At 66.9% G+C, this 113,576-nt stretch carries 93 protein-coding genes and 4 tRNA genes (1 of these 97 running past the window's edge); 61 read left to right on the top strand and 36 right to left on the bottom strand.

Annotated features, from left to right (window positions below; genetic code table 11):
• The 10 genes from xcpT to VQ065_RS21495 all read left to right on the top strand — a co-directional run.
• Positions 1–92: the end of a GspG family T2SS major pseudopilin variant XcpT gene (gene xcpT / locus VQ065_RS21540; protein ID WP_003130409.1), read on the top strand. The gene continues 355 nt to the left of window position 1, outside the view; the window shows 92 of its 447 coding nt (coding positions 356–447); its start codon lies beyond the left edge, outside the window; its stop codon occupies positions 90–92.
• A gap of 6 nt (positions 93–98) precedes the next feature.
• Positions 99–617 (top strand): GspH family T2SS minor pseudopilin variant XcpU, encoded by a 519-nt coding sequence (gene xcpU / locus VQ065_RS21535; protein WP_003091374.1) that lies wholly within the window; start codon positions 99–101, stop codon positions 615–617.
• Positions 614–1,003, top strand: coding sequence for a GspI family T2SS minor pseudopilin variant XcpV (gene xcpV / locus VQ065_RS21530; protein WP_003091373.1), 390 nt, complete (start codon positions 614–616; stop codon positions 1,001–1,003). The genes xcpU and xcpV overlap by 4 nt, the downstream gene beginning before the upstream one ends.
• Complete coding sequence (gene xcpW / locus VQ065_RS21525; protein WP_003091372.1) at positions 1,000–1,704, top strand: GspJ family T2SS minor pseudopilin variant XcpW; 705 nt, start codon at positions 1,000–1,002, stop codon at positions 1,702–1,704. Before xcpV ends, xcpW begins: the two co-directional genes overlap by 4 nt.
• Positions 1,701–2,702: a GspK family T2SS minor pseudopilin variant XcpX gene (gene xcpX, locus VQ065_RS21520; RefSeq protein WP_003091371.1), complete on the top strand. Its 1,002-nt coding sequence runs from the start codon at positions 1,701–1,703 to the stop codon at positions 2,700–2,702. Before xcpW ends, xcpX begins: the two co-directional genes overlap by 4 nt.
• On the top strand, positions 2,699–3,847 hold the full coding sequence (xcpY, locus tag VQ065_RS21515; protein WP_003091370.1) for a GspL family type II secretion system protein XcpY: 1,149 nt from the start codon (positions 2,699–2,701) through the stop codon (positions 3,845–3,847). Before xcpX ends, xcpY begins: the two co-directional genes overlap by 4 nt.
• Position 3,848: 1 nt before the next feature.
• Positions 3,849–4,373 (top strand): GspM family type II secretion system protein XcpZ, encoded by a 525-nt coding sequence (xcpZ, locus tag VQ065_RS21510; RefSeq protein WP_003091369.1) that lies wholly within the window; start codon positions 3,849–3,851, stop codon positions 4,371–4,373.
• A 138-nt stretch (positions 4,374–4,511) separates the two neighbouring features.
• A tRNA-Val gene (locus tag VQ065_RS21505) sits at positions 4,512–4,587 on the top strand.
• A 16-nt stretch (positions 4,588–4,603) separates the two neighbouring features.
• Positions 4,604–4,680: transfer RNA gene (locus VQ065_RS21500), tRNA-Asp, on the top strand.
• Positions 4,681–4,794: 114 nt separating this feature from the next.
• Positions 4,795–4,871: transfer RNA gene (locus tag VQ065_RS21495), tRNA-Asp, on the top strand.
• 287 nt (positions 4,872–5,158) lie between these two features.
• Here the strand turns inward: VQ065_RS21495 and VQ065_RS21490 are convergent.
• Positions 5,159–6,196, bottom strand: a complete 1,038-nt coding sequence (locus tag VQ065_RS21490) for an AraC family transcriptional regulator (protein ID WP_003091367.1) — start codon at positions 6,194–6,196, stop codon at positions 5,159–5,161.
• Positions 6,193–7,311 (bottom strand): carbon-nitrogen hydrolase family protein, encoded by a 1,119-nt coding sequence (locus VQ065_RS21485; protein WP_003091364.1) that lies wholly within the window; start codon positions 7,309–7,311, stop codon positions 6,193–6,195. The genes VQ065_RS21490 and VQ065_RS21485 overlap by 4 nt, the downstream gene beginning before the upstream one ends.
• Positions 7,312–7,525: 214 nt before the next feature.
• Here VQ065_RS21485 and VQ065_RS21480 point away from each other — a divergent pair, with 214 nt between their 5' ends.
• The 3 genes from VQ065_RS21480 (at position 7,526) to VQ065_RS21470 (ending at position 12,278) form a co-directional block, all read left to right on the top strand.
• On the top strand, positions 7,526–9,565 hold the full coding sequence (locus tag VQ065_RS21480; protein WP_003091351.1) for an NADPH-dependent 2,4-dienoyl-CoA reductase: 2,040 nt from the start codon (positions 7,526–7,528) through the stop codon (positions 9,563–9,565).
• 336 nt (positions 9,566–9,901) lie between these two features.
• Positions 9,902–11,341: a hypothetical protein gene (locus tag VQ065_RS21475; RefSeq protein WP_023657158.1), complete on the top strand. Its 1,440-nt coding sequence runs from the start codon at positions 9,902–9,904 to the stop codon at positions 11,339–11,341.
• A 37-nt stretch (positions 11,342–11,378) separates the two neighbouring features.
• A complete protein-coding gene (locus VQ065_RS21470; protein ID WP_003091346.1) occupies positions 11,379–12,278 on the top strand; it encodes a 1-aminocyclopropane-1-carboxylate deaminase/D-cysteine desulfhydrase in 900 nt (299 codons plus the stop codon).
• Here the strand turns inward: VQ065_RS21470 and VQ065_RS21465 are convergent, their stop codons facing one another.
• Positions 12,279–13,244: a DUF1853 family protein gene (locus tag VQ065_RS21465; protein ID WP_003091344.1), complete on the bottom strand. Its 966-nt coding sequence runs from the start codon at positions 13,242–13,244 to the stop codon at positions 12,279–12,281.
• Between the two features lie 124 nt (positions 13,245–13,368).
• On the opposite strand from VQ065_RS21465, the gene VQ065_RS21460 reads away from it, so the two are divergent.
• The 10 genes from VQ065_RS21460 (at position 13,369) to VQ065_RS21415 (ending at position 27,456) form a co-directional block, all read left to right on the top strand.
• Positions 13,369–14,256: an NAD(+) kinase gene (locus VQ065_RS21460; protein ID WP_003091343.1), complete on the top strand. Its 888-nt coding sequence runs from the start codon at positions 13,369–13,371 to the stop codon at positions 14,254–14,256.
• Positions 14,256–15,236, top strand: coding sequence for a metallophosphoesterase (locus VQ065_RS21455; RefSeq protein ID WP_003091336.1), 981 nt, complete (start codon positions 14,256–14,258; stop codon positions 15,234–15,236). The genes VQ065_RS21460 and VQ065_RS21455 overlap by 1 nt, the downstream gene beginning before the upstream one ends.
• Positions 15,233–16,093, top strand: coding sequence for a rhomboid family intramembrane serine protease (locus VQ065_RS21450; RefSeq protein ID WP_003091333.1), 861 nt, complete (start codon positions 15,233–15,235; stop codon positions 16,091–16,093). The genes VQ065_RS21455 and VQ065_RS21450 overlap by 4 nt, the downstream gene beginning before the upstream one ends.
• 83 nt (positions 16,094–16,176) lie before the next feature.
• Complete coding sequence (locus tag VQ065_RS21445) at positions 16,177–16,440, top strand: YeaC family protein (RefSeq protein WP_003091331.1); 264 nt, start codon at positions 16,177–16,179, stop codon at positions 16,438–16,440.
• A complete protein-coding gene (locus tag VQ065_RS21440; RefSeq protein WP_003091329.1) occupies positions 16,440–17,273 on the top strand; it encodes a DUF2797 domain-containing protein in 834 nt (277 codons plus the stop codon). Before VQ065_RS21445 ends, VQ065_RS21440 begins: the two co-directional genes overlap by 1 nt.
• An 18-nt stretch (positions 17,274–17,291) precedes the next feature.
• Positions 17,292–19,949, top strand: a complete 2,658-nt coding sequence (pepN, locus tag VQ065_RS21435) for an aminopeptidase N (RefSeq protein ID WP_003091326.1) — start codon at positions 17,292–17,294, stop codon at positions 19,947–19,949.
• Between the two features lie 446 nt (positions 19,950–20,395).
• Positions 20,396–22,360 carry a DUF1302 domain-containing protein gene (locus tag VQ065_RS21430; RefSeq protein WP_003091322.1) on the top strand — a complete coding sequence of 655 codons (1,965 nt, stop codon included), beginning with the start codon at positions 20,396–20,398 and terminating at the stop codon, positions 22,358–22,360.
• Between the two features lie 58 nt (positions 22,361–22,418).
• The gene (locus VQ065_RS21425; protein ID WP_003091320.1) at positions 22,419–23,786 is read left to right on the top strand and encodes a DUF1329 domain-containing protein; all 1,368 of its coding nucleotides are present in this window, start codon (positions 22,419–22,421) and stop codon (positions 23,784–23,786) included.
• A 179-nt stretch (positions 23,787–23,965) separates the two neighbouring features.
• Positions 23,966–25,063: a WD40/YVTN/BNR-like repeat-containing protein gene (locus VQ065_RS21420; protein ID WP_023095376.1), complete on the top strand. Its 1,098-nt coding sequence runs from the start codon at positions 23,966–23,968 to the stop codon at positions 25,061–25,063.
• An 11-nt stretch (positions 25,064–25,074) separates the two neighbouring features.
• The gene (locus tag VQ065_RS21415) at positions 25,075–27,456 is read left to right on the top strand and encodes an efflux RND transporter permease subunit (RefSeq protein ID WP_003138533.1); all 2,382 of its coding nucleotides are present in this window, start codon (positions 25,075–25,077) and stop codon (positions 27,454–27,456) included.
• Between the two features lie 71 nt (positions 27,457–27,527).
• Here the strand turns inward: VQ065_RS21415 and cprS are convergent, their stop codons facing one another.
• Positions 27,528–28,823 carry a cationic peptide sensor histidine kinase CprS gene (gene cprS / locus VQ065_RS21410; RefSeq protein ID WP_003091313.1) on the bottom strand — a complete coding sequence of 432 codons (1,296 nt, stop codon included), beginning with the start codon at positions 28,821–28,823 and terminating at the stop codon, positions 27,528–27,530.
• Complete coding sequence (gene cprR / locus VQ065_RS21405) at positions 28,820–29,491, bottom strand: cationic peptide response regulator transcription factor CprR (protein ID WP_003091311.1); 672 nt, start codon at positions 29,489–29,491, stop codon at positions 28,820–28,822. The genes cprS and cprR overlap by 4 nt, the downstream gene beginning before the upstream one ends.
• A 377-nt stretch (positions 29,492–29,868) precedes the next feature.
• On the opposite strand from cprR, the gene VQ065_RS21400 reads away from it, so the two are divergent.
• The gene (locus VQ065_RS21400) at positions 29,869–32,739 is read left to right on the top strand and encodes a S8 family serine peptidase (RefSeq protein ID WP_003091308.1); all 2,871 of its coding nucleotides are present in this window, start codon (positions 29,869–29,871) and stop codon (positions 32,737–32,739) included.
• A gap of 6 nt (positions 32,740–32,745) precedes the next feature.
• On the opposite strand, the gene VQ065_RS21395 is transcribed toward VQ065_RS21400, so the two are convergent.
• The 7 genes from VQ065_RS21395 to VQ065_RS21365 are packed head-to-tail and all read right to left on the bottom strand — an operon-like array spanning position 32,746 to position 40,699.
• Positions 32,746–33,825 carry an alpha/beta hydrolase fold domain-containing protein gene (locus tag VQ065_RS21395; protein ID WP_003112115.1) on the bottom strand — a complete coding sequence of 360 codons (1,080 nt, stop codon included), beginning with the start codon at positions 33,823–33,825 and terminating at the stop codon, positions 32,746–32,748.
• 53 nt (positions 33,826–33,878) lie between these two features.
• Positions 33,879–35,510: a BatD family protein gene (locus VQ065_RS21390; protein WP_003091302.1), complete on the bottom strand. Its 1,632-nt coding sequence runs from the start codon at positions 35,508–35,510 to the stop codon at positions 33,879–33,881.
• The gene (locus VQ065_RS21385) at positions 35,507–37,267 is read right to left on the bottom strand and encodes a VWA domain-containing protein (protein WP_003091298.1); all 1,761 of its coding nucleotides are present in this window, start codon (positions 37,265–37,267) and stop codon (positions 35,507–35,509) included. Before VQ065_RS21385 ends, VQ065_RS21390 begins: the two co-directional genes overlap by 4 nt.
• Positions 37,264–38,286 carry a vWA domain-containing protein gene (locus tag VQ065_RS21380; protein ID WP_340080468.1) on the bottom strand — a complete coding sequence of 341 codons (1,023 nt, stop codon included), beginning with the start codon at positions 38,284–38,286 and terminating at the stop codon, positions 37,264–37,266. Before VQ065_RS21380 ends, VQ065_RS21385 begins: the two co-directional genes overlap by 4 nt.
• Entirely contained in the window at positions 38,279–38,773 is a 495-nt protein-coding gene (locus VQ065_RS21375) for a DUF4381 domain-containing protein (RefSeq protein ID WP_003091296.1), read from the bottom strand. Before VQ065_RS21375 ends, VQ065_RS21380 begins: the two co-directional genes overlap by 8 nt.
• Positions 38,770–39,708: a DUF58 domain-containing protein gene (locus VQ065_RS21370; protein ID WP_003091295.1), complete on the bottom strand. Its 939-nt coding sequence runs from the start codon at positions 39,706–39,708 to the stop codon at positions 38,770–38,772. The genes VQ065_RS21375 and VQ065_RS21370 overlap by 4 nt, the downstream gene beginning before the upstream one ends.
• Positions 39,709–39,718: 10 nt before the next feature.
• Positions 39,719–40,699, bottom strand: a complete 981-nt coding sequence (locus VQ065_RS21365; protein ID WP_003091294.1) for an AAA family ATPase — start codon at positions 40,697–40,699, stop codon at positions 39,719–39,721.
• Positions 40,700–41,039: 340 nt separating this feature from the next.
• Between VQ065_RS21365 and VQ065_RS21360 the strand changes: the two genes are divergently transcribed.
• The 9 genes from VQ065_RS21360 (at position 41,040) to pelG (ending at position 59,704) form a co-directional block, all read left to right on the top strand.
• A complete protein-coding gene (locus VQ065_RS21360; protein WP_003091293.1) occupies positions 41,040–41,810 on the top strand; it encodes a hypothetical protein in 771 nt (256 codons plus the stop codon).
• A 273-nt stretch (positions 41,811–42,083) separates the two neighbouring features.
• Positions 42,084–46,946, top strand: coding sequence for an NAD-glutamate dehydrogenase GdhB (gene gdhB, locus VQ065_RS21355; RefSeq protein ID WP_003091291.1), 4,863 nt, complete (start codon positions 42,084–42,086; stop codon positions 46,944–46,946).
• 562 nt (positions 46,947–47,508) lie between these two features.
• Positions 47,509–50,355 (top strand): bifunctional glycoside hydrolase 114/ polysaccharide deacetylase family protein, encoded by a 2,847-nt coding sequence (locus VQ065_RS21350; RefSeq protein ID WP_023098503.1) that lies wholly within the window; start codon positions 47,509–47,511, stop codon positions 50,353–50,355.
• The gene (locus VQ065_RS21345) at positions 50,333–53,914 is read left to right on the top strand and encodes a tetratricopeptide repeat protein (RefSeq protein ID WP_003091289.1); all 3,582 of its coding nucleotides are present in this window, start codon (positions 50,333–50,335) and stop codon (positions 53,912–53,914) included. Before VQ065_RS21350 ends, VQ065_RS21345 begins: the two co-directional genes overlap by 23 nt.
• 39 nt (positions 53,915–53,953) lie before the next feature.
• Positions 53,954–54,472: a pellicle/biofilm biosynthesis outer membrane protein PelC gene (locus tag VQ065_RS21340; RefSeq protein ID WP_003091288.1), complete on the top strand. Its 519-nt coding sequence runs from the start codon at positions 53,954–53,956 to the stop codon at positions 54,470–54,472.
• A gap of 5 nt (positions 54,473–54,477) precedes the next feature.
• On the top strand, positions 54,478–55,845 hold the full coding sequence (locus tag VQ065_RS21335; protein ID WP_003091287.1) for a PelD GGDEF domain-containing protein: 1,368 nt from the start codon (positions 54,478–54,480) through the stop codon (positions 55,843–55,845).
• The gene (locus tag VQ065_RS21330) at positions 55,823–56,812 is read left to right on the top strand and encodes a tetratricopeptide repeat protein (protein WP_003091286.1); all 990 of its coding nucleotides are present in this window, start codon (positions 55,823–55,825) and stop codon (positions 56,810–56,812) included. The genes VQ065_RS21335 and VQ065_RS21330 overlap by 23 nt, the downstream gene beginning before the upstream one ends.
• On the top strand, positions 56,809–58,332 hold the full coding sequence (gene pelF, locus VQ065_RS21325) for a GT4 family glycosyltransferase PelF (protein WP_003091284.1): 1,524 nt from the start codon (positions 56,809–56,811) through the stop codon (positions 58,330–58,332). The genes VQ065_RS21330 and pelF overlap by 4 nt, the downstream gene beginning before the upstream one ends.
• Position 58,333: 1 nt before the next feature.
• Positions 58,334–59,704 (top strand): exopolysaccharide Pel transporter PelG, encoded by a 1,371-nt coding sequence (gene pelG, locus VQ065_RS21320; RefSeq protein ID WP_003091283.1) that lies wholly within the window; start codon positions 58,334–58,336, stop codon positions 59,702–59,704.
• 40 nt (positions 59,705–59,744) lie between these two features.
• Here pelG and VQ065_RS21315 read toward each other — a convergent pair whose 3' ends face one another.
• On the bottom strand, positions 59,745–59,975 hold the full coding sequence (locus VQ065_RS21315; protein WP_003091282.1) for a hypothetical protein: 231 nt from the start codon (positions 59,973–59,975) through the stop codon (positions 59,745–59,747).
• A 125-nt stretch (positions 59,976–60,100) separates the two neighbouring features.
• On the opposite strand from VQ065_RS21315, the gene VQ065_RS21310 reads away from it, so the two are divergent.
• Positions 60,101–60,577, top strand: coding sequence for a helix-turn-helix domain-containing protein (locus VQ065_RS21310; RefSeq protein ID WP_023098504.1), 477 nt, complete (start codon positions 60,101–60,103; stop codon positions 60,575–60,577).
• 37 nt (positions 60,578–60,614) lie between these two features.
• Positions 60,615–61,091: a helix-turn-helix domain-containing protein gene (locus VQ065_RS21305; RefSeq protein WP_003130642.1), complete on the top strand. Its 477-nt coding sequence runs from the start codon at positions 60,615–60,617 to the stop codon at positions 61,089–61,091.
• A 116-nt stretch (positions 61,092–61,207) separates the two neighbouring features.
• Here VQ065_RS21305 and VQ065_RS21300 read toward each other — a convergent pair whose 3' ends face one another.
• The 3 genes from VQ065_RS21300 to VQ065_RS21290 form a co-directional block, all read right to left on the bottom strand.
• Positions 61,208–63,112 carry a M14 family metallopeptidase gene (locus VQ065_RS21300; protein WP_003091279.1) on the bottom strand — a complete coding sequence of 635 codons (1,905 nt, stop codon included), beginning with the start codon at positions 63,110–63,112 and terminating at the stop codon, positions 61,208–61,210.
• Between the two features lie 167 nt (positions 63,113–63,279).
• Positions 63,280–64,281, bottom strand: a complete 1,002-nt coding sequence (locus tag VQ065_RS21295) for an alpha/beta fold hydrolase (RefSeq protein ID WP_003091278.1) — start codon at positions 64,279–64,281, stop codon at positions 63,280–63,282.
• Between the two features lie 71 nt (positions 64,282–64,352).
• A complete protein-coding gene (locus tag VQ065_RS21290) occupies positions 64,353–65,234 on the bottom strand; it encodes a DUF6685 family protein (protein ID WP_003091277.1) in 882 nt (293 codons plus the stop codon).
• Positions 65,235–65,386: 152 nt separating this feature from the next.
• Here VQ065_RS21290 and VQ065_RS21285 point away from each other — a divergent pair, with 152 nt between their 5' ends.
• Complete coding sequence (locus VQ065_RS21285) at positions 65,387–65,608, top strand: DUF2835 domain-containing protein (RefSeq protein ID WP_003103227.1); 222 nt, start codon at positions 65,387–65,389, stop codon at positions 65,606–65,608.
• Positions 65,609–65,664: 56 nt separating this feature from the next.
• Complete coding sequence (locus VQ065_RS21280; protein WP_003091275.1) at positions 65,665–66,693, top strand: quinone-dependent dihydroorotate dehydrogenase; 1,029 nt, start codon at positions 65,665–65,667, stop codon at positions 66,691–66,693.
• Positions 66,694–66,780: 87 nt separating this feature from the next.
• On the opposite strand, the gene rmf is transcribed toward VQ065_RS21280, so the two are convergent.
• On the bottom strand, positions 66,781–66,993 hold the full coding sequence (rmf, locus tag VQ065_RS21275; protein ID WP_003103238.1) for a ribosome modulation factor: 213 nt from the start codon (positions 66,991–66,993) through the stop codon (positions 66,781–66,783).
• Between the two features lie 460 nt (positions 66,994–67,453).
• Between rmf and rlmKL the strand changes: the two genes are divergently transcribed.
• Entirely contained in the window at positions 67,454–69,631 is a 2,178-nt protein-coding gene (gene rlmKL, locus VQ065_RS21270; RefSeq protein ID WP_003091273.1) for a bifunctional 23S rRNA (guanine(2069)-N(7))-methyltransferase RlmK/23S rRNA (guanine(2445)-N(2))-methyltransferase RlmL, read from the top strand.
• Between the two features lie 67 nt (positions 69,632–69,698).
• Here the strand turns inward: rlmKL and dacB are convergent, their stop codons facing one another.
• Positions 69,699–71,129 carry a D-alanyl-D-alanine carboxypeptidase/D-alanyl-D-alanine endopeptidase gene (gene dacB / locus VQ065_RS21265; RefSeq protein ID WP_003091272.1) on the bottom strand — a complete coding sequence of 477 codons (1,431 nt, stop codon included), beginning with the start codon at positions 71,127–71,129 and terminating at the stop codon, positions 69,699–69,701.
• 310 nt (positions 71,130–71,439) lie between these two features.
• On the opposite strand from dacB, the gene VQ065_RS21260 reads away from it, so the two are divergent.
• The 3 genes from VQ065_RS21260 to VQ065_RS21250 all read left to right on the top strand — a co-directional run bounded on the left by VQ065_RS21260 (position 71,440) and on the right by VQ065_RS21250 (position 75,073).
• Positions 71,440–71,784: a YggL 50S ribosome-binding family protein gene (locus tag VQ065_RS21260; RefSeq protein ID WP_003091271.1), complete on the top strand. Its 345-nt coding sequence runs from the start codon at positions 71,440–71,442 to the stop codon at positions 71,782–71,784.
• A 426-nt stretch (positions 71,785–72,210) separates the two neighbouring features.
• Positions 72,211–72,834, top strand: coding sequence for a response regulator transcription factor (locus VQ065_RS21255; RefSeq protein WP_003091268.1), 624 nt, complete (start codon positions 72,211–72,213; stop codon positions 72,832–72,834).
• A 13-nt stretch (positions 72,835–72,847) separates the two neighbouring features.
• Positions 72,848–75,073 carry an ATP-binding protein gene (locus tag VQ065_RS21250; protein WP_003091266.1) on the top strand — a complete coding sequence of 742 codons (2,226 nt, stop codon included), beginning with the start codon at positions 72,848–72,850 and terminating at the stop codon, positions 75,071–75,073.
• A gap of 10 nt (positions 75,074–75,083) precedes the next feature.
• Here VQ065_RS21250 and VQ065_RS21245 read toward each other — a convergent pair whose 3' ends face one another.
• The 4 genes from VQ065_RS21245 to VQ065_RS21230 form a co-directional block, all read right to left on the bottom strand.
• Positions 75,084–76,415 (bottom strand): deoxyguanosinetriphosphate triphosphohydrolase, encoded by a 1,332-nt coding sequence (locus tag VQ065_RS21245; RefSeq protein WP_003091265.1) that lies wholly within the window; start codon positions 76,413–76,415, stop codon positions 75,084–75,086.
• A 117-nt stretch (positions 76,416–76,532) separates the two neighbouring features.
• On the bottom strand, positions 76,533–76,856 hold the full coding sequence (locus tag VQ065_RS21240) for a hypothetical protein (RefSeq protein ID WP_003091264.1): 324 nt from the start codon (positions 76,854–76,856) through the stop codon (positions 76,533–76,535).
• 13 nt (positions 76,857–76,869) lie between these two features.
• A complete protein-coding gene (locus VQ065_RS21235; protein ID WP_003091263.1) occupies positions 76,870–77,250 on the bottom strand; it encodes a phage holin family protein in 381 nt (126 codons plus the stop codon).
• Between the two features lie 3 nt (positions 77,251–77,253).
• Positions 77,254–77,583 (bottom strand): DUF883 family protein, encoded by a 330-nt coding sequence (locus VQ065_RS21230; protein ID WP_003091262.1) that lies wholly within the window; start codon positions 77,581–77,583, stop codon positions 77,254–77,256.
• 470 nt (positions 77,584–78,053) lie between these two features.
• On the opposite strand from VQ065_RS21230, the gene VQ065_RS21225 reads away from it, so the two are divergent.
• A complete protein-coding gene (locus tag VQ065_RS21225; RefSeq protein WP_003091258.1) occupies positions 78,054–79,262 on the top strand; it encodes an ammonium transporter in 1,209 nt (402 codons plus the stop codon).
• Between the two features lie 184 nt (positions 79,263–79,446).
• On the opposite strand, the gene opdQ is transcribed toward VQ065_RS21225, so the two are convergent.
• The 4 genes from opdQ to VQ065_RS21205 all read right to left on the bottom strand — a co-directional run bounded on the left by opdQ (position 79,447) and on the right by VQ065_RS21205 (position 83,292).
• A complete protein-coding gene (gene opdQ, locus VQ065_RS21220; RefSeq protein WP_003091257.1) occupies positions 79,447–80,712 on the bottom strand; it encodes a porin OpdQ in 1,266 nt (421 codons plus the stop codon).
• A 168-nt stretch (positions 80,713–80,880) separates the two neighbouring features.
• Positions 80,881–81,747: an MBL fold metallo-hydrolase gene (locus VQ065_RS21215; RefSeq protein ID WP_003091254.1), complete on the bottom strand. Its 867-nt coding sequence runs from the start codon at positions 81,745–81,747 to the stop codon at positions 80,881–80,883.
• Complete coding sequence (locus VQ065_RS21210) at positions 81,747–82,679, bottom strand: pyridoxamine 5'-phosphate oxidase family protein (RefSeq protein ID WP_003091252.1); 933 nt, start codon at positions 82,677–82,679, stop codon at positions 81,747–81,749. Before VQ065_RS21210 ends, VQ065_RS21215 begins: the two co-directional genes overlap by 1 nt.
• A 16-nt stretch (positions 82,680–82,695) precedes the next feature.
• Positions 82,696–83,292, bottom strand: coding sequence for a glutathione S-transferase family protein (locus tag VQ065_RS21205; protein WP_003091251.1), 597 nt, complete (start codon positions 83,290–83,292; stop codon positions 82,696–82,698).
• 165 nt (positions 83,293–83,457) lie between these two features.
• On the opposite strand from VQ065_RS21205, the gene VQ065_RS21200 reads away from it, so the two are divergent.
• The 3 genes from VQ065_RS21200 (at position 83,458) to VQ065_RS21190 (ending at position 86,070) form a co-directional block, all read left to right on the top strand.
• Entirely contained in the window at positions 83,458–84,015 is a 558-nt protein-coding gene (locus VQ065_RS21200) for a TetR/AcrR family transcriptional regulator (protein ID WP_003091250.1), read from the top strand.
• 45 nt (positions 84,016–84,060) lie between these two features.
• Positions 84,061–84,300: a glutaredoxin family protein gene (locus VQ065_RS21195; RefSeq protein ID WP_003109620.1), complete on the top strand. Its 240-nt coding sequence runs from the start codon at positions 84,061–84,063 to the stop codon at positions 84,298–84,300.
• Positions 84,301–84,666: 366 nt separating this feature from the next.
• Positions 84,667–86,070: a hypothetical protein gene (locus VQ065_RS21190; RefSeq protein ID WP_003091248.1), complete on the top strand. Its 1,404-nt coding sequence runs from the start codon at positions 84,667–84,669 to the stop codon at positions 86,068–86,070.
• Positions 86,071–86,127: 57 nt separating this feature from the next.
• Here the strand turns inward: VQ065_RS21190 and VQ065_RS21185 are convergent.
• The 3 genes from VQ065_RS21185 to mobA form a co-directional block, all read right to left on the bottom strand.
• Positions 86,128–86,204: transfer RNA gene (locus tag VQ065_RS21185), tRNA-Pro, on the bottom strand.
• Between the two features lie 153 nt (positions 86,205–86,357).
• Positions 86,358–86,579, bottom strand: a complete 222-nt coding sequence (locus tag VQ065_RS21180; protein ID WP_003091247.1) for a YgdI/YgdR family lipoprotein — start codon at positions 86,577–86,579, stop codon at positions 86,358–86,360.
• 130 nt (positions 86,580–86,709) lie between these two features.
• The gene (gene mobA / locus VQ065_RS21175) at positions 86,710–87,306 is read right to left on the bottom strand and encodes a molybdenum cofactor guanylyltransferase MobA (protein WP_003109495.1); all 597 of its coding nucleotides are present in this window, start codon (positions 87,304–87,306) and stop codon (positions 86,710–86,712) included.
• A 66-nt stretch (positions 87,307–87,372) separates the two neighbouring features.
• Between mobA and moaB the strand changes: the two genes are divergently transcribed.
• The gene (gene moaB, locus VQ065_RS21170; RefSeq protein WP_003091240.1) at positions 87,373–87,912 is read left to right on the top strand and encodes a molybdenum cofactor biosynthesis protein B; all 540 of its coding nucleotides are present in this window, start codon (positions 87,373–87,375) and stop codon (positions 87,910–87,912) included.
• Complete coding sequence (locus VQ065_RS21165; RefSeq protein ID WP_003091238.1) at positions 87,909–89,126, top strand: molybdopterin molybdotransferase MoeA; 1,218 nt, start codon at positions 87,909–87,911, stop codon at positions 89,124–89,126. The genes moaB and VQ065_RS21165 overlap by 4 nt, the downstream gene beginning before the upstream one ends.
• 28 nt (positions 89,127–89,154) lie before the next feature.
• Here VQ065_RS21165 and gliR read toward each other — a convergent pair whose 3' ends face one another.
• Positions 89,155–90,186: an AraC family transcriptional regulator GliR gene (gene gliR / locus VQ065_RS21160; protein WP_003091237.1), complete on the bottom strand. Its 1,032-nt coding sequence runs from the start codon at positions 90,184–90,186 to the stop codon at positions 89,155–89,157.
• 176 nt (positions 90,187–90,362) lie between these two features.
• Between gliR and VQ065_RS21155 the strand changes: the two genes are divergently transcribed.
• From VQ065_RS21155 to VQ065_RS21135, 5 genes are all read left to right on the top strand, one after another.
• Entirely contained in the window at positions 90,363–91,958 is a 1,596-nt protein-coding gene (locus tag VQ065_RS21155) for an FAD-binding oxidoreductase (protein WP_003091236.1), read from the top strand.
• Between the two features lie 5 nt (positions 91,959–91,963).
• Positions 91,964–93,544 carry a glycerol-3-phosphate dehydrogenase/oxidase gene (locus VQ065_RS21150; RefSeq protein ID WP_003091234.1) on the top strand — a complete coding sequence of 527 codons (1,581 nt, stop codon included), beginning with the start codon at positions 91,964–91,966 and terminating at the stop codon, positions 93,542–93,544.
• Positions 93,545–93,564: 20 nt separating this feature from the next.
• Positions 93,565–95,124 carry an FGGY-family carbohydrate kinase gene (locus VQ065_RS21145; RefSeq protein ID WP_003091233.1) on the top strand — a complete coding sequence of 520 codons (1,560 nt, stop codon included), beginning with the start codon at positions 93,565–93,567 and terminating at the stop codon, positions 95,122–95,124.
• 74 nt (positions 95,125–95,198) lie between these two features.
• Positions 95,199–96,107, top strand: a complete 909-nt coding sequence (gene yegS, locus VQ065_RS21140) for a lipid kinase YegS (RefSeq protein WP_003091230.1) — start codon at positions 95,199–95,201, stop codon at positions 96,105–96,107.
• A 102-nt stretch (positions 96,108–96,209) separates the two neighbouring features.
• Entirely contained in the window at positions 96,210–97,016 is an 807-nt protein-coding gene (locus VQ065_RS21135; protein ID WP_003091227.1) for an MOSC domain-containing protein, read from the top strand.
• Positions 97,017–97,059: 43 nt separating this feature from the next.
• Here VQ065_RS21135 and VQ065_RS21130 read toward each other — a convergent pair whose 3' ends face one another.
• Entirely contained in the window at positions 97,060–97,446 is a 387-nt protein-coding gene (locus VQ065_RS21130; protein ID WP_003091225.1) for a lysozyme inhibitor LprI family protein, read from the bottom strand.
• 56 nt (positions 97,447–97,502) lie between these two features.
• On the bottom strand, positions 97,503–99,431 hold the full coding sequence (gene slt, locus VQ065_RS21125) for a lytic transglycosylase Slt (protein WP_003091222.1): 1,929 nt from the start codon (positions 99,429–99,431) through the stop codon (positions 97,503–97,505).
• A 225-nt stretch (positions 99,432–99,656) separates the two neighbouring features.
• Here slt and VQ065_RS21120 point away from each other — a divergent pair, with 225 nt between their 5' ends.
• Complete coding sequence (locus VQ065_RS21120; protein WP_003091215.1) at positions 99,657–101,579, top strand: ATP-binding cassette domain-containing protein; 1,923 nt, start codon at positions 99,657–99,659, stop codon at positions 101,577–101,579.
• 150 nt (positions 101,580–101,729) lie between these two features.
• Entirely contained in the window at positions 101,730–102,416 is a 687-nt protein-coding gene (locus VQ065_RS21115; RefSeq protein ID WP_003091213.1) for a DUF6901 family protein, read from the top strand.
• Between the two features lie 29 nt (positions 102,417–102,445).
• Here the strand turns inward: VQ065_RS21115 and VQ065_RS21110 are convergent, their stop codons facing one another.
• Complete coding sequence (locus VQ065_RS21110) at positions 102,446–102,883, bottom strand: universal stress protein (protein ID WP_003091210.1); 438 nt, start codon at positions 102,881–102,883, stop codon at positions 102,446–102,448.
• A gap of 207 nt (positions 102,884–103,090) precedes the next feature.
• Here VQ065_RS21110 and VQ065_RS21105 point away from each other — a divergent pair, with 207 nt between their 5' ends.
• Positions 103,091–103,525, top strand: coding sequence for a hypothetical protein (locus VQ065_RS21105; RefSeq protein WP_003091207.1), 435 nt, complete (start codon positions 103,091–103,093; stop codon positions 103,523–103,525).
• 16 nt (positions 103,526–103,541) lie between these two features.
• Here VQ065_RS21105 and VQ065_RS21100 read toward each other — a convergent pair whose 3' ends face one another.
• The gene (locus tag VQ065_RS21100; protein ID WP_031629679.1) at positions 103,542–104,360 is read right to left on the bottom strand and encodes a F0F1-type ATP synthase subunit beta; all 819 of its coding nucleotides are present in this window, start codon (positions 104,358–104,360) and stop codon (positions 103,542–103,544) included.
• A gap of 427 nt (positions 104,361–104,787) precedes the next feature.
• Here VQ065_RS21100 and fadB point away from each other — a divergent pair, with 427 nt between their 5' ends.
• The 6 genes from fadB to VQ065_RS21070 all read left to right on the top strand — a co-directional run bounded on the left by fadB (position 104,788) and on the right by VQ065_RS21070 (position 112,359).
• On the top strand, positions 104,788–106,935 hold the full coding sequence (gene fadB, locus VQ065_RS21095) for a fatty acid oxidation complex subunit alpha FadB (RefSeq protein ID WP_003091204.1): 2,148 nt from the start codon (positions 104,788–104,790) through the stop codon (positions 106,933–106,935).
• Between the two features lie 30 nt (positions 106,936–106,965).
• The gene (gene fadA, locus VQ065_RS21090; RefSeq protein ID WP_003091203.1) at positions 106,966–108,141 is read left to right on the top strand and encodes an acetyl-CoA C-acyltransferase FadA; all 1,176 of its coding nucleotides are present in this window, start codon (positions 106,966–106,968) and stop codon (positions 108,139–108,141) included.
• 193 nt (positions 108,142–108,334) lie between these two features.
• Positions 108,335–108,598 (top strand): DUF1653 domain-containing protein, encoded by a 264-nt coding sequence (locus VQ065_RS21085; RefSeq protein ID WP_003109484.1) that lies wholly within the window; start codon positions 108,335–108,337, stop codon positions 108,596–108,598.
• Positions 108,599–108,688: 90 nt separating this feature from the next.
• The gene (topA, locus tag VQ065_RS21080; protein ID WP_003091201.1) at positions 108,689–111,295 is read left to right on the top strand and encodes a type I DNA topoisomerase; all 2,607 of its coding nucleotides are present in this window, start codon (positions 108,689–108,691) and stop codon (positions 111,293–111,295) included.
• Between the two features lie 106 nt (positions 111,296–111,401).
• Complete coding sequence (locus tag VQ065_RS21075; protein WP_003091199.1) at positions 111,402–111,920, top strand: DUF6586 family protein; 519 nt, start codon at positions 111,402–111,404, stop codon at positions 111,918–111,920.
• A gap of 205 nt (positions 111,921–112,125) precedes the next feature.
• Positions 112,126–112,359: a hypothetical protein gene (locus VQ065_RS21070; RefSeq protein WP_003109483.1), complete on the top strand. Its 234-nt coding sequence runs from the start codon at positions 112,126–112,128 to the stop codon at positions 112,357–112,359.
• A 21-nt stretch (positions 112,360–112,380) separates the two neighbouring features.
• On the opposite strand, the gene sulA is transcribed toward VQ065_RS21070, so the two are convergent.
• On the bottom strand, positions 112,381–112,866 hold the full coding sequence (gene sulA, locus VQ065_RS21065) for an SOS-induced cell division inhibitor SulA (RefSeq protein WP_003091197.1): 486 nt from the start codon (positions 112,864–112,866) through the stop codon (positions 112,381–112,383).
• A gap of 11 nt (positions 112,867–112,877) precedes the next feature.
• Positions 112,878–113,492, bottom strand: coding sequence for a transcriptional repressor LexA (gene lexA / locus VQ065_RS21060; RefSeq protein WP_003091196.1), 615 nt, complete (start codon positions 113,490–113,492; stop codon positions 112,878–112,880).
• Positions 113,493–113,576 lie beyond the last annotated feature (84 nt).

Genomic DNA, 113,576 nt, shown 5'->3' with positions numbered 1-113,576 from the left:
CCAAGGGCCCGTTCGACCTGTATTCGCTGGGCGCCGACGGCAAGGAAGGCGGCAGCGACAACGACGCCGAAATCGGCAACTGGGACAACTGACCGGACATGCAGGCTTCGCGCGGCTTCACCCTCATCGAGCTGATGGTGGTGATGGTCATCATCAGCGTGCTGATCGGCCTGGCGGTGCTCAGCACCGGCTTCGCCAGCACCTCGCGGGAGCTGGACAGCGAGGCCGAGCGGCTCGCCGGGCTGATCGGCGTGCTGACCGACGAGGCCGTGCTGGACAACCGCGAGTACGGCCTGCGCCTGGAGCGCGATGCCTATCAGGTGCTGCGCTACGACGAAGCGAAGGCGCGCTGGTTGCCGGTGGCGCGCGACAGCCACCGCCTGCCGGAGTGGGCGGAGCTGACCTTCGAGCTGGACGGCCAGCCGCTGGTGCTGGCCGGCAGCAAGGGCGAGAAGGAGCAGAAGAAAGGTACCGACCAGCCGCAATTGCTGATCCTTTCCAGTGGCGAACTCAGCCCGTTCCACCTGCGCCTGGCCGAGCGCGGACCCGAGGGGCGGGCGTTGTCGCTGAGCAGCGACGGTTTCCGCCTGCCACGGGTCGAGGTGGCGCGGCGATGAGGCGCGCGCGTGGTTTCACCCTGCTGGAAGTGCTGGTGGCCCTGGCGATCTTCGCCATGGTCGCGGCCAGCGTGCTTAGTGCCAGCGCGCGCAGCCTGCAGAACGCCTCGCGACTGGAAGACAAGACCCTGGCGATGTGGATCGCCGACAACCGTCTCAACGAATTGCAACTGGAACAGACGCCGCCCTCCAGCGGCCGCAACCAGGGCGAGCTGGAGTTCGCCGGGCGCCGCTGGGAGTGGCGCACCCAGGTCGACAGCACCGCCGAGCAGGATATGCGGCGGGTGATCGTCTGGGTCGCGGCGAAGCCCCTTGGCCGCGAGCGTGGCAGCATCGAGGAACGCGCCGCGGCGCGCCTCGTCGGTTTCCTCGGGAGCCAGCCATGAGGCTACAGCGGGGCTTCACCCTGCTCGAGCTGCTGATCGCCATCGCCATCTTCGCCCTGCTGGCCCTGGCCACCTACCGCATGTTCGACAGCGTGATGCAGACCGACCAGGCGACTCGCGTGCAGGAGCAGCGCATGCGCGAGCTGGTGCGGGCGATGGGCGCCCTGGAGCGCGACCTGACCCAGGCGGTCGAACGTCCGGTACGCGACGAACTGGGCGATAACCGTGGCGCCTTCCTCAGCGAGGGCGAGAACGACCAGATCGTCGAATTCACCCGTGGCGGCTGGCGCAACCCGCTCGGCCAGGCGCGCTCGCGCCTGCAGCGGGTGCGCTGGTCGCTGTCCGGGGAGACCCTCGAACGCCGCTACTGGCTGGTTCTGGACCGCGCCCAGGACAGCAAGCCACGGGTGCAGCAGGTGCTGGACGGGGTTACCGCGCTGAGCTGGCGCTTCCTCGACAAGGAGCACAACTGGCAGGGCCACTGGCCGACCGACGAAGGCAGCGAGGAGGAGCGCCTGGAAAGCCTGCCGCTGGCGGTGGAGATGACCCTGGAGCACCGCCACTACGGCAAGCTGGTGCGCGTCTGGCGTCTGCTCGATCCGCCGCTCAAGCAGGACCAGCCGCAGGGCCAGCCGGGCGGCGAGAACGGCGAGGGCGGGGTGCCGCAGCCGCCGGAAGGCATGCCGGGGGCGCCGGAATGAGGCGCGGGCAGAGCGGCGTCGCGCTGATTACCGTGCTGCTGGTGGTGGCGGTGGTGACCATCGTCTGCGCCGGGCTGATCATCCGCCAGCAGTTGGCGATACGTAGCAGCGCCAACCAGTTGCACGTGCGCCAGGCCTGGCACTATGCGCTGGGCGGCGAACGCCTGGCGGAAGCGGTGCTGCGCCGCGACCTGCGCCAGGGCGGCGAGAATACCCGCGAGCCGGTGGACCACCTGGGCGAGGCCTGGGCGCGACCGATGACGCCGTTCAAGCTGGACGACGGCGGCGAGCTGCGGGTGCGGATCGAGGACCCCAGCGGGCGTTTCAACCTCAACGGGCTGGTGCGCAAGCGCAAGGTCAAGCCGGATTCGGTGAAGCAGTTCCGTCGCCTGCTGGCCACCCTGGGGATGAAGGAAGAGATCGTCCAGGGCTTGCCGGACCGGCTGGCCGACTGGCTCGACGCCGACCAGAATCCGCAGGGCGAGCAAGGCGCCGAGGACAACCAGTACCTGCTGGAGGCGCCGGCCTACCGCGCCGCCAACCGCAGTTTCAAGGACGTGTCCGAGCTGCGCCTGCTGAAATTGTCGGAAGCCGACTATCGACGCCTGCTGCCGTTCGTCAGCGCTTTGCCCGAGGATGCGCCGCTGAACGTGAACACCGCCAGCGTGCCGGTGCTGGCCGCCATGTTCGAGATCGATCCGGGACAGGCGGAAAACATCGTGGACGCCCGCGGTCGGGAAGGTTTCCAGAGCAAGGACGATTTCACCAAGCATCTGACCCAGTTGGGTTCGAAGACCGGAAACGTCAGTTATGCCGTCGGCACCCGCTACTTCCAGGTGATCAGCGAGGTCAGCCTGGGCGACCGCCGGCAGGTGCTGGTGAGTACCTTGCAGCGGGGCAAGGACGGCAAGATACGCGTGATGGCCCGCGACATGGGACAGGGCGGCCTGCCCATCCCGTCGACGGGCGGCGACGATTGGAAGAAGGACGAGCGATGAGTGGAGTGAGTGCGCTGTTCCTGCCGCCCGCCAGCACGGCGGGGGCCGATGGGGAACTGGCGGTATGGTGGGTGCAGGATGGCGAGTGCCGGCGCGCGCCGTTCGCCCAGGCGCTGGCGGAAATCCGTGCGCCCTGGCGGCTGTACCTGCCGGTGGAGGCGGTGACCGCCTGCGCGGTGAACCTGCCTACGCAGAAGGCGCGCTGGTTGCGCCAGTCGCTGCCGTTCGCGGTGGAGGAACAACTGGCCGACGATGTCGAGCAGATGCACCTTGCCCTTGGTCCGGCGCTGGCCGACGGCCGCCACCGGGTATTCGCCGTGCAGCGCACCTGGCTTGCCGCCTGGCTGGCGCTGGCCGAGGGCGTGGGCAAGGCGCCGGCTTCGCTGCATGTCGATGCCGATTGCCTGCCGGGCGAGGGCAGCTGCCTGTTCTGGCTGGAAGAGCGCTGGCTGCTCGGCGGCAGCGGTGCCGTACGCCTGGCCTGCGGCAGCGAGGATTGGCCGGTGCTGCGCGACAGTTGCCCGCCGCCGCAGCGGGCCTTCGCCGCGCAGGAGGTGGCGCCCCTGGAGGGGGTGGAAGTCCAGGCCCTGGTGGGCAATCCGCACGTCTGGCTGAGCGAGCAGCCGCTGGGCACCGACCTGGCCCAGGCCGAGTTCGCCGCGCGCCAGCAGAGCAGCCAGTGGCGCCGTTGGCGGCCGCTGCTGGGGCTGGTCGGGCTGTGGCTGGTGTTGCAATGGGGCTTTACCCTGGTCCAGGCCTGGCAGTTGCAGCGCGAAGGCGACCGCTACGCGGCGCAGAGCGCAGAACTCTACCGCCAGCTGTTTCCCGAGGACCGCAAGCTGATCAACCTGCGCGCGCAGTTCGACCAGCACCTGGCCGACAGCGCCAGCAGCGGCGGCGAGGGCCAGTTGCTCGGCCTGCTTGGCCAGGCCGCCACGGTGATCGGCGGCGAGCCAACGGTGAGCGTCGAGCAACTGGACTTCAGCGCCGCTCGCGGTGACGTCGCCCTCCAGGTGCGGGCTCCCGGTTTCGACGTGCTGGAACGGCTGCGTTCGCGTCTCAGCGAGTCCGGGTTGGCGGTGCAGCTGGGTTCGGCCAGCCGCGATGGCTCGACGGTCAGCGCGCGCCTGGTGATAGGAGGTTGAGATGAAGGTGATGACGCAATTCCACGAGCGCCTCAGGGCCCAGGCGGAAACCTCGCAGCTGGCGATCCGCTGGCGCGGGCTGCCGGCGCGGGACCGCCTGGCGCTGCTCTGGCTCGGTGCGTTCCTCCTGCTGGTGGTGCTCTACCTGGCGCTGTGGCGCCCGGCCGAGCGCCATCTGCAGTCGGCGCGGCAGTACTTCACCGAACAGCGCGCGCTGCATGCCTACATCCAGCAGCAGGCGCCCAACGTGCGCCAGGCCGATGCCGCGGCGCCACAGGCGCAGATCGACCCGGCGGCGCTGCAGGGCATGGTCACGGCTTCGGCGGCCCAGGCCGGACTGAGTGTCGAGCGCCTCGACAACGAAGGCGAGGGCGCCGTGCAGGTGGCCCTGCAGCCGGCGCCATTTGCCAAGCTGCTGCCCTGGCTGGAGCAGTTGAACGGGCAGGGCGTGCAGGTGGCGGAGGCCGGCCTGGACCGCCAGGTCGACGGCCGGGTCTCGGCGCGCCTGAGCCTGCGGGTCGAGTGAGCGGCCCGTGGCTGGGGCCGGCATGGGCCCCGGCGCCGACCGCGCCGACAGGCGATCGCTGAAATTTCAAAAAAAATTCAATCAGGGCATTGACTTAGGTTTTTCGGTCGGTAGAATGCGCCCCACTTCGAGAGTGAAGGGTGATTAGCTCAGCTGGGAGAGCATCTGCCTTACAAGCAGAGGGTCGGCGGTTCGATCCCGTCATCACCCACCAATCTCGCAAGTTACGCGCAGCGGTAGTTCAGTCGGTTAGAATACCGGCCTGTCACGCCGGGGGTCGCGGGTTCGAGTCCCGTCCGCTGCGCCATTCACTTCCCCTCCCGAGTTCACCACCCCGAACTCGCCGTCTTCCGCCAGAAGGCGGGCAGCCAGGCTGCAACGAGAGGAAGTCGCTTTACCGGGCATCTTGCCCAGCCGACGCGCAGCGGTAGTTCAGTCGGTTAGAATACCGGCCTGTCACGCCGGGGGTCGCGGGTTCGAGTCCCGTCCGCTGCGCCATACATCTTCACCACGCCGAGGCGGGGTGAGCCACGAAGAAAGCGGCCAATGGCCGCTTTTTTCGTTTCCGTCGTCCCCTGCGTCTTCCGTTTTCTCCTTGTTTGCCGGATTTCCTGCTCCGTCGGTCCGCGCGCGGTAATCCCGCTGTCATCTTCCTCGTCTACAGCTGAAAGACACAGACGAACGAAAGGTGATCCGCGATGGACGACTACCAGGAAGAACTGCTGGAGCAGCATGCCGCCGAATGCGACCTGCCGGAGCCGGCGGACGACGCCACCGAGATGTGATCAGGCGCTCTGTCGCTGGGCGCGGCGGAATTCGCCGGGCGTCTGTCCGCTCCAGCGCTTGAAGGCGCGCTGGAAGGCTTCCGCCGAGGCGAAGCCGAGCAGGTAGGCGATTTCGCCGAAAGCCAGGTCGGTCTCGCGGATGTAGACCATCGCCAGGTCGCGGCGGGTGTCGTTGAGGATGCTGCGGAACTGGGTGCCTTCCTCGGCCAGCTTGCGCCGCAGGGTCCAGGTCGGCAACTTGAGGCGCGCGGCGACTTCCTCGAGGTCCGGCTCGCGGCCATTGAGCATCGGCCCCAACAGGCGGCTGACGCGCTCGCGCCAACTGCGGGTGCGGGTCAACTGCTCCAGCTCGCGGTTGCAGAGTTCCAGCATCTGGCTCCAGGTGCTCGGACAGTGCTCGGCATTCGCCAGGGCCAGGCTGGCCTGGCTCAGGCGCAACTGGTTGGTCGGCGCGCCGAATTCCACCGGGCAGCCGAAGAATGCCTCGTAGCGCTCGGCCCAAGGCGGCGCTGGATATTCGATCTCCACCCGCTCCGCTTTCAACGGCTGCCTTGCCAGAGCGCCGAGATGGCTGATCCAGCCTGCCAGCACCGAATCGACGACGAAGCGGTTGTAGGCGTTGTAAGGGCTGATCGAATAGAAGCGCAGCCAGGCGCCGCCGGCGTCTTCCACCAGGCTCGACTGGCCCCGGTAGTTCTGCGCGTAAAGCGGTTCCAGGTGGATCATTGCCCGCGCGGCGGCGCGCAGGTTGGGCGCCTGGGCGACGCTGACGCCGGCCAGGCCCATCTGTCCGAGACGGCTCAGGCGGCCCATCTGCAGGCCGAGGGCGGGGTCGCCGCTGAGCTGTATGGCGGCATGGCCGAGGCGCATGTAGCGAGGGATCGACAGGCGCGCCCCGGGTTCGGCCAGGCGCCGCTGGTCGAGGCCGTACTGTTCGAGCAGTGGCGCGGGCTCGACGCCGGCGGCGAGCAGGGCGTCGGCCAGCGCCTGGACGAAGCCGACCGAGAGGTCGCCGAGGCGAACCCGGGGCGCGCTCATAGCCAGAGATTGACCAGTTGCGCACCGCCGCCGGGATTGGCCTGGCGCATGCCCTGCGGCGAGCCGAGCAGGCTCTGGCCGTCTTCGGTGACGTTCCACAGGCGGCTATGGGCGAAGGCCACGGCGGCGCCGCGTGCACCGCTGGCCAGCAGGCGCTCGCCGACCGCCAGGCGCTGCCAGGCCTCGGCGTTGCTCAGGCTGTTCGGCGCCAGGCGCACGTCGCCGGGAACCAGCTCGGCATCGAAGCCGGGCCAGGGTTGCTGCCAGCGACCGCTCTGGTTCAGGGCGGCGGGGATCGCCAACAGTTCGACGCGCTGTTCGACCAGGGTGGCGTAGGTGTCCGGGTACCAGCTGTCGGTGCCGATCAGCACGCCCAGGCGTCCTGCAGGCGTATCCAGCACCTGCAGGCGCTCGCCGCGACCATTGTTGAGGTAGCTCAGTTCGTGACGGGTCGGGAACACCTTGCGTTGCGGCTGTCCGAGCGGCCGGCCGTCGGGACCGAAGGTCAGGCTGACGTTGTACAGCTGGCCGGTGCCGGGACGCAGCTCGCCGTCCTCGACCTCGGGGTCGGGCAGGACGATGGAGCCGGCGACCACCGTCACCTTGAAATCATGGGCGAGCCCGCCGAACAGGGTCTGGTAGTCGTGGGCCATGTCCACCGCCTTCATCCGGAACAGGGTGTCGGTGAGACGCTGTTCGCCGCGCGCGGTGATCCAGCCGCGCGCCACCTTCAGCGGGTTGCTCGCGGCCATCCAGTCCATCGCCGTGGGCCAGTCGGCGGCGGCATAGACCTCGGGCTTCTCGCCGCTGGCCACCAGCCAGGTGCCGACATGCTCGGGGAACACCACCACCGTGCGCTCGTTGAGCAGGCCCTGGCGGCGGGCATTTTCCAGGTAGGCGTGGAATTTCAGCTGCAACCGTTCGGCGCTCTGGTAGTCCGGCGTGAACAGTTCCGGCTGGACCGCCAGCAGGTTGCCGCGCTCGCCGGGCTGGCCCTGGACCACGCTGACCTGGCTGCGCAGGTCGGACAGGTAGTGGCCTACCGGGCGGCGTTCGGCCCAGCCGGCGTAGGCGGCGAAGAGGGTGATGAGGATCAGGAAGATCAGCTTGCGCATGCGGGTCTCCAAGGCAGCCCACAGGGTAGGGGAGTGGCGTCGGCTTGCCAAGCATCCCTGTGCATTCCGATCAGTAACTTGTCATTTAGGATCATTGAGCGCTCCGGTGGCGCTCCTTAGAGTCGTCGCCATACCGACCGCTGCCCGTGCCGCGCATTGCGCCCGAGGCCGCGGCATATCCGTGAACGCGTTTCGCCCGATGTGGAGACCCCCGATGACCGCCGCCGTTCCCTATCCGCACCTGCTCGCCCCGCTGGACCTCGGCTTCACCACCCTGCGCAACCGCACCCTGATGGGGTCCATGCACACTGGCCTGGAAGAGAAGCCGCAGGGCTTCGAGCGCATGGCGGCGTATTTCGCCGAACGCGCCCGTGGCGGCGTCGGCCTGATGGTCACCGGCGGCATCGGCCCGAACGAAGAGGGCGGCGTGTATTCCGGCGCGGCCAAGCTGAGCACGCCGGAAGAGGCGGAGAAGCACAGGATCGTGACCCAGGCGGTGCATGAGGCGGGCGGCAAGATCTGCATGCAGATCCTGCATGCCGGCCGCTACGCCTACAGCCCGAAGCAGGTAGCGCCGAGCGCGATCCAGGCGCCGATCAATCCGTTCAAGCCCAAGGAACTCGACGAGGAAGGCATCGAGAAGCAGATCGCCGACTTCGTCAATTGCGCCAGCCTGGCCCAGGTCGCCGGCTACGATGGCGTCGAGATCATGGGGTCGGAAGGCTACTTCATCAACCAGTTCCTCGTGCAGCACACCAACCAGCGCACCGACCGCTGGGGCGGCAGCTACGAGAACCGCATGCGCCTGCCGGTGGAGATCGTCCGCCGGGTGCGCGAGGCGGTGGGGCCGAACTTCATCATCATCTATCGCCTGTCGATGCTCGACCTGGTCGAGGGCGGCAGCAGTTGGGACGAGATCGTGCTGCTGGCCAAGGCCGTCGAGAAGGCCGGCGCGACCCTGATCAACACCGGTATCGGCTGGCACGAGGCGCGCATCCCGACCATCGCCACCAAGGTGCCGCGCGCGGCCTTCACCAAGGTCACCGCCAAGCTGCGTGGCGAGGTCGGCATCCCGCTGATCACCACCAACCGCATCAACACTCCCGAGGTGGCGGAGAAGGTCCTGGCCGAGGGCGATGCCGACATGGTCTCCATGGCCCGGCCGTTCCTCGCCGACCCGGACTTCGTCAACAAGGCCGCCGCCGGCCACGCTGAACGGATCAACACCTGCATCGGCTGCAACCAGGCCTGCCTCGACCACACCTTCGGCGGCAAGCTGACCAGTTGCCTGGTCAACCCGCGCGCCTGCCACGAAACCGAGCTGAACTACATTCCCACCGCCAGGCCGAAGAAGATCGCCGTGGTCGGCGCCGGTCCGGCCGGCCTGGCCGCCGCCACCGTGGCCGCCGAGCGTGGGCACCGGGTCAGCCTGTTCGACGCCGCCGGCGAGATCGGCGGGCAGTTCAACGTGGCCAAGCGGGTTCCCGGCAAGGAAGAGTTCCACGAGACCCTGCGCTACTTCCGCAACAAGCTGGAGAGCACCGGCGTCGAGCTGCACCTGAACCGCCGGGTCGGCGTGGACGACCTGGTTGCGGGCGGTTATGACGAGATCGTCCTCGCCACCGGCATCGTTCCGCGCACGCCGGCGATCCCTGGCATCGAGCATCCGAAGGTGATCAGCTACCTGGATGCGATCCTCGAGCGCAAGCCGGTGGGCGGCAAGGTGGCGGTGATCGGCGCCGGCGGCATCGGCTTCGACGTCTCCGAATTCATCACCCATGCCGGTCCGTCCACCAGCCTGGAGCGCGAAGCGTTCTGGAAGCAGTGGGGGATCGATACCCGCCTGGAGGCCCGCGGCGGCATCGCCGGGGTCAAGGCCGAGGTGCATCCGGCAGCGCGCCAGGTGTTCCTCCTGCAACGCAAGAAGAGCAAGGTCGGCGACGGCCTCGGCAAGACCACCGGCTGGATCCATCGCGCCGGCCTGAAGAACAAGCAGGTGCAGATGGTGAATGCCGTGGAGTATCTCGGGATCGACGACGCCGGCCTGCATATCCGCGTTGCCGAGGGCGAGCCGCAGGTGCTGCCGGTGGATACCGTGATCGTCTGCGCCGGCCAGGACCCACTGCGCGAGTTGCAGGACGGCCTGCTGGCGGCCGGCCGGAGCGTGCACCTGATCGGCGGCGCCGATGTCGCCGCCGAGCTGGATGCCAAGCGCGCCATCAACCAGGGTTCGCGCCTGGCTGCCGAACTCTGAGAACCTGTCCGCGATCTGTTGCGTAGCGGAGAAACTGCGTTGAAAACGGCTTTTCTCCAGCTCGCACAGGTTCTGCGTATCGTCCCTGTCCGCGCTCGTCGGCGCGGCGGGGCGCTGCGCACCGGTTTGGTGAACGGTGGCGCTCTGCCACGGTGATCTCCGTCCGCTCAAAACCCGACCGCTTCACAATTTCCCCTACCGCTCGGCGGGCCGTCCGGCATCGCCCGGGTGTCTGCCAACCCAGTCACATTGCCCGCGACATTTTTTCCCCTAGACTTGCCCGAACAACGAGATAGCGCCTGTTTTTCAGGTGACATGCCAGATGGGAACTGCCGGATGCGGGCCGCCTCGCCAGGCGTTCGAGGGTTAGCGATGAGCATGCAGAAAAAGCCACAGATGGCGGAGGCCGTGCTGTTCTTCAACGACAGCGGCGTCTGCAAGGAAATGCTGTATCCCGAATTCGAGGCGCTGCTCGATGGCCTGGTGCGCATGCCGGAATACGCCGACCGGCAGATGCACCTGGCTTATGTGTTGATCAATCCGCGCCTGCAGGCGCGGGCGGCGGTGTTCTTCTATCTCGATTTCGACGAGCAGGGCGGCGCCGACACCGGCTGGAACCTGCCTCTGCGCAACCTCGCCGAACGCGCCGGACGCGGCCCCGACATGGGCGGTGGGCCGATCCGCCTGGCCTGTCGCAGCCAGTGCCCGGTGTCCTGGCACCAGATGCACCTGTGGGACCCGGAGAGCAGCGCCGGACGCAACCATTTCGTACTCATCCGCGACGCGCTCAGGCGCAACCAGCTCGGCCTGCTGGTGGACGAGGAGCCTGCCGCGGTGGAGCCGCAGCGGCTGCAGATGGCCGCCGAAGAACAATGGTACGCCGCCGGTCCCGCCGCCCCGAAGGCAGCGCCCGCGGAGCCTCCGCGCAAGCAGGAGGACGAGCAGGCGGCGCGCCTGGCGCAACTGGTCAAGCAGCAGCGGCAACAGCTCGCCGCCCTGGCCCGGCAGCAGGAGCAGCGCCTGGCCGGGCTCGCCCGGCAGCACGAAGAGGAACTGGCCAGGCGCGAACAGGACGCCCGCGGGCAACTGGACATCCTGCGCAGCGAAGTGCTCAGCCTGCAACAGGCCCTGGAGCGGCAAGCGCGGGAGAACGCCGAATTGCAGCAGCGTCTGCTGGAGCAGGGCGAGCAGTTCCAGCGCAACCGCGAGGAACTGACCCGGCAACTGCGTTTCATCGAGAACCAGGGGCGCAACGAGACCGACCTGCTGCGCTCGGAGTTCGCCGACGAACTGGAGGCTCGGGTGGCGGTGGCGGTGGCCGGCTACAAGGAGCAGGTCTCGATCCGCGACGTCGAACTGGCCTACCGCAACGAGCTGGACCAGCAACTGGAGCAGGAACTGGCCGAGCTGCGCGCCGAGCGCGACCGTCTGGCCGCCCTGGGGCCGGAGCAACTGCTGGAGCGTCTATCCGGCCAGGGCGTGGTATTCGTCGCCTACCATCCCGGCGCCGGGCACCTGACCATCCCCTTGCAGGACATCCCGCGTTACCAGGACAATCCGCTGGCCTACGCGGCGGCCAAGTGCTTCGTCTCCGAGAGCCAGTACCGCCAGTGGCTGGACCACTTCCAGCAGCCGCGCTGCGAGGCGCTGCTGCCCGGCGGCGAACGCTGCAACCTGCCGCTCGACCGGGTCGACAACCCGGCGCGCTTCGTCGCCGGCGACACCAACTGCTGCGCCCGGCACAAGACCACGGGGCGCCTGCGCACCGTGAGCTGACTCCTTGCCGTTTCCCCACTGGTCACCGCATACACCCTTGCAGCGTCTCGAACTCGACTGGCTGCAACGGGCCGGGGTCGAACTGGCGCTGCTGCGCCTGGACCAGGCCGATCCGTTGATCTCCGGCAACAAGGGGTTCAAGCTCGCGCCACACCTGGCGCTGGCCCGCGAGCAGGGGCTGGACGGCCTGATCAGCCTCGGCGGCGCCCACTCCAACCACCTGCACGCGCTGGCCGGCGCTGGCGCGCGTTTCGGTTTCCGTTGCGTCGGCCTGTTGCGCGGACACGAAGTCGATACGCCGACGGTGCGCGACCTGCGCAGTCTCGGCATGGAACTGCACTGGCTCGGCTACGGCGGCTATCGCCAGCGGCATGCCGCCGGCTTCTGGCTTCCCTGGCGGGAACGTTACCCAGGCTTGCTGCCGGTCGCCGAGGGCGGTGGCGGGCTGCTGGGCGCGCGCGGTTGTATCGGGCTGGTGGAGCGCATAGCGACCCAGTTGCCGACGCTCGGCTGGGACGATTACGACGCGATCTGGGTGGCCGCCGGTACCGGTACTACACTGGCCGGCCTGGTGCTCGGCGAGGCCGGGCGGCATCCCGTGGTGGGCGCGCTGGCGGTGCCGGAGGACCACGGCGTCGCCGCCCAGGTCGCGGCGACCCTTGCCGAGGCGGGCTGGGCCGATACCGGCTATCGCCTGCTGGACGCCAGCCGTGGTGGTTTCGCCCGCCTCGATGGGCGATTGGCGCGGTTCATCGTCGAGTTCGAGACGGCCAGCGGCGTCGCCCTCGAACCGCTGTACACCGGCAAGCTGCTGCTCGCCCTGCGCGAGGCCGTGGAGAGCGGCGCGGTGGCTCGCGGCAGCCGGCTGGTGGCGCTGCACAGCGGAGGCCTGCAGGGCCGCCGGGCATTGCAGGAGCGTTTGCTGGCGTTGCTCTGATCAGGCATCCGCGGCCTGGCGCGCGCTACCCCACAGGCTGAGCCCCGGTGGCCAGTCGTCGCTGGCCAGGAACAGGCGCTCGGCCTCTACCCAGTAGCCGTCGCGCGGCACCACCCTTACCAGCATTTGCGGACGTGCCTCGTCGGCGAAGGCGATGTTCCAGCAAGCGCCGTCGCGCGGTGGGTCGAGCGGGTCCTGCCGCCGCATGGCCGGCGCCAGCCAGTGCTCGCGCGACAGATGCAGCCAATGCTGCCCGGCCTGCGGTCCGGCCAGGCTGGCCAGGTACGCCGGCCAGTCGCGCTGGCGGAGCCAGCGGCCACGCAGATGCCGTGGCTCGATGTCGGCGGGCAGGCTGCCCGGCCCGGGCCAGGGATGGAACAGGTAGCCGCTCAGCCACAATGCGGAAACGGCCGATTCGGCGCCATGGGCGGCCAGCACCTGGCGACCCTCGCGGGTCGCCGCCAGCGGCAACTGGTGTCGGCAGAGGTGTTCCAGCTTGCGTGACAGGCGGTCCTGGCCGCCGGGCCCGAGCCAGTCGCCGGGGCCGGACTGGGGCCCCAGGTAGAGTTTGATCGCCAGTTCCAGGTGGTGGATGCCGTCGTCGTCCCGCAGCAGCAGGTCGAGTTCGCCAAGGGTATGCCCGCCGTCGCGCACCGGCAGGTTGGCGGCGATCAGGCGCACGTCCGGGGCTTGTTCCAGGGCGAATTGCCAGAGATGTTCGTAGTACAGGCCGAGACGCTGCCGTGGCCATTGCGCGAGCCAGGCGGCGAGGTGCTGCGGCTGTCGCTCCTGTTCGCGCAACCAGGCGGCCAGGCGCTCCGGTTCCTGGCGCCAGCGGCTGGCGGCGAGCGGATGGCGCTGCGGCTCCGGGGTCCGGCGCAGCAACGGCGGGGCGAGCAGGGTCCAGGCCAGGTCGCGGACGGCCGGGTGGCGCAATTCGTCGAGCAATTCGGTCAGCAGCGTCATACTCAGAGGTTAGCCGGGTTGCGCCACTCGCGGCGATTTCCCGTACATGCGCGGGTTTGCCGCTGTCCGCGGCTTTCGCCCATAATCCGCTCTATCCCGCCCGCCAGCTTTTCGCAGGAACCGCATGGAACCCTTTCGCAATATCGGCATCATCGGCCGCCTCGGCAGCACCCAGGTGCTGGATACCATCCGCCGGCTGAAGAAATTCCTGATCGATCGCCACCTGCATGTGATCCTCGAGGACACCATCGCCGAAGTCCTGCCCGGACACGGCCTGCAGACCTGCTCGCGGAAGATCATGGGCGAGATCTGCGACCTGGTGGTGGTGGTCGGCGGCGATGGCAGCATGCTCGGCGCGGCCCGCGCGCTGGCCCGGCACAAGGTGCCGGTGCTGGGGATCAACCGCGGCAGCCTGGGCTTCCTCACCGACATCCGCCCGGATGAACTGGAGGCCAAGGTCGGCGAGGTGCTGGACGGCCAGTACATCGTCGAGAGCCGCTTCCTCCTCGATGCCCAGGTGCGTCGCGGTATCGACTCGATGGGGCAGGGCGATGCGCTCAACGACGTGGTCCTGCACCCGGGCAAGTCGACCCGGATGATCGAGTTCGAGCTGTATATCGACGGCCAGTTCGTCTGCAGCCAGAAGGCCGACGGCCTGATCGTCGCCACGCCCACCGGTTCCACCGCCTACGCGCTGTCCGCCGGCGGTCCGATCATGCATCCGAAGCTGGATGCCATCGTCATCGTGCCGATGTACCCGCACATGCTTTCCAGCCGCCCGATCGTGGTGGACGGCAACAGCGAGCTGAAGATCGTCGTGTCGCCGAACATGCAGATCTACCCGCAGGTCTCCTGCGACGGGCAGAACCATTTCACCTGCGCCCCCGGCGATACCGTGACGATCAGCAAGAAGCCGCAGAAGCTGCGCCTGATCCACCCCATCGACCACAACTACTACGAGATCTGCCGGACCAAGCTCGGCTGGGGCAGCCGCCTGGGCGGAGGCGACTGATGCAACTCGACCCCGGACGTGGCTACGACCTGATCGGCGATGTCCACGGCTGCGCGCATACCCTGGACCGCCTCCTCGACCTGCTCGGCTACCGCCTGCAGGGCGGCGTCTGGCGCCATCCGCGGCGCCAGGCGCTGTTCCTCGGCGACATCGTCGACCGCGGCCCGCGCATCCGCGAGGCCCTGCACCGGGTGCACGCGATGGTCGACGCCGGCGAGGCGCTGTGCATCATGGGCAACCACGAATTCAACGCGCTCGGCTGGAGCACCCCGGCGGCGCCCGGCAGCGGCCGCCAGTACGTCCGCGAGCATACGCCGCGGCATGCCCGGCTGATCAAGGAGACCCTCGAGCAGTTCGAGGGCCACGATGCCGACTGGCGCGACTTCCTCGGCTGGTTCCAGCAACTGCCGCTGTTCCTCGATGCCGGGCGCTTCCGCATGGTCCATGCCTGCTGGGACGGCGAGCTGATCGCGACCCTGCGCCGGCAGTTCCCCGACGGGCGGATCAGCGAAGCCTTCCTGCAGGAGTCGGCGGAGCCCGGCAGCTTCGCCGACCTGGCCTGCAACCGCCTGCTGCGCGGCACCGACATGCGCCTGCCGCACGGCGCCACCCTGACCAGCAGCGATGGCTATACGCGCGCCTTCTTCCGCACCAAGTTCTGGGTCGAGGACGAGGCGCCGCGCACCTACGGCGATATCGTCTTCCAGCCCGACGCGTTGCCCGAAGCGATCGCCCGCGAGCCGCTCAGCGAGGAGCAGAAGTCCAGCCTGCTGACCTACGGCGCCGACGAACCGCTGTTGTTCGTCGGCCACTACTGGCGACGCGGCACGCCGGCGCCGATCCGGCCGAACCTGGCCTGCCTGGACTACAGCGCGGTGATGTACGGCAAGCTGGCGGCCTACCGCCTGGATGAGGAAACCCGCCTGGACCGGCACAAGTTCGTCTGGGTCGAAGTGAAGCGGCCGGAGGCTGACGAGTGAGCGCGGTGCAGGTCCTGAAGTTTCCCCTGTCGGTCGACCTGGCCGGCTTCGTCGGCCTGCTGCGGCGTCTGAACGTGCCGCACCGGGTCAGCGAGGAATCCGGCCAGCAGGTCCTCTGGGTGCCCGACGAGCGGCTCGCCGAGCAGGTCCGCGAGTTGTACCGGCGTTATCCCGAAGGCGATCCGCAGGCGACCCTGGAAGCCGCGCCGCGACCGGCGGGGCAGGGTTTCGTCCGGCAACTGCGGATGAGCCCGATGACCGCCGCGGTGTTGCTGCTGACCTTCGTCGTCGCCGCTGTCACCTACCTTGGCGACAACTTCGCGACGATGCGCTGGCTGACCTTCCAGGACTTCCGTATCCAGGGCCAGTACGCGCTGTTCACGCCGTTGGCCGAGAGCCTGGCGGCGGGTCAATGGTGGCGGCTGTTCACGCCGATGCTGATCCACTTCGGCTGGCTGCACCTGGCGATGAACGCCATGTGGTTCTGGGAGCTGGGCCGGCGCATCGAATTCCGCCAGGGCGGCCCGATGCTGCTCGGCCTGACCCTGCTGTTCGGCCTGGTGTCCAACGTGGTGCAGTACGCGGTGAGCGGCGCCAGCCTGTTCGGCGGGTTGTCCGGGGTGCTCTATGGCCTGCTCGGGCACTGCTGGATCTTCCAGTACCTGGCGCCGAACCAGGCCTATCGCCTGCCCAGGGGCGTCGTGGCGATGATGCTGATCTGGCTGCTGGTGTGCCTGTCCGGGGTGATCGACCTGCTCGGCTTCGGCTCCATCGCCAACGGCGCGCACGTTGGCGGGCTGCTGGTCGGTTGCCTCAGCGGTTTGCTGGGCGGCCTGCTGGCGCGGCGTCGCCGTTGAGCGAGGGGCTGCGGCAGCTTCGATGTGCGCCGCCGGCCCCGGCCCGGTAGAATGGCCGGTACGCCTTTTCACCGGAGCCGGCCATGTCGTCCTTCAACCAAGCGATCGAGAACATCACTCCAGATATCTACCAGAACCTCAAGCTGGCCATCGAGATCGGCAAGTGGCCGGACGGCCGCAAGCTGACCCAGGAGCAGAAGGAACTCTGCCTGCAGGCGGTGATCGCCTGGGAGCTGCAGAACCTCCCCGAGGAGGAGCGCACCGGCTACATGGGCCCGCAGCACTGCTCCTCGCATTCCGACGAGCCGATCCCGAACATCCTGTTCAAGTCGGACTCCGTGCACTGATGGAAGAAATCGCCCGCGGCGCGTTGAGCAAGATGACGGCGCGCCTGGAAAGCAATGCTCCCGTGCAATACGCCTTCCGCCTCGACGACCGCGAAGTCGCGGTGAACCCGCTGATCGGCCGGCCGCTGCGCCTGGAGTACCTCGGCAGCATCTTCTGCACCCATTGCGGCCGCAAGACGAAGAAGAGTTTCAGCCAGGGCTATTGCTATCCTTGCTTCACCCGGCTGGCGCAGTGCGACAGTTGCATCGTCAGCCCGGAGAAGTGCCACTACGAGCAGGGCACCTGCCGCGAACCGGAGTGGGGCGAGCGGTTCTGCATGACCGATCACGTGGTGTACCTGGCCAACTCCTCCGGGGTGAAGGTCGGCATCACCCGCGCCAGCCAGATTCCCACCCGCTGGATCGACCAGGGCGCGCGCCAGGCGCTGCCGATCCTGCGCGTGGCCACCCGCCAGCAGTCCGGCCTGGTGGAAGACCTGCTGCGCAGCCAGGTCGCCGACCGCACCAATTGGCGGGCCATGCTCAAGGGCGAAGCCGAGCCGGTCGATCTGGCGGCAGTCCGCGAGCAGTTGTTCGACCAGTGCGCCGACGGCCTGCGCGAATTGCAGCAACGTTTCGGCCTGCAGGCGATCCAACCGGTTATCGATCTCGATCCGCTCGAGATCGCCTACCCGGTCGAGGCCTACCCGAGCAAGGTCGCCAGCCTCGACCTGGAAAAAACGCCTATCGTCGAAGGCACGCTTCGCGGTATCAAGGGCCAGTACCTGATCCTCGACACCGGGGTGATCAACATTCGCAAATACACGGCCTACCAGATCGCCGTGCATCACTGAGCAGAAGGGCCACAAGCCATGCGCACCGAGCAACCGAAAGTCATCCACCTCAAGGACTATCAGGCGCCGGACTACCTGATCGACGAGACCCACCTGAAGTTCGAACTGTTCGAAGACCACAGCCTGGTACACGCCGAGCTGAAGCTGCGGCGCAACCCCGAGCGCGGCGCCGGCCTGCCGCCGCTGTTGCTGCATGGCCAGCAACTGGAGCTGCTGGCGCTCGAACTGGACGGCCAGGCGCTCGGCGCGGACGACTACCAGCTGGACGACGAGCAGCTCGGGGTGCAACCGCGGCAGGCCGAGTTCGTCCTCAGGAGCACGGTGCGTATCCATCCGGAGAGCAACACCGCGCTGGAAGGCCTGTACAAGTCCGGCAAGATGTTCTGCACCCAGTGCGAGGCCGAGGGTTTCCGCAAGATCACCTATTACCTCGACCGTCCCGACGTGATGAGTCGCTTCACCACCACCGTCAGCGCCGAACAGCAGCGCTACCCGGTGCTGCTCTCCAACGGCAACCCGGTGGCCAGCGGTTCCGAAGGCAACGGCCGGCACTGGGCGACCTGGGAAGACCCGTTCAAGAAGCCGGCCTACCTGTTCGCCCTGGTCGCCGGCGACCTCTGGTGCGTCGAGGACAGCTTCCGCACCATGAGCCAGCGCGACGTGGCGCTGCGCATCTACGTCGAGCCGGAGAACATCGACAAGGTCCAGCACGCCATGGACAGCCTGAAGAAGTCGATGCGCTGGGACGAGGAGGTCTACGGCCGCGAGTACGACCTGGACATCTTCATGATCGTCGCGGTCAACGACTTCAACATGGGCGCGATGGAGAACAAGGGCCTCAACATCTTCAACTCCAGTTGCGTCCTGGCCCGCGCCGAAACCGCCACCGACGCCGCCCACCAGCGGGTCGAGGGCGTGGTGGCGCATGAGTATTTCCACAACTGGTCGGGCAACCGGGTGACCTGCCGCGACTGGTTCCAGCTGTCGCTCAAGGAAGGCTTCACCGTATTCCGCGACTCGGAATTCTCCGCCGACATGAACTCGCGCACGGTCAAGCGCGTCGAGGACGTCGCCTTCCTGCGCACCAACCAGTTCGCCGAGGACGCCGGGCCGATGGCGCATCCGGTGCGCCCCGACTCGTTCATCGAGATTTCCAACTTCTACACCCTGACCGTCTACGAGAAGGGCTCGGAAGTGGTGCGGATGATCCACACCCTGCTCGGCGCCGAAGGCTTCCGCAAGGGCTCGGACCTGTACTTCCAGCGCCACGACGGCCAGGCGGTGACCTGCGACGATTTCGTCAAGGCCATGGAAGACGCCAATGGCGTCGACCTGACCCAGTTCAAGCGCTGGTACAGCCAGTCCGGCACTCCGCGCCTGGCGGTGGAAGGCGAGTACGACGCCGCCGCCCGCCGCTACACCCTGACGGTGCGCCAGAGCTGCCCGCCGACTCCCGGCCAGCCGAGCAAGGAACCCTTCGTCATCCCGCTGGAGCTGGGCCTGCTCGACGGCCAGGGCCACGAACTCCCGCTGCGCCTGGAAGGCGAGGCCGCGGCCCAGGGCGGCAACCGCGTGCTGGCGGTGACCGAGGCCGAGCAGCGCTTCGTCTTCGTCGAGGTGCCGGAGCAGCCGCTGCCATCGCTGCTGCGCGGCTTCTCCGCGCCGGTGAAACTGAGCTTCCCCTACAGCCGCGACCAGTTGCTGTTCCTCATGCAGCACGACAGCGACGGCTTCAACCGCTGGGAGGCCGGCCAACAGCTTTCGGTGCAGGTCCTGCAGGAGCTGATCGGCCAGCACCAGCGCGGCGCGCAACTGGTACTCGACCCGCGCCTGATCGAGGCCTACCGCACCCTCCTGGCGGACGAGGTGCTGGACCAGGCGATGGTCGCCGAGATGCTCTCGCTGCCCAGCGAGGCCTATCTCACCGAGATCAGCGAAGTCGCCGATGTCGACGCGATCCATGCCGCCCGCGAATTCGCCCGCCAGCGTATCGGCGAAGCGCTGTTCGAGCCGCTGTGGCAGCGTTACCAGGCCAACCGCAAGATTTCCCGCGACACCGCCTACCTCGCCGAGGCCTCGCACATCGCCCGGCGCAGCCTGCAGAATATCGCGCTGTCCTACCTGTCGCTGTCGGGCCGGGAGGAAATCCTCGCCGCCTGCCTGGAGCAGTACGAAGGCTGCGACAACATGACCGAGCGCCTGACCGCCCTGGCGGTGCTGGTCAATTCCGGCTTCGAGGCGGAGAAGGGCAAGGCCCTGGCCATGTTCGCCGACTACTTCAAGGACGACCCGCTGGTGATGGACCAGTGGTTCAGCGTGCAGGCCGGCTCGCCGCTGCCGGGCGGGCTGGAGCGGGTCCAGGCGCTGATGCAGCACCCGGCCTTCACCCTGAAGAACCCGAACAAGGTGCGCGCGCTGATCGGCGCGTTCGCCAACCAGAACCTGGTCAACTTCCATCGTCCTGACGGCGCCGGCTATCGCTTCCTCGCCGACCAGGTGATCGTGCTCAACGCACTCAACCCGCAGATCGCCTCGCGCCTGCTGGTGCCGCTGACCCGCTGGCGCAAGTACGACGAGGCGCGACAGGCGCTGATGCGCGGCGAGCTGGAACGCATCCTGGCCTCCGGCGAGCTGTCCAGCGACGTCTACGAAGTGGTGAGCAAGAGCCTGGCCTGATCCGCCAGCTTCGCCCGGAAGAGGGTGTTACTGGCCACTGGCTGGTAACGCCCTTTGTTACTTCTGGGAATCGCTTCACTGTTTTCCATTGATAGAGCCCGCTTAATCGTGTTTCGCGAACCTCCCTGCGCAGGCTCTGCGAAGGGACTTTTCGCGCCACCGGCGACATTCGCCTGGCGCGTTTTGTCGGACACTTCCTGTCTTCTGGTCAGTGAATGAACAGTCATCCCGCAGGAAGTCCTGTTTTTTTCGCAATCCATTGAATTCCCTGGAGGATTCCGTTGAATTGGCATCCCGGTTGCACTGCCTCGTCGCGCGGTTCCCTTTCGTCGACGCGAGGCCGGTGACGCCGCGACCACCCATAACAAGGCCGCAGAGAAACGGCCGAACGGCGAACCGCCCGCAGTGGCGGCGCCCAACGCATGACCACATGGAGTGAGTTCCCGATGTACATCCCCAACCGCCAGCCCCGGCTGCGCTCCGCGCCGGCCCGGGCCGGCTTCGCCTTCGCCGGGCTGCTGCCGCTGCTGGGCGGCCAGGCCCAGGCCGTCGAATTCAGCTTCCTCGACAACGAGGTGTCCGGTTCGCTCGATACCACCCTGTCCTACGGCACCCTGTGGCGGGTGCAGGGGCAGGACAAGAGCAACAACGACATCAACACCAACGACGGCAACCGCAACTTCGATACCGGCCTGGTTTCCGAGGTCTACAAGATCACCTCGGACCTGGAGGCGACCTGGCGCAACTATGGCGTGTTCATCCGCGGCACGGCGTTCTATGACACCCAGATCATGGACAAGCGCAACGACTACTACAGCCACAACGATCCATCGCAGCCGAGCCAGAGCTATCCCCACGACGACCGTTTCACCAGCCAGACCCGCGACATCGCCGGGCACAAGGCGGAAATCCTCGACGCCTACGTCTACGGCAGCTGGGACATCGGCAACATGCCGCTGAGCGCGCGCTTCGGCCGCCAGGTGTTCAACTGGGGCGAGGGCATCTTCTACCGTGGCGGGGTCAACACCACCAACCCAGTGGACGCCGCCAAATACCGCCTGCCCGGTTCCGAGCTCAAGGAAGTGCTGATGCCGGTGGAAGCGCTGAGCTTCAACATCGGCCTGACCGACAACCTGTCGATGGAAACCTTCTACCAGTGGAACTGGAAGGAAACCCGCCTCGACCCGGTCGGTACCTTCTTCTCCGAGACCGACCTGTTCGCCGACGGCGGCAACACCGGCTACAGCGACTTCACCGGCACCGCGCTGGACACCCCGGTGCCCGGCTTCGGCAACGTTATCGGCCTGTACCAGGCGCTGGGCAACAATCCGCTGCTCAGCGGCGCGCTGAAGAACACCGGCCTCTATGCCAACGGCGTGACCCCGGCCTACGGCAACGTGATGAAGGTGTCGTCCATCGGCAAGGACATCAACGCGCGCAACGACGGCCAGTTCGGCGTGGCCTTCCGCTACATCGCCGAGGAACTGAACAGCACCGAGTTCGGCTTCTACTTCGTCAACTACCACTCCAAGGAGCCGACCCTGTACGCCGACATCGGCGACTATGCCGGGGCCGACCTGGCGGCGCTGGCCAACACCCTGCGGCCGATCGCCGGCAACCTCGCCGAAGCCCTGGCCAACGGCCTGGTGACCGCCGACGTGATGGGCAACATCAATGCCCGCCGCGAGTTCGCCGAAGACATCCGCATGTACGGCTTCAGCTTCAACACCACGATGGGCGACGCCTCGGTGTTCGGCGAGCTGGCCTATCGGCCGAACCTGCCGATCGGCATCGCCGCCACCAACGACCTGATCGGCGACCTCGCCCACGGTGCGGCGGAAGCCGCCAACGGCGGGCAGATCAACGTCGGCGGGCAGATGGTCGGCCTCGGCGGGCAGATCCACAACTACGAGCGGGTCGAGGCGTTCAACACCTCCCTCGGGACCATCTACAACTTCGGCCCGTCGCTGAGCTTCGACTCGTTGACCGGCGTCGCCGAGCTGGCCTCGGAACACCTGCGCGGCAGCAGCCTGAAGTACACCGCCTACGACGGCAGCACCCGCTACTACGCCGGGCGCGGCAACAGCTCGTACGTTTCCGGCGGCGACCGTGGCGACCAGGTGAACCGCAACGCCTACGGCTACACCCTGCTGCTCAGCGGCACCTGGAACGACGTGTTCGCCGGGGTCAACGTGTCGCCCTACGTGGTCTACAAGGACGACTTCGAAGGCAACTCCTACCAGACCGGCAACTTCATCGAAGGTCGCAAGGCCTACACCCTGGGGGTCAAGGCCACCTACCTGAACAGCCTGGAAGGCGAACTGCAGTACACCGAGTTCTACGGCGGCGGACAGAACAACAACATCCGCGACCGCGACAACATCGGCCTGACCGTCAAGTATTCCTTCTGACCGAACCGATAACGACACGGGCGCCGCGAGCGCCCGGCACCTCACACGGAGAACCCTCATGTTGAACAAGCACCTGCTGATCGGCGCTTCCCTGGCGCTGGCACTGGGCAGCGGCGGCGCGCTGGCCGGCGTTTCCGCCGGCGAGGCGGCGCAACTGAAGTCGAGCCTCACCCCGCTGGGCGCGGAGAAGGCCGGCAACGCCGCCGGCAGCATTCCCGCCTGGACCGGCGGCATCACCCAGGCGCCGGCCGGCTACAAGCCGGGCCAGCACCACCCGGACCCGTTCGCCGCGGACAAGCCGCTGTTCACCATCGACAAGGCTAACCTGGAGCAGTACAGGGAACACCTGACCCCGGGCCAACTGGCGCTGTTCAAGACCTACCCGGACAGCTTCCGGATGCCGGTCTACCCCAGTCGCCGTTCCGGCTCGGCGCCGCAGTGGCTGTACGACAACACCTTCGCCAATGCCACCAGCGCCAGGCTGCTGGACGGCGGCAACGGGTTCGCCGACGCCTATGGCGGGGTGCCGTTCCCGATTCCGAAGAGCGGCGTGGAGGCGCTGTGGAACCATGTCGCCCGCTACCGCGGTACCTATGTCGTGCGCCGCGCCTCGGAAGTCGCGGTACAGCGCAACGGTAGCTACTCGCTGGTGACCTCGCAGCAGGAAGCGCTGTTCAAGTACTACCTCAAGGGCGGCAGCTTCGCCGACCTGAACAACCTGATGTTCTACTACCTCTCGTTCACCAAGAGCCCGGCGCGCCTGGCCGGCGGCGCGGTGCTGGTGCACGAGACCCTCGACCAGGTCAAGGAGCCGCGCCAGGCCTGGGGCTACAACGCCGGCCAGCGCCGTGTGCGGCGTGCGCCGAACCTTGCCTACGACACGCCGATCGCCGCCGCCGACGGCCTGCGCACCGCCGACGACACCGACATGTTCAACGGCGCGCCGGACCGCTATGACTGGAAGCTGCTGGGCAAGAAGGAAATCTACATTCCCTACAACAACTACAAGGTCAGCAGCCCCGAGGTGAAGTACGAGGAACTGCTCAAGCCGGGCCATCTCGATCCGCAATACACCCGCTACGAACTGCACCGCGTGTGGGTGGTGGAAGGCACCCTGAAGCCGGGCGCGCGGCATATCTACTCCAAGCGCACCCTGTACCTCGACGAGGACAGCTGGAGCGCGGCGGTGGTCGACCAGTACGACGGTCGCGGCGAACTGTGGCGGGTGTCCATGGCCTACCTGAAGAACTTCTACGACCTGCCGTACACCTGGAGCGCGCTGGACGTGTTCCACGACCTGCAGGCGCGTCGCTACCACGTGCAGAACCTGGACAACGAGGAGCCGGGTACCATCGACTTCACCCAGGCGATACCGGACGACTCCTACTTCAAGCCCTCGGCCTTGCGCCGCCGCGGCACCCGCTGATCGCTCCGCTCGCCGGCGCCGACCGCTTCCCTCCGGGGAGGAGGGCGGCGCCGATCCCCCGTTACAGACGGCTTACACGCTTAACAAAAGATAACGTGGCTTCAATTGTCTCCGTCGCCAAACGCTGGCTATATAACGCTCACCACGAACCACTAATAACAACAACGGGGACGGTATCCATGCGTGAGCCCATGACGTGGCGCACTTCGCCCGGCCAATCCGCGGACGCTTCGCGGCATCCGGCCATTCCTTCCAGATCGCCCCTGGCCAGCAGGGCCCTGTCGTTTCTCGGGGCGCTTTCTCTTCTGACCTTCGCCGCCACCCCGGTCCTGGCCGAGTCGACGCCAACCGCCGCGCCGCCGCAATTCGCCGTGGAATCGCCGAAGGCCGCCAGCAGCCTGCTGCTCGGCGTCGCCCATGCCGGCAAGCGGCTGGTCGCGGTCGGCGACCGTGGGCATATCCTGCTCTCCGACGACGACGGCAAGACCTGGACCCAGGCCAAGGTGCCGACCCGCCAGTTGCTCACCTCGGTGTTCTTCGTCAACGAGCGCAAGGGCTGGGCGGTCGGGCACGATGCGCAGATCCTCGTCAGCGACGACGCCGGCAGCACCTGGACCAGGCAGTTCGAGGACCTCGGCCGCGAAGCGCCGTTGCTGGACATCTGGTTCGCCGACGAACAGCACGGCCTGGCCGTCGGTGCCTATGGCGCGCTGCTGGAGACCCGCGACGGCGGCCAGCACTGGGAAGACGTCAGCGAGCGCCTGGACAACGAGGACCAGTTCCACCTCAACGCCATCGCCGCGGTCAAGGACAACGGCCTGCTGGTGGTCGGCGAAGCCGGCAGCCTGTTCCGCTCGAAGGACTGGGGCGCCACCTGGGAAAAACTCGAAGGCCCCTACGAGGGCTCGCTGTTCGGCGCCATCGGTACCGCCGATGCGGGCGGCGTGCTGGTCTACGGCCTGCGCGGCCACCTGTTCCGCTCCGCCGATTTCGGCGACAGCTGGGAAGAGATACCGCTGAAGGCGGCGTCCGGCGACCTGGAATTCGGTCTCTCCGACGGCGCGCTGCTGGCGGACGGGCGGATCGTCGTGGTCGGCCACGGCGGTAGCGTTCTCGAAAGCACCGACGGCGGGCGCAGCTTCAGCGTGTTCAACCGTCCCGACCGGCTGTCCCTGGCCGGCGTCAGCGCCACCGGCGACGGCCACCTGATCCTGGTCGGCCAGGGCGGCGTGCACCTCGCTGCGGCGAACGGTGCCGCGCTCGAACAACCACAATAAGGCGGGGTCGCATGAGTGCCATGAACCAGCATCAGCAAAACAAGGCGAGCCTGCTCGAACGCCTGATCTTCAACAACCGGCCGGTGGTGATCTTCCTCTGCCTGCTGGTCAGCGTCTTCCTGTTCTACCAGGCCACCCAGGTGCGGCCGTCCACCAGCTTCGAGAAGATGATCCCGCTGGAGCACCCGTTCATCCAGAAAATGCTCGAGCACCGCAACGACCTGGCCAACCTCGGCAACACCGTGCGCATCTCGGTGGAGGCGGTGAACGGCGACATCTTCACCAAGGAGTACATGGAGACGCTCCGGCAGATCCATGACGAGGTGTTCTACATCCCCGGCGTCGACCGTTCCGGCCTGAAGTCGTTGTGGAGCCCCAGCGTGCGCTGGACCGAAGTGACCGAGGAAGGCTTCGCCGGCGGCGAGGTGATCCCGCAGACCTACGACGGTTCGCCGCGGGCGCTGGAGGAACTGCGCAACAACGTGCTCAAGTCCGGGCAGATCGGCCGCCTGGTAGCGAACAACTTCAAGTCGAGCATCGTCGACGTGCCGCTGCTGGAGATGTACCCGAATCCGAAGAACCAGAGCGAACTGATCAAGCTCGACTACCGCCAGTTCTCCCATGAGCTGGAAGAGAAGATCCGCGACAAGTACCAGTTGCAGAACCCCAACGTGAAGGTGCACATCGTCGGCTTCGCGAAGAAGGTCGGCGATCTGATCGACGGGCTGGTGATGGTGGTCGGCTTCTTCGGTATCTGCCTGCTGATCACCCTGGTCCTGCTGTACTGGTTCACCAAGTGCATCCGCAGCACCATCGCCGTGCTGATCACCACCCTGGTGGCGGTGCTCTGGCAGCTCGGCCTGCTCAACCTGGTCGGTTTCGGCCTCGATCCCTATTCGATGCTGGTGCCGTTCCTGATCTTCGCCATCGGTATTTCCCACGGCGTGCAGAAGATCAATGGCATCGCCTTGCAGTCCAGCGGCGCCGACAATGCGCTGATGGCGGCGCGGCTGACCTTCCGCCAACTGTTCCTGCCGGGGATGATCGCGATCCTCGCCGACGCCGTCGGCTTCATCACCCTGCTGGTGATCGACATCGGGGTGATCCGCGAGCTGGCCATCGGCGCCTCGATCGGCGTGGCGGTGATCGTCTTCACCAACCTGATCCTGCTGCCCGTGGCGATCTCCTACATCGGCATCAGCAAGAAGGCGGTACAGCGCAGCAAGGACGACGCGGTGCGCGAGCACCCGTTCTGGCGCCTGCTGTCGAACTTCGCCAGCCCGAAGGTGGCCCCGGTGTCCATCGCCATCGCCTTGCTGATGCTCGGCGGCGGCCTCTGGTATGGCAAGCACCTGAAGATCGGCGACCTCGACCAGGGCGCGCCGGAACTGCGTCCCGACTCGCGCTACAACCTCGACAACGACTTCATCATCCGCAACTACTCGACCAGTTCGGACGTGCTGGTGGTGATGGTCAAGACCACCCCGGAAGGCTGCTCCACCCACCAGGCCCTGGCGGCCATGGACGAGCTGGCCTGGAAGCTGGAGAACACCGAGGGCGTGCAGTCGGCGATCTCGATGGTCACCGTGTCCAAGCAGGTGATCAAGGGGATGAACGAAGGCAACCTGAAATGGGAGACCCTGTCGCGCAACCAGGACGTGCTGAACAACTCCATCGCCCGTGCCGACGGTCTCTACAACACCGACTGCTCGCTGGCGCCGCTGCTGGTCTTCCTCAACGACCACAAGGCCGAGACCCTCGACCGCGCGGTGGCGGCGGTGCAGGCCTTCGCCGCGGAGAATGACAAGGACGACCTGCAGTTCCAGCTGGCCGCCGGCAACGCCGGGATCGAGGCCGCCACCAACGAGGTGATCAAGCAGTCCGAACTGATCATCCTGGTGCTGGTGTACATCTGCGTGGCGGCCATGTGCATGATCACCTTCCGTTCCTTCGCCGCGACCCTCTGCATCGTCCTGCCGCTGATCCTCACCTCGGTGCTGGGCAACGCGCTGATGGCGGCGCTGGGCATCGGCGTGAAGGTCGCGACCCTGCCGGTGATCGCCCTCGGCGTCGGCATCGGGGTGGACTACGGGATCTACATCTACACCCGCCTGGAGTCTTTCCTGCGCATGGGCCTGCCGTTGCAGGAGGCCTACTACGAGACCCTCCGCTCCACCGGCAAGGCGGTGCTGTTCACCGGCCTGTGCCTGGCGATCGGCGTGGCCACCTGGATCTTCTCGGCGATCAAGTTCCAGGCCGACATGGGCCTGATGCTGACCTTCATGCTGCTCTGGAACATGTTCGGCGCCCTCTGGCTGCTGCCGGCCCTGGCGCGTTTCCTGATCAACCCGGCCAAGCTGCAGGCCAGGAAGGCCTCGCTGTTCGCTCACTGAGTCGCACCGAGCCTCGCCAAGACCGCGGCCCCGGCCGCGGTTTTTTTCGCGCGGAGGAAGGCCGCCGCGCTTCAGTCCGGTGTGGCGGGGAACAGCAGCTCGCAGCGGAAGCGCTGCTCGTCGCTGCTGTAATGCAGGCGCCAGCCGCTCTTCTGGCATAGGCGCTGGACCAGGTCGAGGCCCAGGCCATAACCGAACGCCATCGACTCGTCCGTGCCCTGGGCCGCACCAATGGGGTTGCTGATCAGCAGGCTGCGGTCGCGCACGACGATTTCCACCACGCCCTCGTCGCTGTACTGCAGGGCGTTGCGCAGCAGGTTGCCGATGATGATCCGCGCGCGGGTCTGCGGCAGGCTGTGTGGCTCCACGTCGAGGTGGAAGGTCAGGCCGCGGCGCTGGCTCAGCGCCTGCTGTTCCTCGAGCAGCTCCTCCAGCAGGCGACCGACCTCGATGTGTCCGTCGTCGCGCAGTTCGCCGCTCTCGCGGCTGAGCCAGAGCAGGGTCTCGGTCATCTGCTGCATGCCCAGCGCCGAGCGGCGGATGCGTTGCAAGGCATGCGGGGAGGGCGCGCGGCCGGGTTGGTCGAGCAACTCCAGGTTCATGCCGATCACCGCCAGCGGGGTGCGCAGCTCATGGCTGGCGTAGCGCAGGAAGCGCTCCTCGCGCTGGCTGAAGTCCTTGATCCGGGTCACGCTGTTCCACAGGGTATCCGCCAGCACGTTGAGTTCGCGGTAGTTGAAGCGCGGCCGCTGGCTGTCCGGGGCGAGGTCGTCGAGGGTCATCGACCAGCGCGTCAGCTTGCGCAACGGCGCGACGATGAACCAGACCAGCAGGCCGACGGCGGCCAGCGAAGGCAGGGTGACCGATAGGGTGACGATCCAGGTCTGCCTGACGCGGGCATCGATGATGGCGTCGGACAACGGCGTGTCGATGCTGCCGGCGGCGTCGTTGTCGTAGAGGTAGAGCGTCTTGCCGTCGGCCAGTGGCTGGCGGACTACCACGTAGGCATCGTCGCTGGGCGCGTCGTCATCCTCCTCTTCGTCATCGTCGTCCCAGTTGCCGAGCAGTTGCATGGCGCCGATGCTCTTGTAGGGGGGGGTGTCGAGCATCTCCCTGAGTTTCGGCGGCAGCCCCGCGGTGCCGACGCTGCCCTTGAAGTAGTAGCTGTCCGGCGCCGGCGTAGCCGGGTCTTCCTGGTAGCGCTGGGCGAAGTACAGCCCTTCCTCTTCCATCATCATGCTGAGCAGGTAGAGGGCGCCGGTCTCGCCGTAGTCGCCGAGCATGCGCGTGTAGACCAGCAGCACCCCGGCGAGGATCAGGCTGACGCCGCCACCGACGATGGGGATCAGGCTCAGGCCGCGTTTCATTTGCGCTCCAGTTGGAAGCCGACGCTGTGCAGGGTATGGATCAGAGGGGTGGCGAACCCCTTGTCGACGGTGCTGCGCAGGTGGTGCATGTGCACGTTGAGGGTGTTGCTTTCCGGCGGCTCGTCGCCCCAGACGCTGCGCCCCAGCTGCTCGCGGGTGACCAGCGCGGGGCTGGCGCGCATCAGGCACTCGAGGATCTTCCAGGCGGTGGGGGACAGCGCCAGGGGCGTGCCGCCGCGGCTGGCCTGGCGGCTGTCGAGGTCCATCACCAGGTCGTCGACCTGCAGGCGCTGGGCCTGGCCGCTGCGGCGCCGGCTGAGGGCTTGCAGGCGGACCAGCAGCTCCGGCAGTTCGAAGGGCTTGAGCAGATAGTCGTCGGCGCCGGCGTCGAAGCCGTCGAGCTTGTCCTGCAGGGTATCCAGGGCGGTGAGCATGAGTACCGGGGTCTGCAGGCCGGCTTCGCGCAGCTGGCGACAGACCTGCCGGCCGTTGATGCGCGGCAGCATGATGTCCAGCAGGATCACGTCGTAGCGGTTGGCGCGCGCCAGGTTGAGGCCGGCCTGGCCGTCGCGGGCGTGATCGCAGACCACCCCGGCGGCCTCGAGGTAGTCGATGACGGTGCCGGCGAGATCGAAGTTGTCTTCGACGACGAGTACGTGGATATGCATGGCCTGGGTCGCGTGACGAATGGGCTGGTCGACTGGCGGTGGATGGCCGTCGCGCCATGGGCGGTTCGGGAGAGGCGGGCGGTCGGCGGTTTTCGCGAGTCGGGCAGCGATGTTCGTCGATCGGGGCGCGGGCTGTCCAGTTGCCCACCCGGTTTGCGCCTCCGCTGTGACCTCGTGCCGCTCCCGTCGGCGTGTCCGCGTTAAGCCTTTTTTAACCCCCCGGGAGCTAGCGTGCGCCTGCTCGGAACGCTAGCCGCCAGGCTATTGCCGGGTGCCATCCGCGAAGAGTGCGGGTGCCTTTCGTTTTTGGGGGATTTTTTGCCATGTCGCGGACGACGCGTTGGAAGGATGTTCGAAAGTGCGGGATACGCACACTGGTGCCGCTGGGCGTTTCGCTATCGCTGTCGCCCTGTGCGTTGGCCGAAGCCCGGTCCAGCGGCTGGGAGCAGGACTTCATCGGCGTGCCGGTCGCGCGCGCGTTGGGCCTGACCGGCAAAGGCGTGGATGTCGGGGTGATCGATGGCGGTTTCCTTCCGCAGCATCCGGCGTTCGCCGGCCAGGCGATCACTCCGCTGGCCAACCGAGTGGCCATCGACGGCGAGGAAGCGATCGCCGATCCCTCCCGGCCGCTCTTCGATCGCGATGAGCAAAGCGGAGAAATCCAGGTCGCCAGCCATGGCGCGAATGTCAGCGGAATCATCGCGGCCAGGCCGGAGGTCATTGCCGATTTCACCTATCGTGGTGGCGTGGCGCCGAAGGTCGGGCTTTTCCAGACGCAAATCAGGCCCAGCGACGAAGCCGATGACGAGGATGCCGACATAGAGGAGGAACAAGACGAAGCGGCGAGCCAGGCCAGCCTGCTGCAACCGGGCAGCGAGGAACTCGTCCATGGCGCCCTGAGCACCCTCTACCGGGGCGCGCCGACGGTACGGATCATCAACAACAGCTACAACGACGATCCTATCGGCAATGACGCCGCCGCGGTGGATGCCGCTTATGCGGCGATCGATCCCGCAGCGCCGCATCCCTACCTGAATGCCCTGGCCGACGGCGTGCGCGACGGGCGCCTGCTGGTGTTCGCAGCCGGCAACGAAAGCCGCGCGCAGCCCGGCTTGCTCGCCACCTTGCCGCGCTTCATGCCCGGACTGGAAAGCGGTTTCCTCAGCGTGGTCGCGCTGGGTCCGGACCGCGACCTCACCGACTACTCCAACCAGTGCGGGGTGACGAAAGACTGGTGCCTGGCGGCGCCCGGCGACATGTACGTGGCCGCGGCGAACGGTGCCTCGGCCGAACGCTTGACCTACACCTATGCCGACCAGAGCGGTACCTCCTACGCCACGCCGCTAGTCAGCGCCAGCGCGGCATTGCTGGCCGAGCGTTTTCCCTACATGGACATGGCGCAGGTGCGGATGACCATGTTGAGCACCGCCGTCGATCTTGGCGAGCCTGGGGTCGACGCGCGTTTCGGCTGGGGGTTGCTGGACCTGGCCCGGGCGGTACGTGGACCAGGCCAGCTGTTCGGCGATCAGCGGGTGACGCTGGACGCGGCGCGCGGCGGCTGGAATGCCAGGGATGCCTGGAACAACGACATCCGCGCCGGTGGCATGCTTGGCAAGGCCGGCAGCGGCGCGCTGCGGCTGTCGGGCGATAACCGTTTCGCCGGGGTCGCGGTCGAGGCCGGCGAACTGGCGCTCGCCGGGCGCAACCGGTTCTCTGCCGCCAGCGAGGTTCGCGGCGGGCGCCTGGTGGTGGACGGCACGCTCGAAGGACCGGGGTTGAGGGTAGCCCGGGCCGGCGAGCTGGGCGGCGGCGGCACCATTGCCGCGCCGACCCGGATCGACGGTGTGCTCGCCGCCGACCGCCTCGCGGGCGCGCCGAGTTTCACCCGCTCGCTCGAACTGTCGCCGTCGAGCACGACCCGGGTGGCGCTGGGCGGGCAACCGCCGATCCGCCTCGACGGCGCGGCTGCTTTCGCCCGGTTGGGCGGGCGGCTGCAACTGACGGCGGCCGATGCGGCGGGGGCGGGGCAGAAGTTCCTGACGGTCGCGCGTGGCGCCACCTACCAGGGCGGTTTCGATGCCTTGCAACAGGCGCCGGGCCTGGCCGCGCGGGGCCTGCGCCACGACTTGCGCTTCGCTGCGGATGGCATCGCCCTGGCCCTGGCTCCGCTCGACCTGCCGGGGCAGGTCAACCTACAAGGCAACGCCGGGCGTTCCGCGGCGGCGTTGAACGCGCTCCGTGACCGGCCCATCGCCCTGCGCCCCGGCGCCTACAACGATTGGCTGCAGGCCAGCCTGGCGCGCGGCGATCTCGCTGGCCTGCCACGCAGCGCCGGCGGCCAGGTGTATGCCGACAGCCTGGCCTACCTGAGTCGGCAGCCGTCGCAAGTGGATCGCGCGATGTTCGGCGAGCTTTCCTGGGCGCAGCCCGGGCAGGCGCCGCGGTTGTGGTTCCAGGGGCTCGCTTCCGGCTTGCGCAACGAGGGGCGCTCAGGCGTCAGCGGCAGTCGCGAGCGTAGCGACGGCATTGCCCTGGGCCTGGTCCAGGCGCTCGACGAACGAACCCAGGGCGGCGCGACGCTGGCGCAGACCAAGGGACGGATCAACAGCGCCGGCGGCAAGGTCGAGCTGGACATCACCCAGCTCGCCGTGGGCTTGCTACACGCCTTCGACAGCCTGGAACAGGGCGGTTACGTCAGTGCCATGCTCGGCGCCGGCTACCTCGACGCCGCCAGCAAGCGGCGCCTGCCGGGCTTTGCCACGGCCAAGGGCGACAGCGAGGGCTGGCTCTACCACGCCAGCGTCAAGAGCGGCTACCGCTGGCGCAAGGACGATTGGCGGGTCGAGCCGCGGGTCGGCCTGCTGGCGACCCGCACGGAATGGAAAGGTTTCCGCGAAAAGCACAGCGAGCTGGCGCTGGACGTCGACCGCGCGGCCAGGGATGCGACCTTCGCCACCCTGGAACTGAGCGTCGCGCGCAGCCTGCGGGTGGCCGACTGGTCGCTGGAGCCGGAGCTGAACCTGGGCTACGAGCGTGCCCTGGGAGTGCCGGCGAGCCACACCGAGGCTAGCCTGCAGGGCGTCGACCTGAAGCAGGTTTCGGCCCATCGGGGGCGCGACCTGTTCAGTGCGGGGATGGCGCTGCACGCCCGCCGCGGTCCGTTGCAGGGCAGCCTGGAGCTGCAGGGGACGAAAGGCGAGCGGGTCGGCGGCAGCGCCGTCAACCTGCGCCTGAGCTACGACTTCTAGCGCTGGCTACTTGAGCACCTTGATTGGCTTCACCGGGGTGCCGTCGCTCCATTGGCCCATGCCGGTCTGCTCCGGCGTAGCGCCCAGGGCGTACTGGCGGTTGCGGTTGTAGAACGCCGCGTCGGTGAGGCCATCGAACAGCTTCCAGGTGCCGTACCAGTCGAGGGCGTCGATCACCAGCGGGTCGTGGCCGGTATAGCGGCCTTCGGCCTGCTGCACTTCGAGGCGCTTCTCGACGCGGTCGAGCAACCAGTCGCTGTCTTCTTCCTTCGGATACTGCGGGCCGAATACCGGCGCGGTGGGCGCCGCGTGGTTGGCCAGCAGCGGCGGAGCGCCGTGGCGATCGCTGCGCAGCAGCAGGAGGTTTTTGTCGCTGGGCGGAATGTGCCGGCTCTGGCGGTAGATGCGCTTGGCGTCGGTGCAGGCCACGTGGCTGTCCTCGTCGCCGCAGACCGCCAGCAGCAGGGTGCCCTTGGCCAGCCCCGACAGGCGTTCCTGGGCCACGCCGTCCCAGCGCTTGCCCTGGCTCTTGCCGGGCTCGACCACCATCAGCGCCTTCGCCGCCGGCAGCTTCAGGCGTTCGCTGGCGGCCGCCAGGTTGGCGGCGAGCAGTCCGCCGGCGGAGTGGCCGAGGTAGGCGACCTGGTTCAGCCGCGGGCGCACCCCCAGCTCGCCGGCCTGCAGGCGCCTGAGGGCGTCGCCGAGGGCGCCGGCGGCATTGTCGAGGAAGTCTGCGTTGGGCGTCTTCAGGTCCGGCTGGTAGCGCGGGTAGACCACCACCATGCCGCGGCGGACGATATGGTCGATCCAGGCGCGGTAGAGGTCCGGCTGCATCACGCTCCAGCCGTGCAGGAAGATCACCAGCGGAGCGTTGCCGGGGACCGGTTGCTCGGGGGTGAACACCCAGTATTCGCGAGCGCCTTCGCCGAAGTGCCACTGATGCACGCTGGCATGGCGATAGGCCGCGCCGCCCGGCCCTTCGGCCGGCTGCGTCGGCGGCGTGGGCGCGGTCGGCGGTTCGGCGGCCGTCGCGGCGTGGCCCAGGAGCAGGCCGCACAGGACGAGGTACAGGGTACGGAAGCGCATGCGGGCCCTCTTGCGGAATCGGAATGTCGTGCCAGTCCTAACCATAGCGCCGTTCAGCGCGGATAGAGCGGTGGCAGGCCGCCATTGTCGACCGCTCCCGCCGGCGCTTGTTCCGTGGTGGGCAGGGCGCGGATCGCCCGCCACAGGTCCTCGCCCTGCCAGGAATGGCCGCTCTCGCTGTACAGCGCGCCGTTGAGGCCATCCAGGGCGTCGGACAGCGGTACGAAGCGGGCCGCCATGTCGGCCAGGGTATCGGGTTGCTGACGAGCCCAGGCGTCCAGGGCCTGGCGGGTCGCCTGGGGATCGTTGGCCAGGCAGGCGCGGCGCAGCTCGTCGAGCAGGCTGCGGCTGCTCGGGCCGTTGGCTGCGGCGCGGATCACCGCCGGCAGCTGGCGGGCGCGCCACCAGAGGCCGAAGCCGAGCAGGGTGGTCAGGGCCAGCACGGCGGTAGCCAGTTGCCAGGGCCAGAGCGTCGGCTCCAGGCGTTCGCCGAGCGGCAGCGCCGCCGCCGGCGGCTCCGCCTCGGCCTGCGGCGCGGCGGCCACTTCCAGGGTGCGCGGTGGCAGGCTGGTGCGCTCCAGGCGGTCTTCGCGGGTGTTCCACCAGACCACTTCGAGCGCCGGCAACTCGATGCGCCCGGCCTGCTCGGGCACCAGCGCCTCGCGTTCCTCGCGACTGCCGATGAGGCCCTGGTCGGTGCTCTGGTCGGCCAGCTGCGGTTGGTCCGGGTAGCGCCGCAGGCCTTGCACGTCGGGCAGCGGCAACGGCGGAAGCTGGGTGCCGGAAAGCCCCTCGACCTTCAGCAGCACATTGCGCGTCAGCGATTCGCCGACCTGCGCCTGCTCCGGCTGCGGGCTCCAGCTTTCGCTGATGCTCAGCGCGCGGGCCGGCATCCAGGGCGCGTCGGCCGGATAGTCGGCAGGCTTGGGCCGGACCTGCAGCGGGATGCTCGGCGAAGTCACCCGCATCTGCCGGCCGGGGCGCGGGCCGAAGGGGTTGTAGTCGTCGCTGCCACGGTCGACCAGGGTCGCGCTGAAGGCTTGCGCAGGAATCTCCAGGGTGCCGCTCTTCTGCGGGAAGATCGCGTAGCGCACCTCGATCACGCCGTGGCGGATGCCGTTGATCTCCTTCTCGTAGGTGCGCGCCTCGCCGAGCTGTTCGACCTTCGCGTCGTTCATCGTCAGCGGGGTCAGGCTGCTGTCGTCGTATAGCGATACCGAGTGGTAGATGCGCAGGGTGAGGATCGCCTGGGCCTGCACGTAGACCTTCTCCTGGTCGACGCTGGCATCGATGAAGACCGGCGCCAGCTTGCTGCTCTTGGCGCGGTCGCGCGCCTCCAGTACGTGCAGCCTGATCGGCTGGGTGCTGCTGGCGCCGAGGCTGATCGGCGGGATCGCCACGTAGCCGCTCTGCTTCGGCAGGAGGGTGACGATCCAGCGGGTGGTGGCCTGGGCCCGACCGTTCTGCGTGGCGAGACGGTTGACCTGGCGCGTGCCGAGGACCTCGAAGAGGGCGTCCAGCGGGCTCAGGTCGGGCTTGCCGAAGAGGGTCGGGTCGTCCGATTCCAGCGTCAGTTCGACGCTTTCCCCTTCGGTCAGGCGGGCGCGATCGACGCTGGCGCTGAAGCTGGCGTGGGCGGAGACGCAGAGGAGCGCGAGAAGCAGGCTGCAGAACAGGCGGATCATGGCGTGGCTTCCTGGCGTTGCTGCTGTTGGTACCAGAACTTGCGCCGCAGCAACTCGGCGGGATCGTCGGGAATCTGTCGCAGCCATTGCTCGAGGGCCTGGCGACGTTCGTCGTCGAGTCCGTCGTCGGCTTCCTCGTCACCCGTCCGCTCGTCCTCGGCGTCGGGCTGCGGCTGCGCTTGGCCGGGTGCTCCGGCGGTCTTCTCGCCTTCGTCTTCCGGCAGGCTGGTCGAGGGCGCCGCGGCCTGGGCCTTCTGCGCATCGACGGTCGCCGCATCGCGCGGCGGCCGCTGGCTGCTTCCGGATGGCGGGCTCTGCTGGCTCGCTTCCTGGCGCTGTTCCTTGTTCTCGCCGGCCTGCTGCTGCGCCGCCTGTTCCTGGCGCTGGCGCAGCAGTTCCTCGACCAGGGCCTTGTTGCGTTGCGCGGCGACCAGTTGCGGCTGGCGCTCCAGGGCTTGTTCGTAGGCGTCGACGGCGGCTTCCAGTTCGCCCTGGCGGGCCAGGGCGTTGCCACGGTTGTAGTGATCGTCGGCCTGGTCGCCCTGGGCGAAGGCCTGGGCCGCGGCGGCGTAGTCGCGGGCCTGGTAGAGCGACAGGCCTTTCCAGCGGAAGTCCTCGAAGCGCTTCGCCGCCTCGTCCGCCTGGCCCCGTTGCAACAGGCGCTGGCCTTGCTGGTCCGGACGCAGCCAGAGGTCTTCGAACTGGAAGGCCATGGCCGGTTGCGGCAGGCTCAGCATCAACAGCGGCAGGCAGAACAGCCAGCCGCGCCGTCCGGCACAGGCGGCCAGCAGGAGCAGCGGCAGGAGCAGCCAGTACCCCTGGTCGGCCCAGCGCTGCAAGCGCAGCAGGGCGTTCTCGCGGTCTTCCTCCAGCGTGCCGCCGCGGGCCAGCAGGCCGAGGCTGTCGAGGTCGCGGTCGTTCGGCCGCAGGCGCTGGTAGCCGGCGCCGATCTCCACGGCGAAGCGGCGCAGCCCGCTTTCGTCGAGCCTGGGCAGGAGGATGCCGCCCTGATCGTCCTTGAGGAAGCTGCCATCCTCCTGCTGCACCGGAGCGCCCTTCGGCGTGCCGACGCCGAGCACGGCGAGGCGCGCCGCCCGGTGCTCGAGGGCGCTGCGGATGCCCTGGCGCTCGGGTTCGCTCAGCCCGCTGGTCAGCAGCAGCAGGCGGCCGCGGCCCTGGGCGCCCTGTTCCAGCAGGTCGAGGGCCTGGCGCACGGCGAGGTCGGCGCGCTGGCCGGGCTCGGGCATGATCGAAGGTTTCAGGGCGTCGAGCAGGTTGCGCGCGGTGAGCTGGTCGTCCGACAGCGGCACCAGGGTATGCGCGCTGCCGGCGTAGACGACGATCGCGGTCTGCGCGTCGTTGCGCGTGCGAAGCAGGTCGAGCAGCTTGCGCCGGGCCTGTTCCAGGCGGGTTGGCGACAGGTCGCCGGCAAGCATCCCGGGAGTCAGCTGGAGGATCGCCACCAGCGGGTCGCTACGCTTCATCGAGGGCTGTTCCAGTTGCTGCCAACTGGGCCCGAGCAAGGCCAGCAGGGCCAGCAGCCAGGCGATGCCGAGGCAGATCCAGGGCATGCGGTTCTGCCGCCCGGCGCCGCCGACCAGCAGCCAGGGCTGGAAGGCCGTCGGCAGCAGCAGTTGCCAGCGTCCGGCACGACGCTGGCGATGCAGCAGCTTCCACAGCAACCAGCCAAGCAGCGGCGCCAGCAGCAGCCAGTAGGGGCGCAGCCAGTGCGGCCAGGCGTCCAGCAACAGGTTCATGGTTGCCTCCCGGAACGGCGGCGCGGCCAGGTCCGGTTTTCCCGTGGCCAGAGTTCCAGCGCCACCAGCAGCACGCTCAGGCCGAGGGCGGCGGCCAGCGGCCAACTGTACAGCGCCAGGGCCGGGCGCGCCCGGGTAGTCTGCTGGGCGACCGGTTCGAGGCGGTCGAGGGTCGCGGAAATGCTTTCCAGCTCGGCGCTGGATCGCGCGCGGAAGTATTCGCCGCCAGTGATCTCGGCGATACCGCGCAGGGTCGGCTCGTCGAGATCGAGCCCCGGGTTGAAGCCGAACAGGCCGGGCACGCCGCCCTGCTGCGGGTCGGCGCCGACGCCGATGGTGTAGATCTTCACCTGTTGCTCGGCGGCCAGTTGCGCGGCGATCTGCGGGGCTATCTGTCCGCCGGTGTTGACGCCGTCGGTGATCAGCACCAGCACCCGGCTTTCCGCGGGCCGCTGGCGCAGGCGCTTGACCGCCAGGCCGATGGCGTCGCCGATCGCGGTGTTCTTGCCGGCGATGCCGATCTGCGCCTCGTCCAGCCAGACCCGCACGGTGTGCCGGTCGAAGGTCAGCGGCGCCTGCAGGTAGGCCTGGCTGCCGAACAGGATCAGGCCGACGCGGTCGCCACGACGGTCTTCGATGAAGTCGCCGAAGAGTTTCTTGATCAGTTCCAGGCGGCTGATCTCGTCGTCCTGCCAGCGCATGTCGCGGTAGTCCATGGAGCCGGAGACATCCACCGCGAGCAGCAGGTCACGGCCGCTGGCGGGTAGCGGCAGGGGTTCGCCGACCCACTGCGGGCGGGCCGCGGCGAGCAGCAGGAGGAACCAGAGCAGGGCGAAGCGCACCTGCTGCCGCCAGGCCGGCAGGCGTGCGCGGGCACGGCGTCCGGCGAGGCTTTCGAGTTCGTCGAGGAAGCTCACCTTGAGCGCCGCCTCGCCGCTGTCGGCGGCCGGCAGCACCAGGCGCAGCAGCCAGGGCAACGGGGCGAGGGCGAAGACCCAGGGCCAGGCGAACTCAAACATGCTTGCGAATCCAGGTGGCGACGGCGGCGTCGAGGCCGTCCACGGCCTTGTCGTCGAGGGTGCAGTCGGCACGGTAGCCGCCTTCCACCAGGATCATCCAGCGGGTCAGGCCGGCGGCCGGGCAACGGTTGTCGAGGAACGCCAGCCAGGCGCGGCCGCTGAGGGCGTGGCTGCCGCTATCTGGCCAGCGCGCCCTGCAGACCCGCTTGAGCAGGCCGTTGATGGCTTGCAGCCAGGGCCCGGCGGAAGCCCTGCCGTAGGGCTTGGCAAGCGCGGCCAGTTCGGCCAGGGCCGCTTCGCGCAGCGGATCCAGCGGCGCTTCGCCGCGGGTGGCGATGGTGCGCCGCGGCAGGTGCCGGCGCAGTCGCCAGAGCCCCCAACCGAGCAACGGCAGCAGGGCGGCCAGCAGCCACCAGCCGGGCGCCGGCGGCCACCAGCCGATGGGCGGGGGGGCGATAAGCGGTTCCAGCCGGTCGAGCGGGTTCATGCGCGATACCCCGGCTGGTGTTGTTCCAGCAGGTCCCGCAACTGCTCCACCAGGTCTTCCTGGGTCGACAGCGGCAGCAGCGGCACGCCCAGTCGCTGGGCCAGCCGCTGCCAGCGCGCGCGGCGCGCCTCGGCCAGCTCGCGATAGGCCTGGCGCAGCTCGTCGGCGTGGGTGTCCAGCTCGAGGTCGGCGGCGCCTTCGCGGAAGCGCAGCAGTCCGGCGGCGGGGAGGGCATGGTCGAGCGGGTCGGACAGCGGCAGCAGCACCAGGTCGGTATGGCGTGCGATCAGGCTGAGTTGCTGCTCGGCGACGTCATTGAGGGTGCGCTCGTCGCACAGCACCAGGATCAGGCTGCCCGGGCGCAGCACTTCGCGGGCGCGGCGCAGGGCCAGGCCGAACAGTTCGCCAGGTCGCTCGGCCGGCGTCTCGCGCAGCTCGCGATTGGCCCGCAATAGCTGGTTGAACAGTTGCAGCAGGCTGTGCTTGCTGCGTCGCGGCTTGATTTCGTGGCAGTCGCGGTCGCTGAATACCAGGCCGCCGATACGGTCGTTGTGGGCCAGCGCCGACCAGCCGATGAAGGCCGCCGCGCGTGCCGCCAGCACCGCCTTGAAGCACAGGCCGGAGCCGAAGAACAGGCGCTGGCTCTGTTCGACCAGGACGAACACCGGTCGCTCGCGTTCCTCGTGGAACAGCTTGGTGTGCGGCTCGCGGGTGCGCGCGGTGACGCGCCAGTCGATGGTCCGTACGTCGTCGCCGGGCTGGTAGATGCGCACCTGGTCGAAGTCCACGCCGCGTCCGCGCAGGCGCGAGTGATGCAGGCCGACCAGCGGGCTGCGGCGGTTCTGCGAGGAGAACAGGCGCGCTTCGTGGAGCCGGTGGCGCATTTCCAGAAGCTCGTCGAGGCCCAGTTCGACGCCAGGGGCGGCGCTCAGCATGGCGGCGGCCTCAGGCCACGGCGACCACGTCGAGGATGCGCTGCACGACCCGGTCCTGGTCGATGCCGGCGGCTTCCGCCTCGAAGGTCAGGATCAGGCGATGGCGCAGCACGTCGAACAGCACCGCCTGGATGTCCTCGGGGCTGACGAAGTCGCGTCCGCCCAGCCAGGCGTGGGCGCGCGCGCAGCGGTCGAGGGCGATGGAGCCGCGCGGGCTGGCGCCGTAGGAGATCCATTCGGCGAGTTCCGCGTCGTGCTTGGCCGGGGTGCGGGTGGCCATGATCAGTTGCACCAGGTATTCCTCCACCGCGTCGGCCATGTACAGGCCGAGGATTTCCTGGCGCGCGGCGAAGATGGTTTCCTGGGTCACCCTGCGCTCCGGCCGGGCCTCGCCGTTCAGTGCCTCGCCACGCGCCTGCTGGAGGATGCGGCGTTCCACCGAGGCCTCCGGGTAGCCGATCTTGACGTGCATGAGGAAGCGGTCGAGCTGGGCTTCCGGCAACGGGTAGGTACCTTCCTGCTCGATCGGGTTCTGTGTCGCCATCACCAGGAACAGCTGTGGCAGGTCGTAGGTGCTGCGGCCGACCGAAACCTGGCGCTCGGCCATGGCTTCGAGCAGCGCCGATTGCACCTTGGCCGGGGCGCGGTTGATCTCGTCGGCCAGCACCAGGTGATGGAAGATCGGGCCTTGCTGGAACACGAAGGTGCCGGTCTCCGGACGGTAGATCTCGGTGCCGGTGATGTCGGCGGGGAGCAGGTCGGGAGTGAACTGGATACGGTGGAACTCGGCTTCGAGGCCTTCGGCGAGGTCCTTGATGGCCTTGGTCTTGGCCAGTCCCGGCGCGCCTTCCACCAGCAGGTGGCCGTCGGCTAGCAGCGCGATCAGCAGGCGGTCGACGAGTTTTTCCTGGCCGAGGATCTGGCTCGACAGGTAGCCCTTCAGTCCCTGCAGGGCGCTCTTGTGCTGCGTGCTTTCTGGCTCGTTGCTCATTGTCTGGACTACCGGTTCCAAGGCCTGCTGGGGTGTCGCTCGGTGGCGCACGGCGAGGCCGGCGCGCGCGGGCGGGGAGAAGGCTCCGCTCTGCGGCGGATGACGGCCCCCCGATCCCGCACATGTTAGCGCACGGCGACTGCCTAGCGTACTCTCCGACGCTCGTGCCGCGCCTATTCGTGAACCCGCGCGGGTATGCCGGTGAAAAGCCTCCGCCTCTCGCCGTGACCTGCCTCGCGAAGCGTGGCGGATCGACGCGCCCGGGGAACTTCGCCGGCTCAGGCGGGTCGGTTTCCGCGATGCGAACAGCGAATGGACAGAGCGTTTGTCAGGAGCGACATTGCCGGGGCTTGCCCGGCGCAAGGGGGAGGGCCGCGCCCGGCGTGGGTGGCGGCGCTGGGTCGGCGGGCTGCTGTTGCTGCTCGGCGCGCTCGCCAGCGGATGTTCGAACGCGCCGCGCAACGCCGCCGGCGAGGACACCAGCCAGGGTTCGATGCGCGCCGGCGAATTCCTCCAGACCGATGCCGATCGCATGGCCACCCTGGCCATGCGCGACAACCTGCAAAGCCTCTACCAGTTGCTCTGGAAGCTGTACAAGCGCAATCCCGCCGAATGGAAGAAGACCGGCCTGCCGAGCCAGGCCGACGCCGAGCTGGCGATCCGCCGGGCCATCGAGCAGAACCGCGAACTCAGCGACCTGGGCGGCCGCCGCGACATCGCCGCGCTGTCCTACTCCCTCGATCCGGCGTTCAAGGGCGACCGCGTCGGTGCCTTCATCTACTCCCTGGCCAGCATGCTGATCACCGCCCATGGCGGGCGCACCGAGTTCTACGTCTATCAGGGAATCGACGCGCAGTACGTCTACAACGCCGCGCGCAACGTCGAGGTCGCCACCTGGATGCTGGCTACCCGCAAGGACGACAAGGGTGCCCCGTTGCTGCTTTCCAACGCCCTCACCGACGACGCCAGCAACCTCAGCTACGCCCGCGAGTTCGCCAAGATCGTCGCGCGCCTGGACCTGCTCGCCGAGGTGCTCGGCGAACGCTACCGGCGGATCAGCGTGAACTACGCCCAGGGACTGCTGTTCATGCATTTCCTGCCGGTGCAGTGAGCCGATGCTCCCGGGGTGAACGAATATGTCGCAGCACGGTAAGTGTTTTGCCTTGCCGGCTCGTTAAGCTCTGTCGGATATGACCGGCGGGTCGCTCGCCGAAAAAGGGCGGTTCCCGGTCAGCCTTTGCTGTGCGCCTGCCTGCCTGGATTAATGCTCAGCTTCTGCTGAACTTCATGGACGCAGCGAGGGTCGGTCCGAAGGTGCGTTGCTCGCGACCTTTCCCGCGAACCGCTCGCCTCCATGAAATAACAAGCCAAGCGGAGTACAACCATGGCGTTCTTCACCGCGGCCAGCAAAGCCGATTTCCAGCATCAACTGCAGACGGCACTGGCGCAGCACCTCGGCGACAAGGCGTTACCACAAGTCACGCTGTTCGCCGAACAGTTCTTCAGCCTGATCTCCCTCGATGAACTGACCCAGCGTCGGCTTTCCGACCTGGTCGGTTGCACCCTTTCCGCCTGGCGCCTGCTGGAGCGCTTCGACCGCGACCAGCCCGAAGTCCGCGTATACAACCCCGACTACGAGAAGCACGGCTGGCAATCCACCCACACCGCGGTGGAAGTGCTGCACCCGGACCTGCCGTTCCTGGTCGACTCGGTGCGCATGGAACTGAACCGTCGCGGCTACAGCATCCATACCCTGCAGACCAACGTCCTCAGCGTGCGCCGCTCGGCCAAGGGCGAGCTGAAGGAAATCCTGCCCAAGGGTAGCCAGGGCAAGGACGTCAGCCAGGAATCGCTGATGTACCTGGAGATCGACCGTTGCGCCCACGCCGGCGAACTGCGGGCGCTGGAGAAGGCCATCCTGGAAGTGCTCGGTGAAGTACGCGTGACCGTCGCCGACTTCGAGCCGATGAAGGCCAAGGCCCTCGAACTGCTGGCCTGGCTCGGCAAGGCCAAGCTGAAGGTGCTGGCGGAGGAGCTGAAGGAAGTGCGCAGCTATCTCGAATGGCTGCTGGACAACCACTTCACCTTCCTCGGCTACGAGGAATTCAGCGTCGCCGACGAGGCCGACGGCGGGCGCATGGTCTACGACGAGAAATCCTTCCTCGGCCTGACCCGTCTGCTGCGCGCCGGCCTGAGCAAGGATGACCTGCACATCGAGGACTATGCCGTCGCCTACCTGCGCGAACCGGTCCTGCTGTCCTTCGCCAAGGCCGCCCATCCGAGCCGCGTGCACCGCCCGGCCTACCCGGACTACGTGTCGATCCGCGAGCTGGACGGCAAGGGCCGGGTGATCCGCGAGTGCCGCTTCATGGGCCTGTTCACCTCCTCGGTGTACAACGAGAGCGTCAACGACATTCCCTTCATCCGCGGCAAGGTCGCCGAAGTGATGCGGCGCTCCGGTTTCGACACCAAGGCACACCTCGGCAAGGAACTCGCCCAGGTGCTGGAAGTGCTGCCGCGCGACGACCTGTTCCAGACCCCGGTGGACGAGCTGTTCAGCACCGCCCTGGCGATCGTCCGCATCCAGGAGCGCAACAAGATCCGCGTGTTCCTGCGCAAGGACCCCTACGGCCGCTTCTGCTACTGCCTGGCCTACGTGCCGCGCGACGTGTATTCCACCGAGACGCGCCTGAAGATCCAGCAGGTCCTGATGGAGCGCCTGCAAGCCAGCGACTGCGAGTTCTGGACCTTCTTCTCCGAGTCGGTGCTGGCCCGCGTGCAGTTCATCCTCCGCGTCGACCCGAAGTCGCGCATCGACATCGACCCGGCGCGCCTGGAGGAAGAAGTGATCCAGGCCTGCCGTTCCTGGCAGGACGACTACAGCAGCCTGGTGGTGGAAAACCTCGGCGAGGCCAAGGGCACCAACGTCCTGGCCGACTTCCCGAAAGGCTTCCCGGCCGGCTACCGCGAGCGCTTCGCCCCGCACTTCGCGGTGGTCGACCTGCAGCACCTGCTCAGCCTGTCCGAGCAGCGCCCGCTGGTGATGAGCTTCTACCAGCCGCTGGCGCAGGGCGAGCAGCAACTGCACTGCAAGCTGTACCACGCCGACACCCCGCTGGCCCTGTCCGACGTCCTGCCGATCCTGGAGAACCTCGGCCTGCGCGTGCTCGGCGAATTCCCCTACCGCCTGCGCCACCAGAACGGCCGCGAATACTGGATCCACGACTTCGCCTTCACCTACGCCGAAGGGCTGGACGTGGACATCCAGCAGCTCAACGAGATCCTCCAGGACGCCTTCGTCCACATCGTCAGCGGCGACGCCGAGAACGACGCCTTCAACCGCCTGGTGCTGACCGCCAACCTGCCGTGGCGCGACGTCGCCCTGCTGCGTGCCTACGCGCGTTACCTGAAGCAGATCCGCCTGGGCTTCGACCTCGGCTACATCGCCAGCGCGCTGAATGCCCATACCGACATCGCCCGCGAGCTGGTGCGGCTGTTCAAGACCCGCTTCTACCTGGCGCGCAAACTCACCGCGGAAGACCTGGAAGACAAGCAACAGAAGCTGGAACAGGCGATCCTCGGCGCCCTCGACGAAGTCCAGGTGCTCAACGAGGACCGCATCCTGCGGCGCTACCTCGACCTGATCAAGGCGACCCTGCGGACCAACTTCTACCAGCCCGACGGCAACGGCCAGAACAAGAGCTACTTCAGCTTCAAGTTCAACCCGAAGGCCATCCCGGAGCTGCCCAGGCCGGTGCCCAAGTACGAGATCTTCGTCTATTCGCCGCGCGTCGAGGGCGTGCACCTGCGCGGCGGCAAGGTGGCCCGCGGCGGCTTGCGCTGGTCGGACCGCGAGGAGGACTTCCGCACCGAGGTGCTCGGCCTGGTCAAGGCCCAGCAGGTGAAGAACGCGGTGATCGTGCCGGTCGGCGCCAAGGGCGGCTTCGTCCCGCGCCGCCTGCCGCTTGGCGGTAGCCGCGACGAGATCCAGGCCGAGGCGATCGCCTGCTACCGGATCTTCATTTCCGGCCTGCTCGACATCACCGACAACCTCAAGGAAGGCGAAGTGGTGCCGCCGGCCAACGTGGTCCGCCACGACGAGGACGATCCCTACCTGGTGGTCGCCGCGGACAAGGGCACGGCGACCTTCTCCGACATCGCCAACGGCATCGCCGCCGAGTACGGTTTCTGGCTTGGCGACGCCTTCGCCTCGGGCGGCTCCGCCGGCTACGACCACAAGGGCATGGGGATTACCGCCAAGGGCGCCTGGGTCAGCGTGCAACGGCACTTCCGCGAACGCGGCATCGACGTGCAGAAGGACAACATCAGCGTCATCGGCATCGGCGACATGGCCGGCGACGTGTTCGGCAACGGCCTGCTGATGTCGGACACGCTGCAACTGGTGGCCGCCTTCAACCACATGCATATCTTCATCGACCCGAACCCGGACGCCGCCAGCAGCTTCGTCGAGCGCCAGCGCCTGTTCAACCTGCCGCGTTCGAGCTGGGCCGACTACGACGCCAAGCTGATCTCCGCCGGCGGCGGGATCTTCCTGCGCAGCGCCAAGAGCATCGCCATCACCCCGGAAATGCAGGCGCGCTTCGACATCCAGGCCGACAGGCTGGCGCCCACCGAGCTGATCCACGCGCTGCTCAAGGCGCCGGTCGACCTGCTCTGGAACGGCGGTATCGGCACCTACGTGAAGTCGAGCAAGGAAACCCACGCCGATGTCGGCGACAAGGCCAACGACGGTCTGCGCGTCGACGGCCGCGAGCTGCGCGCGAAGGTGGTGGGCGAGGGCGGCAACCTGGGCATGACCCAACTGGCGCGGGTCGAGTTCGGCCTGCACGGCGGTGCCAACAACACCGACTTCATCGACAACGCCGGTGGCGTGGACTGCTCCGACCATGAGGTCAACATCAAGATCCTGCTCAACGAAGTGGTGCAGGCCGGCGACATGACCGAGAAGCAGCGCAACGCGCTGCTGGTGAAGATGACCGACGCGGTCGGCGCCCTGGTGCTGGGCAACAACTACAAGCAGACCCAGGCGCTGTCCCTGGCGCAACGCCGCGCCCGCGAGCGGATCGCCGAATACAAGCGGCTGATGGGCGACCTCGAGGCGCGCGGCAAGCTCGATCGCGCCCTGGAGTTCCTGCCTTCCGACGAGGAACTGGCGGAACGCATCAGTGCCGGCCAGGGGCTGACCCGCGCCGAGCTGTCGGTGCTGATCTCCTACAGCAAGATCGACCTCAAGGAGTCGCTGCTGAAGTCGCTGGTGCCGGACGACGACTACCTGACCCGCGACATGGAGACCGCCTTCCCGGCATTGCTGGCGGAGAAGTTCGGCGACGCCATGCGCCGCCATCGCCTGAAGCGCGAGATCGTCAGCACGCAGATCGCCAACGACCTGGTCAACCACATGGGCATCACCTTCGTGCAGCGCCTGAAGGAGTCCACCGGCATGAGCGCGGCCAACGTCGCCGGGGCCTACGTGATCGTTCGCGACGTGTTCCACCTGCCGCACTGGTTCCGCCAGATCGAGAACCTCGACTACCAGGTGCCCGCTGATATCCAGCTGACCCTGATGGACGAACTGATGCGTCTCGGTCGCCGCGCCACCCGCTGGTTCCTCCGCAGCCGCCGCAACGAGCTGGACGCGGCGCGCGACGTGGCCCACTTCGGCCCGCGCATCGCCGCCCTCGGCCTGAAGCTCAACGAGCTGCTCGAAGGGCCGACCCGCGAGCTGTGGCAGGCGCGCTACCAGACCTACGTCGACGCCGGCGTACCGGAACTGCTGGCACGCATGGTGGCCGGCACCAGCCACCTGTATACGCTGCTGCCGATCATCGAGGCGTCCGACGTGACCGGCCAGGACACCGCGGAAGTGGCCAAGGCCTATTTCGCCGTGGGCAGCGCGCTGGACCTTACCTGGTACCTGCAACAGATCACCAACCTGCCGGTGGAGAACAACTGGCAGGCGCTGGCCCGCGAGGCGTTCCGCGACGACCTCGACTGGCAGCAGCGGGCGATCACCGTCTCGGTGTTGCAGATGCAGGACGGACCGAAGGAGGTCGAGGCGCGCGTCGGCCTGTGGCTGGAACAACACCTGCCGCTGGTCGAGCGCTGGCGGGCGATGCTGGTCGAACTGCGTGCCGCGTCGGGTACCGACTACGCCATGTACGCCGTGGCCAACCGCGAGCTGATGGACCTGGCGCAGAGCAGCCAGCACGGTGTCTGCATCCCCTGATGCGACCGGACTGACGGCAAGCAAGAGCCCCGCCTGAGTGCGGGGCTCTTTCATTCTGGCGCGGCGAAAACCTGCGGTGTTTGCGGTGGCTGAGGCGCTGCGCGGCGACAAATGTCCGGCGCCCGGCGTTGGCCTGGAAAGGACAACCTGACTCACAGATTTAATAAATATTTAGTTATTAGAAAATCTATTCATAGGTTCATATGGATCTATGACTTCTCCGCTTCATATGCCTTGGCCGGGATCCTGTCGATCGCATAAACCCCCCGGCAGCCCGTACTTCCTTCCCCGTCCGGTGAGTTTTCCGATGACGTCGCGGCGGTCACGCGGGAGACAAGAGCAGGCAAAAGGACACCATGGCGCCATGTGCGCGCCTAAAAATTGACAGTTTCCGCTTAAAAATTTAGCAATTAGCATATTTAGTCATTAGATTGACGTTAATCGCCTGCGGCTGCTTTGCCCGTGCCCGCACTGCCAGGGATTCGACGTTGCCACCGGAAACCGCATCCATGCTTCCGACCTGCCGCTTCGGTCGGTATCGACCCTGCCGCGTAGGCTGGGCATGCGGTTCAGCAAGAAAGGAATCGCCGTGCTGCGTCTGCCGTCCCGCCGTAACACCCTTCGACCCATCGAGCGCCCGCTCGCCTGGCTTGCCGGCCTGGCGCTGGCGCTTTGTGCCGGCACTGCCGCAGGGGCTGCCGGCGGGCCGTCCAGCGTGGCGTTCTGGTACGCCGAGCGGCCGCCGCTGGCCGAGCTTTCCCAGTTCGACTGGGTGGTGCTCGAAGCGGCGCACCTCAAGCCGGCCGATGTCGGGTATCTGAAAGAGCAGGGCAGCACGCCCTTCGCCTATCTGTCGGTCGGCGAGTTCGACGGCGACGCCGCCGCCATCGCCGACAGCGGCCTGGCCCGGGGCAAGAGCGCGGTCCGCAACCAAGCCTGGAACAGCCAGGTAATGGACCTCGCCGCGCCGAGTTGGCGGGCGCACCTGCTCAAGCGCGCCGCGGAGCTGCGCAAACAGGGCTACGCCGGCCTGTTCCTCGATACCCTGGACAGCTTCCAGCTACAGGCCGAGGAGCGCCGCGAGGGCCAGCGCCGGGCGCTGGCCAGTTTCCTCGCCCAGCTGCATCGCCAGGAGCCGGGCCTCAAGCTGTTTTTCAATCGCGGTTTCGAAGTGCTGCCGGAGTTGCCCGGCGTCGCGTCGGCGGTGGCCGTGGAGTCGATCCATGCCGGTTGGGACGCCGCTGCCGGGCAATACCGCGAGGTGCCCCAGGACGATCGCGATTGGCTGAAGGGTCACCTGGATGCCCTGCGCGCCCAGGGCATGCCCATCGTCGCCATCGACTACCTGCCGCCGGAGCGGCGCGACGAGGCGCGCGCGCTCGCTGCGCGCCTGCGTAGCGAAGGCTACGTGCCGTTCGTCAGCACCCCGGCGCTGGACTACCTGGGGGTGAGCGACGTCGAGGTGCAACCGCGGCGCATCGCGCTGCTCTACGATCCGCGCGAGGGCGACCTGACCCTGAGCCCCGGTCACGTCTACCTCAGCGGCCTGCTCGAATACCTCGGTTATCGGGTCGACTACCTGCCCACCGACCAGCCGCTGCCCGAACGTCCGCTGAGCGGTCTCTACGCCGGGGTGGTGACCTGGATGACCAGTGGACCGCCGCTGGCCAGCGACGCCTTCGACAACTGGATCGCTGCACGTCTCGACGAAAAGGTGCCGGTGGCGTTCCTCGCCGGCCTGCCCACAGAGAACGACGGCCTGTTGCAGCGCCTGGGTATTCGCCGGCTGTCGCAGAAGCTCAAGGTCAAGCCGAGCACCGAGACCCACGACCAGGCGCTGCTTGGTTCCTTCGAAGCGCCGCTGGTGATCCGGATCCGCGACCTGCCGGCGCTCACCGTACTCGATCCGGCGCGGGTGACCCCGGCGCTCAAGCTCAAGGGCGACGGCAAGGAGTACGTGCCGGTGGCGACCGCCGACTGGGGGGGCTTCGCCCTGGCGCCCTATGTGCTGGAGGAGGGTAGCGAGCACCGGCGCTGGATCCTCGATCCGTTCGCCTTCCTGCGCAAGGCCTTGCGTCTTGTGCCGCTGCCGAGTCCCGACGCGACCACCGAGAATGGCCGGCGCATCGCCACCGTGCACATCGATGGCGACGGCTTCGTCTCCCGTGCCGAGGTGCCCGGCAGTCCCTATGCCGGCCAGCAGGTGCTGGAGGACTTCATCAAGCCCTATCCGTTCCTCACCTCGGTCTCGGTGATCGAAGGCGAGGTCGGGCCGAAGGGCATGTACCCGCACCTGGCCAGGGAACTGGAGCCGATCGCCCGGCGCATCTTCGCCGACGACAAGGTGGAGGTCGCCAGCCATACCTTCAGCCATCCGTTCTTCTGGCAGCCGCAACTGGCCGAGCAGGGCGAGAACTTCGAGGCCCAGTATGGCTACAAGATGGCTATCCCGGGCTACGACAAGGTCGACTTCGTACGCGAGGTGATCGGCGCCCGCGACTACATCGAGCAGCGCCTGACCACCCCGCGGAAGCCGGTCAAGATGATCTTCTGGTCCGGCGACGCGCTGCCCGACGCCGCCACCATCAAGCTCGCCTACGACGCCGGGCTGATGAACGTCAACGGCGGCAATACCGCGCTGACCCGGGCCTTTCCCTCGCTGACCGGACTCTACCCGCTGATCCGGCCCACCCGCGGCGGCGTGCAGTACTACGCGCCGATCATCAACGAGAACGTCTACACCAATCTCTGGCAGGGGCCGTACTACGGCTTCCGCGGCGTCATCGATACCTTCGCCCTGACCGACAGCCCGCGCCGCCTGCGCGGCCTGCACCTGTACTACCACTTCTATTCGGGGACCAAGCAGGCCTCGATCCGCACCATGCACCAGATCTACGCGGCGATGCAGGCGGAGCATCCGTTGTCGCTGTGGATGAGCGACTACATCCCGCGCCTGGAAGGCCTGCATCGCGCCAGCCTGGCCAAGCGTGCCGATGGCAGCTGGCAGTTGCGCGGCTTCGCCGCCTTGCGCACGGTGCGCCTGGACCCGGCGCTGGGTTGGCCGGACCTCGGCCGCTCCACGGGAGTCGCGGGCGTGCGCGACCTGCCCCAGGGGCGCTATGTGCACCTGAGTGCGGCGAATGCGCGCCTGGTCCTGCGCGACAGCCGCGATCCGCGGCCGGCGCTGGAGGAGGCCAACCTGCCGCTGAAGCACTGGCGCTACCGCGACGATGGCCGCGTCGAGTTCGCCTTCGCCGGGCACCTGCCATTACGCCTGGTGGTGCGCGCGGCGGGCGATTGCCGGCTGAGTGCGGCCGGCAAGGCCTTCCCGGGAAAGGCCGGCAACGGCCTGTGGACGTTCGAGTTGCCGATGGAGCAGGTGCGCGATGGCCAACTCGTCTGCCGCTGACAAGCATCCCCAGGCGCGCCTGCTGAATCCCTGGGCCCTGCTGCCGGTCGCTCTCGGGGTGGCGCTGGTGCTGTGGCTGACCTTCAACAGCGAAGAAGTATTCATGCCCAGCGGCGATGGCGAGCCCGACGCGGTCTCGGTGAACTACGCCGAACTGCTGTTGCAGGCGCACCCGGAGAATGACGCGCTGCGCCTGACCCTGATCGACCTGCTGGTCAAGCTCGGTGACTTCGAGCAGGCGCGTCATCACCTCGCCCGTCTGCGCGGCAAGGACCGCCTGGCAACGCCGTTCTACGAGGTGGAACTGGACATCCTTGGCGCCCTGGCCAGGCCCGAGGGCATGGATGAGGAGCAGACGCGCCGATTGCTGGAGCGCCTGCGCAAGATCGAGCACGTTTCGTTGAACGACGCCATGCTCGAACGACTTGCCCGTCATGCCCTGGCCCTGGACGCGCCGGACCTGGCGGCGCGGACCTTTGCCGAACTGGCCGGCCGCGACCCGCAGGGCCGGCAGCGCTGGCTGGACGAGGCGGCGCGCTGGTACCTGGCTTCCGGCGAGCCGCTGCCGGCGGCGGACATCCAGCGGCAACTGGCCGAAGCGCAAACCGAGCCGGCGAAGCGCCTGGCCTATCTGCGCCAGGCCTTCGCCAGCCTGCTCGCTGGCGAGCGCGGCGAACAGGCGGCGTTGTTGCTGGACGAGCGGCTGGACGCCTTGCCGGAGGATGAATCGACCCTGGCCTGGCTCGCCCAGGGCGTACGCGCCGCCGAAGGCAGCCAGCGCTACGACCTGGCCGAACGCTTCATCCGGCGCTGGCGCGAATTGCGCCCCGAGGACCATGAGGCGCTGGCCGCCGACCTGCGTCTGAACATGGCCGCCGGGCGGATCGAGCGGGCTTGGGAGGTCGGCCAGGAGCTGCTGGCCCTGCGCCCGGAGGACAGGACGCTGCTGGCCGATCTCGCGCGCCTTGGCGAATGGACCGGCAACAGCCCGCGGGCCCTGGGCCTGTGGAAGCAACTGCTGGCCGGCGCCGATGACCCGGCCCTGCGCGAGCATGCCTGGCGCCTGTCGCTGCAGATGTTCGATTTCGACAGCGCCATCGAGCTGCTGGCGCCCATCGGTGCGCAGCGACAGATGACCGACGAGGAACTCGATGCGCTGGTCTACAGCCATGAAACCCGCGGCACGCCGGAAGAGGGCGAGGCATGGCTGCGCGGCTACGTGCAGCGTTATCCGAAACAGCGCCTGGCCTGGCAGCGCTTGCAACAGATCCTCGAACACACCCAGCAGTTGCAGGAAGAGACCGGGGTCTGGGCGCGGATGGCCCGGCATTTCCCGCTGAGCGTCAAGGAACGCATGCAGTGGGCGGAAACCCACTGGAACCTGTTCGATCCGCGCCAGGCCTGGAAGGTCCTCGCCGGCGTGGATACCCGCGCGATCCGCGAGCCGGAGTTCTGGCGCCTGCGCGCGGCGCTGGCCTGGGCCCTGGAGCAGGACGACGATGCCCGCGCCGCCTACGAGCGCATGCTGGCCCTGGACATCCGCCTGAACAGCAGCGACGAGGACCAGTTGATCGCCCTGTACCGGGACAGCAATCCGCAGCAGGCCTTGCAGGTGCTTATCGGCAGTTGGCAGCGCAGCCGCGATCCGCGGCGCCTGGCCAGCGCCCTGCAACTGGCGGAGAACCTCCACGACTGGCCGGCCCTGAAGAGCCTGCTGGCCGAGGCCGAAAGCCTGCCGGAAGCGCAGGGCAGCCCCTATTACTGGGTGGCCAGGGCGCGGCTGGCGGAACAGGAAGGCCATGGCGACGTCGCCGAGCGCCTGTACCGGGAAGCCCTGGTGCGTTTCCCCGGCGAGAACCTGGTGCGCGAACGCCTGCTCTGGTTCTACATCGACCGTGGCCGTCGCGACAGCCTGGCGCCCCTGTTGGCGCAGTGGCATGGCCTGGCGCTGCGGGACAGCACGCTGTGGCTGCCGTTCGCCAGCGCCAGCCTGCTGCTCGAGCGTAACGACCAGGCGCTGGCCTGGTTCCGCCTGTACCTCAAGTCCAATCCCAACGACTGGCTGGTGCAGGCCGCCTACGCCGACGCACTGGATGCCAGCGGCTACCAGGACAAGGCACTGCGCCTGCGCCGACTACTGCTCCGGCGGCTCGACCGCGAGGCGGTCAGGGCCACCCCGGACAGCTTCGCCGCCTACCTGCGCCTGCTCGCCGTGGCCCAGGGGCCGCTGCTCGCCCAGGGCGAGGCGCGGCGGGCCTGGAATGGCGAGCCGGCGATGCTGCAGCTGTGGTTCGAGCAGTTCCTCGACCAGCTCGCCGCCACCAACCAGGAGCCGCTGAAGGATGACTGGCTGGCCTGGGCGCGCGGCCAGGGCCTGAAGATCGGGCGCAACGAAGAGATCCAGGCCGCCCTGCGCAGCCAGAATCGCGCCGCCCTGCAACGCCTGCTGGAGCGCGGCGAGCTGGATCCGGCGCAGCGGGTCGAGGCGCTGGTGCGTCTCGGCCATGGCGGCGAAGCGCTGGGCGAGGCCCTGGGCGCACTGGGCGACGGCCACTCGCGCGACAACCGCGAGCAGCTGCGGCGGCAGGCAGCGGAAATCCTCGAACGCACGCCCCAGGGCCTGCAACTGGGTTGGAACAAGCGCGACTTCGGCGGTCTCGACTTCAAGGGGCCGACGCTGCGCGCGGCGCGCCACCTCGGCGACGACTGGTACGCCGACCTGGCGCTGGGCAGCGGTCGCTATCGCGGCGACGCACTGGATAGTTCGCTCCTCGGTAGCGAACGCAACGCCAGGCTGACGTTGCGGCGCGAACTGGCCGATGGCTTCGCCGCGGCGACGCTCGATGGCAGTTGGCGCGACGACGAGGACCGCCACGGCCTGGGCCTGCTGCGCAACTGGCGGCTGAGTGCGCGCGACGAACTGGAAGCGGGCCTCGACTGGCACCGCGAGACCGACGAGACCGGCCTGATGCGCGCCCTCGGCATGCGCGACAGCGTGAAACTCGGCGGCCGCCACACCCTCAGCGGGCGCGACCAGTTGAGCTGGTCGCTGGCGCACAACCGCTTTTCCACCCGCCAGGGCGACGACCTCGGCAACGGCGAGGCGCTGTCCCTGGAGTGGGCCCACACACTGTTCTTCGATGGCCCGGCCTGGCAACTGCGCGGCGGCATCGACTACCAGCGCAATCGCCTGGAGAACCGTCTGCCGGACGACCTGCTGGCGGCCCATGGCGGTGCGCTGACGCTCGATGGCGCGCGCAGCCAGGACCTGCTGCAGGACCGCTATGGCCAGGTCTACCTCGGCAGCACCTGGCGCCGTGGCTTCCCTGGCGCGCTGAACCGCAGCCGTCCGCAATACACCTGGATCGTCGACACCCTGGCCGGCTGGCAGTGGACAGAGAAGGAGTTCAACTACGGCATCGATCTCGGCATCGGCATGGAGCTGCTGGGCGATGACGAACTGGCGTTCACCTTCGGCTACCAGTCGGCTCCCCAGGGCGGCGGCGGCGATGCCGGCGGCACGCTCGGGGTGACCTACAGCACGCGCTTCGGCCGCTGAGCGCGGCCCGGATACGGAATTCAACAGGAGGAACACAACATGCAATCCATCCGCTGCCTGGCTCTCGCGGCCGTCGCCCTGTTCATGGCGGGCTGCTCCAGCTTCACCAGCGAAAGCGCTACGCCGCTGGCGCGCGGCGCGCAGTGGGGCCTGGTGCCGCTGCTCAATTACTCCCAGGCGCCGCAGGCCGGCGAGCGTGCCGAGCAGATCCTGCTCAGCGTGCTGGCCGAGGAGGGTGTGCGGCCGCGCCTGTACCCGGCGCAGCCGCAAGGCGACCTGCAACTGGTCGACGACCGCGAGCGCCAGCAGCGCGCGCTGGACTGGGCACGCCAGCAGAAGCTGGCCTACGTGGTCACCGGCAGCGTCGAGGAGTGGCAGTACAAGAACGGCCTGGACGGCGAGCCGGCGGTGGGCGTCAGCCTGCAGGTGCTGGAGCCGGCCTCCGGGCGGGTGCTCTGGAGCACCAGCGGGGCGCGCGCCGGCTGGTCCCGGGAAAGCCTGGCGGGCGCCGCGCAGAAAGTCCTGCGCGAGCTGGTCGGCGACCTGCGGCTCGAGTGACGGCGATGTCCGCGCACAAGGATTTCACCCTCGCACCGCGTGCCAGCGGCAGTGTCTCCTGGGTCGAGACGCTGGTCATCAGCGCGCTCGCGCTGGGCCTGGGCTGGTGGTTCAGCCCGGACGACCCGCTGCAGGTCAACGCCACCTTTCCCTGGGTGATCCTCGCGCCCCTGTTGCTGGGCATGCGCTACGGCTTCGTCCGCGGGTTGGCCAGCGCGGCGCTGCTGGTGGCGGCGCTGTTCGCGTTTCGCGTCCAGGGCGTCGAGGCCTATGCTCAGGTACCGGCGGCCTTCATCGTCGGCGTGCTGCTCTGCGCCATGTTGGTGGGCGAGTTCCGCGACATCTGGGAACGCCGCCTGGAGCGCCTGGAGCTGGCGAACGAGTACCGCCAGTTGCGCCTCGACGAATTCACCCGCGCCCATCACATCCTGCGCATCTCCCACGATCGCCTGGAACAGCGGGTCGCCGGCAACGACCAGAGCCTGCGCAGTTCGCTGCTCGGTCTGCGACAACTGCTGCGCGAGCTGCCGGGCGATGAGGCACCGCTCGATGCGCTGGCGGAAACCGTGCTGGCGCTGCTGGCCCAGTACGGTTCGCTGCGCATCGCCGGACTCTACCGGGTGCGCTACGACCGCACCCCGGAGCCGCAACCCTTGGCGACGCTCGGCGAGATGCCGGCGCTGGACGCCGACGATCTGCTGGTGCGCACCTGTCTGGAGCGCGGCGAACTGGTCAGCGTGCGCCAGGAACTGCTGGAGCGCGGCGAGCAGCGTGCGCACAGCGCGCTGCAGGTGTGCGTGCCGCTGGTCGACACCGATGGGCGGATCCTTGCCCTGCTGGCGGTGGAGCAGATGCCGTTCTTCGTCTTCAACGAACGTACCTTCAGCCTGCTGGCGATCCTCGCCGGGCACGTCGCCGACTTGCTGCAGAGCGACCGCCTCGCACTGCAACTGGCCGACATCGACGCCCAGCGCTTCTCCCAGTACCTCAAGCGCTCCCTGCTGGACGCCCGCGACCATGGATTGCCGGCCTGCCTGTATGCCTTCGAGCTGACCGATGCGCGCTACGGTGAAGAGGTCCAGTGTCTGCTGGAAGGCAGCCAGCGAGGCCTCGACGTGCAGTTGCGACTGCGCAACGACGAGGGCCGGCGGGTCCTGCTGGTGTTGTTGCCGCTGACTTCTGCCGAAGGCTCCCAGGGGTATCTGCAGCGCCTGAGGATTCTCTTCGCCGAACGCTTCGGCCAGGCCCGCGAGCTGGAGTCGCTGGGCGTGCGCATCCGCCAGTACGAACTGGACGCCGGCAACGATCGCCAGGCGCTGGGACATTTCCTTTTCAACGAGTGCGGCCTGAATGATCAGCAAGTGGCTATTTAGCGGCGCCTTCCTGTTCGAGCTGAGCAGTTGGGCGAGCGTCTTCGCCGACCTGCCGATCGGCCAGGCGCTGGCGCTCTACCTGTTCGCCCACGGCCTGGGCAGCGCCCTGCTGTGCGTCGGCGTATGGCTGCTGCTGCCGCGGCGCTACAAGTTCCCGCTGCCGTGGAGCCCGCTGTTCCTCTTCAGCCTGGCCTTCTTCGTGCCGCTGATCGGGGCGGTCGGCGTCGCCGCGGCGGTATTCCCGGCGCTGTACCTGCCGCGCCAGCGTGGCGAGCAGGCCTGGCAGGCGATGGGCGTCCCCGAGCTGCCGTTCCGGCCGAAGGAAAAGCGCCTCGACATGATGTTCAGCGACGGCGGTCTGCAGGACGTCCTGCGCCATGCGCCGGACCCGAACCAGCGGCTCACGGCGATCTTCGCCACCCGGCGGATGCCCGGCAAGGAGGCGATCCCGATCCTCAAGCTGGCCCTGCGCGACCCCGCCGACGACGTCCGCCTGCTGGCCTACTCGATGCTCGACCAGAAGGAAAGCCGGATCAACCAGCGCATCGAGGCCGCCCTCGGCCGCCTCGCCGGCGCCACGCCGGCGCGACGCGGCGCGCTGCACGGAACCCTGGCGCGCTGGTACTGGGAACTGGCCTACCTGGGGTTGGCCCAGGGCAGCGTGCTGGAGCACATCCTCGAGCAGGCGCGCGAGCATACCGACCAGGCGCTACGCGGCACACCCTCGGCCGACCTGCATCTGCTGGCCGGACGCATCGCCCTCGAACAAGGCCGCCTGGAGGATGCCGGGCACGCCCTCCAGGCCGCCGAGGAGGCGGGAATCGATAGCGCCCAGCTGGCGCCGTTCCGCGCCGAGGTGGCGTTCTTCCAGCGGCGCTACCGGGACATCCCCCGGCTTCTCGCCGGAATGCCCGACGACATGCTGCAACGGCCGCCCTTCGCGGCCCTGGCGAGATACTGGACATGACCGAACACACCGCTCCGACGGCGCCCGTCGCCGATGTCTGCCTGCTGCTGGAGGGCACTTGGCCCTATGTCCGCGGCGGCGTCTCCAGCTGGGTCAACCAGTTGATCCTCGGTCTCCCCGACCTGACCTTCTCGGTGTTCTTCATCGGCGGCCAGAAGGATGCCTACGGCAAGCGCCACTACCCGATCCCGGACAATGTGCTGCACATCGAGGAACACTTCCTGGAAACCGCCTGGAGTTCGCCGAACCCGCAGACGCGACAGGGCAGTAGCGAGACCGAAAAGGCGTTGCGCGATCTGCACCGTTTCTTCCACTACCCGGAGACGCCGGACGTGGAGGAGGGCGACGCGCTGCTCGACCTGCTCGCCGAGGGCCGCATCGGCCGCGAGGACTTTCTCCACAGCAAGGCCAGTTGGGAAGCGATCACCGCAGGCTACGAGCGCTATTGCACCGATCCGTCCTTCGTCAATTACTTCTGGACCCTGCGCTCGATGCAGGCGCCGGTGTTCATGCTCGCCGAGGCGGCCCGGCGGATGCCGCGGGCGCGCATACTGCACTCGATCTCCACCGGCTACGCCGGCCTGCTGGGCTGCATCCTGCAACGTCGCTGGGGCTGCCGCTACCTGCTCAGCGAGCACGGCATCTACACCAAGGAGCGCAAGATCGACCTGGCCCAGGCCAACTGGATCGCGGAGAACCCCGACGAGCAGCTGAGTACCGGACTGGATGCCGAGGTCAGCTACATCCGTCGCTTGTGGATCCGCTTCTTCGAGCGTGTCGGCCTGCTCACCTATCGCGCCGCCAATCCGATCGTCGCCCTCTACGAAGGCAACCGCCAGCGCCAGGTACTCGATGGCGCCGAGCCACGGCGCACCCGGGTGATCCCCAACGGCATCGACCTCGATGCCTGGGCCGGCGCCCTCGAACGGCGGCCGCCGGGGATTCCGCCGGTGGTCGGGCTGGTCGGCCGGGTAGTGCCGATCAAGGACGTGAAGACCTTCATCCGCGCCATGCGCGGGGTGGTCAGCGCGATGCCGGAGGCGGAGGGCTGGATCGTCGGTCCGGAGGAGGAAGACCCGGACTATGCCAGCGAATGCCGCAGCCTGGTGGCCAGCCTCGGCCTGCAGGACAAGGTGAAGTTCCTCGGTTTCCGTCGGATCGGCGAGGTCCTGCCGCAACTCGGCCTGATGGTCCTCACCTCGATCAGCGAAGCGCAGCCGCTGGTGATCCTCGAGGCCTGGGCTGCCGGCGCCCCGGTGGTGAGCAGCGACGTCGGCTCCTGCCGCGAACTGATCGAAGGCGCCGACGCCGAAGATCGCGCCTTGGGCCGCGCCGGGGAGGTGGTGGCGATCGCCGACCCGCAGGCCACTTCGCGGGCGATCCTCGCCCTGCTGCGCAATCCGCAGCGCTGGCAGGCGGCCCAGGCGGTCGGCCTGCAACGGGTCGAACGCTACTACACCGAGGCGCTGATGCTCGGACGTTACCGCGGGCTGTACCGCGAAGCCACGGAGATTGCATGACATGGCCGGCATCGGCTTCGAACTGCGGAAGATCCTTTCCCGCGATTCCTATACGGCGACCCTGCGCGCCTATCTCTACGCCGGGCTGATCAGCTCCGGTCCCTGGGTGCTGTCGATCGTCAGCGTGATGCTGATCGGCGTGCTGAGCCTCGGCGTGGTGGTGCCGGACGTGCTGGTCCGGCAGTTCCTGATCACGGTGACCTACCTGATGGCGCTGTCGCTGATCTTCACCGGGGGACTGCAACTGTTCTTCACCCGCTTCATTTCCGATCGCCTGTTCGAGCGCAAGCACGAGGCGATCCTGCCCAACCTGGTGGGCGTGCTGTTGCTGGTGACGTTGGCGGCGGGCCTGCTCTCGGCGATATTGCTGGCGACCCTGTTCGATGAGCCGTTCGCCTACCGCCTGCTGGTGATGGCCAACTTCGTGGTGCTCTGCAACCTGTGGCTGGTGATCATCTTCCTGTCGGGAATGAAGGCCTACAAACGCATCCTGCTGGTGATGTTCATCGGCTACGCGCTGATGGTCGCCTGTGCCTACCTGCTGCGTTTCATGCAGATGGACGGCCTGCTGCTGGCATTGCTGATCGGCCACGCCAGCCTGCTGTTCGTCTTCCTCTACGACATCCTCCGCGAGTACCCGGCCAGGCGCATGGTGGCCTTCGACTTCCTCGACCGCCGGCAGGTCTTCGTCAGCCTGCTGCTGACCGGCCTCTGCTACAACCTGGGGATCTGGATCGACAAGTTCATCTTCTGGTTCAACCCATCCACCTCGGACCTGGTGATCGGCCCGCTGCGCGCCTCGATCCTCTACGACCTGCCGATCTTCCTCGCCTACCTGTCGATCATTCCCGGCATGGCGGTGTTCCTGGTGCGCATCGAGACCGACTTCGCCGAGTGGTACGAGCGGGTCTACGAGGCGATCCGCGGCGGCGAGACCCTGCAGCACATCGGCCTGCTCAAGGAGCAGATGATCCTCGCCATCCGCCAGGGCCTCCTGGAAATCTGCAAGGTGCAGGGGCTGGCGGTGGTCCTGCTGTTCCTGCTGGCGCCGCAATTGCTCGGCTGGCTGGGAATTTCCCGCTACTACCTGCCGCTGTTCTACATCGACCTGATCGGGGTGAGCATCCAGGTAGTGTTCATGGCCTTGCTCAACGTCTTCTTCTACCTGGACAAGCGCCGCATCGTCCTCGAACTCTGCGTGCTGTTCGTGATCGTCAACGGCGCCCTGACCTTCGTCAGCCTGCTGCTCGGGCCGAGCTTCTTCGGCTACGGCTTCACCCTGTCGCTGCTGGTCTGCGTGCTGGTCGGGCTGTACCGCCTGACCACCGCGCTGGACGACCTGGAGTACGAGACCTTCATGCTCAATCGCTGAGGGGTTTCGCCGGCGGCAGGGTCTTTCAGAAAGGGCCGATTCACCCGGTTGAATCGGCTCCTTTTTTTGCTTCCTCGATGCGTTTTTGCAGCTTCTGCATATCCACCAGGCGTTGCGTACCGAAGGTTCGCATCGGCAGGTCGCCGCTCTCTATCCAGGCGTAGAGCAGGTCCGGCCGGTCGCTGAGGCCGGTCAGGAAGGCGAAACGCATCAGGGTTATATAGCGGGGGCACTCGGCGAAACCCTCTTGGGGGAGTTCTTCCACTTTCATCAGGCGTCCTGCACCATGGTCCGATGTTGGAGGGGAACCCTCGGTCTAGAGGGCTTGGATTCATATTGATCTACTAACAGTTAGTGAATCAATATGCATAGAGAACCATCAGACGCGGACTACACATGGTAAAGAATCGACGTTTGTTCACTGCTGGCAAGCGCTTGCGCGCCCTGCGCGAGCTGATGGGCTTGAGCCGTCCGCAGTTCGCCGAGTTGGTGGGAATGACGGCCAAGCGCCTGGAGAACATCGAGAACGAACTGCAGCACATGCACGACGAGGACTTCGAGAAGGTCTGCGGAACCTTCCCGGAGTTCAGCGACTGGATCGCCTATGAAGGCAGCATCGAGCCGCAGTCGATCGCCTGGAAGGTCGCCGACTCGGCGCAGGCGGCCGCGGTCTACCTGGTTGAGCGCAACCCGGTGCTGCTGGAGCGGCACGGCATCGACATGCAGGCCTGGCGCGAACGCCACCGCGAGATACGCGAGGCGCTGCTGGCGGCGGAACAGGCGCCGGAGGCGGAGCCGGCGCCCCTGGAAGAGCCGCCGGAACCCAGGCGCCAGCGGAAGAGGAAAACGCCCGCGAGCGGCAAGGGCGACTGAGGCGCATCGCGCCAGAAACGAAGGGAAGTATCTGTACATGGTCTATGTAGTGAGGAAGCGCTGCCTGTTTCGCGCCGGCGAGCGCCTGTTCGGGTTGCGCGGGCTGACGGGGTTGAACCGACCGCAGTTTTCCGAAGTGGTCGGCATGGATCCCAAACGCCTTGAGAACATCGAGAGTGGCCGGCAGCGCATGCACGACGAGGATTTCGAGAAGGTCTGCGGGACCTTTCCGGAGTTCAGCGACTGGATCGCCTATGAAGGCAGCATCGAACCGCAGTCGATCGCCTGGAAGATCGCCGAGGCCGCCCAGGAAGCGGCGGTCTATCTGGTGGAGCGCAACCCCGAGCTGCTCGAACTCCACGGTCTCGACGTGCCGGCCTGGCGCGAGAAGCATCGGGAAATCCTCAAGAAGCTGCGCAAGCGGGAACTGTCGCCGCCACCCGAAAAACCACTGAAACCCAGGCGCAAGCGCAAGCCGAGAAGCAACCTGCCCACACCCACCGACGGTACCTGAGACCGGCTCCCTCTCCCCAGCCCTCTCCCGCAAGCGGGAGAGGGAACGGGGCTCCCGAAGCCCAGCGGTAGGGCGAATAACGCGCAGCGTTATCCGCCGTCAGCCCCAGGTGGGCCTCAGAACACTACTCCTACCGGATAGACGAAGGCGTTCACGTCGTAGAACGGCGTGCGCTGGTAGAACCATTGCAGGCGCGCCTGCGGATCGGCGGCGAAGGCCTTGTCCTCGCGCAGGCGTTTGTCGAAGGCGGCCTTCAGCGCCGGGTCTTCCGCCAGCATCTTGCGCGCCATCGGCTCCATCACGTATTCCTCCGGCTCCTCGGCGGCCACCAGGGTGGAATTGAAGAAGCCCCACGACCAGAACGAATCCGGACTCTGCGGTTGCAGCAGGTCGATGGCCAGGACGCCCAGCGGCTGGGCGGTGTCGATCGACAGCGAGCCGGCCGGGAAGGTCTGCAAGCGCTGGAACGGCTTCGGCGTGCCGCTGACCAGCAGGCGACCTTCGTAGCCCGGAATCCGGTTGCCTTGCACGCGATCCGGTTCGAAGCCATCGGCGAGCTTGATGTCGTCCATGCGGTACAGGGTCACGGCGATTTCGGTCGGACGCTCCAGGGTGGTGTAGCGGATGCCGTGGGCCTTGATCCGGGCGATCACTTCGTGCCACTGCGCCGGGACGATGAAACGCTGGGGACGCGGCACCACCAGGTCGGGTACGCCGTTGTCGGTCACCGGTAGTTTCAGCGTCTTCGGCCGGTTGCTCCAGACGATGGTGCGGGCCCCGGTGACCGGCGATTGCTCGTAGCGGTAGTCGCCCACCACGAACGGCGTCTCGGTGGCCTCGCCCGGCTTCCAGGTGAGGATCACCTCCTTCTGCCGCAGCAGGCGCTCGCGGTCGCTGGCGATGGCCTGGCGCAGGCTGGCGGCCTGCTCGCCGATCACCTCGAACATCGCCTTGAGCATCACGTAGTTGCCCAGCACCTGGGTCTTGTACGGATGCAGGGCGTGTTGCTCGATGAGGATCGACGGCACGTTGCGGATGTCGCCGTACTGGTTGGAGAAGCGCGCCAGGTCGGTGCGGTAGGGGTAGTAGCCCTGGGTCGGATCCTGATTGTCGTTCAGGCTGATGCATTCATGGACCATGTGCCCGAGGCTTTCCAGCGCCTGGTACACCGGCTTGCGCATGACCTGGTCCATCCAGGCGCTGCTCGCCGGTGACCAGCCATTGCCGTTGTGGCAGTAGGAGCTGTCGTAGGGATACATGGCGCCGTCGGTGGAGTGAGTGTCGGCGAAGAAGCTCAGTTCGTAGTGGTTGAACACCCAGGCGACGTTGCGGATCTCCGCGCTGTCGAGCTTGGTGAAGTCGCGGTTGAGATTGAGATTGCGGCCGTTCACCCGCCAGCCGGTCTCCCGCGGGCCGTTCTGGTTGATCCGCCCGTAGGCGCTGCGGCGCAGGTCGCCGTCGACGTTGACCACCGGGATGAACAGCAGGTTGATCTTCTCCAGCAGCCCGGCGAGCGGGCGGTCGGCAGCGCTCATGTCGCGCAGCAGCATGAACATGGCGTCCTTGCCGTTGGCCTCGCCGGGATGGATCTCGGCTTCCACCAGCAAGGTCGGCTTGGCGGAGCGCTTCAGGCCGGCGGCGGACTTGTCAGCCTCGGTGGAGGCGGTCACCAGCAGCATCGGGTGGCCCTCGGCGCTGCGCTCGGGCAACTCGCGCAGGGCGATGCGGCCGGAGGAGGCGGCTACCAGTTTCTCCAGGTAGGCGCGGGTCTCGCGGTAGTCGCTGGTGCGCTGGAAGTCGCTGCTCTCGGCCTGGGTGATCAAGGGGTCGCCGGGCTTGGCGAGGTAGCGCAGGCTGCCCAGCTTCTGCTCGAACATCGGTGGCAGGATGCGCTGGCGGGCCGCGGCCGGGTAGGCGCTGTCATCGATGTAGGCGGGCGCGTGGGGCAGCTCCGCGTGAGCGGGCAGGGCGCTCGCCAGCAGGACGCCGGCGAGTAGCGAACGGGGTTGGCAAGGGAACACGATGAACCTCCATGTGGATGGGAACGGCCGCGGCGTGGGTGGGCTTGCGCGACGCGAGCCACGCGTCGTCGCGCAGCCAGTGCAGTGAAACGCCGGCGGCAGGCATCGGTGTTGACGCCGGGCAAGGCGCGGCGAAGCCGATGGCGAGAGCGCCGCCGGTGGATGGTTCAGGGCTGGGTTTGCAGACCCTTCAGCAGTGCCTGGTGGAAGCGTTCCGGAGCCTGTATCTGCGGGGTATGGCCAAGGTCGGGGAATTCCACCAGGGTCGCCTGGGGAATCCGTCGGGCGGCGTCCTTGCCCAGTTGCGCGTAGTTGCCCAGCCTGGCTTTCAGTTCTGCCGGCGCGGCGTCCTTGCCGATGGCGGTGTTGTCTTTCTCGCCGATCAGCAGCAGGGTCGGCATCTGCAACCGGTCCAGTTCGTAGACCACCGGCTGGGTGAAGATCATGTCGTAGGTCAGCGCCGAGTTCCAGGCCACCGACTCGCGCCCCTTGCCGCGATACATGCCGGCCTGCATCTGTACCCAGCGATCGAACTCGGGGCGCCATTCGCCGGCGTAGTAGGTGGCTTGCTGGTATTGGCGAATGCCTTCGGCGCTGGTCTGCAAGTCGCGCCTGTACCAGTCGTCGACGCTGCGCCAGGGCACGCCCAGGGCCTTCCAGTCCTCCAGACCGATGGGGTTGACCAGCACCAGTCGTTCGACCTGCCGCGGGTAGAGCAGGGCGTAGCGGGTAGCGAGCATGCCGCCCATGGAATGGCCGATCACGCTGGCCCGGGCGACGCCGAGCCGTTCCAGCAGGGCGTGGGTGTTGGCTGCCAGTTGCTGGAAGCTGTACTGGTAATGGGCCGGCTTGCTCGACTTGCAGAAGCCGACCTGGTCGACGGCGATCACCCGGTAGCCGGCGTCGGCGAGCACGTCGATGGTGCGCTCCCAGGTCCCGGCGCAGAAATTCTTGCCGTGCATGAGCAGGATGGTGCGGCCGTTGGCTTTCTTCGGCGCGACGTCGAGGTAGGCCATGCTCAGCGGCTGGCCCTGGGAGGTGAAGTCCAGATAATGCACCGGATAGGCGTAGTCGAAGCCTTCCAGGCGTTCGCCGTAGACCGGCGCCTGGCTGGCCAGCGCCGGCCCGCAGGCGAGGGCGAGACAGAGGCTGAGGCGGGGTAGGGACATGCGATCGCTCCTGTGTGGGTCTGCTGGAGGATGCACGTCAGGGCGCGAGCTGGCCAGTCCTGGCCGGTTGCCTACAGTTGCTTCAGATACTTCACCACGTCTGCCGCGCCAGCCGCCCGCAGACCTTCGCCGAGGGCATCGGCGCGTTCGTCGTTGCGGGGCAGCAACAGGCACTCCGGGGTTTCCGGGGTGAACAGGGCGAGTCGCGCATAGGGCAGGCCAGTATCCAGCAGCAGGCTCATGAAGGTCGGCTCGGACCAGGCCTGGGTCGGAATCCGCAGCATGTGGTAGCGCTGTTCCAGTTCGTCCAGCGCGCCGGGCTCCAGTTCGTAGCGTTCCAGGTGTGCCGGCAGCTTCAGTTCCAGTTCGCGGCGGCGGGCGTAGACGATCGCCGCGGCGAAGGCGCAGGCCTGACGTTCGCCCGCCCAGAACAGGCGCTCGCCGTGCCAGGCGGCCTGGCGCAGGCGGATGCTGTCGCCGTTGGTGAAACGCGGCAGGGCCAGGCTCAGAGCCTTGACGAAATCCTTGTAGCTGATGATCCGTACGCCCCGGCAGACCTCGGCCGTGGCCAGGTCTTCCAGGCGTGGGCAAGGTGCCTGGACGAGGATCTCGCGGCTGCATACGCCTTCGATGGTCTTCAGGTCGACCGACTCCAGGGTGGAGTGGCTGACCCGCACCAGGCGCTTGAGGACCGCGTGGGCTTCCGCCTTGTCTTCCTGGACCGGGCCGGATAGCGCGCCGCGCGGCAGATCGACCAGGGTGTGCAGGGGCGGTCCGGCCTGCCACCAGACGCTCGGCTCCGGCCGTCGCAATGGCTGGAACGGCAGCTCGAGGGCGGCCGCCCGTTCGCGCAGCTCCCGGCCATCGCTTCGCGCGGCACCCAGGCGCAGGCGGTTGGCGAGTGCGGAAAGGCGACCGGTGAAGGTGCTGTTGCTACGCGAGTTGGAACTCATGATCGACGGAGGGCTCCTCGGGCTCGGCGACCGACGCGGAAAGGGGCGGGAGGGGACGGCGACGGTCCGTCCATTGAAGCACAGGTTCGGGCGTGACATTCAACCGCGTGGTTTGTGGCAAGCTGTCGTGGTTCATTCAAGCGGGGGGCTCCATGCCCAGTCTCATCATGGATATCGCCCTGTCCGGCGAACGCCTGCAGGCCATCTACGGCGGCAGGGCCAATCGGGTCCTGCTGCGCAGCCGCGACGGTCGCCGGGTGAACCTGCCGGCCCATCACCTGCGTCCGTTCATCGGCCACGATGGCGTGCATGGCACGTTCCGCCTCGATTTCAGCGAGGACGGCCGCCTGCTGGCGCTGCAACGCCTCGCCTGAGCGGGTGCTCGACGGCTATAATCGGCACCCTTCATTCTGCCGACCGATACCCGACCATGTACACCCTGGCCCGCCAGCTGCTGTTCAAACTGTCCCCGGAAACCTCCCACGAACTGTCCATCGACCTGATCGGGGCCGGCGGTCGCCTGGGCCTGAACCGCCTGCTGACGCCCAAGCCGGCCAGCCTGCCGGTCTCTGTGCTGGGCCTGGAGTTTCCCAATCCGGTGGGGCTGGCCGCGGGCCTGGACAAGAACGGCGACGCCATCGACGGGTTCGGCCAGCTCGGTTTCGGCTTCATCGAGATCGGCACCGTCACTCCGCGACCGCAGCCGGGCAATCCCAAGCCGCGCCTGTTCCGCCTGCCGCAAGCCAACGCGATCATCAATCGCATGGGCTTCAACAACCACGGCGTCGACCACCTGCTGGCACGGGTGCGCGCGGCGAAGTATCGCGGCGTACTGGGGATCAACATCGGCAAGAACTTCGATACCCCGGTGGAGCGCGCGGTCGACGACTACCTGATCTGCCTGGACAAGGTCTACGCCGACGCCAGCTACGTCACCGTCAACGTCAGCTCGCCGAACACGCCCGGCCTGCGCAGCCTGCAGTTCGGCGATTCGCTCAAGCAACTGCTGGAGGCACTGCGCCAGCGCCAGGAAGCGCTGGCGCTGCGGCATGGCCGGCGGGTACCGCTGGCGATCAAGATCGCCCCGGACATGACCGACGAAGAGACCGCGCTGGTCGCCGCGGCGCTGGTCGAGGCGGGGATGGACGCGGTGATCGCGACCAATACCACTCTCGGCCGCGAAGGCGTGGAAGGCCTGCCGCATGGCGACGAGGCGGGTGGCCTGTCCGGCGCGCCGGTGCGGGAAAAGAGCACGCACACGGTGAAGGTGCTGGCCGGCGAGCTGGGCGGACGGCTGCCGATCATCGCCGCCGGCGGTATCACCGAGGGCGCGCACGCGGCGGAGAAGATCGCCGCCGGGGCGAGCCTGGTGCAGATCTATTCGGGTTTCATCTACAAGGGACCGGCGTTGATCCGCGAAGCGGTGGACGCCATCGCCGCATTGCCGCGGCGGAATTGAAAAGGGCTCCTTGCGGAGCCCTTGGGCTTGCGCCCGCCGCCCGGATGGGGCGTGCCTTGGGGAAATCGGTGCTATCCGTGTTGTCGCTTACACGTGCTGGAGTTGATTGAGACGTTGTAAGCCGGCCGTGCCAGTGAGGCCGTCCCAGTTGTCGCCACGGCCCTCGCGCCAGCCGTTGAGCCAGGACTGCCGCGTCGTAGGATGGGTGAACGGACAAAGATCACGAGATTTACCGGTTATGCCGTTCTGATAACCACGCAAGAAGGCTCTTTCCAACGGATCACGCTTAAGTCTTCTCATAGGGTGTTGCCCTCACTTGTTGACTGTTATGTCCCGTTGGCCCCCAGGGGAGGCCTGGCGAAGCTTTCGCCGAAAGGGGTCGTTGCCGGCGTGACGACCCTCGCCCGACACCGTTGCGGTGGCGGATTAACTGGAGTTCTAACCAAAGCGTTCAGGCGTGTGAATGACCGATTTGTCATAAAGACTTAACGCTTTCGTCGATAGGGCCATATGTTGCAGGCTCATGACGCCTGGTTTCCGGCGCTAACGCCGCAGGGTCGCGGGGTTGCGCCTTATAACGATTTGCACCCCCACCAATTGAGATTTCCTCGCATTCCGACGAAGGGTCGCCCAGACTGCGACTCGGGGTCGCAGCGAGCAACGCCGGGAGCGTTCCGGCAATCGAACCACGGCACCTGGTGCCAAAGAAGTGCCCATGAGGGTGCTTCCACTGACAAGGGCTACGGCCCGGGAAGGCGATATGGCTGATGTTTACGAATTGTTTCTGACCTGCCCGAAAGGCCTGGAAAGCCTGCTCCTCGAAGAGGCGCAGGGGCTCGGCCTGGACGAGGCGCGCGCCCAGGTGTCGGCGGTGCGCGGACAGGGCAGCCTGGAGGTGGCCTATCGCCTCTGCCTGTGGTCGCGCCTGGCCAACCGGGTCTTGCTGGTGTTGGCGCGATTCCCGGTGGAGAACGCCGAGTCCATGTACATGGCGGTCCACGCGGTGAACTGGGAAGACCACCTGGACGCCGGCGGCACGCTGGCGGTGGAGTTCAGCGGCAAGGGCTCGGGCATCGACAACACCCATTTCGGGGCGCTGAAGGTCAAGGATGCGATCGTCGACAACCTGCGCGAGCGCTCCGGCCGACGTCCGTCGGTGGACAAGGTCAATCCGGACGTGCGCGTCCACCTGCACCTCGACCGCGGCCAGGCGACCCTTTCCCTGGACCTCTCCGGGCATAGCCTGCACCAGCGCGGCTATCGTCTGCAGCAGGGCGCCGCGCCGCTGAAGGAGAACCTGGCGGCGGCGGTGTTGATCCGTGCCGGCTGGCCGAAGATCGCCGCCGAGGGCGGTGCCCTGGCCGACCCGATGTGTGGCGTCGGCACCTTCCTGGTCGAGGCGGCGCTGATGGCTGCCGATATCGCGCCGAACCTCAAGCGCGAGCGCTGGGGCTTCAGCAATTGGCTGGGGCACGTGCCGGCGCTGTGGCGCAAGCTCCACGAGGAAGCCCAGCAGCGCGCGGCGGCCGGCCTGGCCAGGCCGCCGTTGTGGATTCGCGGCTACGAGGCCGACCCGCGCCTGATCCAGCCGGCGCGCAACAATATCGAGCGTGCCGGAGTGGCCGACTGGGTGAAGATCTACCAGGGCGAACTGGCGACTTTCGAGCCGCGCCCGGACAAGGGCCAGACCGGCCTGGTGATCTGCAACCCGCCCTATGGCGAGCGCCTCGGCGACGAAGCCAGCCTGCTGTATCTCTACCAGAACCTCGGCGAGCGCCTGCGCCAGAGCTGCATCGGCTGGAGCGCCGGGGTGTTCACCGGGGCGCCGGAACTGGGCAAGCGCATGGGTATCCGCAGCCATAAGCAATACGCGTTCTGGAACGGCGCGCTGGCCTGCAAGCTGCTGATGTTCCAGGTCGAGCCGCGCCAGTTCGTCACCGGCGAGCGTGGCGAACGCAACGACGAAGGCCTGGCGCGGGCGCCGAGCGAGCCGGCACGGCTGAGCGAGGGCGGGCAGATGTTCGCCAATCGCCTGCAGAAGAACCTCCGGCAACTGGGCAAATGGGCGCGCCGCGACAAGATCGAGTGCTATCGCCTGTATGACGCCGACATGCCGGAGTATGCCCTGGCGGTGGATATCTACGGCGATTGGGTTCACGTCCAGGAGTACGCCGCGCCCAAGTCGATCGATCCGGCAAAAGCCCAGGCGCGCCTGTTCGACGCCCTGGCGGCGATTCCGCAGACCCTGGGCGTTGCCCAGGAGCGGGTGGTGGTCAAGCGCCGCGAGCGCCAGGCCGGCAAGAAGCAGTACGAACGGCAGAGCAGCGAGGGCAAGTTCCACGAGGTGGGCGAGGGCGATGTGCGCCTGCTGGTGAACCTGACCGATTACCTGGATACCGGGCTGTTCCTCGATCACCGGCCGATGCGCCTGCGCATCCAGAAGGAGGCGGCCGGCAAGCGCTTCCTCAACCTGTTCTGCTATACCGCCACGGCCACCGTGCATGCGGCCAGGGGCGGCGCGCGCAGCACCACCAGCGTCGACCTGTCGAAGACCTACCTGGACTGGGCGCGGCGCAACCTGTCGCTCAACGGCTTTTCCGACAAGCAGCGCCTGGTGCACGGCGACGTGATGGAGTGGTTGCGGGAAGACGATGGCCAGTACGAACTGATCTTCATCGACCCGCCGACCTTCTCCAACTCCAAGCGCATGGAAGGCGTATTCGACGTGCAGCGCGACCACGTCGAACTGCTCGACCTGGCCATGGCGCGGCTGGCGCCGGGCGGAGTGCTGTATTTCTCCAACAACTTCCGCAAGTTCGAACTGGACGAGAGCGTGCAGGCCCGCTATGCGGTCGAAGAGATCACTGGCGAAACCCTCGATCCGGATTTCGCGCGTAATCCGAAGATCCATCGGGCCTGGAGAATCACCGTTCGCTGAGGCGAGCGGTATTCATGCAAAAGGCCGCCGGCGGGCAACCGCTGGCGGCCTTTTTTCGTACTGCGCCTTATTTCCGCGCGTGCAGGCTCAGCAGTACCTGGTCGAGGATCGCCGAAGCGCCCCACGGCCGCGGGCTGTTGAGGATCGCCACCACCACCCAGTTGTGGCCGCTGGCGTCGCGGCTGAAGCCGGCGAGGGCGCGCACGGTGTTGAGGGTGCCGGTCTTCACGTGCGCCTCGCCGACCAGTGCGGTGCGCCGCAGGCGTTTGCGCATGGTGCCGTCGAGGCCCGCCAGCGGCAGCGAGGAGATGTACTCCGCTGCATAGGGGCTGTGCCAGGCGGCTTGCAGCATCGCCGCCATCTCACGGGCGCTGACCCGTTCCTGGCGCGACAGTCCCGAGCCGTTCTCCATCACCAGGCGCGGCGCGGTGATGCCCTTGCGCGCCAGCCACTGCCGCACCACCCGCTGCGCGGCCTGGGCGTCGTCGCCGTCGGCGCTGTTGCGGAACTGCGCGCCGATGGAGAGGAACAACTGCCGGGCCATGGTGTTGTTACTGTATTTGTTGATGTCGCGGATGATCTCGACCAGGTCTGGCGAGAAGGCCTTGGCGATCAGCGTGGCGTTGCGCGGTACGCTGCCCTGGCGGTCCTTGCCGAGGATGCTGCCGCCCAGTTCCTGCCAGATGCCGCGCACCGCGCCGGCGGTGTAGCCGGGGTGGTCGAGCAGCGACATGTAGGTCTGCGCGCTACAGCCCTGGGGAATCTGTCCGGTGGCCAGCAGGGTGGTGCCGTCGAACTGGGTCACCGGGCTGAAGCGCAGCTTCGGCCAGGCCGGGCAGGTGGCCGGCGCGGTCATCTTCACCTGGTTGTCGATGCGTACGTTGGCCAGCGGCGGGTCCATCTGCACGTTGACCTTGTTGCCGTCGGTGCGCACCACCATGCGCACGCTCTTCAGGTTGACCAGCAGCGAGTCCGGACCGACCAGGAACGGCTTGGTGTCGTCGCCGCCGTCGTCGTTGAATACCGGCAACTGCGGGATATTGAAGTAGCTGCGGTCGAGTACCAGGTCACCGGTGACCTTGGTCACGCCATTGGCGCGCAGGTCGCGCATCAGCAGCCAGAGCTTCTCCATGTTCAGTTTCGGATCGCCGCCGCCCTTGAGGTAGAGGTTGCCGTTGAGCACTCCGTTCTTGAGCTGGCCGTCGGTGTAGAACTCGGTCTTCCACTGGTAGGTCGGGCCGAGCATTTCCAGGGCGGCATAGGTGGTGAACAGCTTCATGGTCGAGGCCGGGTTCACCGATACGTCGGCGTTGTAGTAGGTGGGGTTGCCCGGGCCGTCGAGCGGAATCAGCACCAGCGACAGATCGTTGCCGGTCAGCTTGTTGGTCTGCAGGGCTTTCTGCACGTTGGCCGGCAGGGTGGCGTTGACCTGGGCGAGGGTGGGAAGGGCGAAAGGCAGGAGCGTGGCGAAGGCAAGAGTACGCAGCGACTTGAACATTAATGAAGAACCCTTGAAGACGGAGGGTAGAAAATGAAATGAAGATGAAAAACGAAGCGAACCTGAAAAAAGAGACGGGCATCACGCGAAGAGGCCGTCTTGCTCATTATGCCGCAAGGCGGATAACGATGCGCTGGAGTTTCGCGGAGTTCGCCGTCATATCGCCGAATGGTCGGAACTGGTAGAGTGCGCCGGCAATCCGGCCGCGCCGCGCGGAGCTTGCCGGGGTTCGCCCGCGGCTCCAGCGGCGTCGGCTACTGTCTGTAATGCGAGGCTCCGCCAATGGAGCGTCAATCCAGGAGATGCCGCCATGGCTACTAATCGTTCCCGCCGCCTGCGCAAGAAATTGTGCGTCGATGAATTCCAGGAGCTGGGTTTCGAATTGAACTTCCACTACAAGGAAGGCGTGGATGCCGATGCGGTGAACGCTTTCATGTTGCGCTTCATCGATCAGGCGATCGAAGCCAACGAACTGACCTATGGCGGCTGCGACGAATTCGGTTTCGTCTGCCTGGCGCGCCGTGGCTCGGTCAATGAAGAGCAGCGGGCCCTGATCGAGGCCTGGTTGAAGCAGCAACCGGAACTGGCCAGCGTCGAGGTCGGCGCGTTGGTCGACGCCTGGTACCCGGAACAGCCTGTCCTGCCGAAGCTCTAAGCGATAGCGCCGCCATCCCGCCCGAGGATGGCGGTCGCGTTTTCCCTCCCTTTCAATCCTGCTCCGGCGCTATCTGGCCCTGCGCCCCTCGTGCTTCCCTTTGCCCTGCCGAAGGCATGTCGGCGGCTTGTGGCCGTACATGCGGATAGCAATACTCCGAAGTCCCTGACGAACTATTCAACTCGCTCTGGCAGATAACGAGCCGGGAGAGCGCGTATATATGCGGGTGTTTTTCATGCAGATAACCAGGCCAATTGCTTGGCAATATACGAGGTTTTGAATTCGCCGTAAGAAATAAATTAAGTTTCCGTGAGAATATTCCTTAAAGTATATGAGTTGCCATCGAATATCTCGACAATATGGCTCCCGTCTATATCTTGCTCAGGAGAATTTTTTCTGAATTTTTATTGGCAAGGAAATCAGACAATGAGCCGTATCCTGATAGTCGACGATCATCCCGTGATTCGCATGGCCATGAAGATGTTGCTGGAAGCCGAAGGGCACCAGATCGTCGGCGATACCGATAATGGCGTGGATGCCATCAGCCTCGGGCGGGAGCTGAAGCCGGACCTGGTCATCCTCGATATCGGCATTCCCAGGCTGGACGGCCTCGAGGTCATCAGCCGCCTGATGGTGCTGGCGTTGCCCCTGAAGATCCTCGTCCTGACCGGCCAGAGCGCCTCGCTCTTCGCCCTGCGCAGCATGCAGGCGGGCGCCGCCGGGTTCGTCTGCAAGCAGGGCGGACTGGCCGAACTGGTGACGGCGGTGAATGCGGTCGCCTCGGGATACAGTTACTTTCCCAGCTCGGCCATGCGTCCTGTGCAACAGGGCGCCTATTCCGACGATGTGGAATTGCTCGGACGCCTGTCCGATCGCGAAGTATCGGTATTGCAATACCTCAGCCAGGGTTATTCGAACAAGCAGATATCCGAGCAGATGTTTATCAGCAACAAGACCGTCAGCACTTACAAGGCGCGCTTGTTGTTGAAGTTGAACGCCGGCTCGCTGGTGGATCTCATCGAGTTCGCCAAACGCAATACGCTTATCTAAGGGCCGGAACCGAATGAAGTTCCAGAAACGCAGTGCGTGCATGCTCGGCCTGCTTCTCATATTCGCCTGCATGGCGGGATATGCCGTTCCGGCGAGGGCGACGGCTGGCGAATATGCTTCCCTGCTCCGGATTCCCGCTCCGGATTGCCCGGAGGGCGCCGATGCGGTCGTCGAAGCGCCGCTACACCAGGCTGCCGACGGGCTGCGCTCGCCGTCCCCTTCCAGCCTGGTGCTCGGCCTGCTGGTGGCCTGCCTGGTCTGCGTCGGATGCCTGGGCTGGAATACCGTCCTGCAGCTCAGGCTCAGGCGTTGGCAACGTACCGAAGCCGACCTGAGCGGCCGCCTGGCATTGAAGCAGGCGCTGGTCGACGGGATTCCCTACCCGGTGAGCATCCGCACGCTCGACGGTCGCCTGCTGGCCTGCAACCGCAATTACCTGGAAAGCCTGCGGATGACCCGTGAGCAGGCCCGCGGCACCCTGTTGACCGATTCCGACTGGGTCGAGGGCAGCAAGGCACGGCTCATGCACCAGCAGTGCCTGGCGGTGGCTCGGGGAGGAACGGCGAGCTTTACCGACATGGCGGTGCGCATCGGCGGGCAATTGCTGGAGATCCACCATTGGGTCACGCCCTACAGGGATCGCCAGGGCCGGGTGCTCGGCCTGATGAACGGCTGGATCGACATCACCGAACGGGAGCGCCTGGCCCGCCAGTTGCGCGAGGCGATGCGCCAGGCGGACGAGGCGAATCGGGCGAAGAGCGTCTTCCTGGCGACCATGAGCCACGAGATCCGTACGCCGATGAATGCGGTCATCGGCATCCTCGAACTGGTCCTGCAGCGCCTGGCGCCGGAGCAGCGCGAACGCGCCTCGCTGGAGGTCGCCTACGAGGCTGCGGGGTCGCTGCAACTGCTCATCGGCGACATCCTCGACGTCGCCAAGATCGAGTCCGGCCACCTGACCCTCACGCCCGAGCGGGTTCGCCTGCGCCATGTCGTGGAGTCGGTGCGCCGCATGTTCGAAGGCCTGGCCCGGCAGAAGGGCCTGAGGCTCGTTGTGGAGCTGGACGATGCCCCGGGACGGGACGTGCTGATCGATCCCCTGCGCTTCAAGCAGGTGCTCTCCAACCTGGTGAGCAATGCGATCAAGTTCACCGAGCGGGGACAGGTGACGATCCGTCTCCAGGAAAGGAGCCTGGACGAGGGGAGGGCGATCGTCCGGGTGGGCGTGGAGGATTCCGGTATCGGTATCGCTCCGGCGGACCAGGCGCGCCTGTTCCAGCCTTTCATCCAGGTGGCCAAGGGACGCACGGTGCAGGGCGGGACCGGCCTTGGGCTGGCGATCTGTCGGAAGTTGGTGGACCTCATGGGCGGCGATGTCGAGATGCACAGCGAGCCGGGCAAAGGCACCCGGGTGTCGCTCGACCTGCTCTTGCGCCAGTGCGGGCCGAAAATGCCTGAATCCGGCCAGGACCCGTTGGCAGCATCCATGGAGCCGTCTCGCCGCCTGCATATCCTCATCGCCGACGACTATCCGCCCAACCGGGTACTGCTGCGCCAGCAACTGGAGTTTCTCGGCCACCGGGTGGCGGAAGCGGAGGATGGCCAGGTGGCGCTGGAGCTCTGGGCCGACGAGCGCTTCGAGGTGCTGATCAGCGACTGCAACATGCCGCGCCTGAACGGCTATCAGCTGGCACGCAGGATACGCATCCAGGAACGGTGCGAGCGGCGCGCGCCGATCCTGATCCTCGGCTATACCGCCGACGCCGAGCCGGACGAGGTACAGCGCTGCCGCGACGCGGGCATGGATGATTGCCTGTTCAAGCCGCTCGGCCTGGAGACCCTGCGCAACTACCTCGCGACCTCTTTCGGCCGCGACGCCGCGCAGCCCCGGGGGCTCTATGACGCGGACGCTCTCAGCAGCCTCGGCGGCGGCCGCCCGGAACGGCTGCGCGAACTGCTGGAGACCCTGCTAGGCAGCAACCGTCAGGACCTCCAGCGCCTTGCCATCCTCCTGCGCGAGGGCGACAGGGCCAGGCTCGCCGAGCATGCCCACCGCATCAAGGGCGCCGCGCGGATGATCGGGGCGCGTACCCTGCTGGAGGCCTGCGAGGCCCTGGAGGACGCCTGCCGGCGAGGTGGCGACGGGGAGTGCCTGCAGGCGCCTGGCGAAAGACTCCGGCTGGCCCTGGAGGCGTTGCAGGAGGAACTCCAGGAGCAGTTGGCGGCCGCTGCGGTATGAGCCCTTCCGTTCAGGAGGGGCTCGAGCGTCCGGTCATTTCCCGGGCCATTTCCGTGGCGTAGCTGTCGGTCATGCCGGCGATGAAATCGATCACCTGGAGGAAGGCGCGGTACAACGGCCACTGCGGGTCGGGCGCGTTGCGTCCGAGCAGGTCGAGGATGCGCCGGTTCTTGAACGACGGCGTATGCCCGCCGTATTGCTCCAGCGCGGCGCCACAGAAGGCGTTGAGGAGGATCTCCAGAGTGGTGTAGGCGCCGATCTCGTGGAGGGTCTTGCGCTTGTCCTGGAAGATCTTTTCCCGGGCGATGGCCTTGGCCCGCTGCACGCAGAGCTTGGCCGGGCCGTGCATGTGTTCCACCAGGTCGCCGGCAAGCTGCCCGGCGAGCAGGGCCTGCTGCTGGTCGACGAAGGCACGGGCGGCGGCATTGGTCAGGTGCTCGATGGCCTTGCCGCGGAGGATCGCCAGTTTACGCCGGCGGGAGTCCCTGGGGCCGAGTTGGCGATAGGTGTCGGGCAGGTCGTCGCCGACCAGGCCGAGCAACAGCGCCTCGACCTCGCTGTATTCGAGCAGCTCCATTTCCAGGCCGTCTTCGAGGTCGATCAGGCCGTAGCAGATGTCGTCCGCCGCTTCCATCAGGTAGACCAGTGGATGGCGAGCCCAGCGCTCGTCGTCGAGTTGCGGCATGCCGAGCTTATGGGTGATCTGCTCGAGCAGCGGCAGTTCGCTCTGGTAGCAGCCGAACTTGTGCTTCTTGTAGCCCAGCGCTTCGGCGTGGCGCGAGGTCCAGGGGTACTTCAGGTAGGTACCCAGGGTGGCGTAGGTCAACCGCGTGCCGCCGTCGAACTGGTGGTATTCCAGTTGGGTGAGGACCCGGAAGCCCTGGGCGTTGCCTTCGAAGTGGAGAAAGTCGGAACGCTCGGCGTCGCTCATTTCGTCCAGCCAGCCACGTCCGGCGGCTTGCTGGAACCAGTTGCGGATCGCGTCTTCGCCGGAGTGCCCGAACGGTGGGTTGCCGATGTCGTGGGCCAGGCAGGCCGACTGGACGATGACCCCGAGGTCGCTGGGGTCGCACCACTCGGGTAGTTCCTCGCGGAGGATCTCGCCGACCCGCATGCCCAGCGAGCGGCCGACGCAGGCGACTTCCAGGGAGTGGGTCAGGCGGGTGTGGATGTGATCGTTGCTGGAGACCGGATGGACCTGGGTCTTGCGTCCGAGGCGGCGAAACGCGCCGGAGAAGATGATCCGGTCATGGTCCTTGTGGAAGGCGCTGCGGCCCAGTTCATCGTTGCTGTGTACCGGCTTTCCGAGCCGTTCGCGGGTGAGCAGGGTCTGCCAGTCCATCGGGAATTCCAGGGATGCGCTGAGGCGATGCGGACACGCTAACGGTTTGCCTCGGCAAGCTCAATCCTCGCGTTGGGGGAAACGGAGGGCGCCGACCGCTGCCGGTCGGCGCATCCTTCAACGGCCTTTCTGCTTGCGCAGGCCGAGCAACAGCGGGGCCAGGGCGACGCCCAGGCGCAGCAGACGCTGCCAGCGTCCGCCCTTGCCAAGCAGTACGCTCAGCAGTGCGGCTCCGCCGGCGCCCCAGAGCGCCGCATTGCCACCGCCGAACAGTTGCTGGCTGAGGTTGTGGCCCAGCCCCTGGGCCTGGCGGAAGGGTTGCACCAGCAGTTGGCTTTCGCGGCGCAATTGCTGGCGCTGCATTTCCAGGCGCAGGCGGATCACCGCCTTGCGCAATTCGCGACGCGACAGTCCGGCCGCGTTCACCGGTAGTTGGCTCATGCGCGTTTCCTTGTCATGGCAGCAGTCGCTCGCGGTCGTTGGCCAGTTCTTCCAGGGTAGCGCTGAACGGCGAGCTTTCGTCGTTGATCGACTGGTACAGGCGCCAGCCGCAGAACAGCGAGCCGATCACGTAGAACAGGCACAACCCGAGCGCCGCTGCGAGCCGGTTGGTGTCCCAGAACACGATCAGCACCAGCAGCGACAGGCCGACCAGCAGGAGCAGGGCGAATACCAGGGCCAGCCCGGCGAACAGCAGCAGGCGCAGGGTGTTGGCCTTCTGTTCCTGCAGCTCGATGCCGAACAGCTCGACGTGACCGTGCAACAGGCCGAGGAAGGCGGCGCCGAAGCGCCGCAGGGAGGGGCGGCCGTCCGCCGGGTCCTTTCCTTCGCTCATGGCTCAGCGCCGGCTGACCAACAGGCCAAGCAGGAAGCCGACGCCGGCGGCGATGCCGATGCTCTGCCAGGGGTGTTCGCCGACGTACACCTCGGTGGCGTCCACCGCGGCCTGGCTGCGTTCGCGGACGTTGTCCTTCAGCGAGTCCTTGGTGTCGCGCAAGGTGTCGCGAGCGCGCTTGAGGCTGTCGTGGATCTTGCCGCGGATTTCTTCCGCCTGGTCGCCCGCCACGTCGGCGGTGCTTTGCAGGAGTTTCTCGGTATCGGCGACCAGTGCCTGGAATTCAGCCAACAGTTCATCCTTTGCAGCGTTTGCAGTGGTCTTGCGGGGCATGACGAGCTCCTCTGGTCATGGGGTGTGTTTTTTTCGAGCCGAGCGCGGGGCGGAAGGTTCAACCGATGGGTAATTTCCGCGCGTTGCCGGTCGCTCCCGGCGCTCCTTTCATTAAAGACTGCCACAGCGTGCCTGTCGGCGCGGCTGCGGCGAGATGACGCCCATCCGGCTGCCTCGCAACGGGGCGCGAACTGGTATGGCGCTTGCAATTCCCTGGTGCGTACGTCGGCCGGAATGCCCCTTGCGAGGGCGCCAGGCGCTCCCGGAGGGTACTTCGGGATGAACGTCCAACCCAATGAAAATCAAGGAAAGTCCGGGAGCTTTCCATGCTGGCTCAAGCACCTTGCGAAACGTCCGCCGAAGAAAAGCGGCGGTTCGCACGACGACTACTGCTTCGTCATGGTGCGTTGAAGGGTGGGCGTGGGCGTTTCTGGTGCTTTCTCTACTACGCGCGAAGGCTGCCTCAATCCATGGATAACCTGAATAGTGCGGTGCAAGTCCTGATCCACGGCTCCAATACCCTGTTCATCCTGCTCGGAGCGGTGATGGTGCTGGCGATGCACGCCGGCTTCGCCTTCCTTGAGGTGGGCACCGTGCGCCTGAAGAACCAGGTCAACGCCTTGTCGAAGATCCTGTCCGACTTCGCCATCTCGGCGCTGGCCTATTTCTTCGTCGGCTACTGGATCGCCTACGGCGTGACCTTCTTCCACCCGGCAGCGGCGCTGACCGTGGACAGTGGCTATGCGCTGGTGAAGTTCTTCTTCCTGCTGACCTTCGCCGCGGCAATCCCGGCGATCATCTCCGGCGGCATCGCCGAGCGTGCCCGGTTCGGCCCGCAGTTGTGCGCCACGGCGCTGATCGTGGCCTTCGTGTACCCGTTCTTCGAAGGCTTGGTGTGGAACGGCAATTTCGGCTTGCAGGAATGGCTGAAGTTGGAGTTCGGCGCACCTTTCCACGATTTCGCCGGCTCCGTGGTGGTGCATGCGCTGGGCGGCTGGCTGGCATTGGCGGCGGTGCTATTGCTGGGCAGCCGCAACGGCCGCTATCGCGACGGCAAGCTGGTGGCGATGGCGCCGTCGAGCATCCCGTTCCTGGCACTGGGGTCGTGGATCCTGATCATCGGCTGGTTCGGCTTCAACGTGATGAGCGCCCAGACCCTCGCTGGGGTCAGCGGGCTGGTGGCGGTCAACTCCTTGCTGGCGATGGTTGGCGGCACCATGGCGTCGCTGCTGATCGGCCGCAACGACCCGGGTTTCCTGCACAACGGTCCGCTGGCCGGGTTGGTGGCGGTGTGCGCCGGTTCCGACCTGATGCATCCGATCGGCGCGCTGGCTACCGGCCTGGTGGCGGGGGCCCTGTTCGTCTGGGCGTTCACCGCGACCCAGGTGCGCTGGAAGATCGACGACGTCCTCGGTGTCTGGCCGTTGCACGGTCTTTGCGGGGTCTGGGGCGGGATTGCCTGCGGCATCTTTGGCCAGCAGGCATTGGGTGGGCTCGGCGGGGTGAGCCTGGCCAGCCAGGCGCTCGGCAGCCTGCTGGGGGTGACGGTGGCTTTCGCCGGCGGCCTGTTGGTCTATGGGCTGATGAAGGCGCTGCTGGGCATCCGCTTGAGCCAGGAGGAGGAGTACTACGGCGCGGACCTGTCGATCCACAAGATCGGCGCGATCAGCCACGAATGAGGGGGCGGACTTCCTTGGTCCGGTGGGGTATCGGCGGATAACGCCCCAGGCGCTATCCGTCCTGCACGCTGCGAGCGAGGCATCCCGCCATGAAAGAGGCCACCCAAGGGTGGCCTCTTCGTTCCGCCGCGGGGCTCTGGGGAGGGGCGGATGGCCGTAGCGCGGCTATCCGCGGGGCCTGCCGTTACCAGAGCGGCAGCGTGTAGCTGACGATCAGGCGATTTTCGTCGTAGTCGTTGGTGTAGTTGGTGCGCATGGTCGCGTTGCGCCACTTCACCCCGAGGTTCTTCAACGGGCCGCTCTGGAACACGTAGGCGATGTCCATGTCGCGTTCCCATTCCTTGCCTTCGCCCGAGGTGGTCAGCAGGTCGATGTTGTCGCCCTTGACGTAGCGGGTCATGAAGGTCAGGCCGGGAATGCCGACGCCGGCGAAGTTGTAGTCGTAGCGCGCCTGCCAGGATTTCTCGTCCTTGTTGGCGAAGTCGCCGATCTGGATGAAGTTCACCAGGTAGGGGTCGGCGCCGTTGATGTAGGCGAAGCCGGTGTCGCCGCTCATCTTCTGGTAGCCGACGCCGAAGGCGTGGTAGCCGAGGCTGTAGGTGAACATGGCGTTGAGCGCCTTGTTGTCGACGTTGCTGGAGCCGTCGTCGGTGGAGCGCGCCCAGCGGATGTCGGATTTCAGCGACTGCTTGTCGGCGATCGGCAGGGTGTGCACCAGGCCGAGGTAATGCTGCTTGTAGAAGTTGTCGAGCTTGCCGTAGTGGTAGCTGGTGCTGAGGTTGTCGGTCCACTTGTAGCTGCCGCCGGCGAAGTCGAACTTGTCCGAAGTCAGCCCGGAACGGACCACGATGTTGCGCTTGCCGCCACCGGTGATGGTCATGTCCTCGTTGTCCGAGGAGTCGCGCTGGTTGACCTTCTTCAGGCGCCCGGCGTCGAGGGTCAGGCCGTCGATCTCCATGGAGTTCAGCGCGCCGCCCTGGAAGGTCTGTGGCAGCAGGCGGCTGTCGTTGGGCATGATCACCGGCAGCTTGGGGGTCAGGGTGCCGATCTTCAGGGTGCTCTTCGACGCCCGCAGCTTGGCGGTGATCCCTGCCTCGCCATAGTCGTCCTGGGCGCGGCCGGTCTCGCGGTCGCGCTTGAGCAGGCCGGTGCCGCTGCGGTCGGGGCTGGAGTCGAGCTTCACCCCGAGCAGGCCGATGGCGTCGACGCCGAAACCGATGGTGCCCTCGGTGTAGCCGGACTCGTAGCGCAGGAGGAAGCCCTGGGCCCATTCCTCGGCCTTGGACTGGCTGGCGCCTTCCTGGCGGAAATCACGGTTGAAGTAGAAGTTGCGGAGTTCGATGCTGGCCTTGCTGTCCTTGATGAACTCGGCATGGGCCAGGGTTGGGACGGTAATGCTGGAACCCAGCGCGGCAAAAGCCACGGCACGGGCGATCGGGGTCATGCTCATTGTTATTGTCTCCTCGAGCGCTTGGGGCAGGCCGATGGCGGCGGCGTGACGCCACGTCGGCCTGTGACAGCCCGGTTACTTAAGCACTACAGGAAGACGGCCACTGTTAGACATTAGTCGAGGGTGGCCGCGAATTGGCACGAACCCTGTCTAGGACGGGCTTTCCCGCTATTCCAGCCAGTGCGGGAAGTAGCCCAGGGCGGCCTGGACCCGCGCATCGTGCGCCGGAATCACGCTCAGGCGCGGGTCGCTGCGGAGGAGCAGGCGGATCTTCGCCAGTTGCGCGAGGGTGCGCGCGGGATCGCGATCGACCAGGGCGCGGCCGGCGAAGAACTTCTGCCGTGGGCCTTCGACGCCTTCGAGTCGCCAACTGGTGTCGCCGCTGAAGAACAGCCGGCGCCCGCTGTCGAGGGTGACGAACAGACCGACCGAGCCGGGCGTATGGCCGGGCAGGGGGACCAGCACCAGGCGGCCGTCGCCAAACAGGTCGAGGCTTTCGTCGAAGCCCATGAACGGCTGCGGATCGAAGCTGTAAGGTCGCCAGCGCACGCCATGGCGGAATTGGCTGGGGAAGGCGGCCGGCGGGGTGGCGATGCGGCTGAAGGTGATCTCCTCGTAGGGTGCCCAGACCGGTACTTCGGGGAAGTCGACCAGGCCCGAGGCGTGATCCCAGTGTGCGTGGGACAGCAGGATGCGATCGACGCGGATACCGGCGGCGTCCAGTTGGTCGCGCGCCGGGGCGACTTTCTGGTAAGCGAACAGCGGCGCCGCCCACCAGGGCATGTCGGCGCGGAACTGGGCGTCGATGTCGCGCCCCAGGCCAGTGTCGAAGAGCAGGGTGGCGGCATGGTGCTCGATCAGCACCGCGGTATGGCTGAGCGGCACCCGGCGCACCCAGGAGCCGCCGTCGACGGTGAGCGCATCGAGGGTTTCCACTCCCGAGGTGCGCAACAGGGCGACTCGCATTTCCGCCGCCTGCACCGGCAGGACGAGGAGGGCGATCAACAACGAGGCAAGGCGATACAGGAAAGGCATCAAGATTCACCGGCAGGAAGAAAAGGGGATGGCTGGGGCTCGCCGAATGCCAGCGGCAGGCGGCCGCGCCGCCAGCGCCAGCCTGCGGGGCGCAACGCCAGCAGGCGCTCGGCGCCGGCGGGCCAGGGGATGGATGGCTGCGAACCCGGCCAGAACAGCTCGGCCTCGGCGTGCAGGTGCAGCAGGTCGCCGTTGTCGAAATCGATGAACAGGAGGCCGCAGCGAGGCTCCTGGAGCAGGTTGCCGAGGGTATTGAACAGGCGGTTGCCGGCGTAGTCGGGCAACCACAGGCGGCCATCCGCGCCGAGCCGGAGAAAACCCGGCGGCCCGCCCCGATGGGAGACGTCGACGCCGCCCCTGAGTGGGTCGGCATGCTGGCTGGCGATGAACAGCGTAGCGCTGCGCGAGACCAGCGACAGCCAGCGCGGATCGAGTCCTTCGCCCTGCAACGCGGGACTTGCGATCCTGGAGACGGGCTGATGGCTGCGCGCCTGGATGTACTTGGGACAGTTGCCGAAGGACTGCTCGACGCCGACCGTGAAACCCTTTCCGTCCCGCGCCAGGACCCGTCCATTCATGCGGTTGCGGCGGCGGGTCGGCCATTCCAGGCCGAGGATGCCGAGGCGGGTGCCGGCCTCGAGATTGGCCGCCAGCGGATCGTCCGCTTGCGGCAGGCTGTCGATGCGCAGGCGGGTCGGTTCCGGCGAACGGGCGAAGCCGGGGGGGCCCCAGAGCACCGAGGCGCTGGGGTAGCCGTCGGCGTCGAGGCTGCCCACCAGCAACAGCGGTAGCAGGGCGAAGAACTCCCGATGCTGGTCCGGCATGAAGGTGCGGATCGCGCGGCTGCCGAAGCCGGCGACCTGCTCGCGAACGCCGGCGCGTTCCTGGATCGCCAGTTCGCCGGCGTGGAAGGGGCTCTGTTCCTGGCTCATGCTGCCTCCTGTCGAGCTACAGGCCGGGCATCGGGATGTAGCCGGGCAGCGCGCGGATGCGGGCGATCCAGGCGTTCAGCGCCGGGTAGTGGTCCAGCGCCAGGCCGCCCTCGGGGGCCAGGGCCAGGTAGGGGTAGAGGGCCACGTCGGCGATGCTCGGCTGTTCGCCCTGGGCCAGCCAGCGATGCTCGGCCAGGTGCCGCTCGACCAGGCGCAGCACTTCCAGGCCTCGCTGGTGGGTCTGCTCGCGATCCAGCGGCAGGTCGAAGCGGGCGATCAGCCGGGCGCTGGCCGGACCGTTCTGCACCTCGTTGGCCGAATAGCTGAGCCAGTAGGCGATTCGGCCCTGGCTGACGGGGTCGAGCGGATACCACACGGGATCGGCATGGCGTCGCGCCAGATAGACGAGGATGGCATGGGAGTCGCCCAGTTGCAGCTCGCCGTCTTCCAGCACCGGGATCTGCCCGCGGGGATTCATGCGGAGGAAGGCTTGGGTCTTGTGCTCGCGGTTGAGGAAATCGACCGGCCGCAGCGTCGCCTCGCGGCCGATGAGGGAGAGGAACAGGCGGACCTTGTAGGCGTTGCCGGAGAGATCCAGGTCATGGAGTTTCATCTGAGGGTTCCAGGCGGGTATTGGTGTCTGGATATTAGACAGACAGGTCTGTATATTTCAAGGCACGCGTTCGCCTTTTTCCGTCGGTATTCGTCCGGGGAGCGACGCAGAGCGGTTCAAGGGGGCGGCAGGGTCGCGCATAATGGGCCGCTCAGGAGGCTTTCCATGACATCCCGCAAACGCGAGCAACTGCTCAGCACCGCCGTCGACCTGTTCTATCGCGAGGGTTACCACGCCACCGGCATCGACCGCATCCTGGCCGAATCCGGCGTGGCGAAGATGACGCTGTACAAACACTTTCGCTCGAAGGACGAACTGATCATGGCCGCCCTGGAGGTGCGTCGGCAGCGCACCGCCGAACGCATGCTCGAAGCCGAGGCACGGTTGCAGCCGCGCGCGGCGATCCTGGCGGTGTTCGATGGTCTGCAGGAGTTTCTCCAGGACGAGGCGTTCCGTGGCTGTGCCTTCATCCATGCCGCCGCCGAGTTCCATGAGCGCTCGCATCCGATCCACTGCCAGGCGGCCGAGCAAAAGGCCTTCGTCGAAGCCTACTTCCAGCGCCAGCTGGAGCGCCTGGGCGTGCGTTCGGCGGCACTGCTTGCGCGGCAGTTGCAATACCTGATGGAGGGCGCCCTGGTGATGGCGCACATCCACGGGCCGGCGGACCAGGCCCGCGAGGCCCGGCAGGCGGCCGAAAGTCTGTTGCAGGTCGCTGGCATCTGAGCGCGGGTGCTACCATCGCCGCGAAACACTGCACAGGTCCTTTCGATGCCCCCGGAATGCCAACTCTTCGGAACCCTCGGTTGCCACCTCTGCGAAGTCGCGGAGGCGGTGCTGATGCCCTTCGTCGAACATGGCCTGCTGGTCGAACTGGTGGACATCGCCGACGACGAAGCCTGGGTCGAGCGCTATGGCCTGCGGATCCCGGTGCTGCGCCGCTGCGACAATGGCGCCGAGCTGAACTGGCCGTTCGAGGCCGAGCAGGTCGCAGCCTTCCTCAGCCGCTGATGCCTATTCATTCGCGCTAAGCGCGGCACCGCTGGTAACCCCGCGCGCTATGCGCAAACCGGACTGCGTTCCGCTTCCTTCCCCCATGCCGCGCGGTGCCTGGCTTCGGCGATGCTGGCGAAGCGATGCATAGGCGTTTCTCAATGGTTTTCATAGCCTGAGCCTATTGGCTCGGCAGGCTGCGTTCGGCTAGGCCTAAGGGCGATGGATAAACCCTGAGTTCCCTTCAGGACTGACTGGAAACAGCCGGGAACCCGCGTGGCGCAGGACGCGTCGCAGGTCGTTCGGTCCGCTGTCGCGGACCGCCGGGGTGTGGGGTCGGGACGACGAGGCTCGGCGTTTCCTCATAACGAAAGAGGACGCCTGATGAAAACGCCCGCCTGGACGCGCCATGCCCTCTGGGTCATGCCGCTCGCCCTGGGGCTGCAATCCGCCGTGGTCGCGGGGGATGAGCAGCCAAGCAAGACTTCCAGCTATTCGCCGGTGGTGATCAACGAGGACTTCGCCACCATCATGAAGCGCATGACGGCGAACAAGCCGTCGATCGAGCAGGCCCACAAGACGCTTCTCGAGCAGCGTTACGATCTCAGCGACAGGCCGGCCAAGGGTGCCAGCATGACGCGCGGCAAGCCGCTGCAGGAAGGGGGCCGGGTGAAGCTGCCGGCCGGCACCAGCTGGGAGGAGCTGGCCAGGCTGAGCCCCGAGGAAATCCGCAAGCAGGGGCTGTTCCCCGGTGGCTTCCTGCCGCTGCCACACCCCAACCATGCCGAAGGCGGGATGGTCTTTCCCAAGTTCCTCATCGACGAGATCAAGCGCCAGGAAAGCCGCGACCTGACCCGTTTCGACCTCGACTACGACCTGCCGGACCACTTCCTGCCGGAATTCCCGGCACCGATGTTCCTTACCACCCGGCCTGACCTGGGCGATGTGTCCAAGGGCAAGCTGGTGACCATCGACAACTATTTCGAGCTGTTCAACGGGATTCTCAATCCCAAGCAACTGGAAGGGCTGCGCCTGCTGCTAACGGCCTTTCCGCAGCAGCAGTTCAACCTCACCGACGATCGCCGTAGCGAGCATCCGAGCCGCGGCGTGGCCTGCTTCGACTGCCATGCGAACGGCCACACCAATGCCGCTACCCACCTGGCCGGCGATGTGCGCCCGCAACCGTTCCGCCACCGCATCGACACGCCGACGCTGCGCGGGGTGAACATCCAGCGGCTGTTCGGCTCGCAGAGGGCGCTGAAGACCGTCGAGGACTTCACCGAGTTCGAGCAGCGTGCCGCCTACTTCGACGGCGATCCGGTAATCGCCACCAAGAAGGGGGTGAACGTGCTCGAGCGTGGCAGTCAGGTGCATTTCATGGGTGAGTTCCAGGCGCTGCTGGACTTCCCCCCGGCACCGAAGCTGGATGTGGAGGGGCGGCTCGATCCGCGCAAGGCCAGCGAGCAGGAATTGCGTGGCGAAAAGCTGTTCTACGGCAAGGCGGCCTGCGCCGGGTGCCATGCGCCGCCTTACTTCACCGACAACCTGATGCACAACCTGAAGGTGGAGCGCTTCTACGATCCGAAACTGGTCAATGGCGTGATGGCGTCCGCCGACGGGCCGATCAAGACCTTCCCGTTGCGCGGGATCAAGGATTCGCCGCCGTACCTGCACGACGACCGCCTGCTGACCCTGGAGGACACGGTGGAGTTCTTCAACCTGGTGCTGGAGCGCAAGCTGTCCGCGGAAGAGAAGGGCGACCTGGTGGCCTACCTGCGTACCCTGTGAGAAAGACCGAATCGCAGGCAATAAAAAACCCGCCGTTGAGGCGGGTTTTTCGGGATATGGTCGGAGCGACTGGATTCGAACCAGCGACCTTCTCGTCCCGAACGAGACGCGCTACCAAGCTGCGCTACGCTCCGTTTTGTTGGGGCGCATTCTACAGAAAAAGTTTTGGTACACAAGGGGTTAGATGAACTTTTTTTCGAGCCCCGGTTTCCCTGGGCGGAAAAGCAAAGACCCCGTCGCTCGTTCGAGTCGACGGGGTCTTCAGGAAAACCTGTTACGCGACGGTATCAGAGTTCCTTGACGGTGCGGACCTGGTCCTTGTTCACGCGGGCGCGCTTGCCGTCGAGCTGTTCGAACTCGTAGAAGCCGGAATCCTCGTCATAGGAAGGGGTGTCTACGGCCTGGATTTCACGTCCGTCGTTGAGGGTGATCACGGTAGGGCTGGAACAACCCGCGAGGGCGCCGAGGCCTACGGCGAGGAGGAGGGCGGGTAGCATCCGCTTGATCATTGCGCAGTTCTCCTGTGCGGTCAGACTTTGAAGTTACGAGTTTCTGACAGACGAGTTCTAGGAAGAGTTCCCCCCTAAAAACGAGTGTTCCCCCACCTTCGAGAAAATTCGACTCGACGTCCCTTCCGTTTTACTTCAGTTCGCGGTGATTAGCCAACAGCTCGGGGGTGTTCAGGTTGGCCAGCCGCGGATCGCCCGCGGCCAGCTCGATGGCCTCCGCGCCAAGCGGCAACAGGACGTGGCGTGGGCTACGGTCGCCCTGGCGCCAGGCGTGTTCTATCTCTTCGGCCAGGTGCGTCGGGATCAGGCTGAACAGCGGTTCCCACTGGCCGCCGCAGCGCAGCATCCAGGGGCGCGCCGGTGTGCGGCCGGCGGCCTGCAGCAGGGTTTCCAGCAAGGCGCGGTCGATGCGCGGCGCGTCGCAGGGCAGCACCAGCAGCCAGGGATGCCGGGCCACCGCCAGGCCGGCGCGGATGCCGGCGAGCGGGCCGGGGAAGTCTCGGCTGTCGTCGCTCACCAGGCGGTCGGCATAGGCCGCATAGCGTTCCTGGTTGCGGTTGCAGGAGACGATCAGGTCATCGGTGAGCGGGCGCACCAGGCGATGCAGGTGGGCGATCAGGGGCAGGCCCTGCCACTCGATCAGGCCCTTGTCGCGACCGCCCATGCGCTGGCCGCGGCCTCCCGCCAGGAGAAGGATGGAGCAGGGGGGCAGGGCGCTATCGGGCATCTGGGGTCTCCGTGTCGGGCCTGTGATATAACACCGCGATCACGTCCACAAGCAAGGGCCAACCCCATGAGCCACAAGGCCGAAACGGCATTCGTGCCGTTGAACATCGCCGTCCTGACCGTCAGCGATACCCGTACCCTGGAAACCGATACCTCAGGCCAGTTGTTCGTCGACCGCCTGACCGAGGCCGGGCACAACCTGGCCGCTCGCGTGCTGCTGAAGGATGACCTGTACCGGATCCGCGCACAGGTCGCGACCTGGATCGCCGAGGACAGCGTGCAGGTCGTGCTGATCACCGGCGGCACCGGTTTCACCGGCCGCGACAGCACCCCGGAAGCGGTGGCCTGCCTGCTGGACAAGCAGGTGGACGGCTTCGGCGAGCTGTTCCGGCAGATTTCGCTGGCCGACATCGGTACCTCCACCATCCAGTCGCGGGCCCTGGCCGGGCTTTCCAACGGTACCCTGGTCTGTTGCCTGCCGGGCTCCACCAATGCCTGCCGCACTGCCTGGGAAGGCATCCTCGTCGAGCAACTGGACGCCCGTCATCGCCCGTGCAACTTCGTCCCGCACCTGAAACAGGCGGCGCCCTGCGAGAGCCGCGGGTGAGCGGCTGCTGCGAACAGCCGGGGCTGATGCCGGTCGAGACGGCGCTGGAACGGCTCCTCGAACTGGCCGCGCAAACGCCTATCGATACGTGTGAGCAGGTGCCCCTGGAGCAGGCTGGCGGCCGCGTGCTGGCGGTCGACCTGCTGGCCGGCCTGGACCTGCCGCCGTGGCCAAACAGCGCCATGGACGGCTACGCCTTGCGCCTCGCCGACTGGAACGGCGAGCCACTGCCGGTCAGCCAGAAGATCTTTGCCGGACAGGCGCCGGAGCCGCTGCAAGCGGGTACCTGTGCGCGGATCTTCACCGGTGCGCCGCTGCCGGAAGGCGCCGATCTGGTAGAGATGCAGGAAAACGCCGAAGCGCTCGACGATGGCCGCGTGCGCTTCACCCAGCCGTTGCGCGCGGGCCAGCATGTGCGCCCGCGTGGCCAGGAAATCCGCCAGGGCGACCTGGTCCTGCCGGCCGGCACGCGCCTGCGCTCCATCGAACTGGGGCTGGCGGCTTCGCTCGGCTGCGCGACCCTGGAGGTGCGACGCAAGCCGCGGGTGGCGCTGCTGTCCACCGGCGACGAGCTGGTCGAGGCGGGCCAGCCGCTGCAGGCCGGGCAGATCTACAACAGCAACCGTCCGTTGCTCAAGGATTGGCTGCAACGCCTGGGCTGCGACGTGCTCGACGCCGGTATCCTTCCCGACGACCTGGCACGTACCCGCGAGCGCCTGGCCGGGTTGGCCGGGGTGGACCTTATCCTTTCCACTGGCGGCGTATCGGTGGGCGAGGCCGACTTCCTCGGCATGGCGCTGCGCGAAGCCGGCGAGCTGACCCTCTGGAAGCTGGCGATAAAACCCGGCAAGCCGCTGACCGTCGGCCAGTTCCAGAGCATCCCGGTGATCGGCCTGCCGGGCAATCCGGCTTCGACCCTGGTCACCTTCGCCCTGCTGGCGCGTCCCTACCTGCTGCGCCGGCTCGGCGTGGCGCAGGTCGCGCCGCTGCGGGTGGAGGTACCGGCCGGCTTCGCCTGGACCAAGGCGGGGCAGCGTCGCGAGTACCTGCGTGGTCGCCTGGAGCAGGGCCGCGCGGTGCTCTATCCGAACCAGAGTTCCGGGGTACTGCGCAGCGCTTCCTGGGCCGAGGGGCTGGTGGAGGTCCGCGAGGGACGTACCCTCGTGGAAGGCGAGGGCGTGGCGTTCATTCCGCTGAGCGAACTGCTCGACTGAGCCGACGGTGGCCGGATGGCCGCCGTTCTCATTGCGCCGCCGGCTCCTTCCGCCGTTGCCGGTACTCGCCGGGCGTCTGCCCGGTCCAGCCCTTGAAACTGCGATGGAACGAGCGGGACTCGGTGAAGCCCAGGTACTGGGCGATGTCCTGGATCGGCAGCTCGCTATGCAGCAGGTAGTGCTCGGCCAGTTCGCGGCGCAGTTCGTCGAGGGTCTGCTGGTAGCTGCTGCCGGCTTGCTGCAGGTGGCGTTGCAGGGTGCGTACGGTCATGCCGAACTTCTCCGCCACCCGTTCCTTGCGCGGCAGGCCGTCCTTGAGTAGCTGGCGCAGGGCGTTCTTCACCCGCAGCGGCAGCGGCTCGTCATCGTCCAGCTCGGCCATCAGCGCCAGGGCATGTTCTTCCAGGGTGCGCAGCAGCGTCGCGTCGGCCTGGCGCAGCGGCAGCGCCAGGTAGTCCAGTGGTACCAGCAGCGCCGAACAGGGTTGGGTGAAGCGCACCGGACAGCCGAAGAAGGTCTCGTAGTCTTCCACGCGGGTTCCGTCCGGCAGGTCGTGTTCCAGCCAGACCTCGTCCGGCGAACCTTCCAGGTCGGCGATCCAGCGCGCGTAGAGGACCCAGGAAGCCAGGACGTGCTCGACCATGTGGCGCCGTACCAGGGGTGTCTGGTGGCGGCAGTTCCAGATCAGCCGGACCTGCCCGCCGGCCGCCTCGATGCGGCTGGTGCCCATGTCGCCGACCAGCTTCTCGTAGGGCGTGATGCGGCTCATGGCCTCGCCCAGGGTGGCGCAGTTCATCGCGATGTAGCCGAGCACGCTCCAGGAGCCGGGCTGGACGAAGCGCGCCGAATGCAGGCCGAACAGGGGATCGCCGGAATGCTCGCAGAAATAGCCGAGCAGGCGCTCGTGGGCTTCGCCCGGCAGGCGCTGGCGATTGTCGTTGAGCTGGTCGGCCTGGAGGCCGGCGGCGGCCAGGGCAGGGGCGATGTCCAGGCCGAGCCGTTCGGCGTGGCGCAGGTACTTCAGCAGGGCCGGAACCGAGGTGGAGCCAAGGGTCTGCATGGTCGTTGTTCTTGTCGTGGCGGGTGGAACAGGCCGTCCGGCGTGCGTGCCGGCTGTCTTGATCGGTCACAGGGAGTGTCTCGATCCGACAGTGACAGGCGAGGGCGGCTGGCTAGTATAGGCAGCCAGAAAGGTTCCGATAAACAGGTTGCCGCGACAAGCGAGGGGAGAGGTTCATGCGTCGTTGGAATGGCTGGGGCGAAGAAAGCACCGTGGTCGAATTGCCGGACAGCGCCCGTGGGTTCCTGGCGGAACTGGTCGGGCAGGGCGCACGCTTGCCGGACGCCAGCCTGGAGGCGGCGCTGGCGAAGGTCCCGGCGTCGCGCCTGGAGGCCGATCCGCGCTACAGCATCGACCCCCGTGAGCGTCTGCTGCATGCCCGCGGGCAGAGCCTGCCGGACTGGCTGGCGATGCGCGAGGGCGACTTCGGCGTCTACCCGGACGCCGTGGCCTATCCGGAAACCGCCGAGCAGATCCGCGAGTTGCTGGCCCTGGCCGACTCCCGCGACCTGCAACTGATTCCCTATGGCGGCGGTACTTCCGTGGCCGGCCATATCAATCCGCAAGCCTCGCGGCGGCCGGTACTGACGGTCTCGCTGGAGCGTATGAACCGCCTGCTCGATCTGGACCGCGAGAGCCTGGTCGCGACCTTCGGCCCCGGCGCCGCCGGCCCGCAGGTGGAGAGCCAGTTGCGTGCGCTGGGCTACACGCTCGGGCATTTCCCGCAGTCCTGGGAGTTGTCGACCCTCGGTGGCTGGGTCGCCAGCCGCTCCAGTGGCCAGCAGTCGCTGCGCTATGGGCGGATCGAACAACTTTTCGCCGGCGGGACCCTGGAGACCTTCGCCGGGCCGCTTGAAATCGCTACCTTCCCGGCATCCGCGGCGGGACCGGACCTGCGCGAACTGGTGCTGGGCTCTGAGGGACGCTTCGGGATCATTTCCTCGGTGAAGGTGCGGGTCTCGCCGCTGGCCGAGGACGAGCGCTTCTACAGCGTCTTCCTGCCGAACTGGCAGCAGGCCCTGCAAGCCACCCGCGAGCTGGCCCAGGCGCGCGTGCCGCTGTCGATGCTGCGCCTGTCCAACGCCGTGGAAACCATGACCCAGCTGGCCCTGGCCGGCCATCCCGGACAGATCGCCTGGCTGGAGAAATACCTGGCACTGCGCGGCGCGGGCGAGGGCAAGTGCATGCTGACCTTCGGCGTGACCGGCAACCGTCGGCAGAACGGATTGTCGCTGAGCCAGGCGAAGGCCTTGCTGAAACGCTTCGGCGGGGTCTTCACCGGCACCCTGCTGGGGCGCAAGTGGGCGCAGAACCGCTTCCGCTTCCCCTACCTGCGCGAGGCCCTGTGGCAGGCGGGCTACGCCGTGGACACCCTGGAGACCGCCACCGACTGGAGCAACGTCGACGGCCTGCTGCAGAAGATCGAGGCCAGCCTGCGCGACGGCCTGGCCGCCGAGGGCGAGAGGGTCCATGTGTTCACCCACCTCTCGCATGTCTATGGCGAGGGGTCGAGCATCTATACCACCTACGTGTTCCGTCCGGCCGCGAGCTATGCGGCGACGCTGGAGCGCTGGAAGCGTCTCAAGCATGCGGCCAGCCAGGCGATCGTCGACAATCGCGGCACCATCAGCCACCAGCATGGCGTCGGCAAGGACCACGCACCCTACCTGCCCCGCGAGAAGGGCGAACTGGGCGTCGCCGCGCTGCGTGCCATGGCCGGTCACTTCGATCCGGCCGGGCGGCTCAACCGCGGCACCTTGCTGCAGGACTGAGCGGAATGACTTCAGCCTGGAACGAGGAGTGGCGTCGCCGCCGCCTGCCGGCGCTGGCGGGGCAGGAGTGGGACCTGATCGTGGTCGGCGGCGGCATCAGCGGTGCCGGCATCCTCCGCGAAGCCGCGCGGCGCGGCTGGCGCTGCCTGCTGCTGGAGCAGCGGGACTTCGCCTGGGGCACCTCGAGCCGCTCGTCGAAGATGGTCCATGGCGGCCTGCGCTACATCGCCAAGGGCCAGTGGCGGCTGACCCGCGACTCGGTGCGCGAGCGCCAGCGCCTGCTCGGCGAGGCGCCTGGGCTGGTGGAGCCGTTGAGCTTCGTGATGGCCCACTACCGCGGCGGCTTTCCCGGCCCGCGGCTATTCGGCGGCCTGCTGAGCGTCTACGACGCCCTTGCCGGGCGGCGCAACCACCGTTTCTACGACGCCGCCGCGTTGCGCTACCTGGCGCCGGGCCTGAAGGAACAACGGCTGCTCGGCGGCACGCGATTCTTCGATGCGGTGACCGACGATGCGCGCCTGGTGCTGCGGGTGCTGGCCGAGGCGCGTCACGACGGCGGCGAGGCATTCAACGGCATGCGTGTGCGCGAATTGCTGCGCGAGGGCGGCCAGGTGGTCGGCCTGCGCGCCGAGGACCGCGAGAGCGGCGAGCTTCTCGACTTTCGCTGCCGTGCCCTGGCGGTGGCCACCGGGGCCTGGGCCGATGAGTTGCGCCAGCCCGGCGGAAGCGAGCACATCCGCCCGCTGCGCGGCAGCCATCTATTGCTGCCGGCCTGGCGCCTGCCGGTGGCCCATGCCTTCAGCTTCATGCACGCCACGGACCGGAGACCGGTGTTCGTGTTCCCCTGGGAGGGCGCGACGGTGGTCGGCACCACCGATCTCGACCATCGCGACGGCCTTGGGGAGGACGCGCGGATCAGCCGCGCCGAACTCGACTACCTGCTGGCGGCCTGCGCCCAGCAGTTTCCCGCCGCCGCCATCGAGGCGCGCGACGTGCTGTCGACCTGGGCCGGCGTGCGACCGGTGGTCAGCAGCGGCGACGACAGCGGCAAGCCTTCCGACGAGAAACGCGAGCATGTGCTCTGGCGCGAGCCGGGCTGCGTGACCCTGGCCGGCGGCAAGCTGACCACCTTCCGGCCGCTGGCGGTGGAGGTGCTACAAGCCTGCGCGCCGCTGCTCGGGCGCACGGTCACGGACGATGGCGCGGCGGTGTTCGGCGCCTGCGAAGGCCCGCTCATCGACGGGCTCGGCAGCGGCCAGCGACGCCGCCTGGCCGGTCGCTACGGACGCGACCTGGTCCGCCTCAAGCGGCTGGTGGACACCCTCGGAACGGACTGCGTGGGTGCCAGCGAAACGCTCTGGGCCGAACTGGCGTTCGCCGCCGAGGCGGAAATGGTGCTGCATCTCGACGACCTGCTGTTGCGCCGCACCCGCCTCGGCCTGCTGTTGCCCGGAGGCGGCGCGGCATACCTGCCGCGTATCCGCGCACTCTGCCAAGCGCGCCTGGGCTGGGACGACCCGCGCTGGGAACGTGAGCAACAGGCCTATCTGGACCTCTGGCGCCGGCACTACAGCCTGCCCGTCTGACCAGCCGAGACGAGAACGAGATGAACGACAAGAACTATCTGCTGGCGATCGACAATGGCACCCAGAGCGTGCGCGCCCTTCTGTTCGACTTGCAGGGCAACCTGCTGGGCAAGGGCAAGGTGGAGCTGGAGGCCTACTACTCGAAGCATCCGGGCTGGGCCGAACAGGACCCCGAGTACTACTGGGCGATGCTCGGCGAGGCCTGTCGGCGGCTCTGGGGCCAGGTGGACATCGATCGCGGGCTCATCCGCGGGGTGTCGCTGACCACCCAGCGCGGTACGGTGATCCACGTCGATGCCGAGGGCAGGCCGTTGCGTCCGGCGATCCTCTGGCTCGACCAGCGCCGGGCGGAGGTCCGCGAGCGCATCAGGGGGCCGTGGGGCTGGCTGTTCAAGCTGGTCGGCGCCGAGGGCGCGGTGGAGCATTTCCGCGCCCAGGCCGAGGTCAACTGGGTGGCGCAGGAGCAGCCGGAGATCGCCGCGAAGACCGACAAGGTGTTGCTGCTTTCCGGCTTTCTCAGCCACCGCCTGACCGGCCGTTTCGTCGATTCGGTGGGGTGCTGCGTAGCCTACCTGCCGTTCGACTACAAGCGCCTGCGCTGGGCCGCGCCGCGCGACTGGAAATGGCAGGCGCTGGCGGTACGCCGCGAGCAGTTGCCGGAGCTGTTCAAGCCGGGCGAGCGGCTCGGCGAGATCAGCGCCGAGGCCAGCCGGCACACCGGCATTCCACAAGGCCTGCCGTTGATCGCCGCGGGGGCCGACAAGGCCTGCGAGGTGCTCGGCGCAGGTGCGCTGGAGCCCACCATCGCCTGCCTCTCCTACGGCACCACGGCGACCATCAACACCACTCGCGCCCGCTACCTGGAAACCGTGCCGCTGATTCCACCCTATCCGGCGGCGATTCCCGATCATTTCAATACCGAGGTGATGATCTATCGCGGCTACTGGATGGTCAGCTGGTTCAAGCGCGAGTTCGGCTTGCGCGAGATGCAGCAGGCGCGCGAGCAGGGGGTCGAGCCGGAGCAACTGTTCGACGAACTGGTCAACGGCGTGCCGCCCGGCTCGATGGGCCTGACCCTGCAACCCTACTGGTCGCCGGGAATCCGCGAACCGGGACTGGAGGCCAAGGGGGCGATGATCGGTTTCGGCGACGTGCATACCCGGGCGCACATCTACCGGGCCATCCTCGAGGGCCTGGCCTATGCCCTGCGCCAGGGCAAGGAGCGCATCGAGAAGCGTTCGGGCACGCCGATCGTGCGCCTGCGCGTGGCCGGCGGCGGCTCGCAGAGCGACGCGGCGATGCAGCTCACCGCCGACATCTTCGGCCTGCCGGCCGAGCGCCCGCATGTCTACGAGGCGTCCGGCCTGGGTGCGGCGATCGACTGCGCGGTGGGGCTCGGCCTCTATCCGGACGTCGCCAGCGCGGTGGCCGGGATGACCCGCGTCGGCCGGGTTTTCCTGCCCCAGGCGGAGGCCCGGCAGATCTACCAGCGGCTCTATGGCGAGGTCTACCTGCGCATGTATCGCCAGTTGCGCCCGCTCTACCGCAGCATTCGCGAGATTACCGGCTACCCTGCCTGAACCGGGCGCCGCACTTCCGTCCCGGATACGCGGTCAATAGGCAAAGACAAGGCCACGACGAGGGGTTCGGTTCGATGGACAAGGACAAGGTTCTGCTGGTCCTGCATGGCAAGCAGGCGGGCAACGAAGAGGTTCGTGCCGCGGTTGCGGCACAGCGCGAGGCCGGGCGGGAGCTGGCGGTGCGGGTAACCTGGGAGGACGGCGACGCCCGGCGCATCGTCGAGGAGGCGCTGGCGGCCGGCTATGCGACGCTGGTCGCCGGCGGTGGCGACGGCACGCTGCGCGAGGTGGCCGAAGCGCTGGCGCGCGGGCGAGGCGAGGCGAGCCTGGCGATCCTGCCGCTGGGCACCGCCAACGATTTCGCCCGCGCCGCCGGGATTCCCCTGGAACCGGCCGCGGCGCTGGCGCTGCTCGACCAGACGGCGCGGCCGATCGACCTGGGCGAGGTGAACGGCAAGCTGTTCCTCAACATGGCCACTGGCGGCTTCGGTTCGAAGGTCACGGCGAATACCTCGGAGGACCTGAAGAAGGTTCTCGGCGGTGCCGCCTACCTGTTGACCGGGTTGACCCGTTTTTCCGAAGTGCATGCCGCCCAGGGCCGTTTCAGCGCCCCGGACTTCCAGTGGGAAGGCGAGTTCCTCGCCCTGGGCATCGGTAACGGGCGCCAGGCCGGCGGCGGGCACGTACTGTGTCCGCAAGCGCGAGTGGACGACGGCCTGCTGGACGTGAGCATCCTGCCGACGCCGCAGGACATGGTCGGTACCCTGGGCACCCTGCTCGGCGGTGGCAACGGAGTGGAAAGCCTGTTCGTCCGCGCGCGGGTGCCATGGCTGGAAGTGGAGGCGGCGGAAGGTCTCGACGTCAATCTCGACGGCGAGCCGCTGGAAGGACGCAAGCTGCGTTTCTCGGTTTCCCCGGGCGCGCTGCGCGTGCACTTGCCGGCCGGTTCGCCGTTGTTGCGCGAGCCGCCGCGCGAGGACTGAGGGCGGGGCCGACTGATCCGCTGCCTGGAGTGGCGTCTGTGTCTTGTCGGCCTTTCCCGCGACACCGTATAACAGCATCTTTCCACCAAGGATGCTGGTTCCATGTTCCGTCTCTCCGCGCTGTACCGCTATCCGATCAAGTCTTCCGCCGCCGAGTCCCTGGAGCGCGTCGCGCTCGATGCGCTGGGCGTGGTCGGCGACCGACGCTGGATGGCGGTGGACACCGAAACCGGACGTTTCTTCACCCAGCGCCTGCTGCCGCAGCTGGGGCGTATCCAGGCGCGCTGGGCGGCGCCGGAGGTCCTGCGGCTGAATGCGCCGGGGATGTCCGAGCTGAGCCTCGAAGTACCGGCAGCCGACACCAACCTGCGTGGCGTCACAGTCTGGCGCGATACCTTGCAGGCGCCGGATGCCGGCGACGCCGCAGCGGACTGGCTGACGCGCTTCCTCGGCCGCCCGACGCGCCTGGTGCACATTCCCGAGGCGCGCGCGCGGCAGGTCGATACCGGCTACGCCGAACCGGGGCAGAAGGTGCATTTCGCCGACGGTTTCCCGCTGCTGCTGATCGGCCAGGCTTCGCTCGACGACCTCAGCCAGCGGGTCGGCCGGCCGTTGGAGATGCTGCGCTTCCGTCCCAACCTGGTGGTGGAAGGCAGTGCCGCGTTCGCCGAGGACGGCTGGAAACGCATCCGCATCGGCTCGGTCGAGTTCGTCGTGGCCAAGCCCTGTTCCCGCTGCATCCTCACCACCCTGGACCCGGCGACCGGCGAGCGCAACGAGGACCGCGAGCCGCTGACGACCCTGAAGACCTACCGGGAAAAGGATGGCGCGGTGCTGTTCGGGCAGAACCTGATTGCGCTGGGACAGGGCAGCCTGGAGGTGGGGATGCCGGTGGAAATCCTCGACTGAGGAACGGTCGCCCGCCGTTGCGGCGGGCGGCCATTGCCGGCGATCAGAGCTTGGCGTCGACGCAACCGGTGCTCAGGCACTCGCGCTCGCGTTCGCGGAGGAAGTCGAGGCGCTGGCGGGTCTTCTCGGTGGCGCAGTCGAGGTTGACGAAATAACCGTTGTCCTTGCTTTCGCTGCAGGCCGCGTCGCGCTCCTTGATCCAGGCGATCTGGCTCTTCTTCAGCAGGGCTTTCTGGCCGTCGTTCAGGTGCTTGCGCAGGGTGCCGAACTGCTGGTTCAGCTCGCGGTCGGCCTGGGAAAACTCGCCGCTGCGGCAGTACACGCTGTCGAAGGCGTTGCGCGGCGTACCGCAGGCGTCGGCGGCCAGGGCGCCGTCGGCGAGCAGCAGGCTGGAGGCGGCGAGCAGGGCGGTAGCGAGGGGCTTGTTCATCTTGAGGTCCTTTTCAAGGTACTGGAAAGGCCCGGGCGTCCGGGCCGGGTTGGGGGTCAGAAATCGTCGAAGTAGCGTTCGTGCCAGTCGACGATGGGCTGCGGCGCATTGAGCTTCTGCCCGTAGATCACCGCATAGGACAGCACGTTCTGCACGTACTGGCGAGTCTCGTCGAACGGAATGGTCTCGATCCACACGTCGAAGGCCAGGTGGCGGGTATCTTTCAGCCACTGGCGGACGCGGCCCGGACCGGCGTTGTAGGCGGCCGAGGCGAGTACCCGGTTGCCGTTGAACTGGCCATGCACCTGGCTCAGGTAGGCGGCGCCGAGGCGGATGTTGACGTCGGGCACGATCAGTTGCTGGGTCGAGGCCAGCGGGATGCCGAACTTGCGCGAGGTCTCCTTGGCGGTGCCGGGCATCAGCTGCATCAGCCCGGTGGCGCCGACTCCGGAACGGGCATCGGACATGAACGCGCTTTCCTGCCGGGTGATGGCGAAGATCCAACTGGAGTGCAGGCCGCGGTTCTTCGCTTCGCGCACCAGGGTGGCGCGATGCGCCATCGGGAAGCGGATGTCCAGGTCGTCCCAGTACTGCGCCTGGCTGATCGAGCGGATCGCCGGGAAATACCACTGCATGTCGTAGGCCAGCCTGGCCTGGGCGATCAGCTCGTCGCGATCGAACAGGCGCGCGGCGTGGTACCACTCGCGGCGGGCGTTGATCACTTCGCCACGGTTGAAGAACTCCATGGCCCGGCGCGTGCTGGCGGCGTTGCGTACGCGTTGCAGGACGCGCGGGTCGATGTGCGCAGGGCGGTTGCCGAGCTTGTACGGCACGCTCAGGCGGTCGGCGGCGAGGAAACCGTAGAAGTCGCGCTCGCCGGCGAGCTTCTGGTACAGCGCGATCGGCTCCTTGCTGTTCGGCTGTGCCAGTTGCAGGCTGCGTGCCTGCCAATAGCGCCAGCGGCTGGTGGCGGCGAGATCCTGGGGCAGCTTGCGGGTCAGCGCGTAGGCTTCGTCCCAGCGGCCCAGGCGCAGCAGCAGGCGGGTGCGCCATTCGGTGACGGTGTTGTCGCGCAGGCCGGGATCGTACTGGGTCATCAGCGGCAGTGCACGCGGATCGAAGCGCTTGGCCAGGCTGAGACCGATCTCGCGGGCGATGGCGACCTTCTCGTCGCTGGAGAAGGGTAGCGCCGAGCTGTAGTAGTCGAGCAGGCTCAGGGCCTTTTCCGGGTCCTGCCGCGCCAGGCGGCGCAGGCCGAGACCGACCACGTCGGCGGTGGCATGGTCGCGCTGGCTGAAGCGGCCGGTCTGGCTCAGCTGGGCGGGGTTCTGCGCCACGCTGACCATCAGCGCGCCCTGGTTGCCGAGGGTCGGCAGGCGCTGCGCGAGGTGCGAGGCGAGGCTGTAGTTGCGCGCTTCGGCGGCCAGCTTGAGGCGTTTCCAGACCTTTTCCTCGGTGAGCTGGCCTTCGCCCTGCCAGAGGCCGAACAGGGTATCGCAGGCAGCCGGCTGCGACTTGCCGACCAGCCACAGGCGTTCGCTGGTGGCGTAACCTTCGGCCTTCTGGCCGTGGCCCAGCTGGTACTGGCCATACAGGCAGTCGAGTTCGGTGAAGTTCAGCTTCGGATCGTAGTAGTTGACGAAGGTCTTCCAGTCGCCGCGGTCGGCCAGCAGGCGCAGCCAGCGCAGTTTCAGCCAGCCGATCTGCGGCAGGTCGCCGTGTTCGGTGAGGAAGCGCTCGACCTCCTCGTTGCTGGCGGTCTTCAGCCGGTGGGTCAGCTCGTCATAGGCCAGGTAGGGTTCCAGCGGGTAATCGCGCAGGGCGCTGCGCGAGGCCATGTAGGGCGCGCTGTTGCCCTTGGCCAGGGCGGCCTTGGCCTGGTCGTAGAGACGGCGTTGTTCGGTCAGGGAAGCGGCGTGGACCGCGTCGACGGAGGAAATACTGAGCAAAAGGCAGGAAACGAGAGTGAACAGGCGACCGCGCATGACTTATCCGGGCAGGTGATGTCGGGTAACGTCGGCAGGTCCGCAACGGCTGCCTACGGGCGTTTCGACCGCTCGCGGGACTGGCGCGCGACCGCTGTCGCGGGGCGCGCCCGAAGCCGGGCGGATGGCTCGCCTAAGCTTAGCCGTTGCGGCATGGCGGTGAAAGCGCCGTGCCATCCGATGCCTATCCGGCGTAAAATGCGCGCCCTGTTTCCGGAGGCGCCCATGACCCTGCTCAAGTTCACCGATGTATCCCTTGCCTTTGGCACCACTCCCTTGCTGGACAAGGTGTCGTGGCAGATCGGCCGTGGCGAGCGGGTCTGCGTGATCGGGCGCAACGGTACCGGCAAGTCCAGCCTGTTCAAGGTGGTCAAGGGCGAACAGCAGGCCGACGACGGCGAAGTCTGGCGCGCACCGGCGCTGAAGATCGGCGAATTGCCCCAGGAACTGCCGCGTGCCGACGAACGGACAGTGTTCGACGTGGTGGCCGAGGGCCTGGCGGAAGTCGGCAAGCTGCTCGCCGAGTACCACCACCTGAGCCTGAACATCCATACCGACGACGACCTGGCGCGCCTCTCGCGGGTCCAGCAGGAACTCGAGGCGCGCGATGGCTGGCGCCTGCAGCAACTGGTGGACAGCACCCTCAGCCGCCTGCAGTTGCCGGCCGACAAGACCCTCGCCGAACTCTCCGGCGGCTGGCGTCGGCGCGTGCTGCTGGCCCAGGCGCTGGTCGCCGAGCCGGACCTGCTGCTGCTCGACGAACCGACCAACCATCTGGACATCGGCGCCATCGCCTGGCTCGAGGAAGCGCTGCTGGGCTTCAACGGCGCGGTGCTGTTCATTACCCACGACCGCGCCTTCCTGCAATCCCTGGCGACCCGCATCCTCGAGCTGGATCGTGGCCACCTGATCGACTGGAACGGCGACTACGCCAGTTTCCTGGTGCACAAGGAACAGCAACTGGCCGCCGAAGAAGCTGCCAACGCATTGTTCGACAAGCGCCTGGCCCAGGAAGAAGTGTGGATCCGCCAGGGCATCAAGGCCCGCCGCACGCGCAACGAAGGGCGGGTTCGGGCACTGAAGGAAATGCGTCGCGAACGCGCCGAGCGCCGCGAGCGCCAGGGCAAGGCCAGCTTCCAGCTGGAAAGCGCGGACAAGTCCGGCAAGCAGGTGATCGTGGTGGAGCACGTCAGCTTCGCCCATCCCGGCGGCCAGCCGCTGGTACGCGACTTCTCCATGGTCCTGCAGCGCGGCGACCGTATCGGCCTGCTCGGCGCCAACGGTACCGGCAAGACCACCTTGCTCAAGCTGCTGCTTGGCGACCTGCAGCCGACCTCGGGCAAGATCGAGGTGGGCACCAAGCTGGAAGTGGCCTACTTCGACCAGTTGCGCCATCAGCTCGAACCCGAGCAGACGGTGATCGACAATATCTCCGAAGGCCGCGAGTTCATCACCATCGACGGCCAGAACCGGCATGTGCTCAGCTATCTCGGCGACTTCCTGTTCAGTCCGCAGCGCGCCCGCACCCCGGTGAAGGCGTTGTCCGGCGGCGAGCGCGCGCGCCTGTTGCTGGCCAAGCTGTTCAGCAAGCCGGCCAACCTGCTGGTGCTCGACGAACCGACCAACGACCTCGACGTGGAAACCCTGGAACTGCTGGAGGAAGTCCTGCTCGGCTTCCAGGGCACCGTGCTGATGGTCAGCCACGATCGGGCCTTCCTCGACAACGTGGTGACCAGCACCCTGGTCTTCGAGGGCGAGGGCAAGGTTCGCGAATTCGTCGGTGGCTACCAGGACTGGCTGCGCCAAGGGGGCACGCCGCGCCTGCTCGGCGTGAGCGAGTCGAAGAGCGGCAAGGCCGAGCTGAATACCGCGCTGGCGCCCGCCGCCGAACCCGCGCCGGCTGCTGCGGCGCCGAGCGAGGCGCCGGCGAAGAAAAAGCTCAGCTACAAGTTGCAGCGCGAGCTGGAGGCTTTGCCCGGGCAGATCGACGCGGTCGAGGCGGAGCTGGCGGGTGTCCAGGAAACCATCGCGCAGCAGGATTTCTATCTGCGCCCGCAGGACGAGCAGCGCGAAACCCTGGCGCGGCTGGACGCGTTGCAGCAGGAACTCGATGCCTTGCTCGAGCGCTGGGCCGAACTGGAAGACTGATCCATCTCGAAAAAAGTGAGCTGCATCAATGTGATAGCGGCTCATCTCGATGATCCTTGCGGGCCTTGCCGGCGGTGGGTGCAGTCCCCCGTCGGTCCCTCTGGCTGGCGTCATTGACGGGCCGGCCGTCTCCCGAGAAAGGATCAGTCCATGGCAATCGAGTACCGCATCACGCTGGACGACCAGCATCAGCTCAACTATCGCATCGAGCTGGAGCGGCACTACGACCCGCAGGCGGCTGCCGCAGCGCCGCGCTGGACGCGCCTGGAACACAATCGCTGCAGCAACTGCCCGCTCGATCGCGAACGCTACAGCCACTGTCCGGCGGCGGTCGACTTGCATGGGGTGATCGAGGATTTCCGCAACCTGCCGGCGTTCCGCAAGGCCGGCATCTGCGTGCGCACGCCGGAGCGCGAGTACATCAAGCAGGCGGGCCTGGAGGAAGGACTGCGCGCGCTGATCGGCTTGATCATGGCCAGCAGCGCCTGTCCGCTGCTGGCGCCGCTGAGGCCGATGGCCATGCAGCACCTGCCGTTCGCCAGCAACCAGGAGTTCGTGCTGCGGGTGGTGCCGCTGTACCTGATGCGCCAGTACTTCAACTTCCGCGAGGGGCGGCATGCCGATTGGGAACTGAAAGGGCTGGTGCGGCTGTTCCAGCAGTTGCAACTGGTCAACCAGGCGTTCTGGCAGCGAATCCACGACACCTGTGTCAGCGATTCCAACCTGAAGGCGTTCCTGACCTTCTTCTCGCTGTCGTCGAGCATCAGCTATTCGCTGGAAACCCAGTTGCAGAAGATCCGCCCGCTGGTGATGAGCGCCGAGGAAACGCTCGGCTGAGGCGCAGGCCCCGGCCGAGCGGGGAGAAATCAGGCTTTCTTCAGGTGCACCGCGAGCACGTCGCAGGGCGCGCCGTGCAGCACGTCGTTGGCAGTGGAACCGAGCAGCAGCGCCAGGCCGTGGCGACCGTGGCTGCCGACCACGATCAGGTCGCAGGCCTGCTCCGCGGCGAGGCGGTGGATTTCCTGGCGTGGTTGCCCGTAGACCAGGTGGCGCTGCTCGCTGCCGAGGTCCGGATAGCGCACGGCGAAGGCATCCAGGCGTTCACGGGCCTGGTCGAACTGCTGCTGCTGCAACATCGACAGGTCCATCGGCACGTCCCCGCCGAAAGCCATGGCCATGGGCTCGACCACATGCACCACCGAGAGCCGGGCCTGGTTGCTGGTGGCCAGGGCCGCCGCACGCTTCATCACCGGGTCGCATTCGTCGGTCAGGTCGACGGCGACCAGAATGTGTTGATAGGGCATGAACGTCTCCTCCCAGAAGGGGATAGTGTTTTCATTATGGACTTTCGCGCCGCGCGTGGAACCTGTTCCGTTGCGCTGGGCAAAAAGCTGCTCCGCCGTGGCCGCATTCGCCTGTAAACTGCGCCTCCCTTGGCGACTGCGACCGATCCTGCCTGTGCGCGCGGATCGAGGCAAATGCCTTAACCGTTTTTCGAGTGTCCGTTCCTTATGACCACTTGGCTGGTGATCCTGCTGCTGGCTGTCATGCTCAGTCCCCTGGCCTGGCTGATGCCGTCCAACAGGCAGCGCGGCAAGATGGCCCTGCGCCTCGAGGCGCGCCGTCTCGGCCTGGCCATGCAGCTCGCGCGCCAGGATTGGCCGCATTGGCTCGAGAGCGCTCCGCCGACGTCCTGCGCGCAGTTCCACTGCCCGCGCCGACGCGGCCGGGAGGCCTGGTGCTATTGGCAGAATACCCCGGGCCAGTGGCTGAACCAGTGGCGCGAGCCGTGCGCGGACGATGAGTTGCTGGACGCCCTGCGCAGGCTCCCGGGGGATGTGTACAAGGTGGAGGCGACCGCCCAGTTCCTTGCCCTGTATTGGGGCGAGCGCGGCGATAGCGCCGACCTCGGGCGCATCGCCGAGTTTCTCCGCCAGCGCGCCTGAGGCGGCGCGCCGAGGTTCATTGGTTGCGCGCGGCATACAGCGCGGCGACCTTCTCCAGGCCATCGATGATCCGGTCTGCATTCTTGTTGACCAGGAACGGCACGCTGTTCTGGTTGTAGTTGCGCAGGGACTTCTCGATGTAGTGCCACTTGATCGCCACGCTGCGCAGCGCCCTGGCGATCTCCTCGTCGTTCTGCGGCGCCTGCTGCAGCTTCAACAGGTTGACCGAAAAGCGGCTGGCCAGGTCGTCCAGTGGACGCTCCTCGCCGCCGCCGAAGAAGCTGGCGCCTACCGACGCGTTGCGCGAGGCATAGTCCAGGGCAATGTCCTGCATCAGCAGGCTCTGTTCGCGGCTCTGCTCGGTGAGCGTCGGCACCGTGGCGGCGTTTTCCCGTTGCAGGCTGCGATACAACTGGCCGCCGAGGTCCATCAGTTGCTGGTTGCGCCGTGCCAGGTCGGCGACCGGTTGCAGGTCGCTGTAGCCCTTGGCGCGCACCGCGCCGGTCAGCTTGTCGAGGTCTTGCGCATAGTCCCGCCATTGCTCGCGAAGCTGGCCCAGCAGGCGCCGGGATTCGCTGCCGTTCACGCCGTCGAGTCGCTGCAGGCGGGCTTCCGCCGTCTGCGCCGAGCTTTCGATCAGGCTGGCGTAGCGTTGATCGCCTTCCTGGCCGACGTACATGAAGAAGGCGTTCAGGGATTTCTGCGTGGCGAGCCGCATCTGGTGCAGGGCGAGCAGGTCATCGGCGGTCCCTGCCGCGAAGACGGGCAGGCTCAGCAGGCCGAGCAGGGCCAGACAAAGAGTGAACGGACGGCAGGTCATGGGTTCCATCTCCATGTGGCCCTGGAGGCCTTCTTGTTGTTCTTTTGTAACGGCCCGTGGCCGATCATGCATGGCGATCTGCGGCGACTCTAGCCTGCCTTTCCGCACCGGGACAAGCGCCCACGGCGCCGATCATCGAACATCTGAATGGTCCGACAGAGGCTGGCTGAATGGCCCTGCGCAGAGGGCCTGGAGGAGGGCAGGTGTTTTCCGGATGGCTGATTGACAATTCCCGGCTTTTGCCGGAATGTGTGCGCACCCAAGTCAAACGGGCGTATGAATCGAGCGTTTGCCTCGCGCAGGCCTCGACAATAGAGACCCGGTTATCGCGTCGGCGGGTGTGCCGAAGGGTTTGGGACTATGCTCGGCGGTTGCCGAAAGGGTCCCGACACGGTGTCCGATGTGTAAGTTCAAGCTTCCATAATAGCGTGGAGATCAGTTGATGATTTACCAAGGTAAAGCCATCACGGTTAAGCCTCTTGAGGGCGGCATCGTCGAGTTGAATTTCGATCTCAAGGGCGAGTCCGTCAACAAGTTCAACCGTCTCACCCTCAGTGAGTTGCGTGCGGCAGTCGATGCGATCAAGGCCGATGCATCGGTCAAGGGCGTGATCGTGACCAGCGGCAAGGACGTGTTCATCGTTGGTGCCGACATCACCGAGTTCGTTGACAACTTCCAGCTGCCCGACGAGGAACTGATGGCGGGCAACCTCGAAGCCAACAAGATCTTCAGCGACTTCGAAGACCTGGACGTACCCACCGTTGCCGCGATCAACGGCATCGCCCTCGGCGGCGGCCTGGAGATGTGCCTGGCCGCGGACTTCCGCGTGATGAGCGCGACCGCCAAGGTCGGCCTGCCGGAAGTCAAGCTGGGCATCTACCCGGGCTTCGGCGGCACCGTCCGCCTGCCGCGCCTGATCGGCTGCGATAACGCCGTCGAGTGGATCGCCTCGGGCAAGGAAAACAAGGCCGAGGACGCCCTGAAGGTCGGCGCCGTCGACGCCGTGGTTGCTCCCGAGCAACTGCAGGCCGCTGCCCTCGACCTGGCCAAGCGCGCCGTCGCCGGCGAGCTGGACCACAAGGCACGGCGCCAGCCGAAGCTGGAAAAGCTGAAGCTGAATGCAATCGAGCAGATGATGGCCTTCGAAACCGCCAAGGGCTTCGTCGCCGGCCAGGCCGGTCCGAACTACCCGGCGCCGGTGGAAGCCATCAAGAGCATCCAGAAGGCCGCCAACTTCGGCCGCGACAAGGCGCTGGAAGTCGAAGCCGCCGGCTTCGTCAAGCTGGCCAAGACCTCGGTTGCGCAGAGCCTGATCGGCCTGTTCCTGAATGACCAGGAACTGAAGAAGAAAGCCAAGAAATACGACGAAGTCGCCAAGGACGTGAAACTGGCCGCCGTGCTCGGCGCCGGCATCATGGGCGGCGGCATCGCCTATCAGTCGGCGCTCAAGGGCACCCCGATCCTGATGAAGGATATCCGCGAAGAGGGTATCCAGATGGGCCTGAACGAGGCCGCCAAGCTGCTCGGCAAGCGCGTCGAGAAGGGTCGCCTGACCCCGGCGAAGATGGCCGAGGCGCTCAATGGCATCCGTCCGACCATGTCCTATGGCGACTTCGGCAACGTCGACATCGTCGTCGAAGCCGTCGTCGAGAACCCCAAGGTCAAGCAAGCCGTGCTCGCCGAAGTGGAAGGCGCGGTGAAGGAAGACGCGATCATCGCCTCCAACACCTCGACCATCTCCATCAGCCTGCTGGCCCAGGCGCTGAAGCGTCCGGAAAACTTCTGCGGCATGCATTTCTTCAACCCGGTGCACATGATGCCGCTGGTGGAAGTGATCCGTGGCGAGAAGACCGGTGAAACCGCCATCGCCACCACCGTCGCCTACGCCAAGAAGATGGGCAAGAGCCCGATCGTGGTCAACGATTGCCCCGGCTTCCTGGTCAACCGCGTGCTGTTCCCGTACTTCGGCGGCTTCGCCAAGCTGCTGAGCTTCGGCGTCGACTTCGTGCGCATCGACAAGGTGATGGAGAAGTTCGGCTGGCCCATGGGCCCGGCCTACCTGTCCGACGTGGTCGGCATCGACACCGGCCACCATGGCCGCGACGTCATGGCCGAGGGCTTCCCGGACCGCATGGCGGTCGAGGGCAAGACCGCCGTCGACGTGATGTACGAGGCCAACCGCCTGGGCCAGAAGAACGGCAAGGGCTTCTACGCCTACGAGACCGACAAGCGCGGCAAGCCGAAGAAGGTCACCGATCCGCAGGCCTACGAAGTGCTCAAGCCGATCGTGGTCGAGCAGCGCGAAGTGACCGACGAGGACATCGTCAACTTCATGATGATCCCGCTGTGCCTGGAAACCGTGCGTTGCCTGGAAGACGGCATCGTCGAGACCGCTGCCGAGGCCGATATGGGCCTGATCTACGGCATCGGCTTCCCGCCCTTCCGTGGTGGTGCTCTGCGCTACATCGATTCGATCGGTGTCGCCGAGTTCGTGGCCCTGGCCGACAAGTACGCCGAGCTGGGCGCGCTGTACCACCCGACCGCGAAGCTGCGTGAAATGGCCAAGAACGGTCAGAAATTCTTCGGTTAATCGCGGAACGACTAGAGCGAGAGTGAATTTATGAGCCTGAATCCGAGAGACGTCGTCATTGTCGACTTCGGCCGCACCCCGATGGGTCGTTCCAAGGGTGGCATGCACCGCAACACCCGCGCCGAGACCATGTCGGCGCACCTGATCAGCAAGCTGCTGGAGCGCAACCCGAAGGTCGACCCGGCCGAAGTGGAAGACGTGATCTGGGGCTGCGTCAACCAGACCCTGGAACAGGGCTGGAATATCGCGCGCATGGCGTCGCTGATGACCCAGATCCCGCACACCAGCGCCGCGCAGACCGTCAGCCGCCTGTGCGGTTCGTCGATGAGCGCGCTGCACACCGCCGCCCAGGCGATCCAGACCGGCAATGGCGATGTATTCGTCATCGGCGGCGTGGAGCACATGGGCCACGTCGGCATGATGCATGGCGTCGACCCGAACCCGCACCTGTCCCTGTACGCGGCCAAGGCCTCGGGCATGATGGGCCTGACCGCGGAAATGCTCGGCAAGATGCACGGTATCAGCCGTGAGGCGCAGGACAAGTTCGGCGCGCGTTCGCACCAACTGGCCTGGAAGGCCACCCAGGAAGGTAAGTTCAAGGACGAGATCATCCCGATGGAAGGGTATGACGAGAATGGTTTCCTGAAAGTCTTCGACTTCGACGAGACCATTCGTCCGGAAACCACTGTCGAGACCCTGGCCGAGTTGAAGCCGGCGTTCAATCCGAAAGGCGGCACCGTGACCGCGGGGACCTCCTCGCAGATCACCGACGGTGCCTCCTGCATGATCGTGATGTCGGCCCAGCGCGCCCAGGACCTGGGCATCCAGCCGATGGCGGTGATCCGCTCCATGGCCGTGGCGGGTGTCGACCCGGCGATCATGGGCTACGGCCCGGTGCCGTCGACCAACAAGGCGCTCAAGCGTGCCGGCCTGACCATCGCCGACATCGATTTCGTCGAACTCAACGAAGCCTTCGCCGCCCAGGCCCTGCCTGTGCTGAAGGACCTCAAACTGCTCGACAAGATGGACGAGAAGGTCAACCTCCACGGCGGCGCCATCGCCCTGGGTCACCCGTTCGGTTGCTCCGGTGCGCGCATTTCCGGCACCCTGTTGAACGTGATGAAGCAGAACGGCGGTACCCTTGGCGTGTCCACCATGTGCGTGGGCCTGGGACAGGGTATCACCACCGTCTTCGAGCGCGTCTAAGCGTTCGTCGAAGGGGAAAGCCGGGGCCTCGTGCCCCGGCTTTCGTTTTTCAGTGTCAGTCGTTTCCGGCTGCATCGAGCGAATGACGCCCCGGGAGCGCGGGTTTGCCTATTGTGCGATCCGTGCCTATACCGGGCTGTTGTATGTCGGCATTGTGCCGTTGTTTTCCGATTTTCGAGACAAGGTAAGGAACATGGACCTGCAGGCTGGGCTCTATCGTCATTACAAGGGACAGAACTACCGGGTCCTGGGTGTCGCGCGGCATTCGGAGACGGAAGAGGCGCTGGTGATCTACCAGGCGCTGTACGGCGAATTCGGTCTCTGGGTGCGTCCGCTGGAGATGTTCACCGAGGCCGTGGAGGTCGATGGCGAGTGGGTGCCGCGCTTCGTCCTGGTGAGTCCCGAGGCCGATCCCCTGGGCTTGCAGAAAGCTCCCGGCGGGGAAGACCGCGCTTGACCTTGGCTCGTTCGCCACTATATATAGCGGTGCCGCGCTAGTCGCTCCCTTCTTTATATTCATCTTTTCGACGCAGGAACCTTCCGATCCATGGGTAAATCGCTGGTCATCGTGGAATCCCCGGCCAAGGCCAAGACCATCAACAAGTACCTGGGCAGCCAGTACGTGGTGAAGTCGAGCATCGGCCACATCCGTGACCTGCCCACCAGTGGTTCGTCGAGTTCCAAGGAGCCGGCGGCCAAGGGCCGCAAGAGCGCCTCCGAGGCGCCGGCGCTGTCACCGAAGGAGAAGGCCAGGCGCCAACTGGTCTCGCGCATGGGGGTCGACCCCGAGCATGGCTGGAAGGCCAAGTACGAGATCCTGCCCGGCAAGGAAAAGGTCATCGACGAGCTGCGCCGCCTGGCCAAGGACGCCGACACCGTCTATCTCGCGACCGACTTGGACCGCGAAGGGGAGGCCATCGCTTGGCACCTGCGGGAAGCCATCGGCGGTGACGAAAGCCGCTACAAGCGCGTGGTATTCAACGAAATCACCAAGAAGGCCATTCAGGAGGCCTTCTCCCAGCCCGGCGAGCTCGATATCAACCGGGTGAACGCCCAGCAGGCGCGGCGTTTCCTCGACCGCGTGGTCGGCTACATGGTCTCGCCGCTGCTCTGGCAGAAGATTGCCCGCGGGTTGTCCGCCGGCCGCGTGCAGTCGGTGGCGGTGAAGCTGGTGGTGGAGCGCGAACGCGAGATCCGCGCCTTCGTCCCGGAAGAGTACTGGGAGGTGCATGCCGACCTCGGTACCGCCAAGGGCGCCAACGTGCGCTTCGAGGTTACCCGTGAGAAGGGCGAGGCCTTCAAGCCGCTCAACGAAGCCCAGGCCATGGCGGCCCTGGAAAAGCTCAAGGCGTCGGCCTATAGCGTCGCCAAGCGCGAGGACCGGCCGACCTCCAGCCGACCCTCGGCGCCGTTCATCACTTCCACCCTGCAGCAGGCGGCGAGCAACCGCCTGGGCTTCGGGGTGAAGAAGACCATGATGATGGCCCAGCGTCTCTACGAGGCCGGCTACATCACCTACATGCGTACCGACTCGACCAACCTGTCGGCCGATGCCATTGGCATGGTCCGCGGTTTCATCGAGGACGAGTTCGGCCAGAAGTACCTGCCGGGCAAGGCCAACGTCTACTCGAGCAAGGAGGGTGCCCAGGAAGCGCACGAGGCGATCCGTCCTTCCGACGTCAACCTCAAGCCGACCCAGCTGTCCGGCATGGAGCGCGACGCCGAGCGCCTGTACGACCTGATCTGGCGCCAATTCGTGGCGTGCCAGATGACCCCGGCCGAATACCTCTCGACCAGCGTGAGCGTCACCGCCGGCGATTTCGAACTGCGCGCCAAGGGCCGCATCCTCAAGTTCGACGGTTATACCCGGGTACTGCCGCAGCAGAGCAAGCCGGGCGAGGACGACGTCCTGCCGGAAATGAAGGAAGGCGAGAACCTCAAGCTGATCAAGCTCGATCCGAGCCAGCACTTCACCAAGCCGCCGGCGCGCTACTCCGAAGCGAGCCTGGTCAAGGAACTGGAGAAGCGCGGTATCGGCCGCCCCTCGACCTACGCGGCGATCATCTCCACCATCCAGGAGCGCGGCTACGTAACCACCCACAACCGCCGCTTCTATGCGGAGAAGATGGGCGACATCGTCACCGATCGGCTCAACGAGAGCTTCGCCAACCTGATGGACTATGGTTTCACCGCCGGGATGGAGGAGCATCTCGACGACGTGGCCCAGGGCGAGCGCGACTGGAAGCACCTGCTCGACGAGTTCTACGGCGATTTCAAGAAGAAGCTCGAGGTGGCCGAAGTCAGCGAGAAGGGGATGCGCGCCAACCAGCCGACCCTGACCAACATTCCCTGCCGCGAGTGCGGCCGGCCGATGATGATTCGTACCGCCTCCACCGGCGTGTTCCTCGGCTGCTCGGGCTACAGCCTGCCGCCGAAGGAGCGTTGCAAGGCGACCGTCAACCTGATTCCCGGCGACGAGATCGCCGCGGACGACGAGGGCGAGTCCGAGTCGCGGGTGTTGCGTGGCAAGCATCGCTGCCCGATCTGCAGTACCGCGATGGACGCCTACCTGCTGGACGAGAAACACAAGCTGCATATCTGCGGCAACAACCCCGACTGTCCGGGCTACGAGATCGAGGAAGGCCAGTACCGGATCAAGGGCTACGAAGGGCCGAGCCTGGAATGCGACAAGTGTGGCAGCGAGATGCAGCTGAAGACCGGCCGTTTCGGCAAGTTCTTCGGTTGCACCAATCCGACCTGCAAGAACACCCGCAAGCTGCTGAAGAATGGCGAGGCGGCGCCGCCGAAGATGGACGCCATCCGCATGCCTGAATTGAAGTGCGAGAAGGTGGACGATATCTACGTGCTGCGCGACGGCGCTTCGGGCATGTTCCTGGCCGCCAGCCAGTTCCCGAAGAACCGCGAGACCCGCGCGCCGTTGGTGAGCGAGATCATCCCGCACAAGGCCGAGCTGGATCCCAAGTACCATTACCTCTGCGACGCCCCGCAGAAAGACCCGGACGGCCGTCCCGCGGTGATCCGTTTCAGCCGCAAGACCAAGGAGCAATACGTGCAGTCCGAGGTCGATGGCAAGCCCACCGGCTGGCGCGCCTTCTACGATGGCGGCAAGTGGAAGGTCGAAGACAAGCGCTGATGGATGGCGCGCCCGCTTGCATGGGGCGCGCTTATACTGCGCGAAGGCCGGGCGCTGACCTGGCCTGCGCTCCGCATTCCTTCCAGTTTTAATCGGGAGTACCGGCATGGCCCAAGAGCTTTATACCCGCACCAACCAGAAGCTGTATTTCGCCGGGTTGGCTCTGGAGGCCTGGAAGCGAGCCGATGCCGAGCGGGCGATGAATGCCCAGGCGATCATCCAGGGGGAGCGCGAGTCGGCGCTGTTCCACCTTTATGGCGCAGTGCTTGGTGTATGCCATGAGATCGCCGGTTACTACCGTCTGCCACAGGCTGCCGCTCCTCGCGTGGATGCATTGCTGAATGCCGAAGTGCTGGCGGCCGCGCCCAGCCCCGAGCTGGCTGAGCTGGTGGAGTTGGCGTCGCAGCCGGAAACCTGGCTGGGCCAGTTGCTGGGCGCCTACTCCGAGCTGTTCCTGCCGCCGCGACCGACCAAGGCAGCGAAGATCGACCCCAGCACACCGTTGATCGTTGCCGTGAGTATCGACGAAGACGCCCCCTTGCTTTCTCGCGAAACCCTCGAGGAATGGCGGCAGTCGCTGAAGCAATTGGTCCTGCGTTTTCGCGAGAGCTTGACGGAGCTGTAACGCCGTCGTCATTCGCCGATCAGCGGTAGGAAATTTTCCTACCGTTCCACTCGGTTGATTTGCCAGCAAAAAAATTTAGCGGATGCCGTCCGGGCGCTCTGGAACCGCCGTTACAGGCGCGAGAGCGGAACCGGAAGGCGGATGCGGGCTAGGGATGCACTGGATGGGCTGTTACAATGTCGCGTCTTCGTAGAGAGCGTCTGTCATGCCAACATCCTTCCTTGAAATCGTAGAAATGCCCGACGGGCGCATCGTGCTGCGTCGCGCCGATGACGAGGAGGCGTTGGTGACCCTGGAGTTCTCCGGGGACGCGAAGAATTTCCTGCAAGGCCAGCATGTCGAAGTGGCCAAGGCCATGTTCAATGTCGGCGTGCAAATGGCCGGTCGTCTTGCCGAGGGCGAGATGGAACATGACGAAGGCCCCCGCGTCCTGCACTGAACGCTGTCCCCCGCCGTTTTTTCAACCCAGACGAATATTCAGGCTCTGTGCTTGGCCCAGTTGGGCGGCGCGGGACAGTTGCTTGCGCGCCGCCCGGCTCAGCGGTTCCAGCCAACTGACCACGGTGTGGCTGCGGCCCAGGCGCAAGGCCTCGCAACTGAGCGCCAGGGCAGCGGCGTTGTCCTTCGCCTGCAGTAGCAGGATGCGCTCGCGGTTCAGGCCGGCGCGGCGCAGCCATTCATGGGTCAGGCTCGCCGGCGGAGCGATCAGGGTCAGCCAGCGGGCATCCTGTTCCTCGCTGAGCTCGCGGAGAATCGGCGCGAGCAGGGTCAGGCAGTGCCCCGGCAGGCCGCTGAGCGAAAGTTCGCTAAAGGCAGCGGGTTCCTCGATGGAGGCGCTGGAAGGGCTGTCGATGACATCGTCGAGCAAGGGAGCGCCGTTGCTGGCCCAGAACGCTTCCTGGAACAGTGGCAACTGGGCGCTGGGCAGCGAGTGGGAGGTCTGCATGGTATCTCCTGTCAGCGCCGGATCACGCCGACGCTCAAGCCTTCGATGATCAGTTCCTGCTCCTTCAGATCGACTTCGATCGGAGCGAACTCAGGGTTTTCCGCCAGCAGCCAGACCTTGCTGCCTTCGCGCTTGAAGCGTTTCACCGTGACCTCCTCGCCGATCCGCGCGACCACCACCTGGCCGTTGCGCGCTTCGCGGGTGACGTGGACGGCCAGCAGGTCGCCGTCGAGGATGCCGATGTCCTTCATGCTCATGCCGCGCACGCGCAACAGGTAGTCGGCGCGAGGATTGAAGAAGGCGGGATTGATCCGGCAGGATTCCTCGATGTTCTGTTCGGCGAGGATCGGTGCGCCGGCTGCGACCCGTCCGATCACCGGCAGGCCCTCATCGTCGTTGGCGGCATGCGGTTCGAAGCCGGGAATGCGGATGCCGCGAGAGGCGCCCGGAGTCATTTCGATGGCGCCCTTGCGTGCCAGCGCCTTGAGGTGCTCCTCGGCGGCGTTGGGCGACTTGAAGCCGAGTTCCTGGGCGATTTCCGCCCGGGTCGGCGGAAAGCCGTGGTCTTCCAGGCAGCGCTTGATGAAGGAGAGGATCTCGGCTTGGCGGGGCGTCAGCTTCTGCATGTCGTCGCTCTGTGTTTTTATCCAGTGACTGGGATTATATACAGTGAGCGAGGCGTGGCAATGATTTTCCGCATGACATTTCGT

This window comes from Pseudomonas sp. KBN10P06128 (assembly GCF_037574945.1).
Lineage (GTDB): Bacteria > Pseudomonadota > Gammaproteobacteria > Pseudomonadales > Pseudomonadaceae > Pseudomonas > Pseudomonas aeruginosa.
Note: the sequence above shows the minus strand (reverse complement) of the source record. Positions and strands in the feature narration are given on the sequence as shown.

Excerpts from the sequence above, each read along its gene's own strand:
- VQ065_RS21075 (WP_003091199.1), top strand. The coding sequence starts at position 111,402 with ATGGCCCAAGAGCTTTATACCCGCACCAACCAGAAGCTGTATTTCGCC.
- VQ065_RS21260 (WP_003091271.1), top strand. The coding sequence starts at position 71,440 with ATGGCTACTAATCGTTCCCGCCGCCTGCGCAAGAAATTGTGCGTCGAT.
- VQ065_RS21280 (WP_003091275.1), top strand. The coding sequence starts at position 65,665 with ATGTACACCCTGGCCCGCCAGCTGCTGTTCAAACTGTCCCCGGAAACC.
- VQ065_RS21225 (WP_003091258.1), top strand. The coding sequence starts at position 78,054 with ATGGATAACCTGAATAGTGCGGTGCAAGTCCTGATCCACGGCTCCAAT.
- VQ065_RS21395 (WP_003112115.1), bottom strand. The coding sequence starts at position 33,825 with ATGCGCTTCCGTACCCTGTACCTCGTCCTGTGCGGCCTGCTCCTGGGC.
- slt (WP_003091222.1), bottom strand. The coding sequence starts at position 99,431 with ATGCGCGGTCGCCTGTTCACTCTCGTTTCCTGCCTTTTGCTCAGTATT.
- VQ065_RS21370 (WP_003091295.1), bottom strand. The coding sequence starts at position 39,708 with ATGCTGAGCGCCGCCCCTGGCGTCGAACTGGGCCTCGACGAGCTTCTG.
- VQ065_RS21350 (WP_023098503.1), top strand. The coding sequence starts at position 47,509 with ATGCGGTTCAGCAAGAAAGGAATCGCCGTGCTGCGTCTGCCGTCCCGC.
- cprR (WP_003091311.1), bottom strand. The coding sequence starts at position 29,491 with ATGCATATCCACGTACTCGTCGTCGAAGACAACTTCGATCTCGCCGGC.
- VQ065_RS21255 (WP_003091268.1), top strand. The coding sequence starts at position 72,211 with ATGAGCCGTATCCTGATAGTCGACGATCATCCCGTGATTCGCATGGCC.
- sulA (WP_003091197.1), bottom strand. The coding sequence starts at position 112,866 with ATGCAGACCTCCCACTCGCTGCCCAGCGCCCAGTTGCCACTGTTCCAG.
- VQ065_RS21465 (WP_003091344.1), bottom strand. The coding sequence starts at position 13,244 with ATGACGCTGCTGACCGAATTGCTCGACGAATTGCGCCACCCGGCCGTC.
- VQ065_RS21110 (WP_003091210.1), bottom strand. The coding sequence starts at position 102,883 with ATGCCCTATCAACACATTCTGGTCGCCGTCGACCTGACCGACGAATGC.
- VQ065_RS21085 (WP_003109484.1), top strand. The coding sequence starts at position 108,335 with ATGGACCTGCAGGCTGGGCTCTATCGTCATTACAAGGGACAGAACTAC.
- VQ065_RS21305 (WP_003130642.1), top strand. The coding sequence starts at position 60,615 with ATGGTCTATGTAGTGAGGAAGCGCTGCCTGTTTCGCGCCGGCGAGCGC.
- VQ065_RS21310 (WP_023098504.1), top strand. The coding sequence starts at position 60,101 with ATGGTAAAGAATCGACGTTTGTTCACTGCTGGCAAGCGCTTGCGCGCC.
- VQ065_RS21115 (WP_003091213.1), top strand. The coding sequence starts at position 101,730 with ATGGCAATCGAGTACCGCATCACGCTGGACGACCAGCATCAGCTCAAC.
- VQ065_RS21230 (WP_003091262.1), bottom strand. The coding sequence starts at position 77,583 with ATGCCCCGCAAGACCACTGCAAACGCTGCAAAGGATGAACTGTTGGCT.
- VQ065_RS21135 (WP_003091227.1), top strand. The coding sequence starts at position 96,210 with ATGTTCCGTCTCTCCGCGCTGTACCGCTATCCGATCAAGTCTTCCGCC.
- yegS (WP_003091230.1), top strand. The coding sequence starts at position 95,199 with ATGGACAAGGACAAGGTTCTGCTGGTCCTGCATGGCAAGCAGGCGGGC.
- xcpY (WP_003091370.1), top strand. The coding sequence starts at position 2,699 with ATGAGTGGAGTGAGTGCGCTGTTCCTGCCGCCCGCCAGCACGGCGGGG.
- VQ065_RS21480 (WP_003091351.1), top strand. The coding sequence starts at position 7,526 with ATGACCGCCGCCGTTCCCTATCCGCACCTGCTCGCCCCGCTGGACCTC.
- cprS (WP_003091313.1), bottom strand. The coding sequence starts at position 28,823 with ATGAAACGCGGCCTGAGCCTGATCCCCATCGTCGGTGGCGGCGTCAGC.
- VQ065_RS21180 (WP_003091247.1), bottom strand. The coding sequence starts at position 86,579 with ATGATCAAGCGGATGCTACCCGCCCTCCTCCTCGCCGTAGGCCTCGGC.
- VQ065_RS21420 (WP_023095376.1), top strand. The coding sequence starts at position 23,966 with ATGCGTGAGCCCATGACGTGGCGCACTTCGCCCGGCCAATCCGCGGAC.
- rlmKL (WP_003091273.1), top strand. The coding sequence starts at position 67,454 with ATGGCTGATGTTTACGAATTGTTTCTGACCTGCCCGAAAGGCCTGGAA.
- VQ065_RS21295 (WP_003091278.1), bottom strand. The coding sequence starts at position 64,281 with ATGTCCCTACCCCGCCTCAGCCTCTGTCTCGCCCTCGCCTGCGGGCCG.
- VQ065_RS21100 (WP_031629679.1), bottom strand. The coding sequence starts at position 104,360 with ATGGAGATGGAACCCATGACCTGCCGTCCGTTCACTCTTTGTCTGGCC.
- VQ065_RS21290 (WP_003091277.1), bottom strand. The coding sequence starts at position 65,234 with ATGAGTTCCAACTCGCGTAGCAACAGCACCTTCACCGGTCGCCTTTCC.
- VQ065_RS21475 (WP_023657158.1), top strand. The coding sequence starts at position 9,902 with ATGCGGGCCGCCTCGCCAGGCGTTCGAGGGTTAGCGATGAGCATGCAG.
- lexA (WP_003091196.1), bottom strand. The coding sequence starts at position 113,492 with ATGCAGAAGCTGACGCCCCGCCAAGCCGAGATCCTCTCCTTCATCAAG.
- VQ065_RS21130 (WP_003091225.1), bottom strand. The coding sequence starts at position 97,446 with ATGAACAAGCCCCTCGCTACCGCCCTGCTCGCCGCCTCCAGCCTGCTG.
- VQ065_RS21210 (WP_003091252.1), bottom strand. The coding sequence starts at position 82,679 with ATGAGCCAGGAACAGAGCCCCTTCCACGCCGGCGAACTGGCGATCCAG.
- topA (WP_003091201.1), top strand. The coding sequence starts at position 108,689 with ATGGGTAAATCGCTGGTCATCGTGGAATCCCCGGCCAAGGCCAAGACC.
- VQ065_RS21245 (WP_003091265.1), bottom strand. The coding sequence starts at position 76,415 with ATGGACTGGCAGACCCTGCTCACCCGCGAACGGCTCGGAAAGCCGGTA.
- VQ065_RS21340 (WP_003091288.1), top strand. The coding sequence starts at position 53,954 with ATGCAATCCATCCGCTGCCTGGCTCTCGCGGCCGTCGCCCTGTTCATG.
- fadA (WP_003091203.1), top strand. The coding sequence starts at position 106,966 with ATGAGCCTGAATCCGAGAGACGTCGTCATTGTCGACTTCGGCCGCACC.
- VQ065_RS21070 (WP_003109483.1), top strand. The coding sequence starts at position 112,126 with ATGCCAACATCCTTCCTTGAAATCGTAGAAATGCCCGACGGGCGCATC.
- VQ065_RS21490 (WP_003091367.1), bottom strand. The coding sequence starts at position 6,196 with ATGAGCGCGCCCCGGGTTCGCCTCGGCGACCTCTCGGTCGGCTTCGTC.
- VQ065_RS21205 (WP_003091251.1), bottom strand. The coding sequence starts at position 83,292 with ATGAAACTCCATGACCTGGATCTCTCCGGCAACGCCTACAAGGTCCGC.
- VQ065_RS21365 (WP_003091294.1), bottom strand. The coding sequence starts at position 40,699 with ATGAGCAACGAGCCAGAAAGCACGCAGCACAAGAGCGCCCTGCAGGGA.
- VQ065_RS21285 (WP_003103227.1), top strand. The coding sequence starts at position 65,387 with ATGCCCAGTCTCATCATGGATATCGCCCTGTCCGGCGAACGCCTGCAG.
- VQ065_RS21215 (WP_003091254.1), bottom strand. The coding sequence starts at position 81,747 with ATGCCTTTCCTGTATCGCCTTGCCTCGTTGTTGATCGCCCTCCTCGTC.
- opdQ (WP_003091257.1), bottom strand. The coding sequence starts at position 80,712 with ATGAGCATGACCCCGATCGCCCGTGCCGTGGCTTTTGCCGCGCTGGGT.
- VQ065_RS21345 (WP_003091289.1), top strand. The coding sequence starts at position 50,333 with ATGGCCAACTCGTCTGCCGCTGACAAGCATCCCCAGGCGCGCCTGCTG.
- VQ065_RS21445 (WP_003091331.1), top strand. The coding sequence starts at position 16,177 with ATGTCGTCCTTCAACCAAGCGATCGAGAACATCACTCCAGATATCTAC.
- xcpW (WP_003091372.1), top strand. The coding sequence starts at position 1,000 with ATGAGGCTACAGCGGGGCTTCACCCTGCTCGAGCTGCTGATCGCCATC.
- pelG (WP_003091283.1), top strand. The coding sequence starts at position 58,334 with ATGGCCGGCATCGGCTTCGAACTGCGGAAGATCCTTTCCCGCGATTCC.
- xcpZ (WP_003091369.1), top strand. The coding sequence starts at position 3,849 with ATGAAGGTGATGACGCAATTCCACGAGCGCCTCAGGGCCCAGGCGGAA.
- VQ065_RS21200 (WP_003091250.1), top strand. The coding sequence starts at position 83,458 with ATGACATCCCGCAAACGCGAGCAACTGCTCAGCACCGCCGTCGACCTG.
- VQ065_RS21105 (WP_003091207.1), top strand. The coding sequence starts at position 103,091 with ATGACCACTTGGCTGGTGATCCTGCTGCTGGCTGTCATGCTCAGTCCC.
- xcpX (WP_003091371.1), top strand. The coding sequence starts at position 1,701 with ATGAGGCGCGGGCAGAGCGGCGTCGCGCTGATTACCGTGCTGCTGGTG.
- VQ065_RS21460 (WP_003091343.1), top strand. The coding sequence starts at position 13,369 with ATGGAACCCTTTCGCAATATCGGCATCATCGGCCGCCTCGGCAGCACC.
- VQ065_RS21240 (WP_003091264.1), bottom strand. The coding sequence starts at position 76,856 with ATGAGCCAACTACCGGTGAACGCGGCCGGACTGTCGCGTCGCGAATTG.
- VQ065_RS21425 (WP_003091320.1), top strand. The coding sequence starts at position 22,419 with ATGTTGAACAAGCACCTGCTGATCGGCGCTTCCCTGGCGCTGGCACTG.
- gliR (WP_003091237.1), bottom strand. The coding sequence starts at position 90,186 with ATGCAGACCCTTGGCTCCACCTCGGTTCCGGCCCTGCTGAAGTACCTG.
- rmf (WP_003103238.1), bottom strand. The coding sequence starts at position 66,993 with ATGAGAAGACTTAAGCGTGATCCGTTGGAAAGAGCCTTCTTGCGTGGT.
- xcpU (WP_003091374.1), top strand. The coding sequence starts at position 99 with ATGCAGGCTTCGCGCGGCTTCACCCTCATCGAGCTGATGGTGGTGATG.
- VQ065_RS21315 (WP_003091282.1), bottom strand. The coding sequence starts at position 59,975 with ATGAAAGTGGAAGAACTCCCCCAAGAGGGTTTCGCCGAGTGCCCCCGC.
- VQ065_RS21380 (WP_340080468.1), bottom strand. The coding sequence starts at position 38,286 with ATGTTTGAGTTCGCCTGGCCCTGGGTCTTCGCCCTCGCCCCGTTGCCC.
- VQ065_RS21430 (WP_003091322.1), top strand. The coding sequence starts at position 20,396 with ATGTACATCCCCAACCGCCAGCCCCGGCTGCGCTCCGCGCCGGCCCGG.
- VQ065_RS21335 (WP_003091287.1), top strand. The coding sequence starts at position 54,478 with ATGTCCGCGCACAAGGATTTCACCCTCGCACCGCGTGCCAGCGGCAGT.
- dacB (WP_003091272.1), bottom strand. The coding sequence starts at position 71,129 with ATGTTCAAGTCGCTGCGTACTCTTGCCTTCGCCACGCTCCTGCCTTTC.
- VQ065_RS21235 (WP_003091263.1), bottom strand. The coding sequence starts at position 77,250 with ATGAGCGAAGGAAAGGACCCGGCGGACGGCCGCCCCTCCCTGCGGCGC.
- VQ065_RS21375 (WP_003091296.1), bottom strand. The coding sequence starts at position 38,773 with ATGAACCCGCTCGACCGGCTGGAACCGCTTATCGCCCCCCCGCCCATC.
- VQ065_RS21190 (WP_003091248.1), top strand. The coding sequence starts at position 84,667 with ATGAAAACGCCCGCCTGGACGCGCCATGCCCTCTGGGTCATGCCGCTC.
- pepN (WP_003091326.1), top strand. The coding sequence starts at position 17,292 with ATGCGCACCGAGCAACCGAAAGTCATCCACCTCAAGGACTATCAGGCG.
- VQ065_RS21120 (WP_003091215.1), top strand. The coding sequence starts at position 99,657 with ATGACCCTGCTCAAGTTCACCGATGTATCCCTTGCCTTTGGCACCACT.
- mobA (WP_003109495.1), bottom strand. The coding sequence starts at position 87,306 with ATGCCCGATAGCGCCCTGCCCCCCTGCTCCATCCTTCTCCTGGCGGGA.
- xcpV (WP_003091373.1), top strand. The coding sequence starts at position 614 with ATGAGGCGCGCGCGTGGTTTCACCCTGCTGGAAGTGCTGGTGGCCCTG.
- moaB (WP_003091240.1), top strand. The coding sequence starts at position 87,373 with ATGAGCCACAAGGCCGAAACGGCATTCGTGCCGTTGAACATCGCCGTC.
- VQ065_RS21195 (WP_003109620.1), top strand. The coding sequence starts at position 84,061 with ATGCCCCCGGAATGCCAACTCTTCGGAACCCTCGGTTGCCACCTCTGC.
- VQ065_RS21150 (WP_003091234.1), top strand. The coding sequence starts at position 91,964 with ATGACTTCAGCCTGGAACGAGGAGTGGCGTCGCCGCCGCCTGCCGGCG.
- VQ065_RS21415 (WP_003138533.1), top strand. The coding sequence starts at position 25,075 with ATGAGTGCCATGAACCAGCATCAGCAAAACAAGGCGAGCCTGCTCGAA.
- VQ065_RS21440 (WP_003091329.1), top strand. The coding sequence starts at position 16,440 with ATGGAAGAAATCGCCCGCGGCGCGTTGAGCAAGATGACGGCGCGCCTG.
- fadB (WP_003091204.1), top strand. The coding sequence starts at position 104,788 with ATGATTTACCAAGGTAAAGCCATCACGGTTAAGCCTCTTGAGGGCGGC.
- VQ065_RS21390 (WP_003091302.1), bottom strand. The coding sequence starts at position 35,510 with ATGATCCGCCTGTTCTGCAGCCTGCTTCTCGCGCTCCTCTGCGTCTCC.
- VQ065_RS21250 (WP_003091266.1), top strand. The coding sequence starts at position 72,848 with ATGAAGTTCCAGAAACGCAGTGCGTGCATGCTCGGCCTGCTTCTCATA.
- VQ065_RS21485 (WP_003091364.1), bottom strand. The coding sequence starts at position 7,311 with ATGCGCAAGCTGATCTTCCTGATCCTCATCACCCTCTTCGCCGCCTAC.
- VQ065_RS21330 (WP_003091286.1), top strand. The coding sequence starts at position 55,823 with ATGATCAGCAAGTGGCTATTTAGCGGCGCCTTCCTGTTCGAGCTGAGC.
- gdhB (WP_003091291.1), top strand. The coding sequence starts at position 42,084 with ATGGCGTTCTTCACCGCGGCCAGCAAAGCCGATTTCCAGCATCAACTG.
- VQ065_RS21455 (WP_003091336.1), top strand. The coding sequence starts at position 14,256 with ATGCAACTCGACCCCGGACGTGGCTACGACCTGATCGGCGATGTCCAC.
- pelF (WP_003091284.1), top strand. The coding sequence starts at position 56,809 with ATGACCGAACACACCGCTCCGACGGCGCCCGTCGCCGATGTCTGCCTG.
- VQ065_RS21145 (WP_003091233.1), top strand. The coding sequence starts at position 93,565 with ATGAACGACAAGAACTATCTGCTGGCGATCGACAATGGCACCCAGAGC.
- VQ065_RS21155 (WP_003091236.1), top strand. The coding sequence starts at position 90,363 with ATGCGTCGTTGGAATGGCTGGGGCGAAGAAAGCACCGTGGTCGAATTG.
- VQ065_RS21385 (WP_003091298.1), bottom strand. The coding sequence starts at position 37,267 with ATGAACCTGTTGCTGGACGCCTGGCCGCACTGGCTGCGCCCCTACTGG.